The 113,847-nt window shown below is 59.4% G+C and carries 109 protein-coding genes and 2 pseudogenes (2 of these 111 cut by a window edge); 61 read left to right on the top strand and 50 right to left on the bottom strand.

From position 1 onward, the window contains the following. From AU074_RS24755 to AU074_RS24780, 6 genes are all read left to right on the top strand, one after another. Positions 1-717 carry the 3' portion of an acyl-CoA dehydrogenase gene (locus AU074_RS24755; protein WP_076016943.1) on the top strand. It extends 1,113 nt beyond the left edge of the window, so only the last 717 of its 1,830 coding nucleotides appear in the window; the start codon falls outside the window, past its left edge; the stop codon is at positions 715-717. A 46-nt stretch (positions 718-763) separates the two neighbouring features. Next, complete coding sequence (locus AU074_RS24760) at positions 764-1,195, top strand: thioesterase family protein (protein WP_076016944.1); 432 nt, start codon at positions 764-766, stop codon at positions 1,193-1,195. Next, a complete protein-coding gene (locus AU074_RS24765; RefSeq protein ID WP_076016945.1) occupies positions 1,183-2,046 on the top strand; it encodes a fumarylacetoacetate hydrolase family protein in 864 nt (287 codons plus the stop codon). Before AU074_RS24760 ends, AU074_RS24765 begins: the two co-directional genes overlap by 13 nt. Positions 2,047-2,066: 20 nt before the next feature. After that, a complete protein-coding gene (locus AU074_RS24770; RefSeq protein ID WP_076016946.1) occupies positions 2,067-3,512 on the top strand; it encodes an FAD-binding oxidoreductase in 1,446 nt (481 codons plus the stop codon). Beyond that, complete coding sequence (fabG, locus tag AU074_RS24775) at positions 3,509-4,267, top strand: 3-oxoacyl-ACP reductase FabG (RefSeq protein ID WP_256576956.1); 759 nt, start codon at positions 3,509-3,511, stop codon at positions 4,265-4,267. The genes AU074_RS24770 and fabG overlap by 4 nt, the downstream gene beginning before the upstream one ends. Before the next feature lie 363 nt (positions 4,268-4,630). Then, positions 4,631-5,494: a sensor domain-containing diguanylate cyclase gene (locus tag AU074_RS24780; protein ID WP_076016947.1), complete on the top strand. Its 864-nt coding sequence runs from the start codon at positions 4,631-4,633 to the stop codon at positions 5,492-5,494. On the opposite strand, the gene AU074_RS24785 is transcribed toward AU074_RS24780, so the two are convergent. From AU074_RS24785 to AU074_RS24805, 5 genes are all read right to left on the bottom strand, one after another. Then, positions 5,436-7,019 carry a diguanylate cyclase gene (locus AU074_RS24785; RefSeq protein ID WP_076016948.1) on the bottom strand — a complete coding sequence of 528 codons (1,584 nt, stop codon included), beginning with the start codon at positions 7,017-7,019 and terminating at the stop codon, positions 5,436-5,438. The genes AU074_RS24780 and AU074_RS24785 overlap by 59 nt on opposite strands. 222 nt (positions 7,020-7,241) lie before the next feature. Continuing rightward, positions 7,242-7,805: an adenylate kinase gene (locus AU074_RS24790; RefSeq protein WP_076016949.1), complete on the bottom strand. Its 564-nt coding sequence runs from the start codon at positions 7,803-7,805 to the stop codon at positions 7,242-7,244. Positions 7,806-7,833: 28 nt separating this feature from the next. Further along, positions 7,834-8,460 carry a LysE family translocator gene (locus tag AU074_RS24795; protein ID WP_076016950.1) on the bottom strand — a complete coding sequence of 209 codons (627 nt, stop codon included), beginning with the start codon at positions 8,458-8,460 and terminating at the stop codon, positions 7,834-7,836. 130 nt (positions 8,461-8,590) lie between these two features. Then, a complete protein-coding gene (locus AU074_RS24800; protein ID WP_143503675.1) occupies positions 8,591-9,106 on the bottom strand; it encodes an SUKH-4 family immunity protein in 516 nt (171 codons plus the stop codon). A 5-nt stretch (positions 9,107-9,111) separates the two neighbouring features. Beyond that, positions 9,112-9,738: a glutathione S-transferase family protein gene (locus AU074_RS24805; RefSeq protein ID WP_076016952.1), complete on the bottom strand. Its 627-nt coding sequence runs from the start codon at positions 9,736-9,738 to the stop codon at positions 9,112-9,114. Positions 9,739-9,883: 145 nt separating this feature from the next. Here AU074_RS24805 and AU074_RS24810 point away from each other — a divergent pair, with 145 nt between their 5' ends. Both AU074_RS24810 and AU074_RS24815 read left to right on the top strand, forming a co-directional pair. After that, positions 9,884-10,045 carry a DUF2986 domain-containing protein gene (locus AU074_RS24810; protein ID WP_076016953.1) on the top strand — a complete coding sequence of 54 codons (162 nt, stop codon included), beginning with the start codon at positions 9,884-9,886 and terminating at the stop codon, positions 10,043-10,045. Between the two features lie 46 nt (positions 10,046-10,091). Further along, positions 10,092-10,622 carry a hypothetical protein gene (locus AU074_RS24815; RefSeq protein ID WP_076016954.1) on the top strand — a complete coding sequence of 177 codons (531 nt, stop codon included), beginning with the start codon at positions 10,092-10,094 and terminating at the stop codon, positions 10,620-10,622. Positions 10,623-10,632: 10 nt separating this feature from the next. Here AU074_RS24815 and AU074_RS24820 read toward each other — a convergent pair whose 3' ends face one another. After that, positions 10,633-11,532 (bottom strand): LysR family transcriptional regulator, encoded by a 900-nt coding sequence (locus tag AU074_RS24820; protein WP_076016955.1) that lies wholly within the window; start codon positions 11,530-11,532, stop codon positions 10,633-10,635. A 174-nt stretch (positions 11,533-11,706) separates the two neighbouring features. Here AU074_RS24820 and AU074_RS24825 point away from each other — a divergent pair. Both AU074_RS24825 and AU074_RS24830 read left to right on the top strand, forming a co-directional pair. Further along, a pseudogene (locus AU074_RS24825) lies at positions 11,707-12,736 on the top strand (alpha/beta hydrolase). Positions 12,737-12,744: 8 nt separating this feature from the next. Continuing rightward, positions 12,745-13,938: an MFS transporter gene (locus tag AU074_RS24830; protein WP_076016956.1), complete on the top strand. Its 1,194-nt coding sequence runs from the start codon at positions 12,745-12,747 to the stop codon at positions 13,936-13,938. Positions 13,939-13,972: 34 nt separating this feature from the next. Here the strand turns inward: AU074_RS24830 and AU074_RS24835 are convergent, their stop codons facing one another. The 8 genes from AU074_RS24835 to AU074_RS24870 form a co-directional block, all read right to left on the bottom strand. Continuing rightward, a complete protein-coding gene (locus AU074_RS24835) occupies positions 13,973-15,538 on the bottom strand; it encodes a DHA2 family efflux MFS transporter permease subunit (RefSeq protein ID WP_076016957.1) in 1,566 nt (521 codons plus the stop codon). Continuing rightward, positions 15,535-16,644, bottom strand: a complete 1,110-nt coding sequence (locus AU074_RS24840; RefSeq protein WP_076016958.1) for an HlyD family secretion protein — start codon at positions 16,642-16,644, stop codon at positions 15,535-15,537. Before AU074_RS24840 ends, AU074_RS24835 begins: the two co-directional genes overlap by 4 nt. A gap of 220 nt (positions 16,645-16,864) precedes the next feature. After that, a complete protein-coding gene (locus AU074_RS24845; RefSeq protein WP_076016959.1) occupies positions 16,865-18,295 on the bottom strand; it encodes an MFS transporter in 1,431 nt (476 codons plus the stop codon). Between the two features lie 183 nt (positions 18,296-18,478). Then, entirely contained in the window at positions 18,479-18,949 is a 471-nt protein-coding gene (locus tag AU074_RS24850) for an Lrp/AsnC family transcriptional regulator (RefSeq protein WP_076016960.1), read from the bottom strand. 25 nt (positions 18,950-18,974) lie between these two features. Continuing rightward, positions 18,975-20,282, bottom strand: a complete 1,308-nt coding sequence (locus tag AU074_RS24855; protein ID WP_076016961.1) for an FAD-binding oxidoreductase — start codon at positions 20,280-20,282, stop codon at positions 18,975-18,977. Positions 20,283-20,363: 81 nt separating this feature from the next. Then, positions 20,364-21,194, bottom strand: coding sequence for a transporter substrate-binding domain-containing protein (locus AU074_RS24860; RefSeq protein ID WP_076016962.1), 831 nt, complete (start codon positions 21,192-21,194; stop codon positions 20,364-20,366). Between the two features lie 65 nt (positions 21,195-21,259). Further along, complete coding sequence (locus AU074_RS24865) at positions 21,260-22,024, bottom strand: amino acid ABC transporter ATP-binding protein (RefSeq protein ID WP_063031104.1); 765 nt, start codon at positions 22,022-22,024, stop codon at positions 21,260-21,262. Positions 22,025-22,039: 15 nt separating this feature from the next. Continuing rightward, entirely contained in the window at positions 22,040-23,005 is a 966-nt protein-coding gene (locus AU074_RS24870) for an amino acid ABC transporter permease (RefSeq protein ID WP_076016963.1), read from the bottom strand. A gap of 215 nt (positions 23,006-23,220) precedes the next feature. Between AU074_RS24870 and AU074_RS24875 the strand changes: the two genes are divergently transcribed. From AU074_RS24875 to AU074_RS24910, 8 genes are all read left to right on the top strand, one after another. Further along, positions 23,221-23,634 carry a VOC family protein gene (locus AU074_RS24875; RefSeq protein ID WP_076017143.1) on the top strand — a complete coding sequence of 138 codons (414 nt, stop codon included), beginning with the start codon at positions 23,221-23,223 and terminating at the stop codon, positions 23,632-23,634. A gap of 119 nt (positions 23,635-23,753) precedes the next feature. Beyond that, on the top strand, positions 23,754-24,965 hold the full coding sequence (locus tag AU074_RS24880) for a DUF1444 family protein (protein ID WP_256576958.1): 1,212 nt from the start codon (positions 23,754-23,756) through the stop codon (positions 24,963-24,965). Between the two features lie 282 nt (positions 24,966-25,247). Beyond that, on the top strand, positions 25,248-27,305 hold the full coding sequence (locus AU074_RS24885; protein WP_076016965.1) for a methyl-accepting chemotaxis protein: 2,058 nt from the start codon (positions 25,248-25,250) through the stop codon (positions 27,303-27,305). A gap of 60 nt (positions 27,306-27,365) precedes the next feature. Then, complete coding sequence (locus AU074_RS24890; protein WP_076016966.1) at positions 27,366-28,199, top strand: suppressor of fused domain protein; 834 nt, start codon at positions 27,366-27,368, stop codon at positions 28,197-28,199. 46 nt (positions 28,200-28,245) lie between these two features. Further along, positions 28,246-28,614, top strand: coding sequence for an SMI1/KNR4 family protein (locus AU074_RS24895; protein ID WP_076016967.1), 369 nt, complete (start codon positions 28,246-28,248; stop codon positions 28,612-28,614). 82 nt (positions 28,615-28,696) lie between these two features. After that, a complete protein-coding gene (gene gcvA, locus AU074_RS24900; protein ID WP_076016968.1) occupies positions 28,697-29,602 on the top strand; it encodes a transcriptional regulator GcvA in 906 nt (301 codons plus the stop codon). Between the two features lie 75 nt (positions 29,603-29,677). Beyond that, entirely contained in the window at positions 29,678-30,505 is an 828-nt protein-coding gene (locus AU074_RS24905; RefSeq protein ID WP_076016969.1) for a DMT family transporter, read from the top strand. A gap of 43 nt (positions 30,506-30,548) precedes the next feature. After that, positions 30,549-31,310 carry an SDR family oxidoreductase gene (locus tag AU074_RS24910; protein WP_076016970.1) on the top strand — a complete coding sequence of 254 codons (762 nt, stop codon included), beginning with the start codon at positions 30,549-30,551 and terminating at the stop codon, positions 31,308-31,310. 61 nt (positions 31,311-31,371) lie between these two features. Here AU074_RS24910 and tkt read toward each other — a convergent pair whose 3' ends face one another. Beyond that, entirely contained in the window at positions 31,372-33,432 is a 2,061-nt protein-coding gene (gene tkt, locus AU074_RS24915; RefSeq protein ID WP_076016971.1) for a transketolase, read from the bottom strand. A gap of 189 nt (positions 33,433-33,621) precedes the next feature. Here tkt and AU074_RS24920 point away from each other — a divergent pair, with 189 nt between their 5' ends. Beyond that, positions 33,622-33,843: a DUF465 domain-containing protein gene (locus AU074_RS24920; RefSeq protein ID WP_076017144.1), complete on the top strand. Its 222-nt coding sequence runs from the start codon at positions 33,622-33,624 to the stop codon at positions 33,841-33,843. 74 nt (positions 33,844-33,917) lie between these two features. On the opposite strand, the gene solA is transcribed toward AU074_RS24920, so the two are convergent. The 6 genes and pseudogenes from solA to AU074_RS24945 all read right to left on the bottom strand — a co-directional run bounded on the left by solA (position 33,918) and on the right by AU074_RS24945 (position 39,330). Beyond that, entirely contained in the window at positions 33,918-35,075 is a 1,158-nt protein-coding gene (gene solA / locus AU074_RS24925) for an N-methyl-L-tryptophan oxidase (protein ID WP_076016972.1), read from the bottom strand. Between the two features lie 39 nt (positions 35,076-35,114). Further along, entirely contained in the window at positions 35,115-35,366 is a 252-nt protein-coding gene (locus tag AU074_RS34635) for a hypothetical protein (RefSeq protein ID WP_256576959.1), read from the bottom strand. Positions 35,367-35,554: 188 nt separating this feature from the next. After that, a pseudogene (locus AU074_RS34980) lies at positions 35,555-36,046 on the bottom strand (EamA family transporter); the annotation flags it as partial. Next, on the bottom strand, positions 35,991-36,854 hold the full coding sequence (locus tag AU074_RS24935; protein ID WP_076016974.1) for a methyltransferase: 864 nt from the start codon (positions 36,852-36,854) through the stop codon (positions 35,991-35,993). The gene AU074_RS24935 and the pseudogene AU074_RS34980, both read right to left, overlap by 56 nt. 2 nt (positions 36,855-36,856) lie before the next feature. Beyond that, positions 36,857-37,660, bottom strand: coding sequence for a pyrroline-5-carboxylate reductase (locus AU074_RS24940; protein ID WP_076016975.1), 804 nt, complete (start codon positions 37,658-37,660; stop codon positions 36,857-36,859). Between the two features lie 302 nt (positions 37,661-37,962). Continuing rightward, positions 37,963-39,330, bottom strand: coding sequence for a VOC family protein (locus tag AU074_RS24945; protein ID WP_076016976.1), 1,368 nt, complete (start codon positions 39,328-39,330; stop codon positions 37,963-37,965). Positions 39,331-39,525: 195 nt separating this feature from the next. Between AU074_RS24945 and AU074_RS24950 the strand changes: the two genes are divergently transcribed. After that, positions 39,526-42,159 (top strand): glucosidase, encoded by a 2,634-nt coding sequence (locus AU074_RS24950; protein WP_076016977.1) that lies wholly within the window; start codon positions 39,526-39,528, stop codon positions 42,157-42,159. 169 nt (positions 42,160-42,328) lie between these two features. Then, positions 42,329-42,922 carry a hypothetical protein gene (locus AU074_RS24955; RefSeq protein ID WP_076016978.1) on the top strand — a complete coding sequence of 198 codons (594 nt, stop codon included), beginning with the start codon at positions 42,329-42,331 and terminating at the stop codon, positions 42,920-42,922. A gap of 68 nt (positions 42,923-42,990) precedes the next feature. On the opposite strand, the gene AU074_RS24960 is transcribed toward AU074_RS24955, so the two are convergent. Together AU074_RS24960 and AU074_RS24965 are read right to left on the bottom strand one after the other, a co-directional pair. Beyond that, on the bottom strand, positions 42,991-43,305 hold the full coding sequence (locus tag AU074_RS24960; protein WP_017479029.1) for an SCP2 sterol-binding domain-containing protein: 315 nt from the start codon (positions 43,303-43,305) through the stop codon (positions 42,991-42,993). A 56-nt stretch (positions 43,306-43,361) separates the two neighbouring features. Continuing rightward, positions 43,362-44,072 (bottom strand): histidine phosphatase family protein, encoded by a 711-nt coding sequence (locus AU074_RS24965; RefSeq protein ID WP_076016979.1) that lies wholly within the window; start codon positions 44,070-44,072, stop codon positions 43,362-43,364. Positions 44,073-44,265: 193 nt separating this feature from the next. On the opposite strand from AU074_RS24965, the gene sohB reads away from it, so the two are divergent. Next, entirely contained in the window at positions 44,266-45,291 is a 1,026-nt protein-coding gene (gene sohB, locus AU074_RS24970) for a protease SohB (RefSeq protein ID WP_076016980.1), read from the top strand. A gap of 137 nt (positions 45,292-45,428) precedes the next feature. Here the strand turns inward: sohB and AU074_RS24975 are convergent, their stop codons facing one another. Together AU074_RS24975 and AU074_RS24980 are read right to left on the bottom strand one after the other, a co-directional pair. After that, on the bottom strand, positions 45,429-46,958 hold the full coding sequence (locus AU074_RS24975) for an MFS transporter (RefSeq protein WP_076016981.1): 1,530 nt from the start codon (positions 46,956-46,958) through the stop codon (positions 45,429-45,431). Beyond that, the gene (locus AU074_RS24980; RefSeq protein WP_076016982.1) at positions 46,955-47,440 is read right to left on the bottom strand and encodes a heme-binding protein; all 486 of its coding nucleotides are present in this window, start codon (positions 47,438-47,440) and stop codon (positions 46,955-46,957) included. Before AU074_RS24980 ends, AU074_RS24975 begins: the two co-directional genes overlap by 4 nt. A gap of 103 nt (positions 47,441-47,543) precedes the next feature. Between AU074_RS24980 and AU074_RS24985 the strand changes: the two genes are divergently transcribed. Then, the gene (locus AU074_RS24985; protein ID WP_076016983.1) at positions 47,544-48,425 is read left to right on the top strand and encodes a LysR family transcriptional regulator; all 882 of its coding nucleotides are present in this window, start codon (positions 47,544-47,546) and stop codon (positions 48,423-48,425) included. A 141-nt stretch (positions 48,426-48,566) separates the two neighbouring features. Here the strand turns inward: AU074_RS24985 and dhaL are convergent, their stop codons facing one another. The 7 genes from dhaL to AU074_RS25020 form a co-directional block, all read right to left on the bottom strand. After that, entirely contained in the window at positions 48,567-49,211 is a 645-nt protein-coding gene (dhaL, locus tag AU074_RS24990) for a dihydroxyacetone kinase subunit DhaL (RefSeq protein WP_076016984.1), read from the bottom strand. Positions 49,212-49,214: 3 nt separating this feature from the next. Further along, positions 49,215-50,216, bottom strand: a complete 1,002-nt coding sequence (locus AU074_RS24995; protein ID WP_076016985.1) for a dihydroxyacetone kinase subunit DhaK — start codon at positions 50,214-50,216, stop codon at positions 49,215-49,217. 153 nt (positions 50,217-50,369) lie between these two features. Continuing rightward, positions 50,370-51,485 (bottom strand): alcohol dehydrogenase catalytic domain-containing protein, encoded by a 1,116-nt coding sequence (locus AU074_RS25000; protein WP_063031068.1) that lies wholly within the window; start codon positions 51,483-51,485, stop codon positions 50,370-50,372. 28 nt (positions 51,486-51,513) lie between these two features. Beyond that, complete coding sequence (locus AU074_RS25005; protein WP_076016986.1) at positions 51,514-52,269, bottom strand: SDR family oxidoreductase; 756 nt, start codon at positions 52,267-52,269, stop codon at positions 51,514-51,516. Between the two features lie 151 nt (positions 52,270-52,420). After that, on the bottom strand, positions 52,421-53,428 hold the full coding sequence (locus AU074_RS25010; RefSeq protein WP_076016987.1) for a substrate-binding domain-containing protein: 1,008 nt from the start codon (positions 53,426-53,428) through the stop codon (positions 52,421-52,423). Positions 53,429-53,484: 56 nt separating this feature from the next. After that, positions 53,485-54,474, bottom strand: a complete 990-nt coding sequence (locus AU074_RS25015) for an ABC transporter permease (RefSeq protein WP_010172022.1) — start codon at positions 54,472-54,474, stop codon at positions 53,485-53,487. Further along, on the bottom strand, positions 54,471-55,958 hold the full coding sequence (locus AU074_RS25020; RefSeq protein ID WP_076016988.1) for a sugar ABC transporter ATP-binding protein: 1,488 nt from the start codon (positions 55,956-55,958) through the stop codon (positions 54,471-54,473). The genes AU074_RS25015 and AU074_RS25020 overlap by 4 nt, the downstream gene beginning before the upstream one ends. Before the next feature lie 284 nt (positions 55,959-56,242). Between AU074_RS25020 and rpiB the strand changes: the two genes are divergently transcribed. After that, positions 56,243-56,704 carry a ribose 5-phosphate isomerase B gene (gene rpiB, locus AU074_RS25025; protein WP_003215716.1) on the top strand — a complete coding sequence of 154 codons (462 nt, stop codon included), beginning with the start codon at positions 56,243-56,245 and terminating at the stop codon, positions 56,702-56,704. A gap of 63 nt (positions 56,705-56,767) precedes the next feature. After that, complete coding sequence (locus tag AU074_RS25030; RefSeq protein ID WP_076016989.1) at positions 56,768-57,748, top strand: sugar-binding transcriptional regulator; 981 nt, start codon at positions 56,768-56,770, stop codon at positions 57,746-57,748. Between the two features lie 904 nt (positions 57,749-58,652). On the opposite strand, the gene AU074_RS25040 is transcribed toward AU074_RS25030, so the two are convergent. After that, on the bottom strand, positions 58,653-59,606 hold the full coding sequence (locus AU074_RS25040) for an aliphatic sulfonate ABC transporter substrate-binding protein (protein ID WP_076016990.1): 954 nt from the start codon (positions 59,604-59,606) through the stop codon (positions 58,653-58,655). A gap of 138 nt (positions 59,607-59,744) precedes the next feature. Between AU074_RS25040 and AU074_RS25045 the strand changes: the two genes are divergently transcribed. Beyond that, positions 59,745-60,350 (top strand): histidine phosphatase family protein, encoded by a 606-nt coding sequence (locus AU074_RS25045; RefSeq protein WP_076016991.1) that lies wholly within the window; start codon positions 59,745-59,747, stop codon positions 60,348-60,350. Positions 60,351-60,451: 101 nt separating this feature from the next. On the opposite strand, the gene AU074_RS25050 is transcribed toward AU074_RS25045, so the two are convergent. Then, entirely contained in the window at positions 60,452-60,892 is a 441-nt protein-coding gene (locus tag AU074_RS25050; protein ID WP_076016992.1) for a GFA family protein, read from the bottom strand. Between the two features lie 117 nt (positions 60,893-61,009). On the opposite strand from AU074_RS25050, the gene AU074_RS25055 reads away from it, so the two are divergent. Next, the gene (locus AU074_RS25055) at positions 61,010-61,903 is read left to right on the top strand and encodes a LysR family transcriptional regulator (protein ID WP_076016993.1); all 894 of its coding nucleotides are present in this window, start codon (positions 61,010-61,012) and stop codon (positions 61,901-61,903) included. Here AU074_RS25055 and AU074_RS25060 read toward each other — a convergent pair. Next, on the bottom strand, positions 61,891-62,784 hold the full coding sequence (locus AU074_RS25060; RefSeq protein ID WP_076016994.1) for a LysR family transcriptional regulator: 894 nt from the start codon (positions 62,782-62,784) through the stop codon (positions 61,891-61,893). The two genes, AU074_RS25055 and AU074_RS25060, sit on opposite strands and share 13 nt — an antisense overlap. A gap of 99 nt (positions 62,785-62,883) precedes the next feature. Here AU074_RS25060 and AU074_RS25065 point away from each other — a divergent pair, with 99 nt between their 5' ends. Further along, positions 62,884-63,879 (top strand): aldo/keto reductase, encoded by a 996-nt coding sequence (locus AU074_RS25065; RefSeq protein ID WP_076016995.1) that lies wholly within the window; start codon positions 62,884-62,886, stop codon positions 63,877-63,879. A gap of 71 nt (positions 63,880-63,950) precedes the next feature. Further along, positions 63,951-64,352 (top strand): cupin domain-containing protein, encoded by a 402-nt coding sequence (locus AU074_RS25070; protein WP_076017145.1) that lies wholly within the window; start codon positions 63,951-63,953, stop codon positions 64,350-64,352. Positions 64,353-64,358: 6 nt separating this feature from the next. On the opposite strand, the gene AU074_RS25075 is transcribed toward AU074_RS25070, so the two are convergent. Then, positions 64,359-65,222, bottom strand: a complete 864-nt coding sequence (locus AU074_RS25075; RefSeq protein WP_076016996.1) for a LysR family transcriptional regulator — start codon at positions 65,220-65,222, stop codon at positions 64,359-64,361. A gap of 102 nt (positions 65,223-65,324) precedes the next feature. On the opposite strand from AU074_RS25075, the gene AU074_RS25080 reads away from it, so the two are divergent. Continuing rightward, a complete protein-coding gene (locus AU074_RS25080; protein ID WP_076016997.1) occupies positions 65,325-66,323 on the top strand; it encodes a quinone oxidoreductase in 999 nt (332 codons plus the stop codon). A 238-nt stretch (positions 66,324-66,561) separates the two neighbouring features. Here the strand turns inward: AU074_RS25080 and AU074_RS25090 are convergent, their stop codons facing one another. Both AU074_RS25090 and AU074_RS25095 read right to left on the bottom strand, forming a co-directional pair. Continuing rightward, the gene (locus AU074_RS25090) at positions 66,562-66,948 is read right to left on the bottom strand and encodes a hypothetical protein (protein ID WP_076016999.1); all 387 of its coding nucleotides are present in this window, start codon (positions 66,946-66,948) and stop codon (positions 66,562-66,564) included. 136 nt (positions 66,949-67,084) lie between these two features. Then, entirely contained in the window at positions 67,085-67,807 is a 723-nt protein-coding gene (locus AU074_RS25095; RefSeq protein ID WP_076017000.1) for a pirin family protein, read from the bottom strand. A gap of 182 nt (positions 67,808-67,989) precedes the next feature. On the opposite strand from AU074_RS25095, the gene AU074_RS25100 reads away from it, so the two are divergent. Beyond that, the gene (locus AU074_RS25100) at positions 67,990-68,940 is read left to right on the top strand and encodes a GlxA family transcriptional regulator (RefSeq protein ID WP_076017001.1); all 951 of its coding nucleotides are present in this window, start codon (positions 67,990-67,992) and stop codon (positions 68,938-68,940) included. Between the two features lie 88 nt (positions 68,941-69,028). Continuing rightward, complete coding sequence (locus AU074_RS25105; protein ID WP_076017002.1) at positions 69,029-70,570, top strand: winged helix-turn-helix domain-containing protein; 1,542 nt, start codon at positions 69,029-69,031, stop codon at positions 70,568-70,570. On the opposite strand, the gene AU074_RS25110 is transcribed toward AU074_RS25105, so the two are convergent. Continuing rightward, positions 70,517-73,309, bottom strand: a complete 2,793-nt coding sequence (locus AU074_RS25110; RefSeq protein ID WP_076017003.1) for a winged helix-turn-helix domain-containing protein — start codon at positions 73,307-73,309, stop codon at positions 70,517-70,519. The genes AU074_RS25105 and AU074_RS25110 overlap by 54 nt on opposite strands. 65 nt (positions 73,310-73,374) lie before the next feature. Next, positions 73,375-73,773: a helix-turn-helix domain-containing protein gene (locus tag AU074_RS25115; RefSeq protein ID WP_076017004.1), complete on the bottom strand. Its 399-nt coding sequence runs from the start codon at positions 73,771-73,773 to the stop codon at positions 73,375-73,377. Between the two features lie 205 nt (positions 73,774-73,978). Here AU074_RS25115 and AU074_RS25120 point away from each other — a divergent pair, with 205 nt between their 5' ends. The 10 genes from AU074_RS25120 (at position 73,979) to AU074_RS25165 (ending at position 84,365) form a co-directional block, all read left to right on the top strand. Then, a complete protein-coding gene (locus AU074_RS25120; protein ID WP_076017005.1) occupies positions 73,979-74,887 on the top strand; it encodes a LysR family transcriptional regulator in 909 nt (302 codons plus the stop codon). Between the two features lie 80 nt (positions 74,888-74,967). Further along, on the top strand, positions 74,968-75,561 hold the full coding sequence (locus AU074_RS25125) for an antibiotic biosynthesis monooxygenase (RefSeq protein ID WP_076017006.1): 594 nt from the start codon (positions 74,968-74,970) through the stop codon (positions 75,559-75,561). After that, positions 75,558-77,396, top strand: coding sequence for an amidohydrolase (locus tag AU074_RS25130; protein ID WP_076017007.1), 1,839 nt, complete (start codon positions 75,558-75,560; stop codon positions 77,394-77,396). The genes AU074_RS25125 and AU074_RS25130 overlap by 4 nt, the downstream gene beginning before the upstream one ends. 23 nt (positions 77,397-77,419) lie before the next feature. Next, positions 77,420-78,037, top strand: a complete 618-nt coding sequence (gene ycaC / locus AU074_RS25135; RefSeq protein ID WP_003207315.1) for an isochorismate family cysteine hydrolase YcaC — start codon at positions 77,420-77,422, stop codon at positions 78,035-78,037. Positions 78,038-78,143: 106 nt separating this feature from the next. Then, entirely contained in the window at positions 78,144-79,028 is an 885-nt protein-coding gene (locus tag AU074_RS25140; protein ID WP_076017008.1) for a LysR family transcriptional regulator, read from the top strand. A gap of 182 nt (positions 79,029-79,210) precedes the next feature. After that, entirely contained in the window at positions 79,211-79,717 is a 507-nt protein-coding gene (locus AU074_RS25145) for a hypothetical protein (protein ID WP_076017009.1), read from the top strand. Positions 79,718-79,732: 15 nt separating this feature from the next. Continuing rightward, positions 79,733-80,455: an ABC transporter ATP-binding protein gene (locus AU074_RS25150; protein WP_076017010.1), complete on the top strand. Its 723-nt coding sequence runs from the start codon at positions 79,733-79,735 to the stop codon at positions 80,453-80,455. Next, a complete protein-coding gene (locus AU074_RS25155; RefSeq protein ID WP_076017011.1) occupies positions 80,452-81,645 on the top strand; it encodes an ABC transporter permease in 1,194 nt (397 codons plus the stop codon). The genes AU074_RS25150 and AU074_RS25155 overlap by 4 nt, the downstream gene beginning before the upstream one ends. 58 nt (positions 81,646-81,703) lie before the next feature. Further along, positions 81,704-83,110, top strand: coding sequence for a TolC family protein (locus AU074_RS25160; protein WP_256576967.1), 1,407 nt, complete (start codon positions 81,704-81,706; stop codon positions 83,108-83,110). After that, positions 83,100-84,365, top strand: coding sequence for an efflux RND transporter periplasmic adaptor subunit (locus AU074_RS25165; RefSeq protein WP_076017012.1), 1,266 nt, complete (start codon positions 83,100-83,102; stop codon positions 84,363-84,365). Before AU074_RS25160 ends, AU074_RS25165 begins: the two co-directional genes overlap by 11 nt. A 79-nt stretch (positions 84,366-84,444) precedes the next feature. Here the strand turns inward: AU074_RS25165 and AU074_RS25170 are convergent, their stop codons facing one another. Beyond that, a complete protein-coding gene (locus tag AU074_RS25170; RefSeq protein ID WP_076017013.1) occupies positions 84,445-86,025 on the bottom strand; it encodes a rhodanese-related sulfurtransferase in 1,581 nt (526 codons plus the stop codon). Continuing rightward, positions 86,022-86,645, bottom strand: coding sequence for a cysteine dioxygenase (locus tag AU074_RS25175; protein ID WP_076017014.1), 624 nt, complete (start codon positions 86,643-86,645; stop codon positions 86,022-86,024). Before AU074_RS25175 ends, AU074_RS25170 begins: the two co-directional genes overlap by 4 nt. Positions 86,646-86,865: 220 nt before the next feature. Between AU074_RS25175 and AU074_RS25180 the strand changes: the two genes are divergently transcribed. Next, a complete protein-coding gene (locus AU074_RS25180) occupies positions 86,866-87,771 on the top strand; it encodes a LysR family transcriptional regulator (protein WP_076017015.1) in 906 nt (301 codons plus the stop codon). 960 nt (positions 87,772-88,731) lie between these two features. After that, the gene (locus AU074_RS25195; protein ID WP_076017016.1) at positions 88,732-89,355 is read left to right on the top strand and encodes a hypothetical protein; all 624 of its coding nucleotides are present in this window, start codon (positions 88,732-88,734) and stop codon (positions 89,353-89,355) included. On the opposite strand, the gene AU074_RS25200 is transcribed toward AU074_RS25195, so the two are convergent. From AU074_RS25200 to rfaH, 3 genes are all read right to left on the bottom strand, one after another. Then, complete coding sequence (locus tag AU074_RS25200; protein WP_076017017.1) at positions 89,307-89,654, bottom strand: hypothetical protein; 348 nt, start codon at positions 89,652-89,654, stop codon at positions 89,307-89,309. The two genes, AU074_RS25195 and AU074_RS25200, sit on opposite strands and share 49 nt — an antisense overlap. Next, on the bottom strand, positions 89,651-89,959 hold the full coding sequence (locus AU074_RS25205; RefSeq protein ID WP_256576961.1) for a phosphomannomutase: 309 nt from the start codon (positions 89,957-89,959) through the stop codon (positions 89,651-89,653). The genes AU074_RS25200 and AU074_RS25205 overlap by 4 nt, the downstream gene beginning before the upstream one ends. 119 nt (positions 89,960-90,078) lie before the next feature. Next, on the bottom strand, positions 90,079-90,588 hold the full coding sequence (gene rfaH, locus AU074_RS25210) for a transcription/translation regulatory transformer protein RfaH (RefSeq protein WP_076017019.1): 510 nt from the start codon (positions 90,586-90,588) through the stop codon (positions 90,079-90,081). A gap of 232 nt (positions 90,589-90,820) precedes the next feature. On the opposite strand from rfaH, the gene AU074_RS25215 reads away from it, so the two are divergent. From AU074_RS25215 to AU074_RS25295, 17 genes are all read left to right on the top strand, one after another. Beyond that, on the top strand, positions 90,821-91,261 hold the full coding sequence (locus tag AU074_RS25215; RefSeq protein WP_167663199.1) for a low molecular weight protein-tyrosine-phosphatase: 441 nt from the start codon (positions 90,821-90,823) through the stop codon (positions 91,259-91,261). A gap of 45 nt (positions 91,262-91,306) precedes the next feature. After that, positions 91,307-93,535 carry a polysaccharide biosynthesis tyrosine autokinase gene (locus AU074_RS25220; RefSeq protein WP_076017020.1) on the top strand — a complete coding sequence of 743 codons (2,229 nt, stop codon included), beginning with the start codon at positions 91,307-91,309 and terminating at the stop codon, positions 93,533-93,535. Between the two features lie 105 nt (positions 93,536-93,640). Next, a complete protein-coding gene (locus AU074_RS25225) occupies positions 93,641-94,912 on the top strand; it encodes a DUF6369 family protein (protein ID WP_076017021.1) in 1,272 nt (423 codons plus the stop codon). Continuing rightward, positions 94,909-96,369, top strand: a complete 1,461-nt coding sequence (locus tag AU074_RS25230) for an oligosaccharide flippase family protein (RefSeq protein ID WP_076017022.1) — start codon at positions 94,909-94,911, stop codon at positions 96,367-96,369. Before AU074_RS25225 ends, AU074_RS25230 begins: the two co-directional genes overlap by 4 nt. After that, positions 96,366-97,517: a polysaccharide pyruvyl transferase family protein gene (locus AU074_RS25235; RefSeq protein WP_076017023.1), complete on the top strand. Its 1,152-nt coding sequence runs from the start codon at positions 96,366-96,368 to the stop codon at positions 97,515-97,517. Before AU074_RS25230 ends, AU074_RS25235 begins: the two co-directional genes overlap by 4 nt. Continuing rightward, a complete protein-coding gene (locus AU074_RS25240; protein ID WP_256576963.1) occupies positions 97,507-98,382 on the top strand; it encodes a polysaccharide lyase in 876 nt (291 codons plus the stop codon). Before AU074_RS25235 ends, AU074_RS25240 begins: the two co-directional genes overlap by 11 nt. Beyond that, complete coding sequence (locus AU074_RS25245) at positions 98,383-98,925, top strand: DapH/DapD/GlmU-related protein (RefSeq protein WP_076017024.1); 543 nt, start codon at positions 98,383-98,385, stop codon at positions 98,923-98,925. Positions 98,926-98,976: 51 nt separating this feature from the next. Continuing rightward, complete coding sequence (locus AU074_RS25250; RefSeq protein WP_083676723.1) at positions 98,977-99,939, top strand: glycosyltransferase family 1 protein; 963 nt, start codon at positions 98,977-98,979, stop codon at positions 99,937-99,939. A gap of 92 nt (positions 99,940-100,031) precedes the next feature. Further along, positions 100,032-100,430: a polysaccharide biosynthesis protein gene (locus tag AU074_RS25255; protein ID WP_076017026.1), complete on the top strand. Its 399-nt coding sequence runs from the start codon at positions 100,032-100,034 to the stop codon at positions 100,428-100,430. After that, positions 100,431-100,907, top strand: a complete 477-nt coding sequence (locus AU074_RS25260) for a glycosyltransferase (protein WP_076017027.1) — start codon at positions 100,431-100,433, stop codon at positions 100,905-100,907. A 54-nt stretch (positions 100,908-100,961) separates the two neighbouring features. After that, the gene (locus tag AU074_RS25265) at positions 100,962-102,389 is read left to right on the top strand and encodes a mannose-1-phosphate guanylyltransferase/mannose-6-phosphate isomerase (protein WP_076017028.1); all 1,428 of its coding nucleotides are present in this window, start codon (positions 100,962-100,964) and stop codon (positions 102,387-102,389) included. 12 nt (positions 102,390-102,401) lie between these two features. After that, a complete protein-coding gene (locus AU074_RS25270) occupies positions 102,402-103,745 on the top strand; it encodes a UDP-glucose/GDP-mannose dehydrogenase family protein (protein WP_076017029.1) in 1,344 nt (447 codons plus the stop codon). Between the two features lie 180 nt (positions 103,746-103,925). Further along, positions 103,926-104,210 (top strand): hypothetical protein, encoded by a 285-nt coding sequence (locus tag AU074_RS25275; RefSeq protein WP_076017030.1) that lies wholly within the window; start codon positions 103,926-103,928, stop codon positions 104,208-104,210. Between the two features lie 85 nt (positions 104,211-104,295). Continuing rightward, entirely contained in the window at positions 104,296-105,408 is a 1,113-nt protein-coding gene (locus tag AU074_RS25280; protein ID WP_076017031.1) for a polysaccharide biosynthesis/export family protein, read from the top strand. A gap of 14 nt (positions 105,409-105,422) precedes the next feature. Beyond that, positions 105,423-106,082: a YjbF family lipoprotein gene (locus AU074_RS25285; protein ID WP_076017032.1), complete on the top strand. Its 660-nt coding sequence runs from the start codon at positions 105,423-105,425 to the stop codon at positions 106,080-106,082. Then, a complete protein-coding gene (locus tag AU074_RS25290) occupies positions 106,079-106,846 on the top strand; it encodes a capsule biosynthesis GfcC family protein (protein ID WP_076017033.1) in 768 nt (255 codons plus the stop codon). Before AU074_RS25285 ends, AU074_RS25290 begins: the two co-directional genes overlap by 4 nt. After that, on the top strand, positions 106,843-108,933 hold the full coding sequence (locus AU074_RS25295) for a YjbH domain-containing protein (protein ID WP_076017034.1): 2,091 nt from the start codon (positions 106,843-106,845) through the stop codon (positions 108,931-108,933). The genes AU074_RS25290 and AU074_RS25295 overlap by 4 nt, the downstream gene beginning before the upstream one ends. Before the next feature lie 281 nt (positions 108,934-109,214). On the opposite strand, the gene AU074_RS25300 is transcribed toward AU074_RS25295, so the two are convergent. From AU074_RS25300 to AU074_RS25320, 5 genes are all read right to left on the bottom strand, one after another. Further along, positions 109,215-110,609: an undecaprenyl-phosphate glucose phosphotransferase gene (locus tag AU074_RS25300; protein ID WP_076017035.1), complete on the bottom strand. Its 1,395-nt coding sequence runs from the start codon at positions 110,607-110,609 to the stop codon at positions 109,215-109,217. A 221-nt stretch (positions 110,610-110,830) separates the two neighbouring features. After that, a complete protein-coding gene (locus AU074_RS25305) occupies positions 110,831-111,520 on the bottom strand; it encodes a winged helix-turn-helix domain-containing protein (RefSeq protein WP_076017149.1) in 690 nt (229 codons plus the stop codon). Positions 111,521-111,552: 32 nt separating this feature from the next. After that, positions 111,553-112,308: an EAL domain-containing protein gene (locus tag AU074_RS25310; RefSeq protein ID WP_076017036.1), complete on the bottom strand. Its 756-nt coding sequence runs from the start codon at positions 112,306-112,308 to the stop codon at positions 111,553-111,555. Next, positions 112,301-113,029, bottom strand: coding sequence for a winged helix-turn-helix domain-containing protein (locus AU074_RS25315; protein ID WP_076017037.1), 729 nt, complete (start codon positions 113,027-113,029; stop codon positions 112,301-112,303). Before AU074_RS25315 ends, AU074_RS25310 begins: the two co-directional genes overlap by 8 nt. Before the next feature lie 290 nt (positions 113,030-113,319). Next, on the bottom strand, positions 113,320-113,847 hold the 3' portion of the coding sequence (locus AU074_RS25320) for a helix-turn-helix domain-containing protein (protein ID WP_076017038.1). 324 nt of this gene lie beyond the right edge of the window; the window shows 528 of its 852 coding nt (coding positions 325-852); its start codon lies beyond the right edge, outside the window — the gene reads right to left on this strand; it ends in the stop codon at positions 113,320-113,322.

Consider the following 113,847-nt stretch of genomic DNA (forward strand, 5'->3'; position numbering starts at 1 on the left):
ATCACCAAGGCACTCGCGACCTGGGATGCCAGCGCCGTGATTGCCGAGTGCCGCGAACGCTGCGGTGCCCAGGGTATTTTCAGCGCCAACCGCATCGCCGATTACGGTTCGCTGCTGCAAGGCCTGGTGACGGCTGAAGGCGACAACCTGGTGTTGCTCGCAACGGTGGCTGGCCAGTTGTTGGCCCAGGTCTGGCAAGGGCCGGAGCCACTGCGCCCTGTGCGTGCACGGCGGCTGGCGGAGCCGGAGTGGTTGATCGCGGCGATCGCCTTTCGCGAGCACCAGCTGTGGCTGACGATTCGCGAGGAGATGAACACCGACGAGCGCGGTTATTTCGAGGTGTGGAACGACGCCATGAACCCGGGCCTGGAACTCGCGCGCCTGCGGGGTGAGCGTCTTGCCCTGGAGCAGCTCTGGAGTGCTTCGCTGCATGCACAACAGGACGAGGCCAAGGCTGCGCTCAATTGCCTGGCGTCGCTCTACGGGCTCAACCTGCTGCGCCGCGACGCCGCCTGGTACCTGGCCCATGAGCTGATCGACGCCGGCCAGGCCCTGTCGTTGCCGGGGCGGATCGACCAGCAGTGCGTGGCCCTGCGCCCGCATGTGTCGATGCTGATCGACGGCTTCGGTCTGTCGCCCGAACTGCTGCGTGCGCCGATCGCCCAGGACGATTACATCCAGGCCTTCTGCAAGCAGGTCAATGCCAATGTCGACTGATACCGCCAGCGCGCTCGCTGCGCGCCCAGCCACTCCGGAGAGCCCCATGTCCGTGCACGTTTATCAATGCCCCGTCCGCTGGTCTGACATGGACGTTTATGGGGTGGTCAACAATGTCTCATTCCTGCGCCTGCTGGAGGAGGCGCGGGTCGACTTCATCTGGCGCCTGGGTGCCGAGCAGGGTGACGCGTTCTTCAGTGGCGGCTCGGTGGTGGTCAGGCATGCGATCGAGTACAAGCGCCCGCTGGTGCACCGTCACGAACCTGTGGCGATTCACATGTGGGTGTCCGAGGTCCGCGCGGCGGCGGTGACCATCGAGTATGAAGTGCGCGATGGCGAGACCTTGTGCGCACTGGCATCGACCACCATGGCGCCGTTCAACTACGAAGGGCGTTACCCACGGACCATGAGCGACGAGGAGAGCGCGTTTTTCGAGCGCTTCCTCAACCCGCGCAAGGCCGTGTCATGCGCCTGCTGAGGGTCGGTGCAGCGGGGCGCGAGCGTCCCTGCGCCGTCGCCGTCGATGGCTCGGTGCGTGACCTGAGTGCCTGGGTTGATGACTGGGCCGGTGCGTCGCTGGCGATTCCGGTGGTCGCGGAACTGGCTCGGCGTTTCACCCAGGGCTGGGCGTCGCTGCCCCAGGTGCACACCGAGCATGAACGCATCGGCCCGGCGCTGCGCCCGGGGCAGATCCTGTCGATCGGCCTGAACTACCACCGGCATGCCCGTGAGGCGGGCATGCCGGTGCCGGACGAGCCCATTGTGTCGAGCAAGTCCGTGCACGCGCTGGGCGGCCCCTTCGATGAACTGGTGTTGCCTCTGGACGGCGACAAGACCGACTGGGAGGTGGAACTGGGCGTGGTGATTGGGCGACGGGTCCAGTATCTGCCCACGCCCGCCGACGCCGCCGCCTGCATTCTCGGTTATTGCACCGCCAATGACTTGTCCGAGCGCGGTTGGTTGCTGGAGCGGGGCGGGCAATGGATCAAAGGCAAGTCGTTCGACGGTTTTGCGCCGTTGGGCCCTTACCTGGTGACGGCCGAAGAGGTGCCGTCGCCCCAGGCGCTGGAGTTGATCTGCCGGGTCAATGGCGAGGTTATGCAGCACGACAACAGCCAGGACATGATCTTCGACGTGCACCACCTGGTTCACTACCTCAGCCGCTTCATGACCCTGCACCCTGGCGACGTGATCCTCACCGGCAGCCCGGGTGGCATGGCCCTGGGGCGCCCGGACCAGCCTTTTCTGCGTGAGGGCGATGTGGTGGAGGCCGAAGTGGTTGGCCTGGGTGCCCAGCGCCAGGTATGCCGCAGGTTCGATGGACGCTGACACGCTAATAAGGAGATGACATGACAGTTCCCGCCCAGGCTCTTTTCCGCAGCGCGTTGCGTGAGGCGCCGGCCGAATTGATCGAGGCCCTTGCCGCACGCTTCGCCGAACGCTTTTCCACTGCCACCGCGGTGCGCGAGCAGCACGGCCGTGACGAGTCGGCCTATGTCGACGCACCGTTGCCTCAGGCCGTGGTGTTCGCCCAGGGCACCGACGACATCGTCGACACGGTGCGCCTGGTTGCCGCCCACCGCGTGCCCTTGATTGCCTACGGTGCTGGCTCGTCGGTCGAAGGCCACCTGTTGGCCGTGCAGGGCGGTATCAGCCTTGACCTGAGCCAGATGAACCAGATCCTCGCGATCCATGCCGAAGACATGACCGTCACCGTGCAGCCGGGGGTTACCCGTCGCCAACTCGAAGAAGCCCTGAAGGGCACCGGGCTGTTCTTCCCCATCGACCCGGGCGCCGATGCCTCCATCGGTGGGATGTGCGCCACCAGCGCCAGCGGTACCAATGCGGTGCGTTACGGCACGATGAAAGAAAACGTGCTGGCGCTGCAGGTGGTGACCGCTCGCGGCGAGGTGATCCGCACCGGTACCCGGGCGAAGAAAAGCAGTGCCGGCTACGACCTCACTCATCTGATGGTCGGCAGCGAAGGCACCCTGGGCATCATCAGTGAAATCACCTTGCGCCTGCACCCCGTGCCGGAGTCGATCTGCGCTGCGGTGTGCTCGTTCGACAGCATCGACCAGGCGGTCAACGTGGCGATCCAGGTGATCCAGTCCGGGATCGCCGTGGCGCGTATCGAGTTGATCGACGCCAACACCGTGCGCATGGTCAATGTGCACAGCAAGCTGGAATTGCCCCAGGCGCCGATGTTGCTGATGGAGTTCCATGGCAGTGAGCTGGGCGTGCGCGAGCAGGCGCAGGCCGTGGAGGCGATCGCCAGTGACTGGGGCGGCCAGGCGTTTCAGTGGGCCACCAGCGTGGAGGACCGGCGGCGGCTCTGGACGGCGCGGCACCATGCCTATTTTGCGGCCATTCAGTCGCGCCCCGGTTGCCGGGCGATCAGCACCGACACTTGCGTGCCGATCAGCCGCCTCGCCGAGTGCCTGCTGGACTCCATTGCCGAAGTCGATGCGACCGGCATGCCGTATTTCCTGGTGGGGCATGTGGGTGACGGGAATTTCCACTTCGGCTATCTGGTCGACCCTGAAGACCCCGAGCAAAGGGCGCTGGCCGAGTCCCTGAACGATCGCCTGGTGGCGCGGGCGATCCGCCTCGCCGGCACCTGCACCGGCGAGCATGGTGTTGGCCTGCACAAGCAGGGGTACCTGCTCGACCAGGCGGGCGAGGGCGCCGTGGAGATGATGCGCGCGATCAAGCGCACGCTGGACCCGGACAACATTCTTAACCCCGGAAAGATCTTTTCCTTCGACAAACCTGCCAGGGAGGCACGCCCATGAACACTGCATCTGACGCACACGACGCGAATATGCGCACGGTATTGGTCACCGGAGGCTCTCGCGGGCTTGGCGCGGCGGTGGTCGCAGACCTCGCGGCGCGAGGCCTGAACGTGTGTTTCACGTACCTCAATAGCGACGAGCAGGCGCAACAATTGGTGGCGTCGCTGGGGGCGGACAAGGTGTTGCCCGTGCGCGCCGACGGGCGTGACGCGAGTGCCATCGCGCAGGCGGTCAAACAGTGCGTCGCGCATTTCGGCTGCCTCGACGGATTGGTCAATAACGCCGGTATTACTCGCGACCGCGGTGCACTGGCGATGAGCGCCGAGCACTGGCGTGACGTGATCGGCGGCAACCTCGACAGTGCCTTCTACGCCTGCAAGGCGGTCCTGCCGCTGTTCGTCGAGCAGGGCCATGGTGTGGTGGTGAACATGGCCTCGATTTCCGGGTTGGTCGGCGTCGCGGGCCAGGCCAACTATTGCGCGAGCAAGGCCGGGCTGGTCGGCATGACGCGCTCTATGGCGGTCGAGTTCGGCGCCCGTGGCGTGCGGATCAATGCCGTGGCGCCGGGCTTCATCGACACTGACATGACCCGCAAGCTCAACGAGCGGCGCGTAGCCGAGATGGAAAACCGCATCCCCATGCGTCGCTTCGGCACCCCGCAGGAGGTGGCCAAGGTGGTGGCGTTCATGCTGTCGGACGACGCCGCCTACATCACCGGCCAGGTCATGGTCGTGGACGGTGGCCTGGTGACCTGAGCTGTTTGGCAGCCCCGGTACTTTGAATTTTCGGAGCAGATCAACATGACAAGGGATGCCAGGCTCGGGGGCGTGCGCCAGATGGCTGCGCTGTTGCGCTGGAACGCCACGGTCATGGTGGTCCAGGCCAACTGCGGGCAGGCCCCGTGACCGGGGCCGCGTTCCATCTCTATTATTACTCGCTTTGGGTGCTCTGGCGGGCGCTGTCCTACGACCTCGAAGGGTGGCGCAGCCTGCTGGTGGCGACGCACTTGGTTCAACAACATTGCCTTGGGCTATTTTGCGGGCCGCTATGATTCCTTTTTGCCATCCTTGATGATCGGGCTATGATCGGAACCATATGAACCAGACGCGCCATGACTTATGCCCGTTGACCTGCAAGCCCTCTATCCCAAACTTATCCACCTGATGTTGGATACGGTGTTTGTGGTCGACAGTGACAACCTGATTGTCTTTGTGAGTGATGCCTGCAAAGCGCTGCTCGGTTACCGCGCCAGCGAACTGATCGGCACCCCGATCACCGACTACATGCACCCCGAGGACCTCGCGCGCACCCGGGCCTCGATTGTGCGGGTCATGAACGGCAAGCCCCACGTCGACTTCCGCAACCGTTACATCCGCAAGGATGGCAGCGTGGTGCACATACTGTGGGCAGCGTTCTGGTCTGAAGACGAAGGCGCGCGGATTGGTGTCGCGCGGGACATTACGGCCCTTACACAAGCTGAAGAAGAGCTACGTTTCCTCGCCCATCATGACCCGCTGACAGCCCTCAACAACCGGTCGCTGTTCAATGACCGACTGGACGCGGCCCTGCAAGCGGCCCAGCGACACGACAGTAAGCTGGCGCTGTTGTTTCTGGACGTCAATCACTTCAAGTGCATCAACGATGTGCATGGCCATGCCGTGGGCGATCGCGTGCTCTGCGTGATTGCACGGCGGCTGGAAGGCTGTGTACGCGGAAGTGACCTGGTGGCGCGAATGGGCGGCGACGAGTTCACGGTGTTACTGACAGACATCCAGTCGGAGGACGCCGTTTCCGGAAAAGTCGCGCAGATACTCGCGGTCATGGCCGAGCCGCTGAGCGCTGAGTTTGGCGCGGTGAAAATGCCGTCCTGCAGTATTGGCGTGGCGTTTTATCCGGCGGACGGGAAGGATGCCGATACGCTGCTCAGCCATGCGGATGGGGAGATGTATCGGGTAAAAAGGGATCGGTTTGCGGGTGAGTGATCACTTCCCGCAACTGATGCTCCACTCGGTTGCGCCCCAGTTTTTTTGCGCGATACAGAAGACTGTCGGCCTTTTCCAGCAGATCAATCGCTACCACTACGCCACGCAGGTGGCTGGAAGTGATACCCGCGCTGATGGTTACGATGCCTGCCGAACTGCCTCTGTGTTCAATTTTTGCAGCCTCTATGGCTGAACGCACTTCCTCGGCGATCTTTACCGCACCTGCAAGCTCCGTTTCTGGAAGCAGGATTACAAACTCTTCTCCTCCATACCGGGCAGCGAGGTCGGCTGGGCGGTTTATATTTTTACCTATTAACGCTGCGATTTGTTTCAAGCATTCGTCACCGAGAACATGGCCGTAATAGTCGTTGTACTGCTTGAACCAATCGATATCGATAAGTATGAGCGCTACGCTATTTCCAGTGCGGCATGCTCTCGCCCACTCTTGTGCCAGTGTCGCGTCGAAACACCTACGATTAGGCAACTCCGTAAGGCTGTCAGTCTTGGCAATATGTTCTAAATCACAATGCGCAAGGCGCAGCTCTTCTTCTGCCACTAACAAACGTTGAATTTGTCGGTAAAAGAGAAAACCCAGACTGGTCAGCACAACAATTATCAGCACCACCATAATCGATGCCTGGTAGACGTACGTCCACCATGTTGCAAATACTGAGTCTAATGACAATCCTGCTGCAGCGACGATCGGAAGGCCCCGTATGCGGCTGTAGGCATAGACTCGTTCTACCCCGTCCACGACGGACGTCAGCCTGGCTGTCCCGTCGTTGCTGTTGATCAGATAGCGACTAAACAGCTCTCCCTTTGCGATATTAGTTGTCATGAGCGCGTCAATCATTGGCCGGCGGGCAAGCAAATCGCCGTTGTTCAGCGCCAGCAATATCACCCCTTGTTTGTCTACGTCTAAACGCTCAAAGAAACTTTGAAAGTAGGCGACGGGCAACGTCGCCAACACCACGCCGCTGAAGCTGCCATCTGGGTATTGAGTGCGGCGGCTGACAGGGATGATCATGTCGCCGGTGGTGCGGCTCAAAATGACCTGGCCTACATGGATGGCCGTGCCAGGGTGGTTCTTGTGGTAGATAAAATAAGAACGATCGCTATTGTTCTTTGCGACCGTCGCTGACGAGAACGAATTGACTACCCAGTTGCCATTCTTGTCGAAAATGAATAATCCTTGAATCCCGTCGGTTGCCTCAACGTTACTGGCCATTATTTTGGATAAGCGAACTTTCTGTTCGTCGCCAAGTTTGTCATTTTCAACGCGCTCTGCAAGGTCGCTCAGAATGTTTTCAGCTTGACGCAAGGTATCTTGAGCCTGCTGCTCGGAAGCCCGAACAATGTTATGAACAGCAATTTTGGCGTTCGCCAATCGTTCGTCCGCCGATTGCTTTAGCTGCCAGGCAATTGCGGAAACCAGCATGACACAGACCAAGAGGATGAAAGCGATCAGGCCCACAGAAAGAGCTTTAGGTGTTAACCGACCAGACACGAGCGTTATGCTTTTCATGGAACTCTTCATAGTGTTGCCATGCTGACCCTTACTGTGAGTTTTCCAAACTCATCAATACCAGGTTGAGTGTACCTATAGCGATCAGAGTACCGAGTCAATATGGGCTTAATAAGCCAAACATGCACGCGATAAAACTACGCAGGATCAACGAGAACGGCAGCGGTTCTCGGTAGTTGAGTCTCAAAGCGCACATAACGAAGGCATGTTGAGAGCCGTGACTTAGTCTTCCTGGTTTCGGGCTGTTGCGATGCCTTGCGACAATCCATGAATGACATCCGCCGCCATTTCTTCGGTACTGTTCAACCCATCAACTCTGACAATCGGTATGGTCTGCTTCGACATCCAGCGCTCGTGCCACGCCCTGCTGCGTCCGGAAAAGCTCGGGTCGTCGTACTGTGATGCCCATGCCCGGAAGGCCACATGTATCTCATGCATATCGCCACCGGGTGCGATCCGATTTCCGAAGTGCTCCTTTTCACGTGCAGCCAAGCGTTCAAGCCGAACGGGGGTAGGCGTTGCCACAAACACAATCAGGTCGGCGTCGTTGATCAGTGCATCTCCCCAACTCATACAAGAGCCGGTGAGCACCCAACCGTCATCACCGAAGCGTTGCTGAATCAGCGCCACACGCTCATCGGGCGGGCGCTTGGTTGTAAAAGGAGGGTTGGTGGGCAGCCAATAGAAGTCATCGACATCGAGATGGCGAAGGCTGAGCAAAGAGGCGAGGGTACGACCCAGCGTGGTCACGCCTGCGCATGAGGCGCCTGTGATGTAGATCCGCAATGGTTTCCTCCGTGAGTATCCGCAGGCCCTAGCGCTGCTGAAAAGCTATTTTCAGCCCCAGCCCCATAAACAAAGTACCGATGATCTTTCCTTCCCAGCGGCGCAGCCTTGAAAGGCCCGTCATCCATTTGCTCAAAGGACGAATAGAGACCGAAATGAGCGTGGTATACACCGCACTGAGGCCCGAAAAGATCAAACCCAGCACCGCGAATTGCGCCAGGGAAGAACCCGATTCCGGATGAATGAATTGCGGCAGGAACGCCAGGAAGAAAATCGCGGTTTTCGGGTTCAGCACTTCGGCAACCACCGCCTGGAAATACGCCTGGGTCGAGGTCACTGTGGGCAGGTCTTTGCGCGTGGTCGCGCCAGGCTTGGCCATAAACGCGCGTATGCCCAGGTAGATCAGGTAACAGGCGCCGACGATTTTAACGACGTTAAATGCCACGGCCGAGGTCATCAGGATGGCGGAAAGGCCCAACGCCGCACACAACGTATGGATAAGGTCCCCCGAAGCCACGCCCAGCCCGGTGGCAATCCCGACCTTGCGGCCACCCTGGAGGGTGCGGGTGATCACCAGAAACACGGCAGGGCCGGGGATCAGGAAAAGGCCGATTACAACGGCTATGTACGTCAGGATGGGGGCCAGTTCGAACATCGTGCGTCATCTCAAGATTGGAAGCGTCCTACAGTTATCCTCATCCAGGGCGTTAAAGCAATCCAGGTGATCTGCCTGTTTTCAACCTTCAGGTTGTCGCTGGCACGGACTACTGGTGTGACTGCACCGGTCAACAAAGCTCTTCGCTGACCGCGTCGGCCCACATCGCCCCCGGCACTGCCGCTGCGGAGTCAACCCGCTTGATCTCAGCCAGGCAGCGTTCCAGCGTACTGTCACGCAGATGCTCCTGGAAGATGCACAGGCACTGCGCAAACAGCACCAAGGTGGAATTGATGAAAACGCGCGCGTTATCGAAATCATGGTTGAAGTAAACGACCTCGCGGCTTCGACGATCGATGGCCAAAACGTCTCCCGAGCCGTTTTGGCCAAGCGGGAAATAGTCCTCGCTAATTCCGTACACCATCAGCCGGTGGGCGATTTGCGATGGGCTGTAGGCTTCAAGACTCAAAAAGGGCGCGGCGTCGCGCGGCAGCCCCTGTTTGACGAGGAACTCCGCGTCTTGTGGGGCGAGGGAACAGACCTGGCCAGCCTCGTAGACAACAAATTCGTCTAGACACAGGTCCAGTTCCGGCGGGACGAGCGGCTGCGACGATATAAATCGTGCCTTGAAGTCAAACCCGGTCATGTTCTTCACTTCGCAAATGCATATTCACCACCCTGTGCCAGCGCCTTGCGATACGCCGGCCGTTCCTGAAAGCGTTGCACCCACGCCGCCACATTCGGGTACGCCTGCAACTTGCCCTGGGCCCTGGCGATTTCGCCGATGAAGCTCATCTGGATATCCGCGCCGGTCAATTCGTCACCCACCAGGTACGGCGTAAGCCCCAGTGCGTTGTCCAGATAACCCAGGTAGTTCGCGACCTCGGATTCGATACGCGGATGCAAGGGCGCACCCGCATCACCCAGGCGCCCAACGTAGAGGTTGAGCATCAGCGGCAGCATGGCCGAACCTTCGGCGAAGTGCAGCCATTGCACGTATTCGTCATAGGTGGCAGTGGCTGGGTCGGGTTGCAGGCGGCCTTTGCCATGGCGGCGAATCAGGTAGTCGATGATGGCGCCGGACTCGATCACCACGTGGGGACCGTCTTCAATCACCGGTGATTTGCCCAGCGCATTGATGGCCTTGAGTTCAGGTGGCGCCAGGTTGGTTTTCGGGTCGCGCTGGTAGCGCTTGAGCTCATAAGGCAGGCCGAGTTCTTCGAGCAGCCACAGGATGCGTTGCGAACGAGAGTTGTTGAGGTGGTGGACAATGATCATGGTGGCTCCGCTGGGCGAGAATAGGGGCGTATAGGGACAGACCGCTGTGGCGCTGTGGAGTGCCGTGAATTAAATGTGCTTCGAAGAATGCATGAAAGATGGATAATCACAGCGGTAGGCACTGATTACAAACCGGATAGAACACATGAATCGTCAAAAGAAACTACAACAGCTGTTCAAGGCTAAAGCCAAAAAGGCCAGCGCCAAATTGGCACCCGCCCGCAAGGACAAGTACATCAGTAAAGCTGACCGGTTGAAACTGGCGACTGAATCCACTGATGAGTCAGTTGTTTCTTCTGAGAGCTGATCCAGAAGGCTTAAGCATCATCCGATAGGGAATCGACGGAAAAACCATGAACACTGCTCAACTTGCGATTCAGCACTACATACTCGCCAAGGACGGCAACCGTCCGCATTTGCTCAGCCGAGCGTTTGTTCCGGAGGCGACCCTGGACATGGTAGTGCGCACCGGTTCCATCTCGTTCCCGCCCCACGTTGAAGGAGTTGCCAGCATCGGCGACGTGCTGGTGCGGCGATTCGGGCAGACCTTTGAAAACGTCTATACGTTTTGCCTGGGGCAGCCGCCTGAAGAGGGGGCCGACACCTATCTGTGCAAATGGCTGGTGGGGATGTCCGACAAAAACTCCGGCGAAGCCCGGGTTGGGTGTGGGGTGTATGAGTGGCAGTTCAGTGTTGAGTCGGGGCTTGTTGAAAAGCTCACCATCACTATCGAGCATATGAAAACCCTTCCAGCGGCGGATCTTGAGGGTGTCATGGAATGGGTATCAGGGCTGAATTACCCATGGTGCAGTCTGGAAGCCGCAGTGAGTACTGCGCCACAGAGTGTGGCGGTTAACGAGGTCACCCAGTTTCTTACTGCTTAAATGCCTCGTTCTAGAGAGGGCCATCGGCTCGTAGCGCATTCAGAACAAGCGTAAAGGCAGGTGTTGGCAAGCGACGGCTTGGGTAGTACAGGTGATAACCCGAGAACAACGGGCACCAGTCCTCCAGGACTTGTACCAGGCGGCCATTCTCGATATGCGGTGCAAATTCTTCTTCCGGCAGGTACGCGATGCCCAAGCCGTTAACGGCCGCAGCCGGTACATGTGCGCTGGTGTTAAGAATGACTTGGCCTGCGACTCGCACGTTGACCTTGCGGCCACGCTTTTCGAATTCCCAGACAGCCAGCCCGCCAAGCGTTGGATAGCGGATATCGATACATCGGTGATTAACCAGATCCTGTGGCTTTTTTGGCACGGGATTGCCGGCGAAATACGCTGGCGCCCCTACGACAGCCATCCGTACCTGCGGGCCGATAGGGAGGGCGATCATGTCTTTATCAACGGTGTCGCCAAATCGGATGCCTGCATCGAAGCGGTCCGCAACGATGTCCCGGAAGCCATAGTTGATATCAAACTCAACCTTGATATCGGGGTATTCGAGGAGCAACGGCGTGAGCCGGGGAAGCAGTATTGTCCTCAGGACAAAATCACCACAGGTAATGCGCACCGTGCCTGCGGGCTTGTCCCGCAGTTCGGTCAATGCATCCAGCTCGGCCTCGATTTCATCGAAGCGATGACCGATGGTTTGCATCAGGCGCTCACCCGCACTGGTCGGCGAAACGCTGCGGGTGGTGCGTGTCAGGAGTCGTATTTCCAGGCGCTTTTCAAGCCCGGACACAGCCTGGCTCAGCGCGGACTGTGTGACACCCAAGTGAGCCGCCGCCCGGGTAAAGCTGCCTGCCCTGGCGACCGTCACAAAGGCCAGAAGGTCATTCAGATTATGTCTTGGCATCGTAGGTCGCCTACCTTGATTGATTAGCCTTGCTTATAACTTCAACAAGCTTTCATTAGATTATCAAGCATGATGCACTCGCGGAGAATAGGGCAAGCCTCGTCTGATGTCGCAGGCGTGGTTCTTACCCCTTGCTGGTCCTGGCCGGCACCTATTCACCGATGGGAGCACCTCATGAGAAAACTGGTTGTCTTGCTTGGCCTTCTGATGGCGTCGCTCTGTGCACTGGGAGCAGACATGTCTGACGGAGCCGATAATTTTTACAAAAGTGAGAAGGTCACGATGCAGAAGGTGACTTTCAAAAATCAGTACCGGATGAACACCGTAGGGAATCTGTTCTTCCCAAAAGATTTGAAACCGGGCAGCCAAAACGCTGCGATCATCGTTGGCCATCCCATGGGCGCGGTCAAAGAGCAGAGTTCGAACCTGTATGCGCAGAAGCTGGCAGAGCAGGGTTTCGTGACCCTTGCCATCGATCTGTCGTTCTGGGGCGAAAGTGATGGCCTGCCGCGCAATGCGGTGTCGCCGGAAATCTATGCTGAAGACTTCAGTGCTGCCGTGGACTATCTGGGCACGCAGACGTTTGTTGATCGCAACCGGATTGGTGTCCTGGGCATCTGTGGCAGCGGCAGCTTCGTTATCAGCGCTGCAAAGATCGACCCGCGAATGAAGGCCATTGCCACGGTCAGCATGTACGACATGGGCGCAGCCAACCGAAACGGCTTGAAGCATTCCGTCACTGTCGAGCAGAGAAAGCAAGGCATTGCTGCGGCTGCCGAACAGCGTTATGCCGAGTTCACCGGCGGCGATACCCAGTACACCAGTGGGACAGTCCATGAACTGACGGACAAATCCAACGCGATTGAGCGCGAATTCTACGATTTCTACCGCACGCCACGCGGGGAGTTCACCCCCCAAAGGCCAATCACCGCTGCTGACCACTCACCCGACGCTGACCAGCAACGTCAAGTTCATGAACTTTTATCCGTTCAACGATATCGAGACGATCTCGCCACGCCCGATGCTGTTCATCGCCGGTGAACAGGCTCACTCCCGTGAGTTCAGTGAAGAGGCTTATCGACTGGCTGGCCAACCCAAGGAGCTCGTGATCATTCCAGGTGCGGGCCATGTGGATCTCTACGACCGAGTCGACCTGATTCCTTTTGCCAAACTGACCTCGTTCTTCCAGACCCACCTGAAGTGACCGACCCGATGAGCAGCACCGTTTTGCCTACTCAAACAGCGAGCCGCCAGGTATGGGGAGCAGTCCTGGCGATGGCGCTGTGCGCCTTCGCCCTTGTGACTTCCGAGTTTCTGCCGGTGAGCTTGCTCACGCCGCTTGCGAACGATCTCGGGCTTACGGAGGGGCAGGCCGGACAAGCGATTTCCATTTCCGGCCTCTTCGCGGTCATCACCAGCCTTTTCATCTCCAGCGTCATTCGCAGGCTTGACCGAAGGCCTGTTTTGCTTTTCCTGACGGCCTTGATGATCGCCTCCGGCGCGCTCGTTGCCTTTGCCCCGAACTACTCGACACTGATGGTGGGGCGCGCCATTTTGGGCATCGCGATCGGAGGAAGTTGGGCAATGTCGACCGCGGTCATGATGCGGATTGCACCTGAGCCTTTCGTGCCTAAAGCCATCGCGTTGATCCAGGGCGGTACCGCACTCGCCACGGCGGTCGCAGCGCCGATTGGCAGTTTTATGGGCGGACTGATCGGCTGGCGAGGAGCATTCTTTTGCGTGGTTCCACTCGCGGCTCTGGCGCTGTGTTGGCAAGCCTTCACCCTGCCGAAAATGCCTGGTCAAGATGAGCCCGGCTCTGCTGTTGATGTCTTTCGGTTGTTGGGTCGCCTCAACGTCTCTCTGGGCATGGCGGCAGTGGCATTTTTGTTTATGGGGCAGTTCGCGCTATTCACCTATCTGCGCCCGTTCCTTGAGGCGGTGACCAGTGTTGATGTGTCGGGTTTATCCCTGCTACTGCTGATCATCGGGATGGCCGGGTTGGCGGGTACGATGCTGATCGGTTCATTGCTGAACCGCAGTCTTTATCGAGTGTTGATGCTGATTCCGCTGTTGATGTCGGGCATTGCCATGGCGTTGGTGGTTTACGGTAGCTCAATGCTGGCTACAGCCGTCTTGCTGGGCGTGTGGGGGCTGGTTGCTACTTGCGCGCCCGTGGGTTGGTTCACTTGGTTATCGCGCACATTGCCTCAGGATGCCGAAGCCGGAGGCGGGCTGATGGTGGCTGTCATTCAGTTGGCGATCACCCTCGGCGCGACGGTTGGGGGCGTGTTGTATGACGGGGCTGGCTACCGGGCCACTTTCATCGTGAGTGGCGTGTTTCTTCTGTTGGCTTGTGTGCTTGCATTGCTCGTATCACGCACGGATACGCCACCGGCACGATGATGCGGCACCCCGCGTGGCGAGGGTGCCGTCATGTTCAATGCGCATCCGCCATCGGCTGCTTCGGCGGCTGCACCTTGCGCATCAACGGCACCAGCAACACGGCGACGATGAAGCACACCATGATCATCAGGAACGCATCCGCATAAGTCAGCGTCTGCGCCTCACGCCAGGTCAGCGCCCACAGCTGATGCAGCGCAAACTGGCTCGCGTCCAAGCTGTTTTGCCCGAGCAACTGGGCATTCCCTGAAAGCTGGTCAAGCCAGACATTCATCGACTCGTTCCGGATGTTCAGGTGCTCGGCCAGGCGCAGGAAGTGCAGGTTGGTGCGGTCGTTGAGCACCGTGGCGCAGGCGGCGATGCCGATGGCGCCGCCGAGGTTGCGCATCAGGTTGAACAGCCCCGAGGCGAGTTTCAGTCGGTCGGGGGCCAGTGCGCCGAGGGTCAGGGTGACCACGGGCGGCACCGCCATTTGTTGGGCAAACCCGCGTATGGCTTGGGGCAGCATCAGCTCCTTGGCGCCCCAGTCGTGGGTGATGGGGGAGAAGTCCCACATCGACAGGGCGAACAGCGACAACCCGAACATCAAAATCCAGCGCAGGTCGAAGCGGTTGGCCAGCACCGCGTACACCGGGATCGCCAGCAACTGGAACACCCCCGTGGAAAACACCGCCAGGCCGATATCCAGCGAGCCATACCCGCGCACCCGCCCGAGAAACAGCGGCGTGAGGTAGATGGTGGCGAAAATGCCGATGCCGGTGATGAACGAAAACAGGCAGCCCAGGGCGAAGTTTCTATCCCGAAGCGCGCGCAGGTCGACAATCGGTTCCTTGATTTCCAGGCAGCGCCAGATAAACAGCCCGCCGCTGATGCCGGCTATCCAGGCGGTGGTCGAGATGGTGCTGTCGCTGAACCAGTTCCAGCGTGGGCCTTCTTCCAGGGTGTATTCCAGGCAGCCGAGAAACACCGCCATCAACGCCATGCCGATATAGTCCGCGCCCTTGAGCAGCGACGGGTTGGGGCGGTCGACCTTGACCAGCATCGGTACCGCAAAGGTCACGAACAGGCCGGGCACCAGGTTGATGTAGAACAGCCAGTGCCAGGAGGAAATATCGGTGATCCAACCGCCCACGGCCGGGCCCAATGTGGGCGCAAGGGACGCGATGGCGCCGATGGTGGACGCGGCGATCACCCGTTGTTTGCCGTTGAAGTACATGAACGCGGTGGTGAACACCAACGGGATCATCGAGCCCCCCAGAAACCCTTGCAAGGCGCGAAACGCGATCATGCTCTGGATGTTCCAGGCCATCGCGCACAGCAGGCTGGTCAAGGTAAACCCGGCCGCCGACGCCGCGAACAGCCAGCGCGTGCTCATCACCCGCGAGAGCCAGCCCGACATGGGGATTACGATGATTTCCGCGATCAGGTAAGCGGTCTGCACCCACGCCGTATCGTCCGCTCCGGCAGACAGCCCGCCGCCGATGTCCTTGAGGGAGGCGGAGACGATCTGGATATCGATCAAGGCGATGAACATGCCCACGCACATGGTGGCGAAGGCCGCGACCTTTTGTGCGGTGCTCAGGGCGGGCAACGGGCTGTTCATAGCTGGGCCTTGAGGGCGCTGGCCTGGTCCTCGAACGCTTCATCGGTGTTGACCTTCGCCATCACCGACAAGCCGGGACGCAGGGCGCCGAAGTCGGCGTCGGTGCTGTCGAGCCGCACGCGCACCGGCACACGCTGCACGATCTTGGTGAAGTTGCCGGTGGCGTTTTCCGGCGGCAATACACTGAATTGCGCCCCGGTGGCAGGGGCCAGGCTCTCGATGTGCCCGTGGAATTCACGGTCGGGGAGGATGTCGGCGCGGATGCTCACGCTTTGCCCAACCTGCAGGCGGCCGAGTTGGTCTTCCTTGAAATTGGCGTCCACCCACAATCCTTTCGCCGGCACCACCGAGATCAGTTGGCTGCCGGCCGCGGCGTAGGCGCCGACCCGGGCGCGGCGGTTGCCCACATAGCCGTCCACCGGGGCCCGCAGCTCGGTGTAGCTGATGTTCAACTGTGCCTGGTCGCGTTCGGCTTGGGCCTGTTGCAACGCGGCGCGGGCCTGGTCGCGCTGGGTTTCAATCACGTCGATTTGCCGGCGCGCCGCCATCAGCCCGGCTTGCGCTCGGGAGTGGTCGGCGCGGGCAGTCTTCCAGACGGCGCTGACCCGTTGCGCGCTTTCCACCGACACGGCTTGGCTGCGCACCAGGTTCTGGTAACGGGTCTGATCGTCGCTGGCCCGTTGCGCTTCGGCATCGGTGGCGTCGATCTGCGCCTTGGCCTGGTTGATCACCGCCAGTTGCAGTTGTTCGGTGGCGTCGAGGTTGGCGAGGGCGGCTTGTTGCGCGGCCACGGCGCCATCGGCTTTGGCCAGGGCGGTGCGGTAGTCGCGAACATCAATACGGGCCAGCACATCGCCGGCCCGTACGTACTGGTTGTCCTGCACGGCCACTTCGCTGATATAGCCCGGCACCTTGGCACTGATCACCGTTACGTCTGCGCCGACGTAGGCGTCGTCGGTGTCTTCGATAAACCGGCTGACCAGCCACCAGTGGCTGGCGTACCAGACGCCGCTCACCACCGCCAGGGTCAGCAGCCCCAGGCGCAGGGCCTGTTTGCGCCGGGATGGTTTTGTGGGTTCGGGCACAGCGCTGACTTGAGCGTCCATGGCGAAATGACCTCGTTGAGTTTGAGTGGCGAAACGGACGGCCCGTTGGCTTGTTACTGAATATTACATGCGTAATATGTCACGGTAGGTTTCATAATGAAAGTCACTCGATGGAAGTTATTGCCACGTCAGGCCAGCACGCAAATGCAAAAAAGCCCTGAGATTCAGGGCTTTTTCAGAGGAGGGTGTTTATTGGCGCAGTAGCAACGAATAGCCAGTCTCAAGACACTGTTATTTCTTCCCCGACGCTGGCCTTCGTCCGTGTCGCACGCAATGCCATGACCAACGCCAACATCGGTGCCAGGGTAAACAGCGCGAACAGCCAACGTGCCGCATTGGCGACGCCGGCATCGCCCGCCACGCCATTGATGCCCGCCATGTTCGAGATCACCCCCGCCAGTGCTGCGCCCATGGCCATGGCGAACAGTTGCAGGGTGGTGATCGACGATGCCGCTGTGTCCTTATCCTGCTCCGACGCCACTTGCAGGATGCGCGTCAGCAGATGCGGCCAGCCCAGGCCGATGCCAAAACCCACCAGGAACAACCCGAGGCAAATAGGTGCCAACAGTGCCCAGTCCCCGTGACCGGCGATTGGCGTAGTGATTGCCAGCATCACCAGCCCGGCCACGATAAACAGCGGCCCCGCGATAATGGCGCGGTGCGGACCACGGCCGGTCCAGCCAGAGCTGAGGATTTCCGATACCGTCCAACCGGCCGCCATCAACGCCGCCATGTAACCGGCGACCAAGGGTGACTGGCCATGCAGATGCTGTAGAAAATACGGCATGAAAATCTCGCTGCTCATGCCGATCACCAACAAGCACGTGGTCGCATACAGTGCGCAAAGCGGGGTGCTGAACTTCAGCGCATCCCTGGGCAGAAGACGCACCGTGGCGTTGGATTCCTTGCGGATCAGCAGCCACACCAGCACCGCACAGACCGCGATGCCCAACAGGTTCCAGCTCGGCAGTGACGAGACGCTGCCCGCACACACCGCCAGCACCGCGCCAGCCAACAGCACCAGCTGCGGCACCGGCAAACGAGCCGTGGCCGTCGCTGCGGTATCGCGTGGCGGCAGCGCACGGCTGGTGAGCACCATATACGCCAGGCTCACCGGCACCATCGAACCGAAGGCGAAACGCCAGGCGTCCATTTCCGCAAACACGCCACCCACCGCTGGCCCGACCAGCGTCGCCACGCCCCACATGCCCGATACCAGAGCCATTGCCCGAGGCCAAAGACGTTCTTCGAACACCAGCTGGATCATCGAGTAACACAGCGCCAACAGAACCCCGCCGCCCAGGCCCTGGATAAAGCGTCCTGCCAGCATCACCGGCATGCTCGGCGCCAATGCGCAAATCAGCACACCCACCATGAACACCAGCGTGGCTAACGCATACGCTTGCCGTGGTCCGGTACGTTGCAACAGCTTGGAGGTGAGGGCCGAGCCGAGGATCGAGGCCACCACATACAAGGTGGTACTCCACGCATAGAGCGCCAGGCCGCCGATTTCTGCGACCACCGACGGCAGGATGGTGGTGGCGATGTAGGTGTTGGTGGCATACAGCGCGATGCCGCCTGAAAGCGCGATGGAACGGGTGGCGTTTTTGCCCCGGAGCAACTCGCCCCAACTGCTGTCTTGGGTTTGCATCAACGATTCCTTGTACTGCATTCGCGGTGTGGCCCGGCAACTGGCATGGGTGTCAGGCTTGAGATTAATTAACCAAGTTATTGCTTGTTATATTGAGGCGGGGCGGATTGTTTTGCAAGAAGTGCCTTGTCAGGTGGTTGAGCCACTATTGGAGCCGAAGAGTTTCCCAAGGCTGGCAGCACGTCACACCGTCAATTTCCGGCTGAACTTGGTTTCCATCACGATATGGGACGCGGTGTGCGCCACCCCTTTGATCATGTTGATCCGGGTTAGCTCGGCGTTGAGTTCGCTGAGGGTGGCGGTAGCGAGATGAATGATGAAGTCCGACTCGCCCGAGACCGCATACACGGCTTGCACCGCGTCCATCTTGCGCAGGGACGTCATGACATCGGTGTAACTCTTGTTGGTGCAGGAGGTCATGGTGAAGCAGGTAACCGTCTGCTGCAGCCGGTCCTGGTCGATGCGCACGCTGTACCCGGTGATGACGCCGGCCTTTTCCAGACGGGTAATCCGTTCCTGCACCGCAGAGCGTGAGACCCCGAGTTTGCGGGCGAGTGACGCGGTGGGCTCGCGTGCGTTGGCCTGAAGGAGGCCGAGCAATTGCCGGTCCTTGTCGGTCAGGTTAAACAATGGGCCGGGATTCTGCGTATCCATGGACACTTCCTTGACCTTGCTCGGGTCATTTTTGATGAGTCGCCCTGCGCTGCGAACGCCTTTCCTGAAACATGTCCATCATCTTCAGGCCGGCGTAAACCGTTTGTGCGGCCGCAGGGCCCAGCGGGCCGCCGTTCCATTCCAGGCCATAGGCATCGAACAGACGGTAGCGATCGGTTTCGCCGCAGATTGCCTCGGCGATGACGCGTCCACCGATCGGCGCGGTGTTCATACCATGGCCACCAAATGATGTACATGTCCACAATCCCTGCCCGAGCGGGCCAATGTGCGGCATCTTGTGCCGCGCATAGCCCATCAGCCCGGACCAGGCTTTGTCGATCCTGATGCCGCGCAACTGCGGATAAACGTCGAGGATGTCTTGGGTCAGCAACTGCCCCAGGCGTTTTTCATCCTGCAGGTTCCGGGTGGTTATACGCCCGCCCCAGAGCAGGCGGTCGCCCTCGACGACGCGGTAATAATCCGAGGCCCGGCGGTTATCGCCCACGGCATCGGTGGTACGCACCGCCTCCGCCAGGCGATCACCCAGAGGCTCGGTCAGCACCGCATAGGTCGCGATCGGCAGGAAGGCGCGGCGTAATTTGCCGAACTCCGGCCCGCCATAGCCGCCGCAGCAATACACTACATGGGCGCAATCCACAGTGCCTTGATCGGTTGCGACCCGGTGTCGCCCGTTGCGACTCTCGACGCTGATCATGGGCGACCGTTCATGGATTTTCCCGCCGCTGCCCTCGATCAGCCGGGCCAGGCCGAGGCAATAGTTCAACGGGTGGAAGTGAAAGCCATGGCTGTCGCGCAGGGCCTGGAAATACCGCTCGGTCTTGAGCTTTTCGCGCACCGCCTGGCGATCCAGGTACTCGAGGTGAAAGTCGAAATCCGCCGCCATTTTGTCGCGCATGCGCTGCAGGTTATCGCCATCGTCGTAGCGAACCACGCTGAGTTTTCCGGGGGTGGGCGTGCAGCCGGGCAATTGATGACCGGCGATCATGTCGCGAACAATATCGACGCCTTCAAGGGACAGTTTGAACAGCGCGGCGGCGGTGGGTTTACCGCAGCGCTGCTCGATAGAGGACAACCCTTCGGACCAGCCCTGAAGCACAAAGCCCCCGTTACGCCCCGACGCGCCCCAGGCAACACGTCCCGCGTCCAGCAGCACCACGGACTGTCCGCGTGAGACCAGCTCCCACGCGGTGCTCAGCCCTGCCAGCCCGGCGCCGATGACGCATACATCGGCCTGGGCATTTCCACACAGCACCTCACGTTCAGTCGTGTCGCGCATCGTGGCGGTGTAGTAATTGTTGTTGTAGGTGTACATGAAGTCCGTCGTCCTTTTTTCGCGGCGCAGGCGTACCGCGCGCCACGTCGAGGACGGGCGCCTGGTAGGCCAATGCTTGTTTTATTGCACTTGGGTGAGGTCGGCGCCGTACCATTTTTCAGACAGCTGCTTCAGCGTGCCATCGGCTTTCATGTCGGTGACGATCTTGGTCAGCGCGCTGTTGAACGCCTCATCCCCCTTGTCTACGGCGATGGCCAGGGGTTCGTAGTAGGCCGGCTTGCCTTCGACTCTGACGACGGGATAGCCATTCTTGATGGCCGCGACGATGGTTGGAAGCGCAGACAAGGTAGCGTCCAGGCGAACCCCGTTACCCATGCGCAGATCATCCAGCGGGCCCATGCTGTCGCCGTAGGTGCGAACCTCGCCGGGTGTGACGTCATAGGTAAATGGCGGCACATCGGCGGCGTCGATCTTGAGGCGACGATTGATATAGTCCTCCGACGTCGTGCCGGCTTCGACGCCGATAATCTTGCCGTTCAGGTCCGCCAACTTCGTCCCCGAGGCGTCCTTGTGCACGGCGAATACATACGGCGTGTAGTAGTAGATCGCGGGAAAATCGAGCACTCGGGTGCGCTCGGTGGTCGGCGTCATGGAGCCCACCGACAAGTCCCAGCGATTCGACCAGCGCCCGGCAGTGATGATCCCGTACTCGGGCGTCACGAAGTCGACTTTGCTGCCCAGACGTTTGCCGATTTCGCTGGCGACATCGATATCAAAGCCTTGCAGCTTATTGTCCGGCCCCAGGAACGATTGCGGTGGCCAGTTGGCCGAAGTGGCCACTTTGAGCACTTTGGTTTCATGGATGCGGTCGAGGGTTGAACCCGCCCAGGCGGTGCCTGTGAGGGCGGTGGCGACAGCGGCTGCTGCGACGAAGCGAGTGAGCGAGATCATGGGTAAGCCTCCAGATATCGTGAATGCGGATTTTTGTTGTTTTGGTCGATGTCCGACGATGCTTCTCAGTGGCTGAGAATCTGCGACAGAAACTCCCGGGCACGCTCGTGCTGCGGGTTGTCAAAAAACTCGGTGGGTTTGGCTTGCTCGATGATGCAACCCTGGTCCATGAAGATGATCCGGTCGGCCACCCGCCGGGCGAACCCCATCTCGTGGGTGACGCAGACCATGGTGATGCCGTCCTGAGCCAACTCGCCCATCACATCCAGCACCTCCTTGACCATTTCGGGGTCAAGGGCGGACGTGGGCTCGTCGAACAGCATGATGCGCGGGCGCATGCACAGGGCGCGGGCGATGGCCACGCGCTGCTGCTGGCCGCCCGAAAGCTGGCTGGGGTATTTGTCGGCCTGGTCCCCGATGCGCACCCGGTCCAGGTATTCATGGGCCAGTTCGCGCGCCTGGGGCTCGCTGAGCTTGCTCACCAGGCGCGGCCCCACCATGAGGTTTTCCAGCACCGTCATGTGCGGGAACAGGTTGAACTGTTGAAACACCATGCCTACCTGGCGGCGTATGCCGGCCACGCAGGCGGCATCACGGGTCAACTCGGTCCCTTCGATAAACACGTGGCCTTTCTGGAAGTCCTCCAACAGATTCAGGCAGCGAATCAACGTGGATTTTCCGGAACCCGACGGCCCGCACACCACCACGATTTCACCGCTGGCAATGTGCAGGTCGATGCCCTTGAGCACATAAAAATCGCCATACCATTTGTGCATGTCCTGGATCGATATCGCAGGGTATGGAGCAGGGACTACGGAGGGCTGATTCATCGTCATGCTCCTGATTCAGCGATGGGCGCGATTGAAGTGCTTTTCCAGGCGGGCCTGAACGGTTTCCAGCACGATCGACAGCAACCAATACAGCACGGCGGCGGTGATCAGCATTTCCAGGTGACGGAACTCGGCGCGACCCTGGGTTCGCGCCAGGAACATCAGCTCCCAGACCCCGATCACCGACACCAGCGAACTGTCCTTGAGCATCGAGATGAACTGATTGCCCGTCGGCGGAATGATCAGGCGCATGGACTGCGGCAGAATCACCCGGGTCATGGTCTGGAACGGATTCAGGCCAATCGCCCGCGAAGCTTCCCACTGGCCCCGCGAGATACTGCTGATCCCTGCGCGGAAGATCTCCGTCATGTAGGCGCCATAACACAGCGAAAGCGCCAGGATCCCTGCCGGAACGGCCCCGACGACATAACCGAGTTGAGGGATGCCGAGGTAAATCAGGTAGATCTGGATCAGCAGCGGAACACCGCGAAAAAACGAGGTGTAGAAGCTGGCAATCGCAATCGCGAAGCCGTTGGACGACAAGCGCGCGGTGGCGCCCAACAAGGCCAGCACGAACGCAATCGCAATCGAAATCGCCGACACGTAGACGGTGGTGAACACCCCTTGGGTAATCATGAAGCCGATTTTGGTCGCGATGAAACTGTAGGAAAGGTTGAAGGTGTCGAAGAACAACAGGAACAGCACCAGCAACTCGCACCACACCGTAATGATCTGTGCGCGCAAGGGAAACCGGCCAAGGATGAACAGGTTCAGCACCACCGTGAGGGTAAACGTCCCGCCCACCGCAATGTCACGCGCCAGCGGGGCCGACAGGTCGAGAACGATGGGGCCCATCAAGTGGGCAAGGCGGCCTTCGCCCACGCCGCACGCCAGCGTGATGATGAAAATCACCACGGCAACCGCGCCCATGAATACGGCGCTGTCCGTCATGCGGGTCTTGACGATATGGTCTTTGTACATGGCTTACGCGCCCCGGGGTGAGCCCCTTTATTGTTGTAGGTTCATTATGGGTTGGCGAAATGCCGGGCGGCACCCTGCGGATTGTTGGGAATTGCGGTTTTTAAGGGCGGATGAGGGGAGGGGAGCCGTACATCTGCTGGGCGAGGTCATAAGGCTTTCGCCAGCAATCATTTCGCGCCAGACTCATGGGCATTCATCGCCCCAGTGTAGCCACCATGATTTCCCATGTGTTTTTAGGTACAGGTGATTTTGATCGAGCCTTCGCTTTCTATTCCAAGCTGATGGCTGAATTGGGCCTCACGTTGAAATTCTGTGATGCGGCAAAACCGTGGGCTGGCTGGGTTTCCAAAACTGCACCTCGACCAATTTTCGTCATCGGCGCGCCGTTTGATGGCAACCCCATTGCACCGGGGAATGGGCAGATGGTGGCGCTACTTGCGCCCAGTCGGGAGGCGGTCGATAGAAGCCATTCGACAGCGCTGGCGCTCGGCGGGGTTTGTGAGGGAGAGCCTGGATTAAGGCCTCACTATCACCCCGACTATTACGGGGCGTATTTTCGGGATATGGATGGCAACAAGCTGTGTGTGTGCTGCCATGATCCAGAAGCAAGTGAGTTGGGGCATGGGTGATCGGGTGTGACCAACCAGCCTTAATCATCAACAAAGTGTTCATGCCAGGCGTCTTCACTTAACATCAGGGTCTATTCGCATTCATGCATTCATGGAGGATCCTGCGCATGTTCGGCCCCTTGCTCGACAAACTCTTCAATCGGCCCGTGACCGAAGAGGGCTTCGCCCAACTGTTCATCAAGGCCGCACGCGATGCAGGCTTTAGCGGCCCCCTTGACTACCGGCCAAGTGAGTTTCGTCTTTTGCACGACAATGGTGCGTACTTCAACCTCCACAACGCCTTTCGTGACTATCAGAGCGCCGACAAAGCCCACAAGCCCTCCGTGTTGAACGGCTACGTTTCGACGTTGATCAACGCCAAGCAAACCGCGCCGCAGACCTTTGAGCGCGTGAGACCCTTGTTGCGCCCGGTGATTCGAAATCTCGCGATGCTGGAAGAGGTGCGCCTGCACCAAGCGCGCACCCTAGGCTGGGACGCGCCTTATTCAACGGTTTATCAACCACTGGGTAGAGACTGTGTGACCTTGCTTGCAGTCGACTATCCCGAGTCCACGTCTACCCTGACGAAGGGGCCGCAGGAGGACTGGGGGTTGACCATGGACGAAGCCCTGGCGATTGCCGTGGATAATCTGCGCGAAGCCACCCCGGATGCGTTCGAAGAAATCGAACCCGGGGTGTACACCGGTCGCTGGAATGACGGATATGACACCAGCCGGGTACTGCTGCCGGACGTGCTGCAGCGTGCTCCGATCAAAGGCTTGCCGGTGTTCATGATCCCGACCCGTGACGTACTGTTGGTGACGGGCGACAGAGACGAGCAGGGCATTCGCAATATGGTTGAGGTCTGCTTCAAGGCGATTGAAAGCGGGCGGGTGGTTTCCAGCCAGGTTTATACCTACCAGGATCAACAGGTCGTGCCCTTTATCTCCGGGGACGCCGTCGTTGAAACACGGCTGGCGAGCCTGGAACAGTTACTGCTGCTCGGCGCTTACCATGACCAGAAAGAACTGCTCGACACGATCCATACCGAGCAACAAAACGATGTGTTCGTCGCCACCTACCAGCTGTTTGAGCTGGCCGGGGGCAACGGCAAGGCATTTTCGGTGTGCAGTTGGACCAAAACCGTTGACACCCTGCTTCCAAAAACGGATCGGGTCGCGCTTGTTGAAATTCAGGATGACGGGAGCGCGAATGTCCATGTCGTGGAATGGGACGAGCTTAAGTCCAAATTGGGCGAACTGCTGACGCCGGTCAGTGTGTACCCGCCTCTGTATCGCACGGTTGGCTTTCCGACCGAACAGCAATTGAGCCAGTTGACCGTGTTGAGCTGACGCCGCTTGTTTATGGCGGGTCTTGCGGCCTGCCATTGATTCACTCGGTCACGGCTTTCAGCTCGCCTCACGGTTACAGTTTCGTCCTGGACACTGAGTGCTTTCGCCCCATTTTCGCGCACGGCACTCCAGTTTCTGAGCAGCGCCCCGCCTATCTTGCGGCCTGTCCGCAGCGGTCCGTTTCTTGCTTGAGCCAGCTTAATCAATGACATGGCATTTTGCCGTCAGTCATTTCAAAGCTTGATTCGCGGTTGATGCGAGTGGTTCTAGGAGTCGTAGGACATGCAAAGTATTTTGTCGCCAGGAATCCGCCTGCTCGGGCGTTTCGGATTCGCGCGCAAGTTCCAGATCCTGTTTTTTCTGTTCATGCTCCCCCTGGCGGGCAGCTTGTGGATGATCGCGCAGGAGTACCGCACTAAGCAGACGGTGATTTCCAATGAGCAATCCGGTGTGCGCGAACTGTTGGCCCTGGATGCCCTGGACGCCCAGCTGACCGCCCAGCGCAACCTGGCCGCACGCTGGAAAGCCGCCGACATCCTCCACGATCAGACGCCCGCCGCCAAAGCCGCAATGACCGCGGTCGACACCAATTTCCCGCTGATCCTGCAAAGCGTGCAGGCCCTGGGCGAGGCCCTGAAAGCCCAGAATGCCAGCGCTGATACCCTCGCACGCTTCGAAGCACTAAAAGCTTCGGTCACCGGCATGGACTCCCAAGCCCTGCGCACCGTGGGGTGGTGGCCGGACGGCTACGACCGCTTCACGTCTGCACTGAGCGCGATGCAAACCCTGCGCGAGCAGATCACCATGGACACCGGTTTGATTCTCGACCCGTGGCTCGAAACCTATTTGCTGATGCAGATTTCCACCCAGCAGACCCCCGACCTTATCGAGCGTATCGGGCGCATGGCGAGCGTCGGGCAGTCGTCCATCGCATCGGGCCAGTTCACCCTGCAAAGCCGTTTGCAGATGCGTGATTTGCGCGGGCGTATCGGCGATGCCAGGGACCAGTTGGTCAAGGCTGCCGCGTCCCTCAAGGCCAAGCAATACCCTGGGCTGCAACCCTGGATCGCGCAATACGACGACAGCGTGCAACTGTTGGACCGCGAGCTGAAAGCCCTGGACGAGGGCGTGTTCGGCGGCACCATCAAGCTCGATACCAGCGGCTTTGAACGCAGTGTCGACGGCATGCTCGGTACCCTGGGCGCGTTGCGTAGCCAATCGCTGACCTCGCTGGACGCGCGCCTGGGTTACTACCGAAACAGCTCGCTCAAGCAATTCATCCCGGTGGCGGTGACGTTCAGCGTGCTGGCGTTGGCGGCCCTGTACTTGTTCGTGTGCTTGCAGGCTTCGATCCGCCGCAGCGCCAGCGGCATCACTACGCTTGCTGAATCCCTGCGTGACGGCAATCTGTGTGTGGAGGTGGCGGTGGAAGGGCGTGACGAACTGGCCGCCATCAGTACTGCGCTCAACGTCGCCGTGATGCAGTTGCGCACCAGCCTGTTGGGAGTGAACCACGAGACGCAGCAGCTCGGCTCTGCGGTGCTGACGCTCAATTCGCAATCGGGCAGCACGCTCACCGAAGTGGAAGACCAGCAACAGCAAATCAGCCAGATTGCCGCTGCCGCCACGCAGTTGGCCGCGACCTCCATGGGCGTCGCCAGAAGCTGCGAGCAGGCCTCCGGCAGTGCGCAGAAAACCCGGCAGATTGCCGAGGACAGCAGCCGCGACAGCCAACGCACCACCGCCAGTATCCAGCAACTCAACCAGCGCCTGACTGACACCTCCGATGCATTGGAACGCGTCAGCCAGCAGGGCCAGCAGATCCAGTCGGTGGTCGACACCATTCGCGGCATCGCCGAGCAGACCAACCTGCTGGCGCTTAACGCCGCCATCGAGGCCGCACGGGCCGGCGAACAGGGCCGGGGGTTTGCGGTGGTGGCCGATGAAGTGCGCAGCCTGTCCCAACGCACCCAGGCCTCCACGGCGCAGATCGCCGGGACGGTCGACAGCTTGCGTGCGACAGTGAGCCAGGCCGTCACGCTGATGGGCGCGGCGTGTGAGCAGGCGGTAACCGACGCCGAGTCCGTTACGGGCTTGGGTCATCGTCTGGGCGAGATCGCCAGCGCGGTACAAAGCGTCACCGACACCTTGGCGCAGATCGCCACGGCGGTGGAGGAACAGGCGGCGACGGCGGATGAAGTGAGCGGCAATATCCAGCAGGTTGATCAGGCCGCAGGGCGCTTGCTCGATGGCGCGCGGGCGGTGAATCAGGCCGCAGATGTGTTGAGCAAGGGCAGTCGGGCATTGAGCGATAACACCGCGCGGTTCCAGCTGGGTTGAGGGTGTGTTGGCGGGGCAAACTGTGGTATTCAGCACCCTACAGTCCAGCAAGGAACGCAGATGAATTTCTTCAAGAAGCTCTTCGGGGCACGGAACACGCCTGAGCCCCAGCCGCCCGAGCCCGTGGCATCACCCGAAACCGCCGCGCAAAAGCTCAATTACGATGACCTGACCGAAGCAGAAGCGGCGAACCACGCCGCTTGCATGGCCAGTGCGCAATGCCTGGACCGCCATTGGCAATCGGTAGGCACCGTCGAGCGGGACGTGCTCTCGTACATCATCAGCCCGAGTTTCAGCGGTGGGCCTGATTGGCCGTCGACCCGCCAGGCGTACCGGGTGGTTCGCCGGGACCATGCCATCGTGCTCGCCACAGACGGCCTGTCCGACCCTTTCGATGACGCCGAGGGGTTGGGCAATGGCTTCGAAATGGAGCTGTTCCTGGAAACGTCCGATATCCCGGAGCATGCCCGTGGTGTGTTAGGGGAGATTGATCCTTTAAAGCAGAGCTGGGCGTTTGAGCTGATCGAGCACGTCGCAAAAACCGTTGCGAACGCCGGCGGCATTACCCATCAACTGGACCGCCACGGTGTGTTGTCCCTGGAGCTGCCCGGGTTCAGCAAGTCGCACCACATGAGCGATCAACTGCCGCCTCTGTTCGTGACCGAGGACGATGCCACGGGCGTGCTGTTGGGCGGCCCTGATCCGGACTTCCCGACCCGCCTGGACGACATGCCGCTGTCCCCGGTCAGGCTGGTTCCCGTGGTATTGATCACCGCGTCCGAGCTGGAATACGTGCGCACCGGTGGCCGCGAAGCACGGGAAGATTTGGTGAGCCGCTTGAATTCTGCTGGCGTCGGGCACACCAGCAGTCTTCGTCGGGCCAGCGTGGTATGAGGCCGGGAGAAGCGCGCTCCAATTCGACGAGCCAGGGACTTTTTCGATGACCTCCGATCCGTTCCGTATTCCAACCGATGCTGAAATCGAGAAGGCCGCGAGCAACCTGAACTTCCCGTTCCCTGCGGCCTACATCGAGTTCCTCAAGGGCGGCAGCGATGTGGCCAATGCGACGTTCGAACCGGCTGTGATCCTGCCGGGCACGAGCCATCTCGACTTGTTCGAAATCGCCCAGGTCGCCTGGAACCAAATGGGTGTGCCAAAGGAGTGGCTGCCGTTCATTGAAGAAAACGGTGACTACTTCTGCGTGTCGCAGACAGGGCAGGTTCGGTATTGGTCGCACAATGGCCCGACGAATGAGCGCTGGCCGAATTTCTCGGCGTGGTTCCAGCAGGTGTGTTTGGCAGGTGAATAAGCGCGCAGCTTTCGACGGGGGAATGGAATGCTCTATCATGAGTTTTAACTCATAAAGGACTGCCCGTCCGGGAAGCAATGCCATGAGAGACCTGCCGCCTACCTCTACATTGCGCGCCTTTGAGGTTGCCACGCGTCACGCAACCTTCACCTCGGCTTCAGAAGAGCTGCACGTCACTCAAAGTGCCGTCAGCCATCAACTCAAGCACCTCGAAGAACTCTGGGGATTGCAGCTGTTCCAGCGGGGCAAGTCACTCAGCCTGACGCCTGCCGGCGCGGCCCTTGCGCCCATCGTGCGTGAGTTCTTCATGAACCTTGAGGCCACGCTAGCGGACCTGCGGGAGCAAAAGGGCAGGGTCCGGCTCAAGGTCAGTACCACCTATTCCTTCGCGCTGAAATGGCTGCTGCCCCGTCTGCCGAGCCTGGCCCAGCGACACCCGGAAATATTGGTCTCGCTGGACTCCAGTGACAAAGCCATCAACTTTTCCAGAGCGGAGGCTGATGTTGCGATCCGCTTGGGCAATGGAAATTACCCGGCGCTTTACTCGGAGTTCCTGTTCCGCGAGCAGATTTTTCCGGTGGCCAGTCCCGATCTGTTAAAGCGCTTTGGCCGGCCAAACACGCCAGCCGAATTGCTGCGCTATCCCTTGCTGATGCGCGACGGTGCCGACCTGGTGCCGAAGTGGGAAGTGTGGTTCCAGCACGTCGGGCTGGCGATTTCGCCACTCAATGAGAGTGTCAGGTTTCCGGACACCAACATGACGATCGAGGCCGCCTTGCTTGGCCAGGGCATCGCGTTGGCACGCAGTGGGCATGTGGAATCGGAGTTGAGTGATGGCAGTCTGATCAAGCTGTTCGATGTGCCGTTCCCGTCCCCGGTCGCTTATTACTTTGTGTGCCCCAAGGGTCTCGAAACCCGCCCGCACATCGTCAGCTTTCGTGAATGGCTGATGCAGGAGGCCGTAAACGCCGGGCTGGCTTACGAATAAGGCATGAGGATTTGCTCATTCTCAAATGAGGAGACTTCGTTTCAGTTAACGCGCCGGTTTGCTTAGGATTGGCGCATGCCTTATCACATCATTCTCCTGGTCCTGTTCGCCGCCTTACTGCACGCCAGTTGGAATGCGCTGCTGCGTGGCGGAGCCGACCGGCTCTGGTCGATGACGGTGATGTGCCTGGCAGTTGCCATCGCCAGTGGCGCAATCGCCTTGTTCCTGGAGCCGCCCGCGCCGGCCAGCTGGTTTTATGTGGTGCTGTCAGCGGTGCTGCATGTTGGCTACAACCTGTTCCTGGTGCGCAGCTACAAGGTGGGCGACCTGGGCCAAACCTATCCGATTTCACGCGGCTCCTCGCCGGTGCTGATCACCCTTGGCGCCGCGGTGTTTGCCGGGGAGAGCGTTTCGGCCAGCTCGCTGCTGGGCATTGCCCTGGTGTCTGGCGGGATTATTTCACTGGCGTTCAGGGGCCGCCGCCTGGCCGTGCCCAGCCTGCCCTACGCCCTGGGCACCGGGTGTTTCATTGCCGCCTACAGCGTCACCGATGGCATCGGCGCACGCCTGTCCGGTGCCCCGATGGCCTACACGGTCTGGATGTGCGCTCTGTGGGGCGTGTTGATGCCGGCGGTCTATATCGGCCTGCGTGGGGCAAAGAGTTTGTTCAGCGTGCGGCCCGGGTTCTTCACGGCGTTTGGCGGTGGATTGGTGTCGCTCCTGGCGTACGGAATCATCATCTATGCCATGGCCGGTGCGCCGATGGGGGCGGTGTCGGCCCTGCGCGAAACCAGCGTGTTGTTCGCGGCGCTGATTGGCTATTTCTTCCTCGGCGAGGCATTGACGGTGCGCAAGGTGCTGGCGTGTGCAGTGATTGCTACCGGCACCGTGCTCATTGGCTGAGAACAGGTCACGCATTTCCCACCACCACATGAAGGTTTGCTCAATGGATACCGTCTCGCAGGCACCGCTGATTCTGATAACGGGTGGAGGTCGTGGCGTTGGCGCCGCCACCGCGCGGCTGGCTGCCGCACAAGGTTATGACGTGGCGATCAGCTTCGTTTCCGACGAGTCTGCTGCCCTCGCGGTAGTGGCGGATGTAGAAGCAGCGGGGCGCCGGGCGTTGGCCGTGCGTGCAGACAGCGCAGACCCGGAGCAGGTCGTTCAGTTATTTGCGGCGATAGATCGGGCGTTCGGGCGCATTGACGTGCTGGTTAACAATGCCGGAATCAATGCTTTGCAGTCCCGGGTCGAGGACCTGGCGTTCGAGCGCATGCAGCGGATTTTCGCGGTCAACGCGATCGGGCCGATGCTGTGTGCCCAGCAAGCGGTGAAGCGCATGTCGTTTCGTCATGATGGGCGGGGCGGTTCTGTGATCAATATCTCGTCGGCATCCGCCCGGCTTGGCAGCCCCAACGAATACGTCGACTACGCTGCATCGAAAGGCGCGCTTGAGACCTTCACCATCGGGTTTGCCAAGGAAGTTGCCCGGGAGGGAATACGCGTCAACTGCATCCGCCCCGGGCATATCTACACCGACATTCACGCCAGCGGCGGAGAGCCGGGGCGGGTGGACCGCGTCAAGGATTCGATCCCCATGGGGCGCGGCGGTCAGCCTGAGGAAGTGGCCCGGGCGATCCTGTGGTTGGCAGGCGCCGAGGCATCCTTCATCACCGGCACGTTCCTGGATGTCACCGGCGGCAAATGAGCAGCAGGGCGTGGCACCGAGGCTTCCTTCGGTAGGCCACGCCAGGCATGCTTGCGCACGGTCAGCTGTTGAGTTTGATCTGCTCCTTCGCCAGCTTCACCACATTCTCCAGGGTAAAACCGAACTGGGCCTGCAACTTGGCCAACGGCGCCGATGCGCCAAAGCTGTTCATCACCACCTTGGCCCCGGTCTGCCCGACGTAGCGGTCCCAACCCAACGGGCCCGCCTGTTCCACCACCAGGCGTGCCTTCACCGTTGGCGGTAGCACGCTGTCGCGGTAGGCCTGGTCCTGTTCTTCGAACAGTTCCCAGCTCGGCATCGACACCACTTGCGCCGCCACGCCTTCAGACTTCAGTTGCTCATAGGCATCCACGGCCAGGCTGACTTCACTGCCGGTGGCCATCAGGATCACCTGTGGCTTCTCGGCGCCGGCCAGCACATAAGCACCACGGGACGTGCCCGAGGCTGCGGCGTATTTCGTGCGATCCAGGGTCGGCAGATTCTGCCGCGACAGCACCACGCAGGTCGGCCGGTGGGTCTGGGCCAGGGCGATCTTCCAGGCCTCCAGGGTTTCATTTGCGTCGCCTGGGCGCAGGGTCAACAAGCCCGGGGTGGCCCGCAGTTGGGTCAGGTGTTCGATGGGCTGGTGAGTGGGACCGTCTTCGCCGACACCAATCGAGTCATGGGTAAACACGAAAACCACCGGCAACTCCATGATTGCCGCGAGGCGAATCGGCGGCTTCATGTAGTCGCTGAACACCAGGAAAGTCGAGGTATACGGCCGCAGGTACGACAGCGCCATGCCGTTGGCAATCGCGCCCATCGCATGTTCACGAATACCGAAGTGCAGGTTGCGCCCGCCGTAGTTCTCGGCGCTGAAGCGCCCGGCGTCGTCGAACGTCAGGTTGGTCTTGGTGGACGGCGACAAGTCTGCCGAGCCTCCCAGCAGCCACGGGATCTGTTTCGCAAACGCATTCAACACCTCGCCACCGGCGGCACGGCTGGCGACGCCCTTGGCATCCGTGGCAAAGTTCGGCAGTTGCTCCTGCCAATGCTCGGGCATCTCGCCGGCACGCATGCGGCGCAGCTCATCGGCCAGTTCCGGCTCGTACCGTTCCAGATGGGACAGGGTTTCAGTCCATTGCTCATACAGCGGCTTGCTGCGTTTAAGCAGCGCATCCCGCAGGACCGTGCGCGCTTCATCCGGTACCAGGAAGCTTGAGTCTTCAGGCCAGCCGTAAGCGGCTTTGGTCAGGCGGATCTCTTTTTCGCCCAAGGGCTCGCCATGGGCCGACGCGGTGTTGTGCTTGTGAGGCGAGCCATAGCCGATCACGCTGTCGACCACGATCAGCGTCGGTGCCCCGGTGTTTTTCTGGAACGTGCTCAGGGCGTCGCTCAGGGCCAGCAGGTTGTTCGCATCGGTGACGTGCAAGGTGTGCCAGCCATAGGCCTGGAAACGCTTGATCACGTCTTCGCTGAAGGCCAGTTCGGTATGACCTTCGATGCTGATGGTGTTGTTATCGTAGATCCAGCACAGGTTATCCAGCTTCAAGTGCCCGGCGATGGACGCGGCCTCGCTGCTGATACCTTCCATCATGTCGCCGTCGCCGCACAGGGTGTAGACGTTGTAGTCGAACAGCACCTGGTCGTCACGGTTGAAACGCTTGGCCAGCCAACGCTCGGCCATCGCCATGCCGACGCTGTTGGCGCAACCCTGACCCAGAGGCCCGGTGGTGGTTTCTACCCCCGTGGTCATGCGGTATTCAGGGTGGCCAGGAGTTTTTGAGCTCATCTGCCGGAACTGCTTGATGTCGTCCAGGCTGATGGCCGGCTGGCCGGAGCGCTTGCCGTGGGCGTCAATCTCCACCACGCCCGCCAGGTGCAACAGCGAATACAACAGCATCGAGGCATGGCCCACCGACAACACGAAACGGTCACGGTTAGGCCAGTCGGGGTGCTCGGGGTGATACCGCAGGAATCGGCTCCACAAGGTGTAACCGACGGGCGCCAGGCCCATGGGCGTACCGGGGTGGCCGGAGTTGGCCTTCTGCACGGCGTCCATGGCGAGGGTACGAAGGGTGTTGATGCACTGGGTGTCGACAGCGTTGGCAGCGTGATTCATGGAACCTGTTCTCCATCGGGTGACGATCTACAGTGGAGGGCAGGGTGGACCAAAGGTTTTATGAAATCGTCTGCCCAGCGACGAACGGGGACGCAAACGCGGCAGGTTGATCTCAAACATGACAAGAGCCCATCGGATGGGCTAGCTTCAAGGGGCATTCAGTCATTGATCAACTTGCGGAGGTACTCCATGCCAGTGAAACACGACCTGTATCAGGACTTGGGTTTGAGCAAGGAAGCTGTCGACGGGCGCAGAGCCAAGGACCCTCATTTGAACGCGCTGTTTGATAGATATAAAACTGTCGATGAGCTGGTGCTTAGCGCTGAGAAGGCCGCAGGCAGCGATGATGAGCTGAAGAAATTGAAGGAGAAGCGCTTGTTGGTTAAAGATGAGATCGCCAAGCTTTTGTGATCAGCGACACGCCTTAAGCGAAGGTCTCGAGCGAGCAACCGCTCGCTCGACACATATATAAGTTTAAGCGAGAGCTAATGATCCTCAAATCTTGACGGAGAAAAAGCCGAAATAGAAATCTTCGTCTGGCTCCCGCATGCCAAGTTTGCTAATGCGTCGCCTATAGCCGGTGCAAATTTGAATCCATGCCCTGAGCACGCAGATGCGAAATACACTGAGCTCAGCCTCGTGGAAGGGCCTAGTAGAAAAGACTCATCATGGCTCACTGTGTAGAAGCAGTTCCTCGCTCGCACCCGCGAACAATCAAGGTTAGGAAATATTGCTGCTACAGCAGCAGAAATTTCTTCAATAGATTTTGGCGATACAGGGACCGTCTTCCAGGCAGGAATAGAGGGGTTTTGTTGCCGGTTGTGAAAACCGATTTTTACGCCAGGTTCACTGCTGTTTATCGACGGAACGCCGTAAAGCAGTCCTCCATCCGGGAGTTCGTAAAGGAATACTGGAAAATTTTTATGAGAGAAAAGGTGTTCCGAACCGTTCTTCGGGGTGAACCAGTAAACAGGTACTTGGCGCGGTTCCAGGTAAGTCTTGAGTTCCGGCATCAGGTGATCGGCGATCCATGGCCCTGTGGTAATAATTACCGCCCCAGCGGTGTAGGTGTGACCATTTCTGGTCCTCAAGCGCACTCCTGATTCCAAGTTCTCAAGGGTGGTGACGCTTTCGCCGAACAACGTTACTGCGCCCTGACGAACTGCTTCATTCAACATACCGAGTCTCGCGTCGCTCGCAGATATGGCATAGGCGCCGGGCTCATAAACGGCTCGCATCTCATCAGGGGCGTTATATGCTGGAAGATTGTGCCGGATTTTCGATGTGTTCCAGAGCTCGTGCTCTATTCCTCCTTTCCGGGCGGTTTCAATGCTCCCTGCTACTACACGGCTCGACTCGGGTCCGATGAATACGCCTCCCGTGGGAAAGAGAAGCTGCCTATCTCCGTATAGGTCAAGCTCACGCCACAGATCGTCCGCTCGGTTCAATAAGGGAAGGTATTTTTCACCTTCCCAGTATGCTCTGCGAAAAATTCTTGATCCGCCATGGGATGATCCATAGCAATGTGTAGGGCCGGCCGCTTCAATTCCCAACACTCTTTTACAGTTTGGTGCCAATCTCCAAAGCGTAGCTGCGCCAACAATTCCGAGGCCGATTACCACAACGTCATAGTTGTTTTTCATTTGGTCAGCCTCTCTGGTCGAATTAAGCTGATTATTAGTTCATAAAGCAGTAGGAGTGCTAGTGCGCCTATCGTCGCGACGAATAAAATCAAGGAGTTTGTGGATATTGATTGTTTGTAAAATAGCAAAGCGACTGTTAGTTGGGTGGTTGGTAGTACGAACTGAAAAAATCCCATCATGGATAGTGGTATTTTTCTTGTCGCTGATGAGAACATTATAAGAGGTACAATCGATACTGCGCCAGCCAGCCAGATTATAAAGCTTGATTGAGTTGATAGTTCGTTTGGCCACGCGGGTGTCCAGTCATATATCATAATAATGAAAATTAGACATGTGCTCAAAAACGCAGTTTCGATAAATAATCCGTTTATTGCGTTTAAAGGTGTCGTTTTTTTAAAGCAGGTGTATGCTCCCCAGGTCGTGGCAATTACTATGTATGTCCAATGGTTGAGTTCGTCGCTGTAGAGGATAAGTAGTGCGGACGAGCAGAGCGCTATTATGATAGATAATACCTGCGTCTTTCGGAGGGTTTCTCGATAACAAAAGACACCTATGGCGATTGATACGAGCGGAGCAAGCAGGTAGCCAAATCCGCTTTCTAAGATGTAACCGTTTACAGAGGCCCATATGAATGCTGTCCAGTTGGCAGCCACTAATAAGGAGGCTATACATTGTGAGGCTAGTGCTTCTATTTTGGTTTTTCTAATTTCATATAGGCCTTCCTTCAAATAAACAATAAGTGACAATAAGACTAGTGAAAGTATAATTCGATAAGCTACAAGTGTTTGAGGTGATACGTCGCTTAGCTCGCGCCAGTAAAGAGAAGATGCGCCTAAAAGAATGTTGGCTCCTATGCCCAAACAGATTGCCATCGCATGGTTCTCAGACTGGCGTGATGGGTGACTTATCATTTTTTCATACTTTACGATGAAAGAATTCGACAATTTCATACGACCAGTAGATATTCCCATGCTGATCTGTGGAGTAAGCTGCTAAGTCTTTTTTTCGCCAATTTTCAAATTCATCCTTCAAGGCATGGCTCATCATCCGCCATTGGGCTGAATAGTAAAGTAAAGGGAATGTATGTCGTTCTATTAGCTTATAGCTCAGCGGTGGAACACCCTGATGCTTTTCGTGATATCTTTTTAATATGTCGCGTATGCCTACTAGTGAGTTCAGCCCTATAATGGCTCGTCCCGTTTTGCTGAGATGTGCGGGGAGCTCATCAAGAAAGCGAGTAACTACTTCGTCACCATAAAACATCGCGCGTGTAGGGATTTGTCCTTGTTGTTTTATACTTCTCAATTCATCAAGCAGGGAGTTGGAAGGTGTCCGCCATCCCGGCGGATTGAAGAGGATTGTGTGAAATCTATCCTTCGGTATGCTTTCGAATAGATCGCTCACATGGAAAGATATTTTCTCATCTGTGAAGTTTATTGATTCATGGGTTTTCGCTTGTTTAATTGAGCTTTTAGATATGTCGGTAGCTGTAACGTGTTCATTGCCCAGCTTTCTCATTAGAAGTGCGTGTATGCCACTTCCTGTCCCCATATCCAGAAAGCTACTGTTCAGTGTCAAGTGATCTGATGTGCGGACTAAATAGCTGCCCAGTCTTAATCCTGCGAGACTTACATTGAAAATCTGAGGGGTATGAATTAGTTCTAAGCTTTGCCCTAGGCCGAAGTAAGTTTCATACGTTTCATCTTGGTTGTGCGAATAGCATGAATCACCTACTGAGTTTGGCCATCCAGGGGCGCCATGATCGATTAGTCCCAGCATGTCTATCTCCCTTCGCCTAATAACTTCGCGCGTTGGCTAGCCTGCTTTAGGCCATCAACAATGATTGTGTTCATTTGATGCTCATCAAAAAATTGGATTGCCCGCTCTGTGGTGCCTTTAGCAGTCATCACTTTTTTACACAGATCCAAAGGTAGATCCGCGCTTTCAACCAATAAGGCACTAGTACCTCGGAGGAGTTGATTAACGATCTGATGCGCACTATTTTCGTTGAAGCCAGAAAAGATAGCGTATTCACGTAGTGAATTGGCAAAGTAGGCAACGTAAGCGGGGCCTCCGCCGACTAATGCTGTCGCGCTATCGAAGAGTTCTTCTTCCGCGAGCAGAAATTTACCTATCCCGGAGAATAGACGTTGAGCGATCTCGCGATTTTCTTTACTAAGGTTCGGTGCATAGCAAAGCACTGTAATGCCTTCGGCCACTGCGCAAGGGATGTTTGGCATGGCTCGACAAAGTTGTGTTGCGCTCAAGGTTTTGTGTAGTTCGAATAATTTTATTCCCGCCATCACGGAAATAATTAGTCCTGAATGGTTTTGAACTGAATTGCAGGTTTTCGAAAATTCTGAAAATGCCTGGGGCGGGATGGCGAGTATTAAAGTTTCATAACCTGTTAGTTTCGGAATTTTTTCATGTGCGTTTATCCCTGCACGTACAAGATTGCTTCGAAGGAGCCTGTTAGACTCGATGATGAGTATAGAAGTTTCAAGATTTGATTGTTTCAATCCAAGGAATATGGCTATGCCCATATGCCCGGCTCCGACGATGACGATATTATGTGTTACTGTCATAAAACCTCCAACTTCTCAGGCGCTTTGCGCTTTGCGTTGTTTTGGTCTTGAACAGTTTCAGCATCGTATCAATGTGGGTTTATATCAAACCATAGGCTTCCTAAATCGGCGTAGTCCCTTTCCGTTCATTTTGAAGTAGGTCGTGCGAAAGCAATTACCGTCGTTGCATTGCATTTCCACATTTGTTCAGAATTGCCTGAAAGACAGCGGCACCGCCGCTGCCTATCATGCCAACCGTTCGCCCGGCACTGGGGCTCTTAGACGGCGCATGGAATGCGCTGTGGCCGGGCGAACTCTCTCTTTCAAGCCAGCAGCGCGCGGGTGCATTCGTCAATCGAGCGCTGCTGGGTTTCTCCGTATAACTTCAGCTCATCAATCGTCTGGCGGCCCAGGGCTTTTTCAAACTCGGCCTGGTTGGAGTTGGCCGCGTAGTGACTCTGCGCTGCATCCCCCAGGTTCGACTGGAAAATCCCCGCCGCACTCACCGGCAGAAAATCCTCGTACACCAGCGGTTCTACGTCCACGTGGCCGGCGCCGATCAGTTCGTCCAGGGTTTTAACCTTGTCCTGGGCGGCCAAACCTTTCTCGGTCACGAAATAGCGGAAGTACGCCAGCTCCTGCTCACGCATCTCGCGGTGATTGTCGGGAAACGCCTGGAAGTGTTGTTCCATCAATTCGGTGTAGCGCCCGGCATTGGCCTCATTCGGAAACGCGCCCAATTCATCCCGTGCAGCATTCAGCAGTTGGTCATACAGCGCACGGCCTTTGGGCGTCAGCGCTACACCGCGTTGTTCGATCTCACCAAAGCGCGCGCTGTGGCTGCCCTTGGCGTCGGTAAAGGCAATCGCCTCGTCGAGGGCCTTGAAGCTGGTTTGGCGCAGCAGGATCGGGCACTGGCGGCGGGGCGGGCCTTCGATCACGGCCTTGGGGGTAATGCCTTTGCCGGGCATCGCGGCCTGCACCTGGTCGATGTCCAGGGTGCGCGGCGTCAGGTGGTTGATGTGCGGGCCCTTGAAGGCCACCACGTCGGCGATCAGCCGGTGCTGGTCGCTCAGTTGCTGGTATTGCGCGGCGGTGACGGTGGCGGTGTGGTGCCAGCGGAAGGTTTCCAGAGCTTGCTGGATAAACGCTTCGGCGTGGGTGGCGTCGAGGCCGCCGTCGGCTTCCGCCTGTTGGATCAGCTCAAGGGCGCGCGGCGTGAAGATCGAGCGTTTGGCCAGGGCTGACTCGGCGAATGCGCGCAGTTCAGGATTTTCGATCAGTTCCAGACGCAGCAGGGAAGTGAACACCCGGAACGGGCTGGTTTGCAGCGCGCTTTCATGCACGGCGCGAAAGGCAGTGGAGTGCACCGGCACTCCGGCGGGCGTGAGGTCGTAATACCCCACCGGCTGCATGCCCATCACCGCGAACAGGCGGCTGATGGTCGCTAACTCTTCAGCGGTGCCCAGGCGGATGGCGCCGTGGCGCTCCATGTCCAAGCGCTGGATTTCCCCGGTGCGCTGCAGTTGGTGCGCCAGCCCGACGTCGGTGTTGAGCACGCTGGCATTGGTCTCGGCTACCAGTTCCATCAGCGCGCCATACAACGGCACTTCATCGCGGTACATGTCGGACATGGCTTTGGAGAAGCCTTTGCGAATGTCGTCAGGGCTGACATGGCGGGCGGTGGGCATAGAAAAATTCCTGGCGGCTGTCGAGGTGAACTACATGGTTGCCTGATTTTGTTGGGCCCGCCATGGCCTTGCAAACGAAGATTCCTCTGGACTTCATTCTGCAAATGAATGAGCTGGATGTTATTAGCTTCACGTGCATCTCACCGCTGATGGGCTCTACACTGGCCGTCACCTCTGAACGCGACGGAAGACTCGATGACGGCACAGCCTGCGACGAACATTCTGAACACGATTGAAGGCCAGCGCCTGGCCACGGATGACGCCGAGCGCTGGCGTGACTGGGGCCCCTACCTGAGCGAGCGGCAATGGGGCACGGTGCGCGAAGACTACAGCGCCGACGGCGATGCCTGGCGCTACTTCCCCCACGAACACGCCCGCAGCCGCGCCTACCGCTGGGGCGAGGATGGCCTGGCGGGCTTCAGCGACAAGGCCCAGCGCTGGTGCCTGGGCCTGGCGCTGTGGAACGAGCACGACGCGATCATCAAGGAGCGTCTGTTCGGCCTGAACAACGCCGAGGGCAACCACGGCGAAGACGTCAAGGAACTGTACTTTTTCGTCGATGGCGTACCGAGCCATGCCTACATGCGCATGCTCTACAAATACCCCCACGCGGCCTTTCCCTACGACGACCTGATCGCCGAAAACGCCCGGCGTGGGCTGGGGGATGCCGAATACGAAATCCTCGATACCGGGGTTTTCGAAGACAACCGCTATTGCGACGTCACGGTGGAATACGCCAAGCACCAGCCCGATGACGTGTTCATGCGCATCACCGTGCACAACCGTTCGGACCAGCCCACACGCTTGCAGGTGCTGCCGCACTTGTGGGCGCGCAACGACTGGAGCTGGACCCACGATGCCCCCAAACCGGAACTGCGGCTGGAGGGCGAGCAGGTGGTGGCGCGGCACCATGAATTGTTTGATCGCCACCTGAGTGCCTGGGGCCAGGACGGTGTGGAATGGTTGTTCTGCGAGAACGAAACCAACTTCCCCAGGCTGGACGGGCAACCTGGGCCGGGGCCGTTCAAGGACGGGATCAACGACTATGTGACCACAGGTTCGGAAGCGGCGATTCGCCGGGACTCGGGCACCAAGGTGGCCGCGCGTTTCATCCTCGAACTTGCGGGCCAGGAAAGCAAAACCCTGTACCTGCGCTTCGCCCCGGCGCAGGCACCGTGGATCAATGCGCGCAAGCTGTTCGAAGAACGCCGTCAGGAGACCGATGATTTCTATGCGGCGCTGCAACAGGGCATCGCCGATGAAGATGCGCGCAACGTACAGCGCCAGGCCCTGGCTGGGTTGCTGTGGTCCAAGCAGCTGTATTACTTCGACGTGAATCAATGGCTCGACGGCGACCCGGCCCAGCCCGCGCCGCCGCCCGAGCGTTTGCATATCCGTAATACCCATTGGCGGCACTTGTCGAATTTCGACATCCTCTCGATGCCCGACACCTGGGAATACCCGTGGTACGCCTCGTGGGACCAGGGTTTCCAGGCGGTGGCGTTTGCCCTGATGGATCCGGGTTACGCCAAGCAGCAACTGCTGCTGTTGGTGAAAGACCGTTTCATGCACCCCAACGGGCAGTTACCGGCTTACGAATGGCGTTTCGACGACGCCAACCCGCCGGTGCATGCCTGGGCCAGTTGGCGGGTGTATCAGCAGGACAAGGCACTGAACGGCGTGGGCGACATGGATTTCCTGGAGCGGATCTTCCACAAGCTGCTGTTGAATTTTTCCTGGTGGGTTAACCGTAAGGACGCCGAGGGCCGCAACCTGTTTCAGGGCGGGTTTCTTGGGCTGGACAACATTGCGCTGTTCGATCGCTCGGCTGATTTGCCGCCGGGTTATCAGTTGGACCAGGCGGACGGCACGGCGTGGGTTGCGGCGTATGCGCTGGATCTGATGCGTATCGGTCTGGAACTGGCCAAGCGCAATGTCGTGTATGTGGATATCGCGGTGAAGTTCTTTGAGCACTTCCTGTATATCGCCGGGGCGATCAACCGGGTGGACGACAGCGCCGAAGGCTTGTGGGATGAGCAGGACCAGTTTTTCTATGACGTGCTGCATCGTCCGGGCGGTGAAAGTGAGCCGGTGCGGTTGCGCTCCATCGTTGGCCTGATGCCGCTGTTTGCGGTGCTGGTGCTGGAGCAGCGTGAGCATGAGGGGCTGGAAGGTTTGCGCGAGCGGTTGCTGGGGTTTATGAAGCATCGGCCGGACCTGGCCAAGCTGGTGTCGCGCTGGAACGAGCCGGGGCAGGGGAATCGATTGTTGCTGGCGTTGTTGCGGGGGGAGCGGACCAAGGATTTGCTGCGGCGCATGCTGGATGAGTCTGAGTTTCTCTCGACGTTTGGTGTGCGGTCGCTGTCGAAAGCGTTCGCTGAGGAGCCGCTGGCGCTGAAGATGAATGGCAATACCCTGTGTGCCCGCTATGAGCCAGCGGAGTCGGATTCGCGGTTGTACGGTGGTAACTCCAACTGGCGTGGGCCGTTGTGGATGCCGGTCAACTACATGTTGATTGAGTCGTTGCGGGAGTTTCATCGGTACTACGCGGATAATTTCTCGGTGGAGTACCCGGCGGGGAGTGGGTATCTGGCTTCGCTGGAGGAGGTTGCCGATGGGCTCAGTCAGCGGTTGACGCGATTGTTTCTGAGGGATGAGAACGGTTCGAGGCCGTCGATGGTCGGGTATGCGCAGTTGGAGGCGGATCCGGCCAGTCGCGATCTGGTGTTGTTTCATGAGTACTTTCATGGCGAGACCGGGCGCGGGTTGGGGGCTTCGCATCAGACGGGATGGAGTGCGCTGGTGGCGCTGTTGTTGCAGCCCCTGTAGGAGCGAGCTTGCTCGCGAAAAACCTGAGGACGCCGCGTTGAATCAGGATGCCAACGTCATCGTTAACCACCTTCGCGAGCAAGCTCGCTCCTACAGGGTGCAACATTTCCATGGATGGGAATGATCAGAATCGGGTAAATTCGTCGCCCCTCATACAAGGATGTAGACAATGGCGAAGGTCGTTGCGCGATTCAGCAGTACGACTCTCTTGAGTGCGTTGCTGATCACCACCAGTATTTTCATGACGTCCCTTTATTCCCGGGCAAGCGCTGCGGCCCCGATGATGATGCATTGCAGTGATTGCAAGAAAGGCGAAACGTTTGACGCGACCCAGTGGTTCAGCAATGGGATGTATCGCCTTGAAACGGATCTCGTCCCCAACCCGATGATCACGATGATCCGCAGAAAGCCGGTGGTCTTCACCGCCAAGGATAACGATCAGTTGATGGAGGCTGCCCTGCGAGGCGTGGGCAATGCCGGTGGCGAGTCGCAGGATGTGATCGCGCTTGAGGCGCAGTGGCCCGTGCTGACCCGCCGCGTGCGCTACTCGTACAGCGTGTTTGTGGCTCCGGATGTGCCGCGGGATCTTTACGATCTGTACGTGCAGGTTGGCCGCAAAAAATTCCTGGTCATGATTGGCCTGGACGTGAACACCGGCGAAATAACCGCAGAGTACGAGGGGCGAGAGATTCGTGTGGGGGATGCCAACGACCCGCAGTACCTGGAGACCTTTGACGAGTTGGACGATGCGGGAACCCGCTAGGCGTTTGCTTCGCCCCTGAAACGACAAGTCCCGCCATTGGCGGGATTTGTCATTTAAAGCAGGCTTGATCAGGCCGGGAACAGCTCGCTCAATTTCATGGCCAGCATCATGTCGCCTTCAGTGCGCAGTTTGCCGCCCATGAATGCCTGCATGCCGTCGGTGGAGCCGTCGACGATGCCTTTCATGGTTTCGCCGTCCATCACCAGGGTGACTTGGGCATCCGGGTTTTCACCTTCCAGCAGTTCGCAGGTTTTGTTTTTCACGACCAGCGAGAAGTTCTGGGTGTCGTCGATACGGAAACCGAACACCAGGTCCAGGCCGTCGGCAGCGGCTGGGTTGAATTTGGCTTTCATTGCTTCTACGGCTTTAGCTACGTCAGTCATGGTTTCGATCCTTTTATGGTGAGTCCAGTGACCTTGGGGTCACGGTTGGCCGCAATTCATCGGAAGGTGATGAGCTGCGGCGCCTTCAACAGTTGCAAGTGGGTATGGCTGTTGAAGGAAGCCAGTGCCACCTCGCGACCACGGAATTTCAGCTGGTTGAGCGAGGTGTTAACAATTTGCCAGTTCAGTTCGAAGGCCTGTGCAGCAGGCATTCGGGTAATCAGGTGGAGCAGGGCAGTGATGGTGCCGCCGGAGGTAAACACGGCGATCTTGTCACTGTTGTCGGCGGCTTCGAGGAGGCGTTGCAGGCCGCCCTGGACACGTTCGACAAACCCCAGCCAGCTTTCCAGGCCCGGCGGGTCGTAGGTGCCGGCCAGCCAGCGTTCGACAATCAGGGAAAAGATGCGCTGGAACTCACCGCGATGCTGCGCGGCGTTGCGCAGGATGTGCAGGGCTTCGGGTTCGCTGTGCAGCAGGTCCGGGAGCAGGGCGCGGATGATCGCCTCGGCATCGAATTCGTTGAATGCGCTGTCGATTTCCAGCGTGGGTACCGGCAGGCCGAGGGCGCTGTATTGTTCGAAGGCGGCGGTGGCGGTGTGCTGCTGACGGCGCAGGTCGCCCGACACGCAGCGGTCGAAGCTCAGGCCCAGTTCCGCCAGGTGGCGGCCCAGCACTTGCGCCTGTTGCACACCGATGGGCGACAGCACGTCGTAGTCGTCTGCACCGAAGGAGGCCTGGCCATGTCGAATCAGGTAGATGCTGCCCACGTCCGTTTTCCCGGTACGTTGAAAGTCTGGCGAGGTTATGAGGATGCCGGGAAGCTGTCAATGAAAAAACATACGCTTGTTTTAAAAGCTCGTTAGAGGCCCGTTGCTGGCGGTTTGATCACTGGCCCCATGGCGGTGGCGTCGGTATGCTTGGGCAATCCGCGCCTGGCGCACTGCACTTGTAAGGAGTCACATGGATTTTCTGGCCGAGTACGCTACTTTCCTGGCTAAAACCGTCACCCTGGTCGTCGCCATCCTGGTGGTGCTGATCAGTTTTGCAGCGCTGCGCAGCAAGGGCCGCCGTAAAGCCGCCGGCCAGTTGCAGGTCAGCAAGCTCAATGATTTCTACAAAGGCCTGCGTGAGCGCCTGGAGCAGACCTTGCTCGACAAGGACCAGCTCAAGGCATTGCGCAAGTCCGAAAGCAAAACCGAAAAGAAGAACAGCAAGAAGAAACCCGAAGCCAAGCCTCGGGTGTTCGTGCTGGATTTCGACGGCGACATCAAGGCCTCGGCCACTGAAAGCCTGCGCCATGAAATCACCGCACTGCTGAGCCTGGCCACGCCCAAGGACGAAGTGGTGCTGCGCCTCGAAAGCGGCGGCGGCATGGTCCACAGCTACGGCCTGGCGTCGTCGCAACTGGCGCGTATCCGCGAGGCGGGCGTGCCGTTGACCGTGTGCATCGACAAGGTCGCGGCCAGCGGCGGCTACATGATGGCGTGCATCGGCGAGAAGATCATCAGCGCACCGTTTGCGATCCTTGGCTCAATCGGCGTGGTGGCGCAGTTGCCCAACGTCAATCGCCTGCTGAAGAAGCACGACATCGACTTCGAAGTGCTGACCGCCGGCGAATACAAACGCACCCTGACGGTGTTTGGCGAAAACACCGAGAAGGGCCGCGAGAAGTTCCAGGAAGACCTGGACATCACCCATCAACTGTTCAAGAACTTCGTGTCGCGCTATCGCCCGCAGTTGGCCATTGATGATGTGGCCACCGGTGAAGTCTGGCTGGGTGTCGCGGCACTGGACAAGCAACTGGTAGATCAGTTGCAAACCAGCGACGAATACCTGGCGACCAAGGCCAAGACTGCCGAAGTGTTCCACCTGCACTATGCCGAGCGTAAAAGCCTGCAAGAGCGGGTTGGCCTGGCGGCCAGCGGCTCGGTAGACCGCGTGTTGCTGACCTGGTGGAGCCGCCTGACCCAGCAGCGATTCTGGTAACAATTCAACTGACTGTTGAAGATCAAAATGTGGGAGCGGGCTTGCTCGCGAAGGCGGTGTGTCAGTCACATATGTATTGACTGACACACCGCCTTCGCGAGCAAGCCCGCTCCCACATTGGTTTTGTGTTGATCACATTACCGAGCTAGTAGTGAGGCCTGCGGCACCGCCGGTATGGGATGCCGCATAAACGATCCCACCACCAGCGCCCCCAGCAAACCCAACAACCCCGCCACCCACAACACCACGCTGAACCCGCCGACAAACGCCTGCCGCGCCAGTGGCTGCACCCTCCCTCGTGCCGTTTCAGGCAGCAGCGCCATGGCCGCCGGCATATCACCCGCCACCACCCGTGAAGCAATCCCCGCAACCTGTTCCTGCCACTGCGAGCCCAGGCTCGTGTGCAGCAACTGTTCGCTATGGCTGCTCAACAATGCCCCATACACGCCGATGGCCAACATGATCGCGCTGAAGCGCATGGTTGTGCTCATACCCGACGCCATTCCCGCGCGGTCCCGTGGCACGCAGGCCATGATGTTTTTCTGGGTGTCGCCATTGAGCAGCCCGGCACCGGCCCCGGTGACCGCTATCGCCAGGGCGAACGGCAGATAACCCCCGACATTCACCGCCCAGGCACTCAGCAGGTTGCCGCATCCCACCAACGTCAGTCCCGTCGCCATCATCGTTGCCGGGGCAAAGCGGCTGGCCAGGCGTGCGCCAATCCGTGGGCAGATCAGCATGGTCATGGCAAACGGCAGCATGCCCAAACCCGAGGCGATCGCGGAGAACCCCAGGCCGTTTTGCAGGTAGAACGGCAGCAACGTCATCATCACCTGGGCGCAGCCGGCGTAGGCGAACATCCCCAGCAGCGCACCGATGAAACGCGGGTGCTTAAATAACTGAAGGTCCACCATGGGTCGCTGTTGCAAGCGTTCGGCGAGTACAAACAAACCCAACAACGCCGCACCGCCCAGCAGCCGCGCGTAAGTCAGCGGGTTGTCCCAGCCGATTCGGTTTGCTTCGATCAGGCCCCAGATCAAACACAGCAAGCTGGCGCTGAAGGTCAGGCTGCCCCAGGGATCAAGCCTGGCGGACTGGGCGTCGCGAGACTCAGGAATCGCGCGCAGCACCAACCCCATCAACACCAGGCCGACCGGCAAATTGAGATAGAAAATCCAGCGCCAGCCCAGGTACTGGGTGATCAAACCGCCGAGGGTTGGCGCGGCGGTCATTGCCACGCCCATGCACGCGCCCCAGAAAGCCCAGGCCTTGGCGCGCTCCACTTCGTCGTGAAACGTATGGCCGATGGACGCCAGGGCCGAGGTCAGCAGCAGCGCCGCACCGACACCTTTGACGGCGCGGGCGATATCCAGGAACAACGCAGTCGGCGCCGCGCCGCAACCGATGGACGCGAGAATGAAAATACTCAGGCCCCAGATCAGGGTCTTCTTGCGCCCAAAGCGGTCGGCGATGCTCCCGGCCGGCAATAACAGGGCGGCGAAGGCCAGCATGTAGGCGCTGACCACCCATTCGATATCGGCAAAATTCGCCCCCAGGTCCCGGGCGATGCTCGGCAGGGTCACGGCGACGATATTGGTGTCGAGCACGATCAGCGAACAGACCCCGGAGGCAGTCAGCAGCGTGACACGTGGGCTGACTTTGCTCATGGTTGCACCGAAGCCACCGCCGCCAGGGCGATTTCATCATCGTGGGCCGGGGTGTCTGCGCTGATGCCGATGGCGCCCACTACCTGGCCTTCGAGGATGATTGGCTGTGCGCCTTTCATCATCAGCAGGCCGGCGGTGACGGCTGCCTGGCGCCCGCCGTTGATGGCGTTTTCCAGATCGGCCGACGGCCGTTTGAACAGCGCCGAGGTGCGCGCCTTGCCTTGGGCCAATTCAATCCCGGCGACCACCGGAGCGCCGTCCATGCGGGTGGTGAGGATCGGCCAGCCGCCATCGTCGACAATCGCCAGCGCGCAGGGCCAGCCTTTTTCAGCGGCCGCTTTACGGGCCTGCGCGGCGATCTGCTGGGCGGTGGCGAGGGTCAGTATTGCCTTGTGGGCAATGGTGGCCTTTGGTTCGGCGGCCATTGCCGAGGGCAGGGCGGCCAGCCCCGCGAGTGCCAGTATCAGGGATTTGACTAACATGGGGGTGCCTCTCTACTGTGAGCGTGCGCCCAGCTTAGTCGCGCCGAGTCCTGGCTTTATTAGGCGTAATAGTGATCTTCATTACCTTTGAGCTAATCCTGCGATGGAAATACGTCATTTCCGCTACTTTCTGGCGGTTGCCCGGCAACGCAATTTCACTCGGGCCGCCGAACAGCTGGGCATCGCCCCGCCGACCCTGAGTCGGCAGATCCAGGACATGGAAAACACCCTCGGTACGCGCTTGTTTATCCGCCAGCAGCGCGAAGTCAGCCTCACCGAAGCGGGTGCGGCGCTGTTGATCGAGGCTGAGGCCACGGTGCGGCAGTTCGAATTCGCTCAGCGCAATGCCCAGCGTGCCGGGCGCGGTGAGATTGGTCACATTGAATTGAGGTACGTTGCGTCGGCGGTCTATTCAGGCCTGTTGCAGCGCCAGGTGCAGTCGTTCTGTGGGGACTTCCCCGACGTGAGCCTGAGCGTGCGCGAAAGCCCGATGGCGACGTTGCCGGGGCTGGTCGCGGACGGGCGCTTCGATATTGGCTATATCCGCTCGCCGATGACATTACCCGAGGGCGTCGAGGCGGTGCGCTTGAACAGCGAAGGGTTTGTGTTGGCGTTGCCGCAGGATTCCTGGCTGCTGGGATTAAAGGCGATCAGTTGCGAGCATCTGCAAAACGAGACCTTTATCTTGCCCGAGCAGATCAGCGGCACGCTGCAGGTGGCGGCGCAGGGTGGTTATGCGCCTCGGTTGGGGCCGCAGCCGGGCGGGTTGGTGGCGGTGATTGCGTTGGTGTCACTGGGGCAGGGCGTGGCGGTGGTGCCGGAGTCGGTGGTGGGGCATGTGAGCTTGCCGAACGTGGTGTACCGCACGATTGAAGGCAGTGAGGCGTCGTCGTGGCTGTCGCTGATTCACCGGCGCTTTGAAAAGGCGCCGGCGGTGGCGCGGTATATCGAGCAGGTCAGGCAGAGAGCTAAGTTAGAGATCTGATCGCGGCGGGTTGGGTGCTTTGCGGGTTAATTGTGTTGCTGCCTTCGCGAGCAAGCCCGCTCCCACATTTGACCGAGTTTCCTCTTTGGAATGCGCTCGAATGTGGGAGCGGGCTTGCTCGCGAAAGGGCCCTCTCAGACGCTACACCAACCTCGGTTGAACCGAATCCGCCAGCCTTGTCAGTATCAAGCAGCACGACACGGCTCCGGCATCCAGCACACCCAGCGAGCGCTCGCCCAGGCGGCTGGCGCGACCAATTTTTGCCACCAGATCCTTGGTGGAATCTCGCCCCCGCGACGCCGCACTTTTCATCGCGTCCAGCGCCTCACTGAACGACGCCCCCGACCCATGGGCCTGCTCAAACGCCTCCACCGCCGGAATCAAGGTGTCCATCAAACACTTGTCACCCACGCCGGCTTCGGTGATGTCCTGCAACGACGTCAGCCCGCCCCGTAGCAAATGCGCAAAGGTCGCCGCATCAATCTCTTCGCTGCCCCGCACCTCATCCGCCATGCCGATAAACAGGCTGCCATACAGCGGCCCCATGGAGCCGCCGATGCCTTCCATCAGGCTCAGCGTCAACTCGTCCAACGCTTCGGCCAGGGTCAACTGGCGGCCTTCAATGGTGCGCCCGCAATGGGCGAACCCCTTGGCCATGTTGATGCCGTGGTCGCCATCGCCAATGGCACCGTCGACTTCGCTCAGGTACTCGCGGTTGGCAACGATCACGCTCACCAGGTCGGCAACGATGGCGCTGCCGTCATGGGTGGAGAAATGCTGGCTCATGGTTTATTCCGCCTGGGTCATGCCGATGGAGCGGCAGGGTTGGTCGATCAGGGTTTTCAGCTCGGCGTCCAGGCCCAGCAAGGTCAGGGTCACGCCCATCATTTCCAGGGAGGTGAAGTAGTTGCCCACGTAGCAGCGGTGAATCTTCAAACCTCTGGCCTGCAGCTGACGTTCAACCTCGGCATAGAAAATGTAAAGTTCCATCACCGGCGTCGCGCCCAGACCCGAGACCAGCACCACCACGCTGTCATCCTGGCTGAAGTCGCGGTCGGCGAGAATCGGCGCAAGCATGCGTGCGGCCATGGCTTCGGCGGATTCGATGGCGATCACTTCGATGCCCGGCTCGCCGTGGTGGCCGATGCCCAACTCCATCTGCCCGTCAGGAATCTGGAAGTTCGGCTTGCCCACCGCCGCGATGGTGCAGGGCGTGAGGCCGATGCCGATGGAGCGGCAGTTGTCGACGGCCTTCTGGGCGACACGAATCACCCCGTCCAGATCGTAATGCTGGGCAGCAGCTGCACCGCCGACCTTCCACATGAAGATCTCGCCTGCCACCCCGCGGCGCTTGGCAATGTCGGCCTTGGGCGCCGAGGCCACGTCGTCGTTGGCGACCACGGTGCGGATCTGCATGTCCTTGCTGGCGGCCATTTTCATTGCCAGCTTCACGTTCATGTTGTCGCCGGCGTAGTTGCCGTACAGGCACGCCACGCCAGCGCCGTGGTCGGCGGCGCGGAAGGCGTCGAAGAAGCTTTTGGCGGTGGGCGAGGAGAAGATTTCGCCGACGGCCACGGCGTCTACCAGGCCGGGGCCGACATAGCCGAGAAAGGCCGGTTCATGCCCGGAACCGCCGCCGGTCACGATGCCCACGCGGCCCTGTGGCGACGGCTTGGCCTTGCCGATCACCCGTGGATTGGTTTCGTATTGGCGCAGCTCGGGGTGCGCGACCAAGATGCCCCGCAGCATGTCCTCGACCACCTGATCCGGATCGTTTATCACTCGATTCATAACGCGGTTTCCTGTTTTTGTTTTGATCAACTGTAGGAGCGAGCTTGCTCGCGAAAAACCAGAGAGCGCCGCGTTGATTCAGGACGCGAGCATTATCGTTAACGACTTTCGCGAGCAAGCTCGCTCCTACAGTAAAAGCGGTTTTGGCGTGTTTCAGGGTTCCAGCACGACTTTAAGCGACTTGTCCCCGCGTTCCATCACCGCAAACGCTTCCTTGAAGTCCGCCAGGGCAAATTTGTGGGTCACCACGTCGCGCATGTCGATCTTGCGGTTACCGATAAAGTCGATGGCGCGCGGGTACATATACGGTCCGAGGTGTGAGCCCAGCACGTCCAGTTCCTTGCGGTCGCCGATGATCGACCAGTCCACCGTGGCCTCGTCGTTGAACACGCTGAACTCCACAAAGCGCCCCAGCTTGCGCAGCATCGCCAGGCCCTGGTTCACCGCCTTGTGGTGCCCGGTGGCTTCGATGTAAATGTCGCAACCGTAGCCATCGGTGATTTCGCGAATCTTCGCCATCACGTCGACTTCGGCCGGGTTCCACACTTCATCCGCACCCATGCGCAGGGCGAGGGCGGCGCGCTCGGGTTTCATGTCGAGCACGATGAGTTTTTTCGGGTTGCGCATGCGCACCGCGCCGATGATCCCCAGGCCCAACGTACCGGCGCCGGCCACCACCACGATGTCGTCGAAATCCACATTGGCTCGCTCCGCTGCGTGCAGCGAGCAGGCCAGCGGTTCGATCAGGATGGCTTCGTCCGGGGCAATCGAGTCCGGGACTTTGTGGATGATGCCTTCCTTGGTGAAGATCATGTACTGGGCCATGGCGCCCTGGACGTTGTTCTGGAAACCGTACAAGTCGTGTTTCTGGCACATCCAGTACTGGCCGTGGTTGCAGAAGCGGCAGCCCCAGCACGGCACGATCTGTTCGGAAATCACCCGGTCGCCGACCTTCACTCCACGCTTTTCCGCGCCTGGGCCAAGGGCAACCACGCGGCACACGAATTCGTGGCCGGGAATCATCGGCGGCTTCACATAGCGCGGCTGCTCGGCGTCACCCCAGAACGACGGCGCGCCGCGATAGGTCTTGATGTCGCCCATGCAGATGCCGCACAGCTCGACCTTGGTCAGGATCTCGTCGGGGCCGGGCGTCGGTACATCGACGGTCTCCAGGCGATAGTCTTCGGGGCCATGGCAGACCACGGCCTGCATGGTTTTCGGAATGACGGGTGACAGTTGCTCGGGCGTGCGTTCGGTAACGGTAGACATGACGATAAACCTCACGACAAAAGATGAATTACTGGATGCTGTAGCCGCCGTCGATCACCACGTTCTCGCCGGTGATCATTTGTGCGGCGTCGCTGAGCAGGTACAACGCCAGCCCGGCGATTTCTTCCGGCTGGGCAAAGCGGCCCGCCGGGATCTGCAATTTGGCCCGTTCCCCCAGCTCGCCGGCCCAGGCCTTTTTGCCCAGGGCCGTTTCGACGATGGTCGGGGAGATGGCGTTGACGTTGATGTGGGGCGCCCATTCCATGGCCAATACCTTGGTCATGCCGACCACGGCGGCCTTGCTGGCGCAGTACGCGACGTGACGGTCCAGGCCGATCACCGCCGCTTGGGAGGCGAGGTTGACGATGCGCCCGCTGCCCTGGGCCAGCATGTGTTTGGCGCAGGCCTGGGCCACGAAAAAGCTGGCCTTGAGGTTGATGTCGAGGGTGGTGTCCCAGGCGTTTTCGCTGACGTCCAGGGCCTTGTCCAGCAGCGCGACGCCGGCGCTGTTGACCAGGTAATCCAGGCGTTTGAAGTGATCGAATACGTAGTCGACGGTGCTGTGCACCTGGTCGAGTTGGCGCAGGTCCACGGCGATGCCGATGTTCCCGGCACCGAGGCTGGCGGCGACTTCGACCACGGCCGGGTCACGGTCGAGCAGGGCGACGCGTGCGCCGCGTTCCACCAGCAGGCTGGCACAAGCCAGACCGATCCCGGCGGCCCCGCCGGTGATCACGGCGCAGCGGCCGGTGAGGTCGAAGGCTTGATTCCAGAATCCAGACATGAACATGACTCCATTTTTCAGATCGGTGGAGATCCAATGTGGGAGCGGGCTTGCTCGCGAAAGCGGTGTATCAGGTGGCACATCTGTTGAATGATCCACCGCTTTCGCGAGCAAGCCCGCTCCCACACTTGACCAGGTTTCAAGTCAAAACTTACTTCGTGCCGCTGACCTGCTGATACAGCGCATCCGCATTCGCATTGGTCACCGGCACCCACGGCAGGATGTAGTTCTTGGCGGTGCCGTCACCCCATTTCACGTCTTTGCCGTAGCGTTCCCAGATCACCGACTGCGGCTTGTAATCCTTGCCGGCCAGCGCCCGCAGCGCCACATCCAGCGCGCCTTGAGACTGGGCCTGGGCGTCTTGCAGGAAGGTGGTCACCTCATCTTTCTTCGCCGCCTGGATCGCATCCGGCATGCCGTCGATGGAGGTCACCGGTACGTCCTTGGAGGTCAGCCCATGGGACTTCAATGCCTGCACCGCGCCGAGGGCCATGTCATCGTTTTGCGCGATTACCCCGTTGATGCCTTTGGGGTGGGCGTTCAGCCAGTCTTCAGTCAGGGCCAGGGCCTGGGCGCGGTCCCAGTTGGCGGTTTTCTTCTCGATGATCTTGATGTCCGGGTGCTTGCCCAGCACTTCCATCTCGCCCTTTTCCCGGTCGATCTGTGCCGACTGGCCAATCGGGCCCTGGATGATCACGACGTTGCCTTTGCCCTTGAGTTTGTCGACCATGGCCTGGGCCTGGAGGCGGCCGCCTTCCACGTCGTCGTTGCCGACATAAGGCACGTTGGCGTCAGCCACCTTGGTGTTGGAGGCGATCACCACCACGTCATTGCTAATGGCAGCCTTCACGGTGCCGACGCCGGCCTTGGTGTCGATCGGTACAAACAGGATCGCGTCGTAGTGCTGGGTCACCATGTTTTCAATCTGGTTGTTCTGGGTCAGGGCGTCGTAGTTGCCGTCGAACACGGTCAGTTGCACGGTGCCGTCCTTGACCGCCGGGTGTTCCTTCAGCTCGCGCACCCAGTTCTGCATGAACTGGCCCTTGAGGCCGTACACCGCGGCGCCGATCTTGTAGGTCTTGCCATCGGCAGCCAGGGCAATGCTGCTGGCGAGCAGGGAGAGTGCCGCGACGGCGGCCAGGGAAATACCAACTTTCATGATGAGAACTCCGCTTATTGTTGTAGGTCGTTCAGTTCGGTTTCGAGGAAAAGCGACTAGCGTTTTTTCTTGCGCCACACATCAATCAATACTGCGAACACGATGATCAGGCCCTTGGCGACCTGCTGGTAATAGGAGGACACGCCCAGCAGGTTCAGGCCGTTGTTGATCACGCCGATCAACAGCGCACCAAACAGCGTGCCGACAATCGTGCCGGTGCCGCCCGACAAACTGGTGCCGCCGATCACCACCGCGGCAATCGCGTCCAGCTCATAAGAGGTACCGGCCTGGGGCAGGGCGGAGGTGGTGCGTGCCGACAGCACCACACCGGCCAACCCGGCGAGCAACCCCGAGACCACGTACACCGAAAACATCACCTTGCGCACGCCGATCCCGGAGGTGCGCGCGCTCTTCTCGTTGCCGCCCACCGCGTACACATAACGGCCGTAGGTGGTGTAGCGCAGCACCATCCAGAAGATCAGCGCGACCACGGCGAAGATCACGATGGGCACGCCAATCGGGCCGATCTTGCCGATACCCAGCGCCAGGTACGCGTCGGGCAGGTCGGTGATCGGGCTGCCGTCGTTGAGGATGAAGGTCATGCCCCGGGCAATGCTCAACATGCCCAAGGTCGCGACAAAGGGCGGGATCGACAGGTTGGCGACCATAAAGCCGTTCACCACCCCGAGCATCGCCCCGGCGAACATCCCGGCGCTGACCGCCGCCAGCACGCCATACCCCTGGGTCGCGACCATGGCGCTGCACAAGCCGGCAAACGCCAGGATCGAGCCCACCGACAGGTCGATGCCCTTGGTCAGGATCACGTAGGTCATGCCCACGGCGAGGATCCCGTTGATCGAGGTCTGGCGCAGGATGTCCATCCAGTTGCGCCAGGTCATGAAGTATTCGCTGGCGAAAGCCATCACCAGGCACAGCAGGATAAACACCAGCGGCAGGCCGAAGCGGTCGAGGGACAAGCGCAGGCGACTGCGGGGTGCGGTCGTGATGGGGGCGGCTGCAGGTGTAGAAAGTGATTTGGCATTCATGAGGCAAGACTCAACAAGGCTTCCTGGGAAAGGGCGGTATCGCTGCTGATGGTCACCAGCCTTCCGCCTTTGAACACGGCAATACGGTCACTCAGGTGCAGCAATTCCGGGGCTTCGGACGACACCACGATCGCCGCGCCACCGGCGCGCACGAACTGGTCCAGCAGGTGATAGATCTCCTGCTTCGCGCCTTCGTCGATGCCCCGGGTCGGCTCGTCGCACAGCAGGCAGATCGGCTGGGTCGACAGGCATTTGGCGAGCACCACTTTTTGCTGGTTGCCGCCGCTCATGGATTCCACTGGCAGGTCCAGGGAGGTGGTCTTGATCTGCAGGCGCTTGACCATGTCCTGGGCCAGCTGGTTTTCCTTGCGCGCATTGATCAGCGACCAGCTCGACAGCTGCTTGTACGCCGACAATGCGATGTTCGAGAGGATGCTGCCGCTGAGCACCAGGCCGCTGTCTTTGCGGTCTTCGGTGACCAGCGACATGCCGGCCTGGATCGTTGCCTTGGGCAGGCCGATGGGCATCGGTTTGCCTTGCAGGGTCACGCTGCCGGAGTCCGGGGTGGTCAGGCCGTAGATGCAGTTGAGGAATTCACTGCGGCCCGATCCCATCAGCCCATAGATGCCGAGAATTTCGCCCTGGCGCAGTTGCAGGCTGATGTCCTGGAACTCGCCGGCGCGGCTCAGGCTGTCGACATCCAGGCAGCATTCGGCGGCGCATTCGCGGCCGACCTTGTGGTCGATGCGGGTGAGTTCCTGGCCGACGATACCGCGTACCAGGTGGGCGCGGTCGATAACGGCCATGCGCCCGGTCTCAACGAAGGCGCCGTCGCGAAAGATGCTGTAGTCGTCGGCGATTTGCGCCAGTTCACTGAGGCGATGCGACACATAGATGATGCCGGCACCACGGGCGGTAAGGCGGCGGATTGCCTTGAACAGGGTTTCGGCCTCGCGCTCACCGATGGCCGAGGTGGGCTCGTCCATGATCATCACCTGGCAGTCGTGGCTGAACGCCTTGGCGATCTCCACCAGTTGGATCTGCGCCACGCTCAGGCGATGCATGGGGCTGGTGGCGTCGACGTCGAACTCCAGGCCTTCCAGCAGTTCGCGAGTGCGTCGGTTGAGTTGCTTGCTGTCGACGATGCAGCCGGCGCGGCGCGGTTCGCGGCCCAGCCAGATGTTTTCGGCGACGGTCATGTAGGGGATGGGTTCCAGCTCCTGGGTGATCATCGCGATCCCCGCCGCCAATGCTTCGCTGGGCCGGTTGAACTGAACGGGGGAACCGTTGAGCAGGATGGTCCCGGCGTCACGCTGGGTGATGCCCATCAGGATGCTCAGGAAAGTCGATTTGCCTGCGCCATTGCCGCCGCACAGGGCGTGGACGCTGCCGGCCCGCAGAGAGAGGCGCCCCTCACGCAGGGCAGGGATCCCGGCGTAAGCCTTGGCGACGTGTTCAGCCTGGAGCAGTAATGGCGTGGCCATCGGCGTGTCCTCGTGCTGTGAATTCTTATTAGGTCGCACAGTCATGTTTCGCTGTGAGCATATGTGTATCAAATGAAATTCTGATCAGTCAATCTCTTTCACTGAAAAGTTGTAAATGCGTGGTTTTGCGCAAACTGTGCCGATTTAGAGGGCTTTGACTGTGGGGTCAGCTAAATCCTACTTGACAGGGCGCCTGGAATGCCCGAGAAATGACTGATCGAAATTTCATTGAGTGATCATATGATCATTCGAAAGTACTCAAAACGGCAGCGGAGCCAAACGCCATGAACACACCTTTCCCGGTGGCTATCGGATGCGATGAAGCGGGTTATGAGCTCAAAGAACTGTTGAAGCGCCATATCGAGGCACTGGGTTACCCGGTGACCGACTTCGGCACCCACTCCACGGCCCCGGTGTTGTACCCGGACATCGCCCTGGCGGTGGCCACGGCGATCAACGCCGGTGAGCAGCGGCTGGGGGTACTGGTGTGCGGCACCGGTATCGGCATGGCCATTTCGGCCAACAAAGTCCTGGGGATTCGTGCGGCCCAGGCCCACGACACCTATTCGGCGGAGCGGGCGCGCAAGAGCAACGATGCGCAGATCCTGTCCATCGGTGCACGGGTGATCGGCGCGGAACTGGCCAAGAGCATCGTCAAGTCGTTCCTGGAGTCGGAGTTCGAAGCTGCGCGTTCCGGGGCCAAGGTCGACCGCATCAACGCGATCGAGCGCGACGGGCATCAGTAGTGGACGGAACGGGGCAAGAGTCGGGAGAATGCGCCTTTGACACCGAAACGGAAGCCCGTGCCCATGAGTGACAGTACCCAGCGCATCGCCAGCGACATCGACCTGATGACCGAAGTGGCGATGCTCTATTACCTTGAGAACGTCACTCAGGAAGCCATCGCCAAGCGCTTCGACCTGTCCCGGGCAAAAGTCAGCCGCCTGCTCAAACGCGCACGGGATGAAGGCATTGTCGAGGTGCGGGTGTTGCAGCATCCGGCGATGAACAACGAATTGGAACAGGCACTGGTGGAACGTTTCCAACTGGACCGCGCCTTGATCGCGGTCGACCACAGCGACCCCGACACCCAGCGTTCGGCGGTTGCGAGCCTGGTGGCCAACTACCTGAACAAAACCCTCAGCGACGGCATGATCGTTGCGGTCGGCATGGGCCGTAACGTTGGCGCGGTGGCCGATAACGTGTTCCTGCCGGTGACCCGCAATTGCACGTTTGTGTGCGCCATCGGCGGTTCGCTCAAGGCGGGCGAATACATGAACCCCGACCACATCTGCCGGCGCCTGGCCCTGCGTTTTGGCGGCGAAAGTGAAAGCTTGTACGCCCCGGCGCTGGTGGCCAACCCGGAACTGCGGGGCGTACTGATCAGCAACGATACCGTGCGTTCCACCCTTGACCGTGCTCGCCGTGCCGACATGGCACTGATTGGCATTGGTGACATGAGTGAAAACAGCAACATGGTGCGCATGGGGTGGTTTTCACCTCAGGAAATCGCCCAGGCGCGGTTGTCCGGCACGGTGGGGGACATGATGGGGTATGACTTTATCGACATTCATGGCCAGCCGGCGGTCAACGCGATCCAAGGGCGGGTGATCGGGTTGACGGTGCAGGAGCTGTTCCGGATTCCGGATGTGGTGGCGATTGCCAGTGAAAATACCAAGGCGGCGGCGACGCTTGGTGCGTTGCGCTCGGGGGTGATCAATACGCTGGCGACCACGGTGACCAATGCTCATACCATCCTGGCGCTGGATGATGCGACGCGCAAAGGCTGACCTGGGCGATAGGTCACGTTTTTTGGATTGGGTGTATATCCGTTATTTTTGTTATGGCTGAAATGGGTTCCGCTCTTACAGCGGCTCACTTTTGAACAGCGCAAAAGTAAGCAAAACGCTCTTGCCCCACCACTCGGCACCTCGCTTGGGCTCGGTGTGCCCTCACTCCGGCTTTGGAGCGTGGGCCGCCGCGATGGGCCATCCTTGGCCCATCGCGGCTAACCCGGCGTCCTGCCGGGTTACCCACGCTCCAAAGCCTGCGTTCGGCCAGCGTGGTTTAACGGGGCGCCTAAGATCAAGATCAAAAGCAGATCAAGGGCACAGCGGCCTACCGGCCGGCTTGAGTGTGGTGAAGCAACAGCAACAGCAACAGCGAAATCAAGAGCGGGCACAGTCCAAATGTGGGAGCGGGCTTGCTCGCGAAGGTCGTTAACGATGACGCGGGCATCCTGATTCAACGCGGCGTTCTCAGGTTTTTCGCGAGCAAGCTCGCTCCTACAGGAAAGCAGCTCTGCTTTCGCTCTTAACACTCAAGCCGGCCTGTAGGCCGCTGTGCTCTTGCTTTTGATCTGCTGTTGATCTTGATCTGACTGCCCCATTCAGCCCGAGGCCGAACGCAGGTATTGCGGAGCGGGTAAACCGGCAGGACGCCGGTTTAGCCGCGCCGGGCCATGGATGGCCCGTCGCGGCGGCCCGCGGAGTAATGCCGGAGTGAGGGAACACCGAGCCTAGGCGAGGTGCCGACAGGCGGGGCAGAGCGTTTTGGTTACTTTGCCGCTTTTGCAAAGTGACTCGCTGTAAGAGCGAAACCATAGGTGGCCGTTACCTAAATAACGGATATGTACCCAGCCCAGCCAGCCCAGCCCAGCCCAGCCAGCCCCAACCCCAAATGGCAACTGAACCGTCAAGGCTTCCACACCTGCACATCCTGCGCATCCACCGCCTTGGGCAATAACCCCGCCTTGAAAAACGCATCGGCAATCTTCTGCTGTTCACCCAGTTGATCCAGCGCCACCGGCTGCACCTCATAACTACGATGAGCATTGGCAGCCTCGACAGTTTCCACATCCAGATTGCCCCACAACGGACCCAATACTTTCGCGGCATCACCCGGGTGGCTTTTCACCCACTCGCCAGCCTGGTGCAATTGTTCGTAAACCACTTTCAACACCTCGGGATGCGCCTTGGCGTAAGGCGTACCCGTCAGGTAATAACGCTTGTAGCTGGCAAGCCCGGTACCGTCCGCAAGGGTCCGGGTCGGCAGTTGGCGCTGCACGCTGGTGAGGAAGGGTTCCCACGTGACCCACGCATCAACCTTGTTGTTTTCAAAAGCCGCGCGACCATCGGCAGGCGTCAGGTACGCCGGCTCGATATCGGAAAAGGCCAGGCCCGCCTTGTTCAGGGCGGCGATGAGCAGGTAGTGAGTGCCGGCAGCCTTGGTCACGGCGATTTTCTTGCCTTTCAAATCCGCCAGTTGCTGGATCGGCGAATCCTTACGCACCACAATCGCCTGGGCTTGGGGCGAGGGCGCTTCCTGGGCGAAGTAGGTGAGCTTGGCCTGAGCGGCCTGGGCGAAGATCGGCACGGTGTCGGCCACGTCGGCACTGATGTCGACGTTGCCGACGTTCAGCGCTTCCAGCAGTGGCAGGCCACTGGGGAACTCGTGCCAGGTGACGTCGATGCCATCGGCTTTGAGAGCTTTTTCCAGGGTGCCCTGGGTTTTCAGCAAGGTGATCAGGGTCGAGGATTTCTGGTAACCGATGCGCACGGTTTCCTGGGCCTGAGCGCTCAGGGCGGTGCAGAGGCCCAGCGTGGCCAGGCCAGTGATGAAAAGACGATGGAGCGAAAACAGGGGCATGGCGTGCTCGACTCTTAATGGATTAAGGTCAGCTTATTGTTCTAAAAATTATTCGATAAATAATTTTTCGGTCTTAGCTTAGGGCTTTATCGGATGCGCCGTTCGCGGCCTTTCAGCGTCAGGATGAAGGAGGGCGGTATGCAGTTGTATGTTGTTCGTCACGGCGAAACTCAAGCCAATGCCGAGGGGCGTTACCAGGGCTCGCTGGACATTGATCTCAACGAACGTGGCGTGCTCCAGGCGCAGGAGTTGCGGGAAAAATTGCCAGCGCAGATCGACGCTGTCATCGTCTCGCCGCTGTGCAGGGCCCAGCAAACGGCGGCCATTGTGTTTGCGGATGATGGGCTGCAACTGCATACGCTGGATGCGTTTCGCGAGCGCGGCGTGGGGGTATTTGAGGGACTGACCCAGGCGGAGGCGGCGCAGCATTATCCCGACCTTTGGGCGCAGAATATTACCCGGCAATGGGAGCGGGCGCCCACGGACGGTGAGTCAATCTCGCAGTTCGTCGAGCGTATCCGGGGCGGATTGAATCAGTTGCTGGTGAACCATGGGCAACAGGTGGTGGTGCTGGTTGCCCATGGGGTTGTCGCCAAGGCGATTCGCGCATTGGTTCGCGATGATTTCTCAGACTTCTTCGAATGGCAGTTGCGCAATGGCGAAGTGCTGAGTCTCAACATCGACACAGAGCCCAATGTGGCGAGGGAGCTTGCTCCCGTTGGGGTGCGAAGCGCCCCCAGGTAGGCCGCGGCGGTCCTTCAGGATGAGTCGGTCAATGCTTTTGGGTTTGCTGCGCAMCCCAGCGGGAGCAAGCTCCCTCGCCACAGGGTTTGTGTGAATCATGTCTACAGGGGAACGCTCAACGCCTGTGCAAAAGCCTGGGGCGTAGGGCTTTCCGGCCAGGTCGGAACGCCCTCCGCCAGCGTCACCCACGGCTGCTTGTGCCGCAGCCAAATATGCGCCACCGGCTGCACGGACGGGCTCTCATCCAGTGTCCCGACCCGCAGCACAACCAACCCCGGCGCGGCCGTCGTGGTGTTGCAGATCCGCGTATGGCACACCCCGCACAACCGATGCTCCGAACGTTGCCCGTCAACGTCATAGGCATATTCCGTCAGCGAACCTTCAACCCGCAGCGCATCCGCCGGCAACAGCGCATGCAGGGCAAACGCGCTACCGCTCCAGGTCTGGCAGTGGCGGCAATGGCAGGCATACACCGCCAGCGGCGCTTCGGTATCGAGGGTGTAGGTCACGCTGGCGCAGCGACACTGGCCGGTGAGTGTCATCAAAAACGATCCTGTGCAAAGTGAGGGCGAAAGCCCCATCGGTTATGCTCGCCAGCATGCCGCAGCCCCCGAACAAAGAACATCCGCCAAAACTGCCCAGCGGCTCACAGGAAATGTATGAACGCCCCGCAACTCCAATGGGAAACCCAGCGCGCCTTCCTCGCCGTGTTGCGCACCGGCAGCCTGTCGGGCGCAGCCCGTTTGCTGGGGATCGCCCAGGCCACCGCGCGGCGACGGATCGAGGCCCTGGAGCAGAGCGTCGGGGTCAGCCTGTTTATCCGCTCACCCGCCGGGCTATTGCCCACCGACACGGCCAAGGACCTGATCAGCCATGTTGAAGCGATGGCTGTTGCCGCCAACGCCTTTAACCGCGCAGCCTCGGCCGACACGGCGCTCGCCGGCGGCACGGTGCGGCTCACCAGTGGCAAGCTGCTGGGCGTTGAAGTGCTGCCGCCCATGTTGCGCAGCCTGCGCCGTGATCATCCGCAATTGGCCATCGAGCTGAGCGTATCCAATCGACTGCAGGCGCTTGCCCGGCAAGAGGCCGACGTCGCCGTACGCATCAGTCGCCCGGTCGAATCCACCGTGGTCGCGCGCAAGGTCGGCGACCTGCAAGTCGGGTTGTACGCTGCGCCAGAATTGCTCGCAGAGCAGGGCACGCCCGACACCGTTGCGCAATTGCACGGCTACTCGCTGATCGGGCCAGACCGCAACTTGCTGGAGATCGAATTCCTGGGTGAGCGCGGTTTCGACTGTTCGGCGCCCAGTACGGTGATTCGCACCGACGATCACCTCGCGCAGTTGGCCGCGTTGCGTGCGGGGCTGGGGATCGGCGTGTGTTCAGCCCAGGTGGCACAACGTCACGGACTGGTGCGGGTGTTGCCCGCGCAGGTGGATTTCAAGGTTGACGTGTGGATCGCCATGCACCAGGACATGCGCAAGGTCCCGCGCATCGCCGTGGTGTTCGATGGGTTGGGCGCGGCCCTGACGGATTTCCTTCACCCGCGATAACGCAACGCGTCCACCAACAGCGCAAACGCCGGCGAGGCCTGGCGGCGGCTGGGGTAGTACAGGTGAAAGCCGGAAAACGGCGCGCACCAGTCATCCAGCACCTGCACCAGTCGCCCGTCCGCCAGATAAGGCGCCACCAAGTCGGCAGGCACGTAACTCAAGCCCAAGCCATCGACCGCTGCCTTGAGCAATGGGTACACGCCATTGAACGTCACCTGGCCAGACACCCGCACATTCAGGCTTTCGTCGCCTTTCTTGAATTCCCACACATACAGGCCGCCATTGGTGGGCAAGCGCAAGTTGTTGCAGGCGTGATCGGTCAGGTCCCGAGGCGTGCGGGGGATCGCGCGCTGGGCGAAATAGGCCGGTGAGCCCACCACCAGCATGCGCATGTCGGGGCTGATGCGCGTGGCAATCATGCCTTGGGCCACGTCTTCCCCAAGGCGCACGCCGGCGTCGAAACCCTGGGCGGCGATGTCGACAAAACTGTAGTCGCAACACACCTCCACCGAGATATCCGGGTACTGCGCCAGGAACGGTTTCAACACCGGCCACAGGATGAATTCCAGCGCGTGGTCCATGGCGTTGATGCGAATGGTGCCGGACGGCCGGTCGCGCAAATTACTCAGGCCTTCAAGGCCCACCTGGATTTCATCGAAATGCGGCCCGACCGTATCGATCAAGTGCTGCCCGGCCTCGGTGGGCGACACGCTGCGGGTGGTGCGGGTCAGCAGGCGCAACCCCAGTCGCGCCTCCAGGGCGCGGATGGTATGGCTCAGCGCCGATTGGGAAACCCCGAGCTTGGCCGCCGCCTTGGTAAAGCTGCGCTCCCGGGCTACCGCGAGAAAGGCGAGCAGGTCGTTGGCGTTTTCCCTGAGCATTGATGAGTCACCCTCATAAGTATTTTCAGATTCTAGCGGCTAATTATCACAATTCGTAACTGTTAGATTGGATTCAGTCCCCTTACCCGGAGAATGACCATGCGCAAACGCACACTCGGTAACTGCCAACTCGAAGTCTCGGCCCTGGGGCTCGGTTGCATGGGCATGAGCTTTGGCTACGGCCCTGCGGCCGATAAGAAGCAGATGATTGCCTTGCTGCGGAACGCGGTCGAGCAAGGCGTGACCTTCTTCGATACCGCTGAAGTCTATGGCCCGTTCATCAACGAAGAACTGCTGGGCGAAGCCCTGTCGCCGCTGCGTGAGCAGGTTGTGATCGCCACCAAGTTCGGCTTCGCCCTGGACCCGTCCGGCAACGGTAAATGGTCTGGTCTCAACAGCCGCCCCGAGCATATCCGTCAGGTGGCTGAAGCGTCGCTCAAGCGCCTGAAGACGGATGTTATCGACCTGTTTTATCAGCATCGGGTTGATCCGAATGTACCGATCGAAGAGGTGGCCGGTGCCGTGAAGGATTTGATTCAGGAGGGCAAGGTCAAGCATTTCGGTTTGTCTGAAGCCGGTGCCTCGACCATCCGCCGCGCCCATGCCGTTCAACCGGTGGCCGCACTGCAAAGTGAGTACTCCCTGTGGTGGCGCAAGCCGGAGGCGGAGGTGCTGCCGCTGCTGGAGGAACTGGGCATTGGGCTGGTGCCCTACAGCCCGTTGGGCAAAGGTTTTCTGACCGGCAAGTTCGACAGCCAGAGCACCTTTGACAGCTCGGACTTTCGCAGCAATTTGCCGAGGTTCACGCCCGAAGCCTTGCAGGCCAACCAGGCCCTGGTGGAGTTGCTGCGTCAGGTTGCCCAGCGAAAAAATGCCACGCCCTCGCAGATAGCACTCGCCTGGCTGCTGGCCCAAAAGCCATGGATCGTACCGATTCCAGGCACCACCAAAACCTCACGCCTGACGGAAAACCTGGGGGCGGTCGAAGTGCAGCTCAGTGCGACAGAACTCACTGAGCTGGATGCTGCCGCCGCGAATATCGCCGTGCACGGCGACCGCTATCCCGAAGCCCTGGAAAGGATGACCGGCCTATGAAAACCAGCTTCGCCGCCACCGCGCTTTCATTGTCATTACTGGCACTCGATTCACAGGCACAGGAGACACCCATGCTGACCATCACGCCCAACGGTTCCCAGCCTTCAGCAAAAGGCCCGGCGGATTATTTCACCGGCACCGTACGCGTCGACTCACCTTTCAAGGGCACCGACGCCGCGCGCGTCACCGGGGCTTTCGTTACCTTTGAGCCGGGCGCACGCACCGCTTGGCACACTCACCCTTTGGGGCAGACATTGATCGTGACCGCAGGCCTGGGCCAGGTCCAGGAATGGGGCCAGCCGGTGCGGGCAATCCGCCCCGGCGACACGGTATGGATTGCGCCAGGGGTCAAGCATTGGCATGGCGCGACGGCGAACACCGCCATGACCCATATCGCGATTAGCGAAATGCTCGACGGCAAGGTGGTGGACTGGATGGAACAGGTCAGCGACTCACAGTACGCGGCGCAGTAATCCGCTTCACCGCCGCAACTGCGGCTCGCCTTCAATACAACTCACCAAAAACTCCATCACCACCTTCACCGAAGGCGAGCGGCGCATATCCGGATACACCGTCAGCCAGATATCGCGAACCGGGCCTTCGGTATTCGTTGCCAGGCGCACCAATGCCGCGTCGTGATCACCCACCAGCGTGGGCAATACCACCGCACCCACCTGGGCCCGGGCGGCCATTTGCTGGGTGATCAGGTCGCTGGCGGCGAAGGCAATCGTGCGGTTGCCGCGTACCTGATGCATCCACGCCTGTTGGGGCAGGTGGTCGCGGGTGGCGTCATAGGCAATGAACGTCCATTGTTCAGCGGGCAGTTGTTTGAGCTCGGGCGTGGCATAGAGCCCGAAACGCACGGCGCCGACCTTTCTGCGTACCAGCGCTTCCTCATCGGGACGCACGGTGCGCAGGGCAATGTCGGCTTCGCCTTTGTCGAGGGCGGCGAGCGTTGTCGAGGACATCAACACGATATTCAGCTTGGGATACTGCGCTCTGAAGCGTGCGACATGGGGCGCGATGCAGTGGATGGCTATCGACGGCGGGCAACTGACACGCACGGTGCCGGCCACTTCGATCGAGGCCACGCGGGACAGGCGCATCACTTCGGTGGCCATGTCGCCCATGCCTGCCGCCAATTTCGCCAGTGCCCGGCCTTCCTCGGTGAGCGGCCGGCTGCGGGGCAGGCGGTCTACCAGTTTGACGCCGAGGGCTTTTTCCAGGGCATCGACGCGGCGGCCAACGGTGGCATGTTCCACCTGCAGCTCGCGGGCGGCAGCCGACAGTGACTGGGTGCGCGCCAGCACGGTGAAGAAATACAGATCCTGCCAGTCGAACATCGGGTTATTTCCGCACGGAGGGTGGGAGGTATTGGGGAATTCTCGTACAGAGTACTGCCTTTTACCATGGCGCATTCCCAACGCAAACGGAGTTGTCCCGCGATGAAAGCCCTCACCCTTGAAACCTACGGCGGCCCTGAGGTCGTTCAACTGCGCCTTGATGTGCCCAAACCCCAAGTGACCGCCGGCCATGTATTGGTCAAGGTGGCCTGCGCCGGGATCAATTTCATGGATGTGCACACCCGCCAGGGCAAGTACGCCAAATCGGTGACCTACCCGGTACGGCTGCCGTGCACTCTGGGTATGGAAGGGGCGGGTGTGGTGGTGGCGGTGGGCGAGGGCGTGAGCCATTTGGCTCCGGGTGATCGGGTGGCTTGGTGCATTGCCTGGGGCGCGTTTGCTGAATACGCCAGCGTTCCCGCCGCGCGGGTGGCGCAAATTCCCAATGCGATCGGCTTCGATCAAGCGGCTGCGGCGATGTTCCAGGGCTGCACGGCTCACTACCTGATTGAAGATGTCGCGCGGTTGCAGGCGGGCAACCGCTGCTTGATCCACGCGGCTTCCGGCAGCATCGGCCAGTTGCTGGTGCAAATGGCCCACCGGCTCGGCGCCACGGTGTTCACCACCGGCAGCAGCGCCGAAAAGTGCGCGATTGCGCTGCAGCGTGGCGCCGATCAGGCCTGGCAATACGACGGGTTTTCCGAGCGGGTGTTGGAGGCAACGCAGGGACAGGGCGTGGATGTGGTGTTCGATTCGGTGGGCAAGGCCACCTTGCGCGAGAGCTTCAGGGCGTGCCGCACGCGAGGGTTGATCGTCAATTACGGCAATGTCTCGGGTTCGATCACTGATCTGGACCCGATGGAGTTGGGGGAAGCCGGTTCACTGTTCCTGACTCGCCCACGGCTCAACGACCATATGGCCGACGGCCCGACGGTGCAGAGGCGTGCCAATGCGGTGTTCGCGGCGATGCTCGAAGGTTCGCTGACAGTGGATATCGAAGGGCATTACGCGCTGGAAGAAGTGCAGCAAGTGCACGCGCGGATTGAGGCACGGCAGCAGATTGGCAAGGCGGTGGTGTGGCTGGATCGTGAACTTCACTAACTGCGAGAGAGCTTGTGTGGCGAGGGAGCTTGCTCCCGCTGGGCTGCGAAGCGGCCCCACAACCTGCCAATGGGGTTTTCCTGGAGAAACGCAGTGAGTTCATTGGGGCTGCTGCGCAGCCCAGCGGGAGCAAGCTCCCTCGCCACAGTGGTCGTGGCGCTTGTGAGGATCAGTTAATAGCAGGCGAAAAAAAGCCGGCTGATCAGGCCGGCTGGGGGTGAACCGCGAACGACAGGGGTTATGCGCGGTTTTCCATCAGGCGGTCTGCACCACCTTCAGCTACACGGTTTTCTTGAAGACGGTCTGCACCACCTTCGGCTACGCGGTTTTCTTGAAGACGGTCTGCACCACCTTCGGCTACGCGGTTTTCTTGAAGACGGTCTGCACCACCTTCGGCTACGCGGTTTTCTTGAAGACGGTCTGCACCACCTTCGGCTACGCGGTTTTCTTGAAGACGATCAGCACCACCTTCAGCAACGCGACGTTCCAGCATACGGTCAGAACCGCCCTCAGCCACGCGGCTGTCCATCAGGCGATCCGCGCCGCCTTCAGCGACGGCAGGTTGGGTAAAGGCGCTTACAGCAAGTACCGAGAAAGCGAGGCTGAGCAAGAGTTGGCGTTTCATGAGGGTGTGCTCCGGGATGTCATTGGTTGGTATGGATGTGATGTTACGCGGTGGATTTTTTTAGAGAACTTCATTGGGCTGATGGTGACTATCGACGCCAGCGATGGCCCGTTTTCGCGGGCCATCGCGCCGACTATCACGGCATTTCAGGCAGTTCCTGAGGGCGCAGGTCGAACACCAGCACCTCGGCGTCCTCGCCATGGCTCAGGTGAATTTCCCGCTCATCGCGCACTCGGGCGCCGTCGCCTTCGTGCAAGCGTTGGCCGTTGACTTCAACGCTGCCCCGCGCCACATGGATGTAGGCGTAGCGCTCCGGAGCCAGTGGCAGGCTGGCGGTTTCAAAGCCGTTGAATAGCCCGGCATACACCCGCGCATCCTGGCGCACGCCGAGGGAGCCGTCGGTGCCTTCCGGCGAGATGATCAACTGCAACCGGCCGCGTTTTTGCGCCTCGGTGAAGTGCTCCTGCTGATAGCGCGGTTCGGCGCCCGCCACCTGCGGCACTATCCAGATTTGCAGGAAGTGCACGCCCTGGGTGTGGCTGTGGTTGAACTCGCTGTGGGCCACGCCGCTGCCGGCGCTCATCAGTTGCACATCGCCGGGGCGAATCACCGAACCAGTGCCCAGGGTGTCCTTGTGTTCCAGGGCACCTTCGAGCACATAGGAGAAAATCTCCATGTCGCGGTGCGGGTGTTGGCCGAAGCCCTTGCCGGCGGCAACCCGGTCATCGTTGATCACCAGCAGGTCGGAAAAACCCTGTTCCTTGGGGTTCCAGTAGTTGGCAAACGAGAACGTGTGGAACGACTTCAACCAACCGTGATTGGCGGCGCCGCGTTCCGAGGCTTTGCGAAGGGTCAGCATGGGGTGTTCTCCTCAAGGGAAGCTTGGCTGCGAGATGCAGGGCTTCGGTGTGAGAAGAAGGTTACTGGTTAGCGAAAGGTTGATTAAGAAGTTGAAAAAGGAATGACTGTCTCGTGTGAGTTGACAGTGATCAGCGTGCCATAATGCTCCCGTTCATCTCTCTCAACGGACAATTCCTGACAATGAAAACCGTGGCCATGGCGCTGTTTCCCGACTTCCTTCTGCTCGACATGGCCGGACCACTGGAAGTGTTCTCCATTGCCAATCGTTACCTGGAGCCGTCAGCCCACTATCAGGTCCTGACCATCGGTACCGAGCCCGGGCCGCTGCGGGCCTCCAATGGCGTGGTGGTGCACCCTGATCTGCAGCTGGATCAGGCCCTTGAGGCTTATGACTTGCTGCTGGTCCCGGGCGGCCCCGGCGCCTATAACGAATGCCATCCCGCGTTGTTGCCATGGCTCAAGACAGCTGCGCCCCGCGCCCGGCGATTCGGCTCGATCTGCACCGGCGCCTTTGTGCTGGGGTACGCGGGCTTGCTGGACGGCCAGCGCGTGACCACTCACTGGCATTACACCGAGCGGCTGATCAAGGCCTTTCCCAAGGCAATGGTCGAGACCGACCGGATCTACCTGCAAGACGGTCGGCTTATCACTTCTGGCGGTGTGACGGCGGGCATCGACCTGGCGCTGTCCATTGTGGCCCAGGACCACGGCAAGCAGGTGGCCGTCGATGTGGCCAAGGTGTTGTTGGTGGTGATGAAGCGCCAGGGCGGTCAAGCCCAGTTCAGCCCTATGACCGCAGCCGTGGCCCCTCAGGAAACCGCGATTACCCGGGTGCAGACCCATGTGCTGGAGCGGCTGGACCAGGCCTTTACCATCGAGTCCATGGCGCAGTTGGCGGGCATGAGCACGCGGCACTTTGCGCGGGTGTTCGCCAAGGAAGTGCAGATGACCCCGATGGCCTTCCTGCAAGGTGCCCGCATCGATCGTGCCCGGCACTTGCTGGAACGCACCGACCTGCCACTCAAGACCGTCGCGTTTCACGCGGGGTTTGGCAGCGTGCGGCATATGCGGTTTCTGTTCAGTGAAAAACTCGGCTTGAACCCGACCCAATACCGCCAGCAATTCAGCTGATGTCCGTCTGGCGCACCTGAATGTCCGTGTGGATCCCTGTGCCGGCATTGTTCTGTCACCGGTAGCTGGCAAGATAGCCGTCAGTCTCATGGAAAAGGATGCGCAGGCGCCCAAGGCCGGGTGTTTCAGCGCTTTGACGAGCATGAACAGCCTTCATACGATTGAACCGGAATGCGCCGTGCGCTTCGGCCCCTTCACCTTTTACCCCCAGCAGCGCCTGGTGTGCGAAGAGGGCCGGCCGCTGCCGTTGGGCGGGCGCGCCCTGGACATTCTTGGGGTGCTGGTGGAGCAGGCCGGGCAGTTTGTCGACAAGGCATTCTTGATCGCACGGGTGTGGCCGAGCAGTGTGGTGGAGGAGAACAACCTGCGGGTGCACATCGCGGCCTTGCGCCGTGCCTTGGCCGATGGCGAGGACGGGCGGCGCTATATCATCAACCTGCCGCAACGCGGTTATTGTTTTGTCGCGACGCAGCCGACGCAGTCAGCACCTGCGCAGCCTCTACCTCAACATAATCTGCCGGCGCGCCTGGTACCGGTGTTCGGCCTGGACCCGCTGGCCCATGCCCTTGCCCGGCGTTTGCCTGGGCAAACGCTGATGACGCTCACCGGGTGCGCCGGTATCGGCAAAACCACCCTGGCCCTCTACCTGGCCGCACAGGTGCTGCCGCGTTATCGCGACGGAGTGTGGCGCGTGGAGTTGGCCGGTATCAGTCGGTTATCGGACGTGGTCCGTCAATTGTCCAGGGTGCTCGGGATTGAGGTTGAACCGGGCGGCACGCTGCATGGCTTTTGCCGACAACTGGCGTCACGGCAATTGCTGCTGGTGCTTGATGGGTGTGAACAGGCATTGGCCGCTTGCCGCAACCTGGTATTCGCCCTAAGGGGCATGGCGCCCCAGGTAACGCTGCTGCTGAGTAGCCGCGAAGCCCTGAATATTCCCGGCGAATGGGCCCAGCGCGTACCCGCGTTGGCATTGCCGCCGTTGTCGGCATTGGCGGACGTCGAGCAGACGCTGGCTTCGCCTGCGGTGCAGCTATTTGTCAGCCGGGCCCAGGCCAGTCAGCAAGGCTTTGAGTTACGCAGGCAAGACCTGGCGCCTCTGCGGGATATCTGCCGGCGCCTCGACGGTATTCCGTTGGCTCTGGAGTTGGCGGCAGCCCAGGTCGATGCCCTTGGGGTCAAGAGCCTGCAAGCGCAGTTGGTAAACGGCTTGCAGGTGCTGACTCGCGGGCGGCGAACGGCTGTAGAACGCCATCAATCCATGAGCGCCGCGCTGGACTGGACCTATGATCGCTTGAGCCTGCCGGAGCGCTGGCTGTTCCTCCAACTGGGCCTGTTCAAGATGGCGGTGACCGTGCCGACGCTGGGCGCGCTGGTTGCCGGCACTGAGCTGGAACACGCCGACCTGTCTTATCTGCTGGCACGCTTGGTGGCGACTTCGCTGCTGACCGTCGAACCCGGTCCCGGTCTTCGGCGTTATCGTTTGCTCAATAGCGTGCGTGCCTACGCGTTGGCCCGCCTGGGTGACCCGGCCCAGGTGATGCTGTTGCAACAAGGCTACGAGCTCGAGCCGTTCTCAGGCCGGCAGCGGGTGGTGCAGTTCGTCGAGCAAGCGGCGCACGCTCACTAGGTCCGGCGTGGAAAATCCTTCAGTGAAGCGCCCATACACCGCTTGTAAAAGCTCGCGTGCGGCAGCCTGTCGGCCCTCGCGCTGCCATAGCCGGGCAAGGGACAGGGCGCAACGCAGTTCCCAGGCCAAGGCTCCTTGCTGACGAGCCAGCCCCAGCGCTTCCAGCAGCAATTTTTCAGCCGCTTGCGCCGCGAGCGGGTCAGACCGGTGCAGCAGGGATTCGGCCCGCGCCCGCAGGATTTCTGCGGTGCACCAACCCGCATTGCCCTGCCTGGCGCGTTCGAAGCAGGCCTCATCCACATCCCTTGTGCGCAAGGTCGCAACGATGTCCTTGATCAGGCCAAGGCCGTCGACATCGTCCTCGGGCACCCCAGCGTCCAATGCCAGGGCGTAATGCCTGGCCCAGGTGTCGAACAGCAACACCGAGTGCTTCTGCGCCTGCTGCGACAACAGCTCCAGCATTGACCTTGCCGTGGCGTCGTCGCCGTTGTAGTGGGCGATGACGACGCCCGAGAGGGCAAGTGTGTAGCAGATCGAGGTGCCGTGATTGATTTGCAGCGCCAGCTCCAGCGCCTGTCGGGCGGTGCGCCAGGCGCGCTCCGGAAAACCCTGTAGCCAGAGGATGCGCGCCAGCACCGTCAGCGACGCCACGCTCTGGTCGTATTGCACGCCAAATCCATGGGTAAACCGATTGAGGTGGCCGCTGTGGGCCATGCGCTGCATCACCTGTTCGGCGTTGTGCCGCGCCAGGGCCTGGTTACCGGCGAAATGTTGCGCCAGCACCCGCAGGCGCTGTGCGCTCAAGTCCAGCAGCGGTTGGGCGTTGGGGTCCAGGCGGTCGAAATGCAGGCTTTGGCGCAGGGCCTGGCGGTAGTTGCCGTTGCACAGGTTCACGGCCATATGGCCGGACACCGCCCTGAGCTGCCCGGCGACATCGTGGCTGGCTTCGGCCAGTTGCCGTGCCTGCTCAAAGGCATTGATGGTCTGCGGGGTTGCGCCCTGGGTGTGATAGGAAAAGCTGCCCAGGGCCAACTGCAGTTGCAGGTGCAAGTGTGGGCAGGGTGCTGCCGATTGCTGAAGCAACGCCAGGGCCTTGCCCACATACAAACCGTGTTCGGTGAGCAGCGACAGCTCCTGCCACAGCGGCATTGCACTGACCGTCAGGCGGATCGCCAGCAACGGCGCGCCATCCTCGCGCAACCCCCAGTCGAGGGCCGCACGCACGTCTTCGCGACAGGCTGCATAACGGTCGAGCCATTGCTGGGTGGGCACTCGTTCCCAGTCGGCTTGCGCTTGATTCATCAGCGTCAGGCAGCGGGCGGCGTGTCGCTCACGGCTGGCCTCCAGTTCGCAGGCGCTACTGAGTTTCTCCAGGGCATAGGTCCGGGTGATGTCCAGCAGCCGATAGGCCACCTCTTCGTCGCCTACCTCAACGTTGAGCAGGGACTTGGCCACCAATTGCGTGATCGAGCCCAGCACCTCCATCGGCGCAATGTGCTCACCGGCGATTACCGCCGCCGCCGATGCCAGGGTGAAACTACCCCGGAACACCGCAAGGCGCCGCAGGCATACCTGCTCGCAAGCGGTCAGCAGATCGAAGCTCCACTCCAGGGTGGCGCGCAGCGTTTGGTGCCGGGGCAGGGCGCTGCGTCGACCACGGGTCAACAGGCGAAAGTTGTCCTCCATCTGCACCAGCAAGCCCTTCAGGCCAAAGCGTTCGATTTGCGCCGCCACCAGCTCGATCGCCAAGGGAATACCGTCCAGGCGTCGGCAAATATCGATGGCCAGGGGCAGCTCGGCGTCACTCAGTTCAAAGCCGTCCCAGCGCGACAGCGCCCGTTCCACCAGCAATTGCAGCGCGGGGTACGCCATGGCTTCGGCGCGGCCGCCAGTGGCCGGCGGGCATGCCAAAGGCTCCAGGCGCTGCACGAACTCGCCCTCGGCGCGCAGCGCTTCACGGCTGGTGGTCAGAATGTGTAACTGAGGGGCATGGCGCAGCAGGGTTTCGCTGATCAGCGCAATATCGTCGAGCAGGTGCTCGCAGTTGTCGATCACCAGCAGCATCTGGCGCTCGCGCAACAGGCTGGCGAGGCCGGACAAGGGGTCGTGACTCGGTGGCGTAAGCTCCAGCAGGGCGGCGAGGTTGGGTACGATCATCGACGGCTGGCTCAACGGTGCCAGGTCCAGCAGACGGATGCCGTCGCGGTAACGTCCGATCAGCAGTTCGGCCACTCGCAGCGCGACGGTGGTCTTGCCGATACCCCCTGCACCCGTGAGGGTGATGAAGCGGTGGTGAGGCAGCTGTTGCACCAGGCTTTCGATCAGGGCCTGGCGCCCCAGCATCCGCGTGCGGCGCAGCGGCAGGTTGTGCCCTGGATAGGGCGAAGTGGCGTCGCCCTCCAACGTTGTGGGGTCGACACTCAGCGGGGCAACAAAACTGTAGCCACGCTGGGCCACCGTGACGATATAGCGCTGCCCGGCCTGGCCGTCGCCGAGCGCCTTGCGCAGGGCTGCCATGTGCACCCGCAGGTTGCCATCCTCCACCACCGTCCTGGGCCAGACCCGGGCGATCAGCTCCTGTTTGCTCACCACCTGACCGGCGTGCTCCAGCAAAATCAGGAGGATATCCACCGCCCGCCGGCCCAGGCGCAACGGCTGGCCACCCTCCAGCACCACGCGCTGGCGGGGGTGAATCCGATAGGGGCCGAAATGCATGGCCTGGTCGTTGGGGTTGCTCATGCGCGGGCTCTGGGATGGGGTCTGTGGTGCATATTCCAGAGGTTTGCGCCCGGGTGCAATCACCACTAGGCGGCGATCACGCGAAGTTGGTGGTTACGCCAGGTCATGGGGTTCACGCCTTCACTGCGGCTGAAGATATGGCAGAAGTGTGCCTGGTCGCAGAAACCGCATTCCTGGCTGATTTGAGTCAGGCTCAAGGCGGAACTGACGATCAGTTCCTTGGCCCGCTGGATGCGTTGTTGGCGGATCCATTCCTGGGGAGACAGGCCCGTACTGCACTTAAAGGCGCGAGAGAAATGGCTACGGGACAGCGCACATGCCCACGCCAGTTCCGTGACTTCCAGGCTTTCTCCCAGGTTCGCCAGGATCAACTGCTTGACCATGCGTTCGCGGCGGGCACACAGCCCGCCGGTGGCGGATGGGCGTGAGTGCGGGGCAGGTGCGATGTGCTCGAGTCGGGCCATGACAGATTCCGTGGTCGATGGGAGCGTTCCCGGTGAATGAAAATCCAGTGTAGACCGCCGTATTTTTCGCTCCGGCCTGTCTGGCTGGCGAGTTAATCGTTGTTAATTTCGCCAGGTGTCCGGGGAAAAAAGACAGCACAGGCATGCAATTGCGCACGCCTTGAACGTGTTTAGCTGGCGGCCTGTTCACCCTCCGGTAAACCCTATGAATCGCAACGACCTGCGCCGCGTCGACATGAACCTGTTGGTGATTTTCGAGGCCCTGATGTTCGAAAAGAACCTGACCCGGGTTGCCGAAAAACTCTTCATGGGGCAGCCGGCCGTGAGTGCGGCCCTGGGCCGGTTGCGCGACCTGTTCGATGACCCGCTGCTGCTGCGCAATGGTCGCGGCATGGAGCCCACGCCACGGGCCGTGGCGATCCTCAAGGAGTTGCAACCGGCGATGGACATCATTTCCGGCGCGGTCAGCCGCGCCAAGGACTTCGACCCTTCCACCAGTTGCGCGGTGTTTCGCATCGGGCTGTCGGACGACGCCGAGTTCGGGCTGTTTCCACCGTTGCTCAGCCAGCTGCGCGAAGAGGCGCCGGGGATCATCGTGGTGGTGCGGCGCGCGAACTACTTGCTGATGTCGGCATTGTTGGCCAGTGGCGAGATCTCCGTGGGGGTGAGCTACACCACCGAGCTGCCGGCCAATGCCAAGCGCAAGAAGCTGCGGGACATTCCATGCAAGGTGCTGCGGGGGGACGACCGGCCTGAACCGTTGACCCTGGATGACTACTGTTCGCGGCCCCATGCCATGGTTTCGTTTTCCGGTGATTTGAGCGGCAATATCGACCTGGATCTGGCGCGCATCGGTCGAGCCCGGCGAGTGGTGTTGGCGGTGCCGCAATTCAGCGGGTTGCGGGACCTGTTGGCCGGCAGCGAGATGATTGCGACGGTGCCCGATTATGCCGCCTGCGCGTTGACCCAAGGCAGCGGCCTACGGGCCGAGGACCCGCCGTTCAGCATCGATGCCGCAGAGCTGTCGATGGTATGGAGTGGCGTGCACGACAACGACCCGGCGGAGCGCTGGTTGCGATCGCGGATTGGCGAACACATGTCGCGGGCGCTCTAACAGAGCACGTACATCCAATTTTTCCGCTACGTGACACCCCACACTGCGGCCATCGCTCACGTATTAAGGGGAGGGGCACGATGGACTCAGCAACGCAACAAGGCGGCCCGGACGAGGTTGTCACCTTGGTGGTCAAACACCGCATCAAGCCCGGCCACGAAGCCGACTATGAAGCTTGGCTGCGGCGCATCGTGCGTATCGCGGGCGAACGTCCGGGCCATCTCGGCGTCGACGTGGTGCGCACCCGGCAGGGCGGCTTGGCGCTGTTCACCTGCGTGCTGCGTTACCGCTCCACCGATGACCTGGAGCGCTGGCTCGATTCGCCGCAGCGCCTGGAGCTGATCAACGAAGCAGCACCGATGCTGGCCGACGGCGACCAGACTGAAGTCGGCGCGGTCAACGAGTTCTGGTTTTCGCCCCTGGCCGATGCCGCTGCCAAGCCGCCACGCTGGAAGCAAGCGGTGGTCACGCTGCTGGTGATCCTGCCGCTGACCTTGTTGGTGCCGATCATCTGGGGCCCGGTACTGAGGCTGCATCCGTTCTTGTCCAACTACATCGTCGCCACCTTCCTGGTCACCGTGACCATCGTTGTTCTGGTGGTTTACCTGCTGATGCCGGCGGCTACCCGCCTGTTCGCTCCCTGGCTTGAAGCCTCTGTAAAGGAAACCCTATGAACGCCGATCTGATTCTGTTCAATGGCCAGTTCCACACCGTGGACCGTGAAAACCCCCGCGCCACGGCAGTCGCCATTCACCAGGGCCGCTTCGTCGCGGTGGGCACCGACGGCGAAGCCATGGCCCTGCGCGGCAGTGGCACCCAGGTCATCGACCTCAAGGGCCGCACCGTCATCCCTGGCCTTAACGACTCGCACCTGCACCTGATCCGTGGCGGCCTGAACTACAACCTCGAACTGCGCTGGGAAGGCGTGCCGTCCCTGGCCGATGCCCTGCGCATGCTCAAGGACCAGGCCGACCGCACGCCCACGCCGCAGTGGGTGAGGGTGGTGGGCGGCTGGAACGAATTCCAGTTCGCCGAAAAACGCATGCCCACCCTCGACGAACTCAACCAGGCCGCACCCGACACGCCGGTGTTCGTGTTGCACCTGTATGACCGTGCCTTGCTCAACCGCGCCGCTCTACGCGTGGCCGGCTACACCAAGGACACGCCGAACCCGCCCGGCGGCGAGATCGTACGCGACCACAACGGCAACCCCACCGGCATGCTGGTGGCCAAGCCCAACGCGATGATTCTCTACTCGACCCTGGCCAAGGGCCCGAAACTGCCCCTGGAATACCAGGTCAATTCCACGCGCCAGTTCATGCGTGAACTCAACCGCCTGGGGCTGACCAGTGCCATCGACGCCGGCGGCGGATTCCAGAACTACCCTGACGACTACGCCGTGATCGAGCAGTTGGCCAAGGACGAGCAACTGACCGTGCGCATCGCCTACAACCTGTTCACCCAGAAGCCCAAGGAAGAACTCAGCGACTTCAAGAACTGGACAGGCAGCGTGACCCTGCACCAGGGCGACGACTACCTGCGCCACAACGGCGCCGGCGAGATGCTGGTGTTCTCGGCGGCGGATTTCGAAGACTTCCTCGAGCCACGCCCGGACCTGCCGCTGACCATGGAGCAGGAGCTGGAACCCGTGGTGCGCCACTTGGTGGAACAGCGCTGGCCGTTCCGTCTGCACGCCACCTACAACGAATCGATCTCGCGGATGCTCGACGTGTTCGAGAAGGTCAACCGCGACATCCCGTTTAACGGCCTGCCGTGGTTCTTCGACCACGCCGAAACCATCACCCCGCAGAACATCGAACGGGTGCGGGCGCTGGGCGGCGGTATCGCGATCCAGGACCGCATGGCGTTCCAGGGTGAGTACTTTGTGGAGCGCTACGGCGCCAAGGCCGCCGAGGCCACGCCGCCGATCAAGCGCATGCTCGCCGAAGGCGTGCCGGTGGGCGCCGGCACCGACGCCACCCGAGTGTCGAGCTACAACCCCTGGACCTCGCTGTACTGGATGGTCAGCGGTCGCACCGTGGGCGGGCTGGAGCTGCACGCCGAAGGTTTGCCCCGGCTGACCGCCCTGGAACTGTTCACCCATGGCAGCGCCTGGTTCTCCTCCGAACAGGGCAAGAAGGGCCAGATCAAGGTCGGCCAATTAGCGGACGTGGCGGCACTGTCGGCGGATTTCTTCAGCGTCGACGAAGAAGCCATCAAGTGGATCGAATCGGTACTCACCGTGGTCGGCGGCAAGGTGGTCTACGGCGCCGGCGACTTTGAAGATTTCGCACCGCCTCGCGTGCCCGTGCTGCCGGACTGGTCGCCGGTGGCCAAGGTGCCGGGCCACTGGCGCCCGACTGCGCCGCTGCAGGCCCAGGTTCACCAGTGCAGCGGCCCGTGTGGCGTGCATTCCCATAGCCATGAACGGGCGCGTCTGTCGAACGTACCGGTCAGCGACTTCCAGGGTTTCTGGGGCGCATTTGGCTGCTCATGTTTTGCCTTTTGAATACAACCCCAAGGAGTTCACCCATGACTTACAAACGCCTGAACAAAGATGATGCCGTAGTACTGCTGGTGGATCACCAGACCGGCCTGATCTCGCTGGTACAGGACTTCTCACCCAACGAGTTCAAGAACAACGTACTGGCCCTGGCGGACCTGGCGAAGTTCTTCAAACTGCCGACCATCCTCACCACCAGCTTCGAAAGCGGCCCCAACGGCCCGATGGTCCCGGAGCTCAAGGAACTGTTCCCGGACGCGCCGTACATCCCGCGTCCTGGCCAGATCAATGCATGGGACAACGAAGATTTCGTCAAGGCGGTAAAAGCCACCGGGCGCAAGCAACTGATCATTGCCGGTGTGGTGACGGATGTCTGCGTGACCTTCCCGACGCTGTCGGCGCTGGCTGAAGGCTTTGAAGTGTTTGTGGTTACCGATGCGTCGGGCACCTTCAACGAAACCGTGCAACAGGCCGCCTGGGCACGCATGACAGCAGCCGGTGCGCAACTGGTGAACTGGTTCTCGGTGGCGTGTGAGCTGCAGGTCGACTGGCGCAACGATATGGAAGGCCTGGCCAACCTGCTGTCGCCGCGCATTCCCAACTATCGCAACCTGATGAACAGCTACTCGGCGCTGACGGCCAAGTAACCTCAGGGCCGAAGCAAGCTCCCTCGCCACATGGGTATCGATATTTGATTTGTGGTGTGGCGACTGGCGGGCTATAAAACAGCCCAGCGTCCACCGAGCAGAGACAATGAACCCCTTCGAAGACATGCGCCTGTTTTGCCAGGTCATGGAATCCGGCAGCTTCACCGCCGCCGCCGAACACCTCGGCCTGTCCAAGCAATTTGTCAGCCGCCGCCTGATCCAGCTGGAAGAACGCCTGGGCGTACGCCTGCTCAACCGTTCTACCCGCCGCCTGGACGTAACGCCGCTGGGCCAGAGTTACTACGAATCGGCCTTGCGCCTGCTCAGTGAAGTCGAGCAAGTGGAGCAGGGCATCTCCGGGCAAAACACCGAGCCCCGCGGCACCATTCGCTTGAGCGCGCCGTTGTCGTTTGCCATGGCGCATTTGGGCAGCCTGTTGCCGCTGTTTTTGCAGCGCTATCCCCACGTGTCGGTGGAAGTCGACCTCAGCGACCGCCCCGTCGACCTGATCAGCGAAGGCTACGACTTGGTGCTGCGCATCGGCACACTTGAAGACTCCACCCTGATTGCCCGCCGAATCGCCAGCGTACAGCGTGTCTACTGCGCCAGCCCCGACTACCTGGCCCGATGTGGCACCCCGCAAACCCCGGAAGACCTCGCCGAGCACGCGTGCTTGCCCTATGGCCACAGTCGCCAAGTGCAATGGCGTTTTATGGTGAAGGGCAAACCGTTGGTGTTGAATGTCAGCGGGCGCATGCGCGTGAACAACGGTGAGTTGCTGCGGGACTCGGCAATCGCCGGGTTGGGCGTCACCTACCTGCCGACTTTTATCATCGCCGAAGCCCTGAACGACGGGCGCCTGGTCCCTCTGTTGGACGCGTTTGCCCCTGTAGCCTTGGCCCTGTCGGCGGTGTTCCCCCAACACCGGCAAAGCTCACGGCCGGTGCAGGCGTTGATTGAGTTCTTGCGTGAAAGCCTGACGTTGGCATAACTCCGGTTATTGATTGCTGGTTGGATACTTATAGATTGATCAGCGATTCTAAATAAATGCTAAGGAAACTCCTACGTGTCAGCCCGATGGTGAAGTTTATATTTTCCGGACTGGCATCTTTGTTGAGTGATAGAGGGTGTCAAGTGTCAATAAATTAGAAAAAATCATAAGTGAGTTAGTTTATGAAAAAAATAATCGCGCCGATTTTACTGTGTGCCGCCTGTGCGGTTTCTTCTTTGTCCGCTACCGCGAACTCTGGGATTAGTATCAAGCCATATCCCATGCCTGCCGTGACAACCACAACGACAAAATTTCAGCAGAGTTGCACCAAGAATGTGGGCAATGCTTATTACGCTGGCGGCGTCTTTTATCAGCCGCAATTTAGAGGGACGGCGTATGGGGTGGTGACTCGCTCGTCGACGGGGCACAAAACAGTCAAGGTGACTGGGTATAACATTTATAAACATTATATTAAGCAGAATGCCGGTAACAAGGCCAATCTGAACCTCAGTATTGACAGTGGAAGCCAACACAAATCTGCGGATAACCTGAAGCAGCACACGAATTGGGGGACTATTGACTCGATCGATCTCTCACGTACGGCTGTGAATGGGCGGACGGCGAATTTTCAATTCATTTTTGATAAGAGTGGTAACGATCCGAGTTGCACTGCCACCCTCGCGCTATAACTGAATAAAGTCCCGATGGCAGTGGCGCAGCTTGATGATATTCATTTGGATAAGTTTATCTCGCTCATAGATATCACCAAGTGCTATCAGTTGGGCGGCAAGCCGTGTCATGTGCTTAAGGGCACCTCGCTGTTTATCGGCGCCAAGGAAAGTTGTGCGATCCTTGGCGCATCGGGATCAGGCAAAAGTACATTGCTTAATATACTTGGCCTGTTGGATCTGCCTGACAGCGGTCAATACCGGTTTGCTGGCCACGATGTACTCACGGCGTGTGCTGATCAACTGGCTGCGCTGCGAAACCGGCAAATCGGTTTTGTTTTCCAGAATTTCAACCTGATTGCGCGGATGACGGCGCTTGAAAATGTCGCCCTTCCCCTGAGCTACCGCGGCGTTGGTCGCCGTGAGGCCTTGTTGCGTGCAAAGGCGATGCTCGAACAAGTGGGGCTCTGCGATCGGTCTGCCCATCGTCCTGCGGACTTGTCGGGTGGCCAGCGCCAACGCGTGGCCATCGCTCGCGCATTGGTGGGGCAACCTTCTCTGATCCTGGCTGATGAGCCCACCGGTAATCTCGATCACCAGACGGCCCACGACATCATGGACCTGTTGTTGTCACTCAATCGGGAGCACGGGACCACCTTGGTCGTGGTCACCCATGACCCTGCTATCGCGCGGCGCCTGGATCGGCAGATTCGCGTCATCGACTCAGTTGTACAGGAGGACCGGCAGTGCCTTGCGTGAGCACGGTGGCCGGGCTGGGAATCGTTGAGCTGGTTCGCGATGCCGGCTTGAGCCTGCGTGGCTTGGGCAAGCGATCGATTCTCGCGCTGGCGGGTATTGTCATGGGCAGCGCTTCGGTCATTGCCTTGATCAACATCGGCAATAACGCCGCTCAAGAGGCTGAAGCAATCTTCCAGGGCATGGGGGTCGACACACTGCTCGTTCGGCTTCCTGATGTACCGGGCATTGGGGCGAACCTGCACGTTGATAGCGCAGGCCTGCGCTCGATAGTTCCTCATCTGCGCAGCGCTGCACCCATTGCGCAAACCGGTACGGAATTCGTGTTCAAAGGACGCAGCCTGAACGCGACGTTGGTTGGCAGCACGGCACAGTTGGCTGATGCCATGGGGCTGGAGTTGCAGGTGGGACGTTTTTTGTCTGACTTTGACTCGCGTGCAACCTACGTGGTTGTCGGGCACCAACTGGCCCAGGTGCTGGCGGCAGAGGGCAGCCCATTGTTTGTGGGCGATCACCTGCGTCTCAACGATTACCTGTATCAGGTCATTGGCATCTTGCAAGACAGTGCGGACGGGCTGATGGCGCCCGTCAGAGCCAGTTCTTCATTGATCATCCCGCTTGCCGGCATGCGCCGCGTTGACGCCAGCGCACAGGTGGATGAGGTGATTGTCCGTGCCATGCCTGATCAGGACATGAACGCATTTTCGGTCAGTGTGCGTGAGGCGTTGTTGTCGATCGTCGGGCCGCACGACGTCGACATCATGATTGCCCGGCAAATGATCGAGGGCATGTCCCACCAGAACCGTACCTTCAGCTATTTACTGATGGCGCTCGCCGGGGTGTCTTTGTTGAGCGGCGGGGTGGGAGTCATGAATGTGATGTTGGCGAATGTTGCCCAGCGCCGCCAGGAGATCGGTGTGCGCATAGCGCTGGGGGCCCGTCGCCGGGACATTCGCTACTTGTTTTTGTTGGAAGCGCTGTCGCTGACGGCCGTGGGCGCGGTGTTGGGTGCGCTGCTGGGTGGCCTGTGTGCCTGGGCGTACTCATCCTTGTCTGGCTGGAGTTTTTCCCTCGCCGCGTCATCGCTGGCGTTGGGGATGGGCAGTACCCTGCTGGTGGGCCTGTTTTTCGGGTTATACCCCGCCATGGCGGCCGCCAGGCTGCAACCGGTGGAGGCCTTGCGTGAAGAGTAAGGGCCCGGTGGTACTGGCTGTATTCCTTGGCTTATTGAGCCCGGCGGGACACGGCACGCTGCAACATTATGACGGGGTCAGTGCACCCAGCTTGCCGGGCAGTTTCAGCCTGTCCCTTGGTGAGCAGATGACCCGCCTTACCCTGGGCGAAGCGATTTATCTCGGCTTGCGCAATAACCCGAGTATCCGTAGCGGCTACTTGCAACGTGTCGCTGAAAAATTCGATCTGCAGGTCGCCGAGGATGCCTTCAAGCCCAGGTTGACGCTGAAAAGTACCTACCTCAATACCCAGGGCAGCGAAGATCGCACGCGCAACGCTGAGCTTTCGCCCCGCGCTGATTTGTTGGGCGAGTACGGTACCCGCCTGAGCCTGGGATGGACCCGACAGATGAATACCTCCGAACAGGCGGCCGGGATGCGCAGTGACGGCCTTGAGTTGGCGGTGATCCAGACGCTGATGCGTGGCGCCGGGCGTGAGGTCACGACTGCGCCCCTGCGCCTGGCCAGGCTATCGGAGCAGGCGCGGCGTCTGAACCTCAAGGCCAGTGTTGCCCAGACCGTCAGTGGGATCATCACCACGTATAGGGACTTGCTCCATGCCCAGGAGCAACTGAGCATCGTCGAGCAGGCACTCCAGCGTACTCATTCTTTGCTGGAGGTGAATCGGGCGCTGATCCGGGCGGGCCGCATGGCCGAGTTTGATGTGGTACAGACTCAGGCTGATATTGCCGCCCAGGAGTTGGGCGTCGAAGAGGCACACAATCAGTTGCAGCGCAGCCGTGTTGCGCTGCTGCGACTGCTGGCCCTGGACCTTTCGATTCCGGTACAGGCCAGTGAGGTGTTGGATGCGTCCCAGACCCACATTGACCGCCGGCAGGCGCTGCAGTTGGCGCAGGTTCAGCAACCAGAATACCTGGCGACCTTGCTGCAAGGCCAGCAGGCAGAATTGAACCTGGTGATCGCCAAGGACCAGTCGCGCTGGGACCTGTCGCTGGTGGCTGGGGCCAATCAGAGGGTCGACCGCCATGACACCGGCGCAACCCGGCGCTGGGATCGCTACGCCGGTGTGCAGTTGGAAATTCCCCTCGGCGATCGCAGCGTCTATCAGGCGGAGGTGCAGGCGCGGGTCAATCAACAGACCCAGGAAATCGCCCTGGCTGATGCGCGCCAGGCCCTCGATGCCGAGGTCACCACCGTGGTGCGCGAACTGGGCACTTTATGGCGCCAGTACGAAATCGCCCGGCGCTCTGTCGACCTTTCACAACGCAAGCTGGACATCGAACGGGAAAAGCTTGGCGCAGGAGGCTCCAGCAACTTTCAGGTCATCAGTTTCGAAGGCGATTTGCGTAACGCACAGAGTGCGCGGTTGGGTGCACTGATCGCTTATCTGAATGCCCAGACCCGCCTGGAGTTGACCCTCGGCATGACGTTGGAGAGCTGGGAGATTGCCCTCAATGATTATTAAAAACTCCGTATCGCGACAGCTACTGGTGGGCGGTGCAGTTCTACTGGCGGTGGTGACGGGCGGGCTGATCTTCGGCGCCGGCACGCCTGGCGTCAGCGCCGGATCGGATGCGAATTGGCTGGCGGTACAACCGGGTCCGCTGGTACGGCAGATCGCGCTGGCGGGCCGGATCGAGGCTCATCACACCGTCATCCTGACGGCGCCGTTTGACGGCAATGTACTGATCAAACAGGTGGAGGAGGGCCAGCAGGTGACTGCCGGGCAAGTCTTGTTGAGCATTGATCCGGCGCAGGTCCAGACGCAGTTACGTGAAGCCCTGGCTGTACAGCTCAAGGCTCGGCGTGCGGTGCGCGAGCTTGAAGAGTGGGACAACGGTGGTGCCGTGGTGCGCGCGCGCCGCGCAGTGCGCACCGCCCAGATGCTGATGAGCAACCTGACCCACAAGCTCGAGGAAAGCAGCCAGTTGTTTGACCGCGGCATCATTGCCCGCAACGAGCTGGATGACTTGAAACAGCAGGTTCAGATGCAGCACCTGGAGCTGGCTGCCGCGCACGGTGAACTCAAGCAAGTGCTGGAGCAGGGCACGGGTGAACATCGCCAGATCGCTGACATGGAACTGACTAACGCCACAGTCAAGTATGAGGCGTTGCAACAATTACTGGCTGGCCGCGAGGTACTGGCGCCGTTCGATGGTGTGGTGCTCCCGCTGCCCGCCTCACAGGGCGCTGAGCCTGGAGCGCCGCCGCCTTTACAAGCCGGCAGCAAAGTTGCGCAGGGCCAGCCGTTATTGAGCCTGGCTAACATTGAGCAGCTGAAAGTCGTGGCAAAAGTCTCGGAGCTGGACGTTAATCAACTGCGTCCGGGGCAAGCCGTCGAAGTGCTCGGTGATGGCTTCGAAGGCGAGCGTTTGAGCGGTTCTGTGTTGGGTGTCAACGGCCTGGCCTTGGCTGACGAAGGTGCCTCCAGGTTTGCGGTGACGCTGTCGATTGCGCGGCTCACGCCCGAGCAGCTACAGCGCGTACGCTTGGGCATGAGTGCCCGTTTGACTATCGTCACCTATCGCAATGACCAGGCGCTTGTCGTCCCACCCGCGGCCATTGCGCAGGAGGGCGACGTGCACCGCGTAGCCTATCGCAAAGACTTGTCGCAGCCGGAGGAAAACCTGGTGGTCACCACCGGGCAAACCACCGTGCAAGGGGTTGAGGTGTTCGGGCTGCCGCCGGGGTTTGTGCGCATTCCGAAATTGCTCAATTAACTGTAGGAGCGAGCTTGCTCGCGAAAAGCGTGAGAGCGCCGCTGGGCGCCAGGTACCCAGCGTCATCGTTAACGACCTTTCAGATCACATAAAACCCATGTGTTCCGTCGCGAGCCAACTGGTCCACCAGGCCGAACTCCCAATCCAGGTAGGCCTGCATGGCTTCCCTCGGGTTGTCGGTGCCTTCGTACGGGCGGCGGTAGCGGTCGATGCGCGGTGAAGCGAGGCGGGTTTCGCCTTCCTCCAGGGGCAGTAGCGCGGCGATCCAGCTGGCGGTGCCGCCCTCCAGCAGGAACACCGGCTTGCCGGTCAGCGCTTCGACTTCCGCTACCGCGAGGCGCGCCAGCTGGCTGCTGCCGCAAGTCAATACGTAGCGTTCGGCAGCAGGCACCTTGCGCAAGGCTTCGGGCAACTGCCCGCGCAACGCCCACCAGGCACCGGGGATATGGCGCTTGACGTAGTTGGCGCTGGCGGTGAAGTCGAGTACCACGGTGTCGCCATGGGCCTGCCATTCGGCGAGTGTCTGGGGGCTGATCAGCTCGGCCTGTGGCGGCGCCGGGACGGGAGCGACCCACGCACCCTGTTCGCTGAAATCCGCAGGTTGCAGGTCATCCAGCACATACACGTCCCAACCCAGCTGTGCGAGCCAGGAGGCAGACATATTGGCGCGCACGCCGTCGTCATCTGCCAGTACCAGCCGAGCGCCGCGCACGCTGGCGACGTGATCGGTTTCCTGCACCAGTTGGCCGCCCGGTGTGGAGCGCGAGCCGGGCAGGTGGCCGGCGGCGAATTCTTCCGGGGTGCGTACGTCGAACAGGTAAGTGGTGCGTGCGGCTTCCTGCTGCCAGCGTTGCAGGTCGGCGAGGGTGGCGCGACCTGCGCGGGCTTTGTCGGCGACTTGGCGGGCGTCTTTGGCGGCGATCTGACGGTGTTCTTCTGAAGTCGGCGCAAAACGTCTAGCCTGGCCGTGTTGCAGCTTTTGCCCGGCGAGGGTCCAGCCGATGGTGCCGTTGCGCAGGGCCGACACCGGGTTGGCGATGCCGGCATTGATCAGCGACTGGGTGCCGATGATGCTGCGGGTACGCCCGGCGCAGTTGACGATAATGCGGGTGGCCGGGTCCGGTGCCAGCTCACGGGCGCGCAGCACCAGTTCGGCGCCGGGCACGCTGATGCCGGTGGGAATGCTCATGGTCTGGTATTCATCAAAGCGGCGGGCGTCGAGCACCACCACGTCGGCGTTACTGTCGAGCAAGGCCTGCACTTCTTCAGCCGCGAGGGACGGCGTGTGGCGCTGGCTTTCCACCAACTCGCCAAAGGCCTTGCTCGGTACGTTGACGTCGATAAACAGCTCGCCACCGGCGTTGCGCCAACCGTCCAGGCCGCCTTCCAGCAGGCTGACCTCGGTATAGCCGAGGGCCTGCAAGCGCTGGGCAGCGATCGGCGCCAGGCCTTCGCCGTTGTCGTAGACGGTCACGTGGGTGTCCAGGCGCGGAATGCGTGAGTACGCCTCCAGCTCCAGTTTCGACAGCGGGATATTCGAGGCGAACAATGGGTGGGATTCAGCGAAGGGCGCTTCCTCACGCACATCCACGAGGGCGACTTCTTCATGGTCCAGCAGGGCCTGGCGGATCTGGGCGAAGCTGCGGTTCGATGCAGTCATGGGGCAGGGCTCTCTTTGGACAGGGCGTCTTTGGACAAATCCCAGATGTTCGGGAGGAAGGCGTTGGAATAACCGGAGATAAACAGTTTCTCGCTGCCGTCTGGCTGGTACACGGCGCGGCGTACGGCACCGATGTTGGCGCCGTATACATGAATGCTGATGGACACCTGGTCGCTGAACGCATTGCTGACTTGATGGATGTCACCGATCTTTGGCGACACCGCTTCCACCTGGCCGGGCGCAAGCTGGATGCGCTTGCCGTCGGCGATCAACGCGCCCTCGGAGTTACGCTCAAAGCCCTGGGAATACTCGGAGCCGCGCAGCATGCCGATCAGCCCCCACACGCGATGGTCATGGATCGGCGTGGCCTGCCCCGGCCCCCACACAAAACTGACGATGCTGAAGCGCTGGCGCGAATCGGCGTGCAGCAGAAATTGCTGATAACGCTCGGGGTTGGGTTGGGCAAACTCGTCCGGCAGCCAGTCGTCGTGGCTGACCAGTTGCGCCAGCAGCTTGCCGCCGCGGTGCAGCAGGTCGCCTTCGCGAGGGTTGCCGTCGATCAATTCCGCCAGGGCGCCAATGAATGCTCTGAGTCTCTCCGGGTGTCGGGCCTGGGTCATGACAATTCCATCGTGGGTGGTTCAGGGTGATGGCTTTATCTAAGCATAATGTTTGATCTTAATATGCTGTCTTTTAATGATTAGGTTATAGCTGAAAGTAATTTAGAACCGGCCTGAGTCGCGTGGGTTGTTATCGATCAGCCCGGTGGCCTATCCAGCTACCGGTAATGGAACTATGCTTTTCACACATTTTAATGACTGTTCTCTATGTGCGGCCCAAATGAAAATTGACGATATCGATGCCTTTGTCGAAGTGATTCGTTGCCAGTCCATCAGCCATGCCGCCGAGTCATTGCAGCTGACCCAGCCGGCCATCACCCGTCGCGTGCAGAACTTCGAGCAGGCGCTGGGGGTGGAGTTGTTTGACCGCAACACCAAGCCGCTCAAGCCTACCTTGATCGGTACGCGGGTGTATGAGCAGTGCCGTTCGATCCTTCGGGAAATGGACGCCCTGCGCGAACTGGTGGCTACCGACGCACCGCCCACGGGCGTTCTGCGCCTGGGCGTGCCGCAGACCATCGGCGACGTGGTGTTGCTGGATGCCCTGAAGCACCTGCGCGGTGAGTTTCCCGAGCTGCGGGCGCAGGTTGCTACCGGTTGGGGAAGCCAACTGGTGGGCAAGATCGAGCGTGGTGAGCTGGACGCGGCGGCGGCGCTGTTTCCGGCGGGCAAGATATTCCCGGATAACATCGTCGGCGAGTCTCTCGGCAAGGTGGAATTGGTGGTGGTGTGTGGCAAGGCTCAACTGCCCAGGAAGCCCTGCAAGCTGGCGGACGTGTACCAGAATGGCTGGATCCTCAACCCGGATGGCTGTGGGTTCCGCGCCGGGTTGCAACGTACCTTGGCGGATCAGGGGCTGGCGTTGCGGGTCAATCTGGAGACCTTTGGCACCGAGTTGCAACTGGGGCTGGTGGCTGACGGCCTGGGCCTTGGGCTGGTGCCACGGCCGTTGCTGGAACGCAGTGTCCATCGCGATCAATTGGCGGTCATGCCGTTGAAGGACTTCAAGCCGGTGATGGACTTGTGGCTGATCTATCCGCATTTTCTTGGCAACCTGCAAGGGCCGGTGGATGCGTTTGGCAAGCTGGTGGCGGGGTCGTTGCACAAGGCTCGTCATGCGGAGTGAGCCTGCAACCACGCTGAGAGGAGGGGGCATATCCGTTATTTGGGTGATGGCTGATATGGGTTCCGCTCTTACAGCGGCTCACTTTTGAAGAGCGCAAAAGTAAGCAAAACGCTCTTGCCCCACCACTCGGCACCTCGCTTGGGCTCGGTGTGCCCTCACTCCGGCTTTGGAGCGTGGGCCGCCGCGATGGGCCATCCATGGCCCAGCGCGGCTAACCCGGCGTCCTGCCGGGTTACCCACGCTCCAAAGCCTGCGTTCGGCCAGCGTGGTTTAACGGGGCGCCTAAGATCAAGATCAAAAGCAGATCAAGAGCACAGCGGCCTACAGGCCGGCTTGAGTGTGGTGAAGCAACAGCAGAAGCAACAGCAAGATCAGAAGCTAAAGCGGGCACGGTCCAAATGTGGGAGCGGGCTTGCTCGCGAAGGTGGTTAACGATGACGCGGGCATCCTGATTCAACGCGGCGGTCTTAGGTTTTTCGCGAGCAAGCTCGCTCCTACAGAAAAGCAGCTCTGCTTTCGCTCTGGATCTTGCCTCTGCTTCTAACACTCAAGCCGGCCGGTAGGCCGCTGTGCTCTTGCTTTTGATTTTGATCTGCGGGCCCCGTCAACCACGATGGCCGCAAGTAGGCACGGTGGAGCGGGTAAATCGGCAGGGAAGCCGATTTAGCCGCGCCGGGCCATGGATGGCCCGTCGCGGCGGCCCGCGGAACCGGGCCGGAGTGCGGGCATGCCGAGCCTAGGCGAGGCACCGAGTGGTGGGGCAAAGACTTTTTGGTTACTTTTGGGGCGTTTGCCAAAAGTGACCCGCTGTAAGAGCGGAACCATAAGCAGCCGTTACCTAAATAACGGATATGTACTCGGTCCACATCCAAATGGGCCACCGAGCCCCGAAGTCGTTGTGTTTTACCCAAGTCTAAGGTCTCATTGGGACCAGCAAAAATCGCACGTAAGGAACAGCACTTGATACGGGAAGAACTGGCGCAATATGGCGGTATCACCGTCATGATTCCAGCCGCAGTGGTGATCGCCGTCTGGCTCTGGTACTCCCGGCCCCAGGCGGTCAAGTGGTGGCTGATGACAATCGCCTGCACCTATTCCATCGTGGCGTTCAGCAAGTTGTTGTTCAAGGGCTGGGGCGTTTCGCTCCAACACCTTGATATCGCCGTGCTCAGCGGTCACGCCATGAATACCTCGTTGATGGTCCCTGTGGCGATAAGCCTGGTAGCCCGCCGCATCAACCCCGATTGGCGCTGGCCCGCGGCTATCTGCGGGCTGTTGATCACCGCGTGGTTCAGCGCTTATTGCGTCGCGCCCTATATTCACCCGCTTAACGAAGCGCTGGCCGGTGGCTTCTTGGGTGGAATGGCGGCGATCGCTTTTCTATGGCGACTGGAAGTGGTTGAGGTGCGGGTTTCCCCATCCCTGATCGGTGGGGGAATGGTAATTCTGCTGTTAAGTGCGATGGCGCCCAAGTACAACGCCGAGAAACTGCTCAACCATGTCGCCGTGGCGGTTTCAGGGGCTGATGAGGCCCATCAGGAGCCTTCCTGGCGCGCCTCTTCCATGCCGATGAACGCCGAGTAAGTGGCCAGGTCCAGGGCCAGGTTACTCTCCACCAGCAGCTCCAGCAGTACCGTCTGGCAATTGAAGCGCCGTGCATCGCCACGGCGCTGAGCGCGCTTCATTTGCTTGAACAACGTATCGGTGATGGCTTGCGGTGAGTTGTCTCGCAAGCGATCCAGCCAGTGGGACAGCACCTGGGTGTTGCGCGCATATTGCTCCGCCGGCAGCTGTTCGTTGGGCGCCAGGCCCACAAATCCTTCAAACGCGTCCGTCAGCCTTTTCAAGGCGTAGGCACGTTTCAGGTCCTCATAAATGCTCATGGCCGCTCCTCGGTGCAGGAGATGTTGGCGAGTAACTCGGCCGTCTTCATTTGCATCAGGTGGCTGTCGCCGCGACTCTCCACACACAGGCAAATGGACAGGGGATTGCTCACCTGCAATTTGAAGCGCCAGTCGGCAAAGACCATTGAAAGCCCGCTACAGGATTCGTCGCTGTCCAGTGAATTGCTGGCGTATAACACCTGCATGCGTTCTACAACGGTGGTTGAACTATTAACCTTGACGTGGATGTTTCCCGAAGAAGGAAACAGGCCGATACGCTCTACCAATAGCTTTGAACTTTTCATGGCCGTCCCTCGCTGTTTATTCAGGTATTACTTTATTCTGAAGAGGTGAAAAAGTAAGGGGATGTTATTTTTAGTCTGCTAATAAGTTGGATGTTATTTTTCGTCTGAATAAGTGGGTTTCAGCAAGTCAACTCGACTCGGCTGATTTCCGCTAACGGCAAGTTTATTCGCTGTTCCCGTTGCAGGAAGTTCATCAGCAATACCACGCGTTCTTCTCCATCCATGGCCAGGAAGACGGCCTCAAGTTCGGCAAACGGCCCTTCGTTGATGCGCACGCTTTCGCCGGGCTTCAGCAGGGGTGCCACAACGCCGTGATGGTCTCGCTCCTGCAGCTCGCCCACCAGTGCGTCGCTGATGGGCAGCGGATGGGCGCCGAATGCGACGACCCGCGACACCCCGCGGGTCGAGCGCAGGGAGCTCCAGCTGTCCTGCAGGCTCATTTGAATAAACAGATAACCGGGAAACACCGATTCGCGAGTGGTCCTGCGCTGGCCCTTCAACAGCCGTTCGCGTTTATAGGTAGATCGAAAACAGGTGTAGCCCTGACGCTGAAGATGTTCCTCGGCGCGCTCGTCCTGCCGGGATTTGCACTGGACCAGGTACCAGGCTTTGTTGGCGTTTGCGCTCATGGAACTTCCTCTGTTTATATAAAACGATACTCAGCGGTCATGTAATTTAAAGCCGGTGCGTACTGCAAAGTCATGAATGTTATAAATCGTCGGGTTGGTGGGGGTGTTGTTATTTTTCGTCCGGAGATAGTTTTGGGTGAAGTGGGGGTTCCATGGTAATAAATACTGCCGCGAAGTTGCGAAGTTGATGTTATGGCTTCGTGGGGTAATGGATGGCCCGGGGAATAGTGTCTTGTTTAAAAGAGTGTTGATTGTCTGTATCGGCAATATTTGCCGCAGTCCCACCGCGGAAAGCCTGTTGCGTGGCGCACTGAGTCGCTGCGATATCAAGGTCAGCTCGGCGGGCATCGCCGCGTTGGTCGGCAAGCCGATTGAAACCACCGCGCGTGCGGTACTCGAGGCCCATGGTCATCCAGCTATTGAGCACCAGGCCGTCCAGCTGGAGCCGCAGGCGATCAGTGAAGCCGACCTGATCCTGGTGATGGAGCGACAGCACATCAGCGCCGTACTCAGCATGGCGCCCGAGGCACGAGGCAAGGTCTTGCTGCTGGGGAAATGGCAAAACGAGCGAGAGATCAGCGACCCCTACCGGCAAGGGAAAGCTGCTTTTGTGCACGCTTATGCGTTGATCGAAGAAGCCGTAAACGCATGGGCGCAGCGTCTCGCACGCTGATCGCCATGACTTTTTGAATCGAAATAAAGGCTAAGAATCCGACTTATGCAGCAAGCGCCAGCAGTCACCGTACGGGAAGACGATAACGAGGAGATTGATCTCCTCGGTCTGTTTGGAACACTGATCGACCACAAATGGTTGATCGCCGCAGTTACCGGCGCCTTTATGCTCACGGGCGCCGCGTATGCGGTGTTGGCGACTCCGGTCTTTCAGGCGAATGCCCTGTTGCAGGTCGAAGCGAAAAAGAACGACTTGCTGGGCTTCTCGGACATCGGCGGCATGCTCGGCAAGGAGTCGCCTTCGGCCACCGAGATCGAATTGATCCAGTCGCGGTATGTGATTGGCAAAACCGTCGACAACCTGAAACTCGATATCGTCGTACAGCCGATGTACTTCCCGGTGGTCGGTGAGTTCCTCGCGCGCCGCTTCCAGAAGACTAACCCCGATGCAATCGCCGAGCCCTTGCTGGGCCTGGACAGTTTCGCCTGGGGCGGCGAGTCGCTGAAGATTTTCAAGCTGGACCTGCCCGACGGGCAACTGGGCAAGAAGCTGACCCTGACCGTGGGTGAAAACGCGCATTTCACCTTGGTGGATGAAGATGACCAAGTGCTGGCGGCCGGCGAGGCAGGGCAACTGATCGAGCAAAATGGCGTCGCGTTCCAGATTGCAGAACTGCGTGCCAAACCCGGCACGCGTTTCCGGGTGATCCGCAATGCACGCCTGACCAACATCCTCGACTACCAGGAGAACCTGGACGTGGTCGAGCGGGGGAAAGAGTCGGGCATGATCGGCCTGGCGCTGGAAAGCACCGACCCGGACCAGGCGATCAAGATCCTCAATCAGATCGCGGCCATTTACGTGCGGCAAAACGTGGAGCGCACCTCGGCTGAGGCGGCGCAAAGCCTGGCGTTCCTCAAGGAGCAACTGCCGGAGGTCAAGAAGGACCTGGAAAAAGCCGGCAAGGCCTTGAACGAGTACCAGACCCGCAGCAAGTCGGTGGACATCACCCTTGAAACCAAGGCGATTCTCGACCAGATCGTGGGGCTCGATACCAGCATCTCCGAGCTGAAGTTGCAGCAGGCCGAGATGGACCGCAAGTTCACCCGTCAGCATCCCGCGTATCGCGCATTGCTGACGCAGATTGGCGAGTTGACCAGCAAGCAGCAAAGCCTGGCGAGCCGGGTAGAAAGCCTGCCCTCGACCCAGCAGGAGCTGTTGAGTCTGACCCGGGATGTCGAGGTCGGTACGGCCATCTATACCCAACTGCTGAACAAGTCCCAGGAACTGGATGTGATGCGCGCGGGGACCGTGGGTAACGTGCGCCTGATCGACACCGCAGACGTCAATTACTTCAAGCCGATCAAGCCGAAAAAGATCCTGATCGTACTGATCGCGACCCTGCTCGGCGGCTTCCTGGCGGTGACGCTGGTGCTGCTGCGCAAGGCGCTGAATCGTGGCCTGGAAAGCCCGGAGGCTATCGAACAACTCGGGTTGCCGGTGTATGCGTCGATTCCGTACAGCCCGTTGCAAAAAGGTGAAGAAGACAAAATCACCCGCGGCCGTGGACGTACCGATGCCAAGTCGTCATTGCTGGCCATCAGTCACCCTACGGACCTGGCGGTGGAGGCCTTGCGCAGTTTGCGCACCAGCCTGCACTTCGCGATGCTCGAGGCACCCAATAACCGCATCATGATCTCCGGCCCCAGCCCCGAGGTGGGCAAGACCTTCGTCTCGGTCAACCTGGCGGCGGTCATCGCGCAAACCGGGCAGCGCGTCTTGTTGATTGATGTGGATATGCGCCGTGGCTACCTGCACAAAGTGCTGGGTGTGCCGGCCAAGGATGGGCTTTCCGACATCCTCTCCAACCAATGCACCCTTGAAACCGCGATCCACAAAACCGGCATTGAAAACCTCGACATCATCAGCCGCGGGCAGATACCGCCCAATCCTTCGGAGTTGCTGATGCATCGCAACCTGACCGAACTGTTGTCGCAAGTCAGCGAACGCTATGACCTGGTGATTCTGGATACGCCACCGCTATTGGCCGTGACTGACGCGGCGATTGTGGGACGGCAGTCGGGGACCAACCTGATCGTTACGCGTTATGGCTTGAACCCGGCAAAAGAAATCGAACACACCATTCGCCGGTTTGCCCAGAACGGCATCGTGCTCAGAGGCGCGATCTTCAACGGCGTTGAAAAGAAGGCCTCGGCCAAATATGGCTACGGCAACTACGGGTATTACCAGTACGAGTACCAGGCTGATCGGAGCTGATTCACCACTGTCATTGCAGGATAGAGGTCACGTTCTCAGGAAATGAACGAAAAATCCTGGGGCGGTAGCGTGCCAAATTCAAATCAGCATAAAGAATACCCAGCCATGTTTTACCTGTTATCCCTTATCGCGCTGTCAGCGGGTTTGCTCGCGGCGAAAAATCCAAAATACTCAATTGTAGTGTTTGGGATAATGCTGGCTGTTATTCCCACGGGTAACTCCTACAGCGAAATAATCTCGCTCAAAGGCATCTACTTTTTTGACTTTTACATCGTCGGTGGGCTGGGTGCACTGCTGGTCAGGCAGGTGGTTTCTCAGAAGAAACAACTGACAGTTCCAGGCGGCCTGCTGTTTGGCTGTGGACTCTATGTGGTGTTACTGGCGTGCGGCTTGCTGGAGTCTTCGAACAAGTACCTGTTGAAGGATGTTCGACCTTTTATAATGATTCTGTCGTTTATCGTGCTCTCAAACATCGCGACCCTTGCCGCGAAAACCCTGAAGCTGCAAACCGTGCTTTTGCTATTGATTGCGATGACTGCATTCAACGTGCTGGATATCGCTTGGTTGCGGTTGGGCTTGTACAAGTTTCAAGACGTCTACTATGAAGAGAACGCCTACCGGTACCTGGATGGCGGTACGTACGCCGCCGTGGCTTATCTGATTTATTACTTCATAGACCCACGGCTGTTTGAACAGAGAAAAAAGCTCGCAAGAATTTGTCTGGCGACCTCTTTCATCTGTCTGTTTATCGCCAACTCGCGGTTCATCTTTGTTGCGGTGTTTGCGGCGATCATCATTCACCAATATATAAAGCCGGCCCGCATGATCGGGGTCGCCCTGGCCGGGGCGGTTGTGCTGATGGCGTTTATCGGCGTCAGCAACATGATCGGTGCTGATCGAATCAATGACGGTTTGTCTTCTGAAGGCATGGCCGCTCAACTGGGCACTCGTTTCAGCCCCGCGCTGGAACTGATCCGGGGCATGAACCCGCTGCATTACTTTGTCGGATTGGGCGCGGGAACGCCGTTCGAAATTCCCTGGTTTGAATACCGTGGCCTCGATGACAAGAACTCGAATATCGACAGTGCCTACTTAACGTACTTCGTGAAGTACGGGCTGATCGGCTTGTACTTGTTGTACGTGTTCATTACCTCGATTACCCAGCACATGAACAGCCGGGTGGCGGTCTCGATCGCTGTGTTTTTGGGCGTGATGTTCGTTGTGTCGGCCACGCCTTATCAGCCTTACGCCATCGGGATCGCTTATGGCGCCATCGTCCTGCGCGTCTGTGCGGAACACACGGCCAGGCAACGCAAAAAGCTGCTCAAGCCAAGCCTGCCGCGGATAACCACGCCCTTACAGGTGAATGCCGGATGAACAGCACCGTATTGAAAAAATTCGTCTCCAGTACGGCCTGGAGCTTTATATCCGCCGTCGCTACCAAGGTGTCGGTGGTCATTACCGGCATATTGGTGGCCCGGGTACTGGGCGCCCAATCCTTTGGTGAATACGGCCTGATCCAAAGTGCGATTGTGATGCTGGCCAACGTTGCCGCCCAAGCAACCACCACGGCAACGGCCAAGCATATCGGGCAGTTCAAAGAAAGCAGCCCCGAGAAAACCGGCCGGGGTATCGCCCTGACGCTGATATTTTCGGTGTTTTTCAGCGCGATGATCATCGGGACAGCGCTGTTTTTCCCGCACTTCTTCTCCAGCGTTATTTTGGGCGCAGACAGCCTGAGCGCGGCGTCGCTGATTGTATTGGGCACCATCACGTTCATTATTCTGTCGGGGTGGACCCAAGGCTGCCTGACCGGTTGGGGGCAATACCGCTTGATTGCGACGATCAATGGAATCATCGCGATTGTCGCGATCCCGGCGACGTACTTCCTCACGGTCAAGTTCAGACTCAACGGCGCGCTGCTGGGGTTGGCCGGTTCCCAATTGCTGATCGTGTTCTTCAGCGCACTGGCCTGCTGGAAAATACTCAAGGCCCGGAACACCACGCTGAGCTTCACAGGTGCGATGACTGAAAAGCATGCCGTGCTGTCGGTGGGCCTGCCGGTATTGCTGACGGGCTTGATGGTCGCCCCAATGAACTGGTTCGCCAACAAGTTGTTGGCAGAAACAACTAACGGCCTTGCGGCGTTGGGCATGTACGCCGCCGCCATGCAATGGAACGCGATCTTTTCACATGTCTCTGTAGTATTAGGCTCCGTACTGGTTCCGATGCTGGCTGCAGCGCTGGGCGGTAAAAACCGCAAGCTGGACGCCTTGAACTTTCTGTCAGGCTGGTTAGTGGTGCTGGTGATCATACAGCCGGTGATCATGTTTCCCGAGTTGCTGGCCAAACTCTACGGGAGCAGTTTCCTCGGGCGGGATTTTGAAGTCACGTTGGTGCTGGTAATCCTCGGATCTTTGCTCAGTGCATTCAAGTCGGGCATATCAAGAAAGATGATCGTGATGAACCTGGCTTGGTTCAGCGTCATGAGTAACATTCTATGGGGCCTGCTGTTTATCGCCGGCGCGTTATGGCTCAGGGAGCAGGGCGCAATCGGGATTGCCAAGGCATTCATCGGTTCGCAGTTCATCCACTTCCTGCTGGGCCTGCCTTATTTTGTTTATAAGAAAATACTGCCTTTGGAACTGCTTATTTCTCCCAGGATCCTGATCCTGTGGACATTGCCTTTTATCAGTTTCATAGCCAGCGCCTACGTTGAAAGTGTGCTGTATCGATTGATGATTATGGCGACGATATTTATCTACATTCTTGCAACGACGTTTGCCTTGAATACCGTGTTTAATGACCCCGTGGAAAATGGAAGCCCAGCATGAATGTCAGTAAAGTTTATATCCGGGGTGCATACGGTCCGGGTAACTTGGGTGATGACGTATTAATGCTATGCGTGATCAATATTCTGAAAAAGCGCTTTAAAGAGTCGGATATTGCGGTGGGCGTTGACCATCCGGAGATCGCCAGGAACTTCAACCCGCGCATCAAGTGGCTGCATATCAAGGAACCGGTCAAGGCTGACCTCGTGGTGTTGGGCGGCGGCGGCCAGTTCTTCTCGTTCATCCCGCCGGCCAAAGAAGTCACCGCCACCACCGGTCGACTGGCGAAGGCCTATAAGAGCATCAAGGCTCAAACCGACCTGAAGTCCACGCTGTTACGCCTGTATGTCGGGCTGCGGGGCGGCGTCGACAGAATCTATTTCCATCAGCGTCTGGCGGCGTTCTGTATCGGCCTGGGCCCGTTTGATGGCGGCGGCAAGCTGTTGACCCGTGCCGTCAGCGTGATCAATCGCTGTGACTACATTTCCGTGCGGGACGGTACCAGCCAGCAGCATTGCAATACCTTTGGAAAGAAAGACGTGGAGGTGTACACCGACCCCAGCCTGCTTTCCGATCTGTGGATCTCCAGCAAAGACCTGGAAATCGGCAGCCTCAAGAAGGGCAAATACCTGTCCTTTATCCTGCGCGACTGGCCCCACGACGCGAACGGGCAACAGTTCATCAAGGCGATGGTCAAGGCCGCTGATGAGTTGGCCAAACGTGGCGAGCAGGTGCGCCTGGTCTCGCTCTACAAAGAGCGTGACCAGCACCTGATCGACAAGTACGACACCTTCGAGTGGTTGTGCTGGGACGCCGCCGGCGATACGCCTGAAACCTTCATGGCGAAACTGATCGTTGAGTCCGACGTGATCATCAGTGCGCGGGCCCACGGCGTACTCCTGCCGGCTTCCCTGGGTTTCCCGACCATCGCCGTTGAGATCGAAAACAAGCTGAAAAAAGTCCATGAAATGCTGCCGCACGGCACGAAGCTGGTCAGCGTCCCGGACCCCGACGTGATCATGAGCACCATCAGCGAATTCCGCCAATCGAAAGCGCAAATGGCCGAGCACCTCAAGCAAGAAATTTCCCAGCGATCTTCCATTGCGCAAAAAGCGGTCGACGATTTTTTGAAATGGGTCGATGGAAAATAAAGTGGAGGGGGCAACCGACGTGAAAAAGACAGCCTTGACGCTACTCACTTTGGCGTTCTCTGTGCAGGTGGCCGCGAGCGGCGCAACAGAGGTAAGCGACCGCTGCGAGCAACGCATCAAAAACATCTATCCGTCACTTCCTGATGTGTCGCAGGTGCTCGACGGTGCTCAGGCGCAGAACAGCATCAAGGGCCGCGCCAATTTAACCAACAAAACCTACAGCCAGAAAATCAAGGACATCGCCGTGCATTTTCCCGCCGGCTCGTACGACCCGGGCTCGATGGTGCGCTTGGGTTTGCCCTATGGCGGAATCGAATTCAAATCCGCGCTTCCGCAACCGGGCAGGGAATGCCTGGTACTGACGTACGAGTTAAAGTTCGACGAGAACTTCAATTTTGTAAAAGGCGGCAAGCTCCCGGGTCTCTACGGTGGCACCGGCAATACCGGCGGAAAAATACCCAACGGCCACGATGGCTTTTCCACGCGCTACATCTGGAAAGAGAAGGGCACCGGTGCGATCTATGCCTATTTGCCCACCAGCAAAACATGGGGCACGGCAGTAGGCCTGGGCTCCTGGATATTTACCGTCGGCCAATGGCACAGGTTGGAGCAACTGGTGAAGTTGAATACGCCAGGGCAGGCCGACGGCGTGATTTCGATCTGGTACGACAAAAAACTGGTGCACTCCGAAACCGGACTGACGTTCAGAGACACGCCGGACATCACCATTGATGGCCTGCTGTTTTCTACGTTCTTTGGTGGGAATAACCCGTCTTTCGCCACGCCGGTCAGCACCAATATCCGCTTCAGGAATTTTGTGATGAGTTCCCAGCGCGTGACTGATCCATCAGGGCAGGGTGACTAAGTGAAAAACCTGAAACTGAATATCAAGAAGGCCGCTGTTGCGCTGTTTAATTCGCTGCTCAGCCTGGCGTTGTTTTTCAATCTGAGGCGTTCACTGCTCAGGCTGACCGGCTGCCGGGTGGGCGCAAAAACCACGGTTCACCGCAAGGTGGTTTTTTTCACCTTCGGCAACTTCTCCATCGGGAAAAACTGCACGGTCAATTACGACTGCTACCTGGACAACAGGGCGGGTATCCAGATTGGGGATAACGTCAATATTTCCCACAACGCCCGGATTTATACCTTGGGTCACGATATCGATGACCCGATGAGTTGCCTGGTGGGCAAACCCGTAGTGATCGAAGACAACGCATGGATCTTTCCCAATGTGATGGTGATGCCAGGCGTCACCATCGGAAAAGGCGCCGTGGTTTATCCAGGCAGTGTGGTCACGCGCAACGTTGAAGCGTACTCGATTGTGGGCGGCAACCCGGCCAAACATCTTCGCTACAGGAATAAAAATATTCTGTACCGCGCCGACTTTCCGATTTGGTTTGCAGTGTAAGCCCTTCACTTGCCCCTTCTATTTATGCAGGACTCTGACGTGAAATCATTAATGATCGCATGGATTGGCTATCAACGACGCGCCGATACCATGAAGCAATATTGGGCGTATGACATTCTGCATCTGCCCAACCGGTTCAAGAAGAAGTCGGCACGGCCACTGGACTACTTGATCAAGTCGTTCAAAACCATCAAAACGCTGTTGGCCGGTTCGCCGGAAGTGCTGTGGGTGCAGTTGCCGCCGAGTCCGGTATTGCATATAGCACTGGCCTACAAATTTATATTTAACCGGCGCCTGAAGATTATTGCCGATGCCCACAACAGCTTGTTGCGCAAACAGTGGATAGGCTTTCCGGGCACTGTATCCCTGTTGAACAGAATCGATGCGGTGGTCGTGCATAACTTTAAGGTCAAAGAAGAGTTGGCAATCCTTGGCGTCAAGGAAACCAATATTTTTATCCTGGAAGACTTGCCGTGTGATTTTTCGGCGGCGGCCGCCACTGAGCGCGAGACGCCCTATGTGCTGTTTCCGTGTTCCTTTGATATCGATGAGCCGATAGAAATCGTGATCAACGCGGCCCGGGAAATGCCGGATGTCGACTTTCTGATCACCGGCAAGCACCAGGGCAAGTTGTCCGAAGAGCTCGTGGCGTCACTTCCCGCGAACATCAAGCTGACCGGCTTCCTCAGCAAAGCGACGTTCGAACAGCTGCTGTGCAACGCGAATGTGGTGCTCGGCCTGACCACCCGCGACAACGTGCAGTTGAGCGTGGCCAACGAAGCGGTCAGCGCCGGCAGGCCGATGGCGCTCTCGAATACCACGGTACTGCGCTCGCTGTTTTCCGAAGCAGCAGTGTTCGTGGACACCATGAACCCGCTGTCCATAAAGGCCGGCGTCGCGCAGCTCATCGCCAATCAAGAAATCTATAAAGAGAAATCAGCCTTGCTCAAAGCCAAGCGAATTACCCGCTGGAAAGGCCAGGCACAACTGTTAAGAACTGCCGCCACTATTTAATGATGTCTATTACACCTGACAGGAAGGGAACCGTCATGAGTCAATCAAGTGATGTTTTATTGATTTGTTCTGGAGGTGGGCACTGGGTGCAAATGAGCAAGTTGCTGCCGGCCTTCGACGGTCAGAAAGTTACCATCGCCACCGTGGATATCAGCATTGGCTCGCAGTATCCAGCCCATGCTTTTGCGCAAGTCCCTGACTTTAATCGCAGTGAGCCGATGAAGATCATCAAGGGTTTTTGCCAGATCTTTGCGATCGTCTACCGCAGCAAGGCCAAGTACGTGATCTCCACCGGCGCCGCACCAGGGTTGCTGGGATTGGTGGCGGGAAAACTCATGGGGAAAAAGACCCTGTGGATCGACAGCATCGCCAATCCCAAGAAACTCTCGTTGTCCGGCCGCATCGCTGTCTATTTTGTCGATGAGTTGCTGACCCAGTGGCCCTCGCTTTCGCAAAACAGCCGTGCCCAATATAAAGGGAGGATTGTATAAATGATATTTTGCAGCGTTGGCACTCAAGCACCCTTTGAAAGAATGCTCGGCTACTTGCATGAGTGGAGTCATGCAAACCCGCAGGTTCCGATTGTGGCCCAAGTGGGCAATAACGAAAATGACCTGGGCCGTATCACGGCGTACAAGACCATCGCCGAGCCGCTGTTTTCCAAGAACTTCAATGCGTCGAAAGTGATCGTTTCCCATGCGGGCATGGGCAATATCATTCGTTCCCTTGAACTGGGAAAACCCATCGTTATCGTCCCGCGCGACAGTCGGCGAGGTGAACATATCAATAATCATCAGTTCGACACCGCCGAGAACTTTTCAGACCTTCCGTCGGTGTTTATTGCCCACGATAAAGACGGCTTCTTTTCGGCGATTGATTCGGCACTTAACTACAGCAGTTCGGAAAGTCCATTGGACTTTACCGAAAGAAACCGCTTGATTAGTTATGTGAAGTCATTCACGTCCTAAGTTTCGGCTGTTGGTCGACACGCTCCAATTACGTTTAATCATCGAGTAATCGCTATGATCCCAGTGATATTGTCTGGCGGCTCAGGCACGCGCCTGTGGCCGCTTTCTAGAGCGCTTAAGCCAAAGCAGTTTATAGCGCTGCACGGTGACTTGAGTTTGTTTCAAGCCACGTTGGACCGCATTAAGAACCTGTCGATAGAGGGCGAGAACGTCAGCCCTCCGATCATTGTGTGCAACGAAGAACACCGTTTCATCGTGGCCGAGCAAAGTCGATCGCTGGACTTGATACCGCAGAAAATCCTCCTGGAACCCACCGCCCGGAATACCGCCCCGGCGATCGCCGCCGCGACACTGTCAGCCCTGCAAGACGGCGATGACCCGATCCTGCTGGTGTTGGCGGCAGACCATGTGATCGGCGATACCAGTGCCTTTAATGCAGCCTTGACGCTGGCCACGGTGGAGGTCAACAAGGGCAAGATCGTCACCTTCGGAGTGGTACCCACCAAACCCGAGACCGGCTACGGCTACATCCGTACTCAAACCGCTGCGCTCGACGGCGCCGCACATGTCGAGGCCTTTGTCGAAAAGCCCGACCTTGAGACCGCACAAAGCTACCTGGCCCAAGGCAACTACTTCTGGAACAGCGGCATGTTCATGTTCCGCGCTTCCGTGATGAAGGCTGAGCTCGAGCGCTTGAGCCCGGAGATCATGGTAGCCGCAGAGCTGTCCCTCTCCAATGCGGCCTACGACCAGGATTTCACCCGGCTCAACCAGGTGGATTTCGTGAACGCGCCCAACGTGTCGATTGACTACGCGGTGATGGAAAAAACCGACATCGCGTCGGTGGTCATCCTCAACTCCCCATGGAGCGACCTGGGTGCCTGGGATTCCGTGTGGGAAGCGGGCCTCAAGGACCAGAACCAGAACTGCACCCAGGGCGACGTGCTGCTGCAAGACGTGACCAACAGTTATGTGCACGCCAGCCACCGCCTGGTCACCGTTGCCGGGATCAATGATGTGGTGGTGGTCGAGACCGCCGATGCGATCCTGGTGACCACCAAGGACCATGCGCAAGACGTCAAGAAAATCGTCACCCAGCTCACAAAGAACCACCGGATCGAAAGCGCCAGTCACCGCGAAGTCTATCGGCCGTGGGGCAAATATGACTCGGTGGACCAGGGTTATCGCTACCAGGTGAAGCGGATCACGGTCAAGCCGGGGCACAAGCTGTCGGTGCAGCTCCACCACCATCGGGCCGAGCACTGGATCGTGGTGTCCGGCACGGCGAATGTGCAAATCGCCGACAAGCAGGTGCTGCTCACCGAGAACCAATCCACCTACATCCCCATTGGCGTCGTGCACTCCCTGGAAAACCCGGGACGCATCCCGCTGGAGCTGATTGAAGTCCAGTCCGGCTCCTACCTGGGCGAAGACGACATCATCCGCTTTGAAGACCGCTATGGCCGCCTCGAGCTTGTTTAAAGGACTATTGAAATGAACGTAACTGTATTTGGAATCGGCTATGTGGGCCTGGTGCAAGCGGCGGTGCTGGCTGATGCGGGGCATGAAGTCTGCTGTGTCGACATTGACGCCACTAAAGTCGAGAACCTCAAGAGCGGGATTATTCCGATCTATGAGCCCGGGCTGAGTGCCCTGGTGCAGAAGAACCATGATGCCGGCCGCTTGCATTTCACCACCGACGCCGCGCAAGGCGTGCGGCACGGTGAGGTGCAATTCATCGCCGTGGGCACGCCGCCGGATGACGATGGCAGCGCCGACATCAAGTACGTGCTCTCCGTTGCCGCGACCATCGCGCTCAACATGACCGAGCCGAAGATTATCGTGAACAAGTCCACGGTACCGGTAGGGACGGCGGATAAAGTCCGGGCGAAGGTGTCCGAGGTGTTGGCGTCTCGGGGGCTTGAGGTGGAATTTCACGTCATCTCGAACCCGGAGTTCCTGAAGGAAGGTTCGGCAGTCGCCGACTGTACTCGCCCCGACCGAATCATCATCGGCAGTGACAGCAGCTACGCAGTGGACCGCATGCGGGAACTGTATGAACCCTTCAACCGCAACCACGAAAAAATCATCACGATGGACATCCGCAGTGCCGAGCTGACCAAGTACGCGGCCAACTGCCTGCTGGCCACCAAGATTTCCTTCATGAATGAAATGGCCAATTTCGCCGAACGATTGGGCGCAGACATTGAGGCCGTTCGTAAAGGTATTGGCTCTGACCCACGGATTGGCTACGACTTTATCTACCCCGGCTGCGGTTATGGCGGCTCGTGCTTCCCGAAAGACGTACAGGCCCTGGAGCGTACTGCGTCGTCGATCGGCTATCAGGCAACGCTTCTGTCGGCCGTCGAGGAGGTCAACAAGCGCCAGAAGCAGCACCTGTTCGGGCATATCCACCATCACTTCGGCGGCCAACTGGAGGGCAAGACCTTTGCGATCTGGGGCCTGGCCTTCAAACCCAATACCGACGACATGCGCGAAGCCTCCAGCCGCGTGCTGATCGAACAATTGCGCAGCGTGGGCGCCAGGGTTCAAGCCTTCGACCCGGAAGCAATGGCCGAGACCCAGCGCATTTACGGCATGAACGAAGACCTGCTGCTCATGGGGACCAAGGAGGCCGCGCTGCAAGGTGCCGATGCGTTGGTGATTGTGACGGAGTGGCGCGAGTTCAAAGCCCCGGACCTGGAATTGATTAAAGAAAAACTGAGCACGCCAGTAATCTTTGATGGCCGCAATATATTTGATCCGCAGCGTATGAAAGCCAATGGTTTCGACTATTACGGTATTGGTCGCGGCTTGTCGGTAAGGCCAGTTGTTTAAACCTGACGATTATTAACATGGGTGGTTTGAGCTACCCACAAGTGAGATGATTTCGAGGAGGCTAAGTGCGTGATCCCACTGGATCTTTGTGCAGTTTTCATGGCCTGTTTATCTCCGTTCCATCACTACTCCCTTATTGCAAAGTCTTGATAAGGGGTAAATATCGAGAAGGAGTCTGATATGAGGAAATTACTGTTGGCCGGCTTGCTGGCTTTCACAAGTACTGCGGCAATGGCGGCGGGTGAAGTCGCCGGCGCTGCTGTGAGCGAGGCCGCTGGCGCAGGTGAGTCCCTGTCGTTGAGCACCCCGCTCGTGGGCGGCGTGACGCTCGGTGAAGGGGTTGGGGTCGGCACGGCGGTTGTCGGTGCTGCGGCAGCCGCTTCCAACTCGGGCGGCAGTTCCAACGGCGGTACTGCCGGCACCGGCGGTACAACCGGCACAGGCGGGACTACCGGTACTAACTAATCCCTCGTAACCCTGTTGTACAAGATCACTCAGAACTTTCTGGGTGATCTTTTTTAGACTCGTCCTCGACTAGCGTAGTGCCATTATGATTTCTAGGTTACCTGTTCTTTTGCTGGCAAGTATCAGCTTGCACGGCTGCATGTTTTCGCCTGGTCAACACATGGACACCAGTCAAATGTCCAGTGAGGGCTCGCCCGAAAGTACCCGGGTGGAGTTGATTCCGATCACGCCCAAGTTGATCGCCATGGATGCCGCCACGCACGTTCGTGAATCGGTACCTTCTGAGTTGCTGGCGTATGTCCCGGGTGGCTATCGGGTAGGCGCCAACGACCTGTTGTTTATCACGGTCTGGGATCACCCCGAGTTGACGGCACCGTCCGGGCCGCAACAGCAGATCGACGCCAACGGTCGCTTGGTTCGCCCCGACGGCACGCTGTTTTATCCGTATATCGGCAACGTTCCGGTGGCCGGTAAAACCATCGAAGAGTTGCGTGCGTTCATCGCCGGGCGCTTGTCGCAGTTTATTGAAAGCCCTCAGGTCGACGTCAGCGTCCTGCGTTTTGCCAGCCAGACCGTGGTGGTGACCGGTGCGGTGATCAAAGCCGGCCAACAGCCGATCACTACCACGCCATTGAGTGCCGTCGAAGCCATTGGCGCCGCCGGTATCGACCCGACGAATGCCGACCTGTCGGGCCTGACACTCACCCGCGACGGCCGTGAATACACGTTGGACCTGGACAGCCTGAATCGCCAGGGCTCGCAACTGCAAGGCATCTACCTCAAGGGCGGCGACCGGTTGTATTTGCCTTATAACGACCAAAAACGGGTCTACCTCATGGGCGAAGTCAATCAGCCCCGAGCCCTGAGTTTCAAGGGCAAGTCGATCAACCTGACCGATGCCCTCGGCACGGTGGGTGGCTTGAACCAGACCACCTCGAATGGCAATGCGGTCTACGTGATTCGCGGCGTGGACAACCTGGAAGCCGAGCCGGCCAAGGTGTTCCAGCTCGATGCCCAATCACCGTCCTCGTTGGTGCTGGCCACCCGGTTCGACTTGCAGCCCCAAGACATCGTGTACGTCGGGCCGGCCGGCGTGACGCGCTGGAACCGCCTGATCAGCCAGTTGCTGCCGACCGCCAGTGCCATCGGGCTCGGTGCACGATCGTTTAATGACCTCAGCGAAGCCAACAGCAGATAAGGCTCAAGCCCTCCGTGAAAATTTTGCCTACCTGCGCCTGTCTGTCGATGGCGCTCTTGTTGAGCGGGTGTAACCCGTTGATGAGGGCGTCCTGGTACACCCTCGAAACCTCCGTCAGCGGCCCGGCCCCGATCAACGTGACCCGTGCCCAGGTCGACGCCGTGCCGTACCCGCAGATCCTGGTCACCACTGCCGTCAGCGAGGGGGTGATGGCCATGGCACGGCGCCGGGGCGACCTGGAATTCTGGGTCGCTTCCGGCAAGCAAGTGGTGATGATGCGTGACGGCCTGGTGGTACGCACGGTCGGGCTGGGGGTTTCCCTGGACGGCACTCGCTTCAGTGGCGAATCACCGTTCAAGCGCGGCCTCCAGCATCTGCCCGATGGCTACACCAGCACACGCTGGATCGACGTCTACGACGGCAACCGAATCGGGGTCGCGGTCAACAGCCGTTTCAGCACCCACGCCATCGAGACCCTCCGCATTCTGGACAAGGATCATGCCTTGCTGCGCATCGACGAGCAGGTGGATGTTCCCACCTTGAATTTCCACGCCACCAACCATTATTGGGTCGACCCGCAGGATGGTTTCATCCTGCGCAGCGAGCAGCATCTGACGCCCCGGTTGTCCCTGAAAATCGTGCAGTTGCGTCCCGATCGGGAGGTTGCCCGGTGAAGCGTTTGAATCTTTTATGGCTGGGCCTGTTGTTGATCGGCCCCGGCGCCGGCCAGGCAGCTGTCACGGTCAGTGGCGATGTACGCAGCCCCGGCACCTACGACGTAAAACCAGGGGCGCGCTTGCAGGACGTTATTCGCGTGGCGCAACCGAATGCCGAAAGCTACTGGTTGGGCGCCGCGTGGTTGCACCAGTCGTTGATGGATCAGCAGGCGCGTTTGAAGGCAGGGGTTTTGTTCGATTTGAAACTGCTGCAACGGGGAGCCTTGCTGGATGACCGGCGCTCGCTTGCGGACTTGAGTGCGCGTCTGTACCGGCAGGTCGAGCAGTTGCCGGTCACCGGCCGCCAGGTGGCGCTGCTGGACCCGATCGCCGTGGAGGCAGGGTTCGCGCGCAACGCGTTGCTCGATGACGGTGACCAACTTGTTTACCCCGAAAGACCGTCCACTGTGGAAGTGCTCGGGGCCGTTTCGCAGGCCTGTGATGTGCCGTACCGCGCCATGCAGGAGGTCCGGGATTATGTTCGCGACTGCACCGTCCTCGGCGACGCCGAGCGCGATGACCTGTGGCTGATCCAGCCCGACGGCCAGGTGCGACGGGTGGGCGTGGCGGCCTGGAATCGGGAGGAGGGCGTCGTGGCCGCGCCCGGCAGCCGGATCCTGGTGCCGGTGCGCAGCGATGACCTTGAGACGCCGACCCCTGATCTCAACCAACAACTGGCCGAGTTTTTTGCCACTCAACCGTTGGCTGAGGTGAGCCCTTGAATTTGCGTTTTGCTGCTGTATTGCTTTTGCCCTGCGGACTGGTTCACGGAGAACCCCGCTACACCCAAAATGATTTTGGCGGCGTGGGCCTGCTCCAGACCCCCACCGCACGCATGGCGCCGGTGGGTGAGTTGAGCGCCAACGCCAACCGCACCGATCCCTACTCGCGCTACAGTTTTTCCTTGCAGCCGTTCGACTGGCTGGAGGGCTCGTTTCGTTACACCGCCATCAGCAACCGCAAGTACGGCGCCGAGGCGTTGAGCGGAAGCCAGAGCTTCAAAGACAAGGCCATCGACTTCAAGGCGCGGCTCTGGGAGGAAAGCCACTGGGCGCCCCAACTGGCCTTCGGCGCCCGGGACATTGGTGGTACAGGCTTGTTTTCCAGCGAATATTTTGTCGCCAACAAGCGTTATGGCAACCTGGATTTCAGCCTTGGTATTGCCTGGGGCTACCTGGGTAATCGGGGCGATTTCGGCAACCCGCTGTCGGTGTTCGGCAGCAAGTTCAACGACCGGCCAAAGAGCACTGCGGTCGTCGCCAGGGCAGGGGATGTGAACTCCAATGCCTACTTCAGGGGGCGTCCTTCGTTGTTTGGCGGGATTGCCTATCAAACGCCCTGGGAACCCCTGAGCCTGAAACTCGAATACGAAGGCAACGACTACAAGCACGAGCCGTTGGACAACCCGATCAAGCAGGACTCGCCGGTGAATATCGGCGTGGTCTACAAGCTGGCCGACAGCGTCGATCTGAGCGCGGCCTGGGAGCGCGGGAACACCGCGATGTTTGGCATCACCCTGCACACCAACTTTGTCAGCCGCAAGGCACCGGTGAAGACTTACGACCCTCCCGCCGAACCGTTGCCGACGCGCATGCCCACGACCCCGGCTGACCAGGTTAACTGGGCCAATGTATCCGATCGTTTACAGCAGAATGCCGGCTACAAAGTGGAACGCATTGCCCAGCGCGGTTCCGAGCTGATGGTGTATGGCGAGCAACAACGCTACTTCTATTCAGCCAAGGCCGTGGGGCGCGCCAGCCGGATTCTCGACAACAGTGTCAATCAGGATATCGATTGGTTCACCCTGGTGAATAAGCGCTATGACATGCCCATCGAAGAAACCAGCGTGCCCCGCGACACGTTCCGCGCAGTGGTCAACAACGATCAGCCGTTGAAGGACCTGCACCGTACCACCGAGGTCAACCCGGCGATTGCCCACCGGGAAACCACGCTCTACACCGGTAAGCGTCAGCCGTTCAGCTACGGGCTCGGCCTGGGTTATAAACAGAACATCGGCGGCCCCGACGGGTTGCTCTATCAGTTCACCGCCGACGCCGATGCGGAATACCGTTTTACCCGCAACACCTGGTGGAGCGGCTTGCTCAGCGCCAACCTGCTGAACAACTACGACAAGTTCAGCTACGACGCGCCAAGCGGATTGCCGCGGGTGCGCACCGACCTGCGCCAGTACATGACGACGTCCGATGTGACGATGCCGACGTTCCAGTTCAACCATGCGGCGCGGCTGGATCGCGACCTGTATGGCATGGTCTACGGCGGTTACCTGGAGTCGATGTACGCCGGGGTGGGTGGCGAGATGCTGTTCCGGCCGGCGGGCAAACACTGGTCGGTGGGGGCGGACCTGAACTTCGTGCGCCAGCGTGATTTCAATCAGGGCTTCGGCCTGCGGGATTACCAGACCATCACCGGGCATGTCACCAGCTACACGCAGCTGCCGTATGACACCTTGGCCGCCGTCAGTGTGGGGCGTTACCTGGCACGGGACTGGGGCACCACTGTCGACATCTCCCGGCAGTTCAAGAACGGCGTGAAGTTTGGTGGCTGGGTCACGCTGACCACGGCTTCGAAGGAAGAGTACGGCGAGGGCAGCTTCGACAAGGGCATCTACATTTCCGTCCCGTTCGACGAGCTGATGAGCACCTCGACCATGCGTCGCGCCAACGTCGTATGGGCACCCCTGACCCGGGATGGCGGCGCACGCCTGAGCCGCGGGTACTCACTGCACACCATGACCGACGGGCGTGACAGCGAGCTGTTCTACAACAACTTCGAGAAGATCACTGAGTGATGTAGCGGCGTCTGCCGACAAGGTAACTCACGGCCCGGTGCTCAATGCGCCGGGCGGTGAGCAAGCCGCAACAGTAACGCGCCAGGTGCAATGCCGGCGCGCGACACTTCCCCGATATTCCTCTCTGATTTCAATACGACTGGCTTAGGCCAGGATGCCCAGGCGTTGCTGTGGGCGGTAGCTTTGCGTGGGGCGGGGATGATGAGGGGGAAGTAGGGACAACGCCCCTAAGGGCGTGTGGTGCCCCGCGCCGCCGGTAGGCCGGTGCGGGGAAGGGAGGGTCAGTAGATGTCTTTGGAGAGGAGGGTAAACGGCGTCTTGAACAGGATCTTGATGTCCAGCCACAGCGACCAGTTGTTGATGTAACGCAGGTCGATATCGACGCGTTGCTGCATCTTCTCCAGGGTCTCGGTTTCGCCCCGGCAGCCGTTGACTTGCGCCAGGCCGGTGATGCCGGGCTTGATGCGATGCCGCGCCATGTACGCGCGAATCTTGCCCGAGTAATAGTCATTGTGGGCCACGGCATGGGGGCGTGGCCCCACCAGTGCCATATGCCCTTGCAGCACGTTGAACAGTTGTGGCAATTCGTCGATGGAGGTACGGCGGATAAAGCGCCCTACAGCGGTTATGCGTGAGTCGTTGCGGCTGGCCTGGCGCACTTCCTGGTCGTCGTGCACGCGCATCGAGCGGAACTTCCAGACCTTGATCACCTCGCCATTCCAGCCATGCCGGTCCTGCTTGAAAATCACCGGGCCGGGGGAGGTCAGCTTGATCAGCAGGGCGAACAGCAGCAACAACGGGCTGAGCACCACAATCGCCAACAGCGCCAGGCTTTTGTCGAGCAGCGACTTGCTCAGCGCCGCCGTGGGGCGACTGGTCAACGGGCTCTCATTGAGGAAGATCGCGGGCAAGCCATCCACCTCGGCCACGCTGTGATTGAGCAGCAGCATGTTGTTGAGGTCGGGCACCCAAATCACGTCCACGCTGATCTCCAGCAGGTTGAGGTACAGCGCCTCGATGTGCGTCGCTTCCTGAAGCGAGTGAGTGATGTACAGGCGGCGTATTCCGTGCTTTCGGATCAACGAGGGAAGGTCGGGCAAGTCGCCGAGAATCTGCGGTTGAGTGCTGTCCTGAGGTGAAGCGGTGCCGGGACCGACGAGGCCGACTAAGGGTGAGCGTTTTTGCTTGGCGAGAGTGTTGGCCAAGTCGGTTGCTAGTTTACCTGTACCAATAATCAGCGATTTCTGGCGCTCGTGAAGTTGCCGATGGTAGTACCTGGACAGACTGTGAATCGGAATGTAGCAAAGTGCTAGTATCGGATAGCTGACAGCTGCCCAGAGTAGCAGGATCTCCAAGGGAAACAGCGAGCTGGCATTACAGGCAATGCCAACCGCCGATAATATGCCCAAGGTTAATAACCAGCCGGTAAATAACCGTCCCAGCCCAACAAAAAAATCATCTTTTTTGCTATAGACGTCACATAACATGTAGGCGGGGATAGATGCCAGTATTGTAATGGCCGCCAATATCCGGTAGTGGGATTCCAATTGTCCGGTCTTGAACAGTGCCAGTGAAAACAAAAGTACAACGACCACACTCAAGGCAATAGCCCACTGCCCCCAAAAGGTAAGGCCCTTGGGTGTAAGATTACGGTGCATCCTTCTGTTATTAAGCATACTTCTGCTCCCTGTGGTATCCACTCACGTGCTGGCAGGTTAAAGCGAGGCGTGGTTTTAATGACTATCAAATGGCAGGCGCACGCGTAGGCGTGCGTATTGATAGTAATGAATGGCAGGGAGCAATGGCTGACGACTTATAACGCGGTCTTGTTGTTATAAAATGGCAGATATAACGAGGTTTTTAATAGGCAGGGTGAATTGTAATTTTTATGAAATAATTATTGTTCGACGACGTTATTGCGATTGCTCAACGGACTTTTTATTTTTTGTGTGAGGCAATAACCGCGATTGCGCACCGCCCGGAACAGGCGCTCGCCATCGTTGACACGTTTGAACTTGTCCTGCAGGCGGCTAAGGCACATCTCAAGCCCGCGATACAGGTCGGGTTCGCGCCCGATGTTGCGAATAAGTTCTTCCTTGCTCACCACACGCTCCTCATGGTGCAGCATCTTTTTAATCAGCGCCGACTCAATAGTGGTCAACGAAATGCGCAGCCCGCCTTTGACCAGCGCCCGGTCTTGCTGGGTAAGTAGCCAGACATCGGGGGTGCGCAAGGCGGGTGTTGCATTACCAGTTTCCGCCGTGGTGTTATTAAAGTTCGGGTGCGGAATATCTGATTTTAGTGCGGTGATTTTCGGGTTTTTCGAGGCGTCGTAAAGTTTTCGGGTCAGTCGGTTATTGGCCTCGTAGAGTCTTTTGGCGGCCACATAGTTGCTGAGCCAGAGATTGAAATTTTGCTCGCTGTTAACGGCATAGGCGCTGGTCGAAGTGTCCGGTGTTTTTTCTGCAGTTTCGATCAATGGCCCGCTGTCGACGTCGTAATGTAAAAATGCCACATTCGGCGTGAAATCGTGCAGTGCGATTGACGGGTATGTCGATGTAAATGTGTGTTTCTTGAGAGAACTCATGGCATTCACCGATTCCAGGAAAGTACGGGGGTTCATAAACTATCAGCAGGGGAAAAGTAGGGGCCCTGAAAATAGTCAAAAGGCAAGCGTCTGGCGAGAAGTGCGCTGTCGGCGTGCTCGACGTTGTCGGCGATAAACGAGACCCGGGTGGTGCTCATCACCCCCAGCATCTGGTCGTAAAGCCGGTCGAACAGGCCCGAACGCGTGTTCAGACTGAGCCTGAGGGCCGAGTCTGGAAAGGGCATTTTTATATAGTCATAAAGACTCAAGTCGATCAGCAGGTCGGTGTTTTTTGTATCTAATGTGTAATTGTTATAGGCAAGTTTCAGGCTACTTCGGTCTTTCAGGCTATAGAGCTGGCGGATCATGTTCCGGCGCTCCACCGGGCCTGGCAGAGTGTCGAGTGTGTTTTCAACACTGACAATGAGTTGTTGTTTGTGTTTTTCCAGCGCGTTTGACGTGCTGATAATTTCGGTGAGCAGGTCCTCATTCATCAATAATGACTGCTCTATTCGGAAAAACTTGTGGAGGCCCGGGCCTTTATCCACACGCAAACGTTTTCCTTTTTGAACGAACGAATTGGGCTGGGTGTATCGCAGTGCTTCACTGTAGGCGTCTTTAAGTTGTTCGGAGTAAAAGGGACACGAATCAGCGGGCAGGCTGCGTAGAGCATGCTCGGTATGAACCCGGATCTCACTACCCCATAGCGTACAACTTCGTTCAAGTATCGCTTGTCGTGAAAATGTAAAGTCGACTGACTCTGCAAGCAATTGAGTTCCGCTATTCACGGTTCGGCCGCTCCCTGACGGGTTGAATATGATTAACCGAAGCCAGCCCTCTGCTTAGTTTGTAGCCGTAACCCCGGATACTTTGAATAATATTACTTCCATAGTGCGACTTGATTTTGCCGCGCAAACGGCTAATTGATTTTTCGAGCGCCCTGGAATCATAAAAACGCGCGTTAAGTCCCATCACCACGGCAATTTCATCGTGGCTGAGCAACCGGTTATGAATCAGCGCTTCAAGCACTTTCATTTCAACGAAGGAGACTTCGAGCTTCTTGCCTCCTCCGTAGATGCACATGCGGTCTTGGTCCAGTAGCAAATCAGTATTACTTAGCCAGTACGTCTCGCTGAGAAACGCGGCAAACAGGGCGAGTTTTTTCTCGGGCGAGCTCTCGACCACCTTTATGCAGTAATCGGCCCCCGCGAGATAATATTTGGTTTTGCTTAATGTAGTGGCGAAGGTGACAACCAGGAAAATCGTGCTGCCAGGATTTTCGGATCTGGTTTTTTTAATGATGTCCAGCGTTTGGGTGCTGGCAGAGGGGGTGTCGATCTCTATGATGATGGCACGGTAATGTCCATGGCTTTCATAGGGACCAATTAGTTGGCCGTAGGAGCGTGTATCGACTTTTAGATTTTTCGGTACAGTACGAACTATAAGCTCGCTGAAGTCCTCGGATTTCGATGGGGTCCGTGCAATAGCGAGGACGTTGGAAAAATGCATCACGTTGCTCCCTTTTCCGGCATGCGAGGCCGTCAATTCAATCGCTGCAGGCGTTTAGATGTTAATCGAATTGAATACGCCAAAACGTGACAAATTTTAACATTCGCCACGTTATTTGCAGGGGGTAAGGCGGATTTCAGGCGGGTGTTGAAAGCGGATTTCTGGGCGGGAGTACTCATATGCTAGTGCAAATTTTTTAGTGTGCGATAAGTATTTTAGGCGGGTTGATATTTTTTGGCTGAAATGATTTAACCCTTCTAGTCCTTAAGCTCTAAAACGCTTATACGTGACTATTTATAATAATCCAGCAAGGCAATAGCGGGCGTTGAGTGCTGGGAGATGCTCGCGCGGTCGGCCAGGTAGCGCGCCGGAGGTTGACCGATGGCCTTGCGGAACATGGTGATAAAGCCGCTGGCGTTTTCATAGCCGAGGTCCAGCGCTACCGTCTGCACACTTTCGCCTTTCGCCAGGCGCTGCAGTGACAGGATCACATGCAACTGTCGGCGCCAGCGGCCGAAACTCAGGCCGATCTCTTCCAGCAACAGCCGGGTCATGCTGCGTTCGCTCATGCCGATGCGCACCGCCCATTCGCCCAGGGTGGCTTTGTCGCTGGGGTTGGCCAGCAAACTGTCGGCCAAGCGCCGCAGCCGAATGTCCCGTGGCATGGGCAAGTGCAGTGCCTCGATCGGCGCCAGCGCCAGTTCGTCCAGCAGCGTGGCCACCAATCGGCCCTGTGCACCCTCGGTGTCGTACAGCGGCGGGAAGCTGACAGCCTTGCTGATCAATTCGTGTAACAGCGGCGATACCGCCAGCGTGCA

It is taken from the genome of Pseudomonas sp. ATCC PTA-122608, assembly GCF_001952855.1.
Taxonomy (GTDB): domain Bacteria; phylum Pseudomonadota; class Gammaproteobacteria; order Pseudomonadales; family Pseudomonadaceae; genus Aquipseudomonas.

Excerpts from the sequence above, each read along its gene's own strand:
- AU074_RS25265 (WP_076017028.1), top strand. The coding sequence starts at position 100,962 with ATGATCCCAGTGATATTGTCTGGCGGCTCAGGCACGCGCCTGTGGCCG.
- AU074_RS25235 (WP_076017023.1), top strand. The coding sequence starts at position 96,366 with ATGAATGTCAGTAAAGTTTATATCCGGGGTGCATACGGTCCGGGTAAC.
- AU074_RS25305 (WP_076017149.1), bottom strand. The coding sequence starts at position 111,520 with ATGAGTTCTCTCAAGAAACACACATTTACATCGACATACCCGTCAATC.
- AU074_RS25125 (WP_076017006.1), top strand. The coding sequence starts at position 74,968 with ATGGACTCAGCAACGCAACAAGGCGGCCCGGACGAGGTTGTCACCTTG.
- AU074_RS25170 (WP_076017013.1), bottom strand. The coding sequence starts at position 86,025 with ATGACTGCATCGAACCGCAGCTTCGCCCAGATCCGCCAGGCCCTGCTG.
- AU074_RS24835 (WP_076016957.1), bottom strand. The coding sequence starts at position 15,538 with ATGAACAGCCCGTTGCCCGCCCTGAGCACCGCACAAAAGGTCGCGGCC.
- AU074_RS24935 (WP_076016974.1), bottom strand. The coding sequence starts at position 36,854 with ATGCTGGGACTAATCGATCATGGCGCCCCTGGATGGCCAAACTCAGTA.
- AU074_RS25110 (WP_076017003.1), bottom strand. The coding sequence starts at position 73,309 with ATGAGCAACCCCAACGACCAGGCCATGCATTTCGGCCCCTATCGGATT.
- AU074_RS25020 (WP_076016988.1), bottom strand. The coding sequence starts at position 55,958 with ATGGCCACGCCATTACTGCTCCAGGCTGAACACGTCGCCAAGGCTTAC.
- AU074_RS25175 (WP_076017014.1), bottom strand. The coding sequence starts at position 86,645 with ATGACCCAGGCCCGACACCCGGAGAGACTCAGAGCATTCATTGGCGCC.
- AU074_RS25260 (WP_076017027.1), top strand. The coding sequence starts at position 100,431 with ATGATATTTTGCAGCGTTGGCACTCAAGCACCCTTTGAAAGAATGCTC.
- AU074_RS25100 (WP_076017001.1), top strand. The coding sequence starts at position 67,990 with ATGAAAACCGTGGCCATGGCGCTGTTTCCCGACTTCCTTCTGCTCGAC.
- AU074_RS25080 (WP_076016997.1), top strand. The coding sequence starts at position 65,325 with ATGAAAGCCCTCACCCTTGAAACCTACGGCGGCCCTGAGGTCGTTCAA.
- AU074_RS24955 (WP_076016978.1), top strand. The coding sequence starts at position 42,329 with ATGGCGAAGGTCGTTGCGCGATTCAGCAGTACGACTCTCTTGAGTGCG.
- AU074_RS24960 (WP_017479029.1), bottom strand. The coding sequence starts at position 43,305 with ATGACTGACGTAGCTAAAGCCGTAGAAGCAATGAAAGCCAAATTCAAC.
- AU074_RS25180 (WP_076017015.1), top strand. The coding sequence starts at position 86,866 with ATGAAAATTGACGATATCGATGCCTTTGTCGAAGTGATTCGTTGCCAG.
- rpiB (WP_003215716.1), top strand. The coding sequence starts at position 56,243 with ATGAACACACCTTTCCCGGTGGCTATCGGATGCGATGAAGCGGGTTAT.
- AU074_RS25115 (WP_076017004.1), bottom strand. The coding sequence starts at position 73,773 with ATGGCCCGACTCGAGCACATCGCACCTGCCCCGCACTCACGCCCATCC.
- AU074_RS24850 (WP_076016960.1), bottom strand. The coding sequence starts at position 18,949 with ATGGATACGCAGAATCCCGGCCCATTGTTTAACCTGACCGACAAGGAC.
- AU074_RS24920 (WP_076017144.1), top strand. The coding sequence starts at position 33,622 with ATGCCAGTGAAACACGACCTGTATCAGGACTTGGGTTTGAGCAAGGAA.
- AU074_RS25015 (WP_010172022.1), bottom strand. The coding sequence starts at position 54,474 with ATGAATGCCAAATCACTTTCTACACCTGCAGCCGCCCCCATCACGACC.
- AU074_RS24950 (WP_076016977.1), top strand. The coding sequence starts at position 39,526 with ATGACGGCACAGCCTGCGACGAACATTCTGAACACGATTGAAGGCCAG.
- AU074_RS24820 (WP_076016955.1), bottom strand. The coding sequence starts at position 11,532 with ATGCCAAGACATAATCTGAATGACCTTCTGGCCTTTGTGACGGTCGCC.
- AU074_RS25300 (WP_076017035.1), bottom strand. The coding sequence starts at position 110,609 with ATGCTTAATAACAGAAGGATGCACCGTAATCTTACACCCAAGGGCCTT.
- gcvA (WP_076016968.1), top strand. The coding sequence starts at position 28,697 with ATGAGAGACCTGCCGCCTACCTCTACATTGCGCGCCTTTGAGGTTGCC.
- AU074_RS25275 (WP_076017030.1), top strand. The coding sequence starts at position 103,926 with ATGAGGAAATTACTGTTGGCCGGCTTGCTGGCTTTCACAAGTACTGCG.
- AU074_RS24845 (WP_076016959.1), bottom strand. The coding sequence starts at position 18,295 with ATGCAAACCCAAGACAGCAGTTGGGGCGAGTTGCTCCGGGGCAAAAAC.
- rfaH (WP_076017019.1), bottom strand. The coding sequence starts at position 90,588 with ATGAGCGCAAACGCCAACAAAGCCTGGTACCTGGTCCAGTGCAAATCC.
- AU074_RS24870 (WP_076016963.1), bottom strand. The coding sequence starts at position 23,005 with ATGTACAAAGACCATATCGTCAAGACCCGCATGACGGACAGCGCCGTA.
- AU074_RS25040 (WP_076016990.1), bottom strand. The coding sequence starts at position 59,606 with ATGCCCCTGTTTTCGCTCCATCGTCTTTTCATCACTGGCCTGGCCACG.
- AU074_RS24805 (WP_076016952.1), bottom strand. The coding sequence starts at position 9,738 with ATGATCATTGTCCACCACCTCAACAACTCTCGTTCGCAACGCATCCTG.
- AU074_RS25000 (WP_063031068.1), bottom strand. The coding sequence starts at position 51,485 with ATGTCTACCGTTACCGAACGCACGCCCGAGCAACTGTCACCCGTCATT.
- AU074_RS25075 (WP_076016996.1), bottom strand. The coding sequence starts at position 65,222 with ATGTTCGACTGGCAGGATCTGTATTTCTTCACCGTGCTGGCGCGCACC.
- AU074_RS24885 (WP_076016965.1), top strand. The coding sequence starts at position 25,248 with ATGCAAAGTATTTTGTCGCCAGGAATCCGCCTGCTCGGGCGTTTCGGA.
- AU074_RS25200 (WP_076017017.1), bottom strand. The coding sequence starts at position 89,654 with ATGAGCATTTATGAGGACCTGAAACGTGCCTACGCCTTGAAAAGGCTG.
- AU074_RS24980 (WP_076016982.1), bottom strand. The coding sequence starts at position 47,440 with ATGTTAGTCAAATCCCTGATACTGGCACTCGCGGGGCTGGCCGCCCTG.
- AU074_RS25270 (WP_076017029.1), top strand. The coding sequence starts at position 102,402 with ATGAACGTAACTGTATTTGGAATCGGCTATGTGGGCCTGGTGCAAGCG.
- AU074_RS24890 (WP_076016966.1), top strand. The coding sequence starts at position 27,366 with ATGAATTTCTTCAAGAAGCTCTTCGGGGCACGGAACACGCCTGAGCCC.
- AU074_RS24910 (WP_076016970.1), top strand. The coding sequence starts at position 30,549 with ATGGATACCGTCTCGCAGGCACCGCTGATTCTGATAACGGGTGGAGGT.
- AU074_RS24945 (WP_076016976.1), bottom strand. The coding sequence starts at position 39,330 with ATGCCCACCGCCCGCCATGTCAGCCCTGACGACATTCGCAAAGGCTTC.
- dhaL (WP_076016984.1), bottom strand. The coding sequence starts at position 49,211 with ATGAGCCAGCATTTCTCCACCCATGACGGCAGCGCCATCGTTGCCGAC.
- AU074_RS25070 (WP_076017145.1), top strand. The coding sequence starts at position 63,951 with ATGCTGACCATCACGCCCAACGGTTCCCAGCCTTCAGCAAAAGGCCCG.
- AU074_RS24765 (WP_076016945.1), top strand. The coding sequence starts at position 1,183 with ATGCGCCTGCTGAGGGTCGGTGCAGCGGGGCGCGAGCGTCCCTGCGCC.
- AU074_RS25050 (WP_076016992.1), bottom strand. The coding sequence starts at position 60,892 with ATGACACTCACCGGCCAGTGTCGCTGCGCCAGCGTGACCTACACCCTC.
- AU074_RS25145 (WP_076017009.1), top strand. The coding sequence starts at position 79,211 with ATGAAAAAAATAATCGCGCCGATTTTACTGTGTGCCGCCTGTGCGGTT.
- AU074_RS25030 (WP_076016989.1), top strand. The coding sequence starts at position 56,768 with ATGAGTGACAGTACCCAGCGCATCGCCAGCGACATCGACCTGATGACC.
- AU074_RS24815 (WP_076016954.1), top strand. The coding sequence starts at position 10,092 with ATGAACACTGCTCAACTTGCGATTCAGCACTACATACTCGCCAAGGAC.
- AU074_RS25095 (WP_076017000.1), bottom strand. The coding sequence starts at position 67,807 with ATGCTGACCCTTCGCAAAGCCTCGGAACGCGGCGCCGCCAATCACGGT.
- AU074_RS25045 (WP_076016991.1), top strand. The coding sequence starts at position 59,745 with ATGCAGTTGTATGTTGTTCGTCACGGCGAAACTCAAGCCAATGCCGAG.
- AU074_RS25220 (WP_076017020.1), top strand. The coding sequence starts at position 91,307 with ATGCAGCAAGCGCCAGCAGTCACCGTACGGGAAGACGATAACGAGGAG.
- fabG (WP_256576956.1), top strand. The coding sequence starts at position 3,509 with ATGAACACTGCATCTGACGCACACGACGCGAATATGCGCACGGTATTG.
- AU074_RS24860 (WP_076016962.1), bottom strand. The coding sequence starts at position 21,194 with ATGATCTCGCTCACTCGCTTCGTCGCAGCAGCCGCTGTCGCCACCGCC.
- AU074_RS25250 (WP_083676723.1), top strand. The coding sequence starts at position 98,977 with ATGATCGCATGGATTGGCTATCAACGACGCGCCGATACCATGAAGCAA.
- solA (WP_076016972.1), bottom strand. The coding sequence starts at position 35,075 with ATGAAAAACAACTATGACGTTGTGGTAATCGGCCTCGGAATTGTTGGC.
- AU074_RS25120 (WP_076017005.1), top strand. The coding sequence starts at position 73,979 with ATGAATCGCAACGACCTGCGCCGCGTCGACATGAACCTGTTGGTGATT.
- AU074_RS24995 (WP_076016985.1), bottom strand. The coding sequence starts at position 50,216 with ATGAATCGAGTGATAAACGATCCGGATCAGGTGGTCGAGGACATGCTG.
- AU074_RS24770 (WP_076016946.1), top strand. The coding sequence starts at position 2,067 with ATGACAGTTCCCGCCCAGGCTCTTTTCCGCAGCGCGTTGCGTGAGGCG.
- AU074_RS25010 (WP_076016987.1), bottom strand. The coding sequence starts at position 53,428 with ATGAAAGTTGGTATTTCCCTGGCCGCCGTCGCGGCACTCTCCCTGCTC.
- AU074_RS25140 (WP_076017008.1), top strand. The coding sequence starts at position 78,144 with ATGAACCCCTTCGAAGACATGCGCCTGTTTTGCCAGGTCATGGAATCC.
- AU074_RS25005 (WP_076016986.1), bottom strand. The coding sequence starts at position 52,269 with ATGTCTGGATTCTGGAATCAAGCCTTCGACCTCACCGGCCGCTGCGCC.
- AU074_RS25060 (WP_076016994.1), bottom strand. The coding sequence starts at position 62,784 with ATGCTCAGGGAAAACGCCAACGACCTGCTCGCCTTTCTCGCGGTAGCC.
- AU074_RS24905 (WP_076016969.1), top strand. The coding sequence starts at position 29,678 with ATGCCTTATCACATCATTCTCCTGGTCCTGTTCGCCGCCTTACTGCAC.
- AU074_RS25165 (WP_076017012.1), top strand. The coding sequence starts at position 83,100 with ATGATTATTAAAAACTCCGTATCGCGACAGCTACTGGTGGGCGGTGCA.
- AU074_RS25280 (WP_076017031.1), top strand. The coding sequence starts at position 104,296 with ATGATTTCTAGGTTACCTGTTCTTTTGCTGGCAAGTATCAGCTTGCAC.
- sohB (WP_076016980.1), top strand. The coding sequence starts at position 44,266 with ATGGATTTTCTGGCCGAGTACGCTACTTTCCTGGCTAAAACCGTCACC.
- AU074_RS25090 (WP_076016999.1), bottom strand. The coding sequence starts at position 66,948 with ATGAAACGCCAACTCTTGCTCAGCCTCGCTTTCTCGGTACTTGCTGTA.
- tkt (WP_076016971.1), bottom strand. The coding sequence starts at position 33,432 with ATGAATCACGCTGCCAACGCTGTCGACACCCAGTGCATCAACACCCTT.
- AU074_RS24940 (WP_076016975.1), bottom strand. The coding sequence starts at position 37,660 with ATGACAGTAACACATAATATCGTCATCGTCGGAGCCGGGCATATGGGC.
- AU074_RS24780 (WP_076016947.1), top strand. The coding sequence starts at position 4,631 with ATGCCCGTTGACCTGCAAGCCCTCTATCCCAAACTTATCCACCTGATG.
- AU074_RS25105 (WP_076017002.1), top strand. The coding sequence starts at position 69,029 with ATGGAAAAGGATGCGCAGGCGCCCAAGGCCGGGTGTTTCAGCGCTTTG.
- AU074_RS24865 (WP_063031104.1), bottom strand. The coding sequence starts at position 22,024 with ATGAATCAGCCCTCCGTAGTCCCTGCTCCATACCCTGCGATATCGATC.
- AU074_RS25230 (WP_076017022.1), top strand. The coding sequence starts at position 94,909 with ATGAACAGCACCGTATTGAAAAAATTCGTCTCCAGTACGGCCTGGAGC.
- AU074_RS24895 (WP_076016967.1), top strand. The coding sequence starts at position 28,246 with ATGACCTCCGATCCGTTCCGTATTCCAACCGATGCTGAAATCGAGAAG.
- AU074_RS25205 (WP_256576961.1), bottom strand. The coding sequence starts at position 89,959 with ATGAAAAGTTCAAAGCTATTGGTAGAGCGTATCGGCCTGTTTCCTTCT.
- AU074_RS25150 (WP_076017010.1), top strand. The coding sequence starts at position 79,733 with ATGGCAGTGGCGCAGCTTGATGATATTCATTTGGATAAGTTTATCTCG.
- AU074_RS25055 (WP_076016993.1), top strand. The coding sequence starts at position 61,010 with ATGAACGCCCCGCAACTCCAATGGGAAACCCAGCGCGCCTTCCTCGCC.
- AU074_RS24985 (WP_076016983.1), top strand. The coding sequence starts at position 47,544 with ATGGAAATACGTCATTTCCGCTACTTTCTGGCGGTTGCCCGGCAACGC.
- AU074_RS25240 (WP_256576963.1), top strand. The coding sequence starts at position 97,507 with ATGGAAAATAAAGTGGAGGGGGCAACCGACGTGAAAAAGACAGCCTTG.
- AU074_RS25130 (WP_076017007.1), top strand. The coding sequence starts at position 75,558 with ATGAACGCCGATCTGATTCTGTTCAATGGCCAGTTCCACACCGTGGAC.
- AU074_RS24855 (WP_076016961.1), bottom strand. The coding sequence starts at position 20,282 with ATGTACACCTACAACAACAATTACTACACCGCCACGATGCGCGACACG.
- AU074_RS25065 (WP_076016995.1), top strand. The coding sequence starts at position 62,884 with ATGCGCAAACGCACACTCGGTAACTGCCAACTCGAAGTCTCGGCCCTG.
- AU074_RS25255 (WP_076017026.1), top strand. The coding sequence starts at position 100,032 with ATGAGCAAGTTGCTGCCGGCCTTCGACGGTCAGAAAGTTACCATCGCC.
- AU074_RS25315 (WP_076017037.1), bottom strand. The coding sequence starts at position 113,029 with ATGCATTTTTCCAACGTCCTCGCTATTGCACGGACCCCATCGAAATCC.
- AU074_RS24975 (WP_076016981.1), bottom strand. The coding sequence starts at position 46,958 with ATGAGCAAAGTCAGCCCACGTGTCACGCTGCTGACTGCCTCCGGGGTC.
- AU074_RS24800 (WP_143503675.1), bottom strand. The coding sequence starts at position 9,106 with ATGACCGGGTTTGACTTCAAGGCACGATTTATATCGTCGCAGCCGCTC.
- AU074_RS24810 (WP_076016953.1), top strand. The coding sequence starts at position 9,884 with ATGAATCGTCAAAAGAAACTACAACAGCTGTTCAAGGCTAAAGCCAAA.
- AU074_RS24830 (WP_076016956.1), top strand. The coding sequence starts at position 12,745 with ATGAGCAGCACCGTTTTGCCTACTCAAACAGCGAGCCGCCAGGTATGG.
- ycaC (WP_003207315.1), top strand. The coding sequence starts at position 77,420 with ATGACTTACAAACGCCTGAACAAAGATGATGCCGTAGTACTGCTGGTG.
- AU074_RS24760 (WP_076016944.1), top strand. The coding sequence starts at position 764 with ATGTCCGTGCACGTTTATCAATGCCCCGTCCGCTGGTCTGACATGGAC.
- AU074_RS24840 (WP_076016958.1), bottom strand. The coding sequence starts at position 16,644 with ATGGACGCTCAAGTCAGCGCTGTGCCCGAACCCACAAAACCATCCCGG.
- AU074_RS25225 (WP_076017021.1), top strand. The coding sequence starts at position 93,641 with ATGTTTTACCTGTTATCCCTTATCGCGCTGTCAGCGGGTTTGCTCGCG.
- AU074_RS24785 (WP_076016948.1), bottom strand. The coding sequence starts at position 7,019 with ATGAAAAGCATAACGCTCGTGTCTGGTCGGTTAACACCTAAAGCTCTT.
- AU074_RS24875 (WP_076017143.1), top strand. The coding sequence starts at position 23,221 with ATGATTTCCCATGTGTTTTTAGGTACAGGTGATTTTGATCGAGCCTTC.
- AU074_RS24795 (WP_076016950.1), bottom strand. The coding sequence starts at position 8,460 with ATGTTCGAACTGGCCCCCATCCTGACGTACATAGCCGTTGTAATCGGC.